We start from the raw sequence: 110814 nt of genomic DNA, 5'->3' as shown, positions 1-110814 counted from the left end.
ATGGATATCGAGTGGGGCAAGGACGGCACCGACGGCAAGCTCTACATCCTGCAGGCCCGCCCCGAGACGGTGAAGAGCCAATCCAAGGGCCAGGCGGAGCAGCGCTACAAGCTCAAGGGCAGCGGCACCGTGCTGGCCGAAGGCCGCGCCATTGGCCAGAAGATCGGCACCGGCCCCGTGCGCCTGGTGTCCGACATCTCGCAGATGGACCAGGTGCAGGCCGGTGATGTGCTGGTGACCGACATGACCGATCCGAACTGGGAGCCGGTGATGAAGAAGGCGGCGGCCATCGTCACCAACCGTGGCGGCCGTACCTGCCACGCGGCCATCATTGCGCGCGAGTTGGGCATTCCTGCCGTGGTCGGCTGCGGCAACGCCACCGAGCTGCTCAAGGACGGCACCCTGGTGACTGTCAGCTGCGCCGAAGGTGACACCGGCAAGATCTACGATGGTCTGCTCGAAACCGAGGTGACAGAGGTCAAGCGTGGCGAAATGCCGCCGATCAAAACCAAGATCATGATGAACGTGGGCAACCCCCAGCTGGCATTCGATTTTGCCCAACTGCCCAATGAAGGCGTGGGTCTGGCCCGTCTGGAATTCATCATCAACAACAACATCGGCGTGCACCCCAAGGCGATCCTGGATTACCCAGCGGTCGATGCCGATCTGAAGAAGGCGGTCGAATCGGTGGCCCGTGGCCATGCATCGCCCCGCGCTTTCTACGTGGACAAGATCACCGAAGGCGTGGCCACCATTGCGGCAGCGTTCTATCCCAAGCCCGTCATCGTGCGCATGTCCGACTTCAAGTCGAACGAGTACCGCAAGCTGATCGGCGGCAGCCGCTACGAGCCCGATGAAGAAAACCCGATGCTGGGCTTCCGTGGTGCTGCACGCTACATCTCGAAGGACTTCGGCGAAGCCTTCAAGATGGAGTGCGAGGCCTTGAAGCGCGTGCGCAACGACATGGGCCTGACCAATGTGAAGATCATGATTCCGTTCGTGCGCACCCTGCTGCAGGCCAAGCGCGTGACCGAGCTGCTGGCCGCCAACGGCCTGCAGCGCGGCGACAACGGGCTGGAGCTGATCATGATGTGCGAAGTGCCATCCAACGCCATCCTGGCAGATGAGTTCCTGGAATACTTCGATGGTTTCTCCATTGGATCGAACGACCTGACCCAGCTCACCCTGGGCCTGGACCGTGACTCCGGCCTGGAACTGCTGGCTGCCGATTTTGACGAGCGTGACCCCGCCGTCAAGAAGATGCTGGAGCGCGCCATCACCGCCTGCCGTGCGCAGAACAAGTATGTGGGTATCTGCGGGCAGGGCCCGTCGGACCATCCCGACTTTGCGCAGTGGCTGGCAGACCAGGGCATTGCCTCGATCTCGCTCAACCCCGACAGCGTGATCGATACCTGGCAGCGCCTGGCTGCCAAGTAAGCGACCCGGCCCTGTGCCGCACAATCGAAAGATCGAAAGCCAGTCAGTTGCCTGACTGGTTTTTTTTGTTGCCGCTGCGGGGCCGGGGTTGCAAGTGTATTGCTAGCTGGCAGGGAGAATGATGCCAATCCGGGTGCTGCCTTCGTCGGACTCGGCAAACACCGAGCCGCCATGCATCTTGGCAATGGCCTGAACAATGGCCAGCCCCAGGCCATGGTTGTGGTCGGCATTGTGGCGCGATGCATCTGCGCGGTAAAAGCGCTCGAACAGGTGGCGAAGGTGTGTGGCGTCGATACCCGTGCCCTCATTGCACACGATGATCACCGTCTCCTGGTGATCGGCTTGCTGCCGGTTGCGAAGCTGTATCACGACCACCGAGCCTGCGCGTGCATAGCGGGTTGCATTGCTGAGCAGGTTGGAGAGGGCGCGGCGTATCAGGGGGGCATCGATGGGCGCGCTTGCATCTCCATCGATTTCGATCCGCAAGTTGGCATCCAGCGCCACCGCCTCGTAGAAATCGGCCACCTCAGAAGCAACGGGCCCCAGGCGTGCGTATTTCTTCTCCCGCGCGCCGGCGCCCCGGTCGGCTCTGGATAGGAAAAGCATGTCTCCCACAATGCTGGCGATGCGGCGCAGGTCCTCCAGATTGGACTCCAGCACCTCCCGCATTTCCTCCACAGAGCGGGGCTTGCGCAGCACCACTTCGGAGCTGCTGATCAAGGTGGCAAGCGGTGTGTTCAGCTCATGCGCCACATCGGCGTTGAAGGATTCGAGCTGGCGGTAGGCATCGGCCAGCCGGTCGAGCAAGGCGTTGAATTGCGTCACCAGCGGGTGCAACTCCTGCGGCAAGGCACTGCCATCCAGGCGTTTCTCGAAATCCTTGGCAGTGATCTCGCCGATCTGGGTCACGAGCGCCTTGATCGGGTGCAGGCTTTTTTTCACCAGCAACCGGCCGAACACGGACAATATGAGCGAGCCAGCCACCATGGAGGCCAAGAGCGTCCAGGCCAGCGACCGGAGCAGTGCATCATCGGGCCGCCGGTCCATCACCAGGGTAGCATTTGCACTCAGCAGCTGTTCGGCCTGCTCCGAATAGAAGGACACCCTGAACGACCGCTCGATCGCGTGGTGCGCTGGAAAGGACGCAGTGCGGCTGTCGAAAAGGGTGTTTCCGGCATCGTCCCTGATGTAGACCGCATAGTCTCCATGTCCCGCCAGAAAATCCGTGAGCATGTGCTGCAGCGACTTGGTTCGGTGCTCTTGCAGGTCATCGGCGAGTACATGGGTGAGCGAGGCCTGCTTCTGGTCCAGCATCTCCTGCTGCCGCAGGGACAGCGTATGGTCAAAGGCCAGATAGACCGCCAGACTGACCGCACCCAGCCCCAGCATGGTGAGTATGGCCAGCCAGCGGAAAAGGTATTTTCCAAGGTGGGGGACGGTGGCTGCAGCGCTCATCCGGCGGCCCTGACCTCCAGCACATAGCCCATGCCGCGCACCGTCTGGATCAGTGGGGTGTCGAACGGATGGTCCACTTTCATGCGCAGGCGGCGCACGGCGACCTCCACCACATTGGTTTCGCTGTCGAAGTTCATGTCCCACACCTGCGATGCCAGCTCCGTGCGGGAGAGCACCTCGCCCTTGCGGCGAAGCAGCAGGGCCAGCAGGTTGAATTCCTTGGCCGTGAGGTCCAGCCGGGTGCCAGCGCGCGTCGCCTTGCGGCGGATCAGATCCAGTTCCAGATCGCCTTCACTGAGGATGGTGGGCTCCGGTGACTGCTGGTGCATGCAGGTTCTGCGCAGCAGTACCTGAATGCGTGCCACCAATTCGGAAAACGCAAAGGGCTTGACCATATAGTCATCGGCGCCACTTTGCAGGCCCCGCACCCGGTCTTCCACATCGGAGCGGGCGGTGAGCATCAGAACCGGGGTGGCTTTCGACTGCCGCAGCGCGGCGAGCACGGCAAACCCGTCAATACCGGGCAGCATGCCATCCAGAACGATGAGGTCGTATTCCAGCTCCATCGCCATGTGGAGGCCATCCACACCATTGATTGCGGTATCGACCGTATAGCCTTCCTCGGAGAGGCCCTTGCGCAGGTACTCCCCCAGCTTCGCTTCGTCTTCAATCAAAAGCAATCTCATGCAGCAGATTGTCTGGCATTTGCAACAGAAATGCAGATTACAAATTTGTAATCTGCCTGACGGCTTCGTGTCGCCGTCGAATTCATAGAGTGCCTGCAAGCGCGCATTGACCCTCGTCGACGTAGTGCACGTCACAGTGCGCCCGTCTGGGATTGCATGGCGAATGCATGAGACCGTCTGGGCGTCCGAGCGGCACTTTGGTGCAGGCGGGACGCGCAAGTGCAGGGCGTGTGTGCGCGAACTTCGATTTCTGGAGAAGCTCACATGGCGACCCCGCTCTATGGCCGGCTCATAGGCCCAATGCATATCAAAACGCTCTCGCTTGCCGTCCTGGTAGCGGCAGCCTTCGTTCATCCCGCGCAAGCTGCATCTGGCTGGGCCTCTCCGCCAGAGGCGCCTGCACGCGCTTCCGGGGCGGCTACCGGGGCGGCTACCGGGGCCCAGGTGGAAACCACGCTCTCTGCAGCCTGGGGCAAGGCACTGGCTGCCAACCCTGGACTGCAGGCCGCACGCCATGGCGCAGAGGCCAGCAGTGGCGCTGTGCTGCAAAGCCAGGCACGGACCAACCCCGAACTGGCCTACAGCCAGGAAGACACCCGCTCGTCGTCGCGTTCGAGCACGGTGCAGTTGAACCAGCTGGTCGAGCTGGGCGGCAAGCGCGAGGCGCGCATCCAGGTGGCCGAGCGGGAAAGGGATGTTGCCAACAGCGCCGTATTGGAGGCCAAGGTGGCGCTGAGGTTTCAGCTGGTGAGCCAGTTCAATGAGTTGCTGCTGGCCCAGCAGCGGGTGGATTACGCCGCCAAAACGCATGCGCTGGCGCAGCAATCGGCAGACGCCGCAGCCCGGCGTGTGGAGGCAGGCAAGGTGCCTCCGCTGGAAGCCAGCCGTGCACAGGTGGCGCAGGCCAATGCGCTGCTGGAGCTGAACCAGGCGCGCTCCAATGTGCTGGTGGCGCAGCAGAATCTGGCAGCGCTGTGGGGCGGGCAGGCCGCTGAGGTGGGTATAGCGACGGGCGATTTTTCCGCCGTCGCCGAGCCTCCCAACTTTGATGACATCGACGCGCTTCTGAACAGCGCTCCCGGCATTGCAACGGCCCGCCTCGCGCTGGAGCAGAGTCGCGCAGCATCCAACCTGGAGCGCAGCAAGCGTGTGCAGGATCTGACCGTCAGCCTGGGGGTCAAGCGGGCCAAGGAAGTGGGGCGCAACCAGATCGTGTTCGGCGTCAGCATTCCGCTGCCATTGTTCGACAGCAACGAGGGTAACCAGCTGCAGGCCTTGCGCAAGGTGGACCAGGCGGAACAACACCTGCAGGACGTGCGGCTGCAGATACAGACCCAGGTGTTTGCGGCGCGCCAGCAATTGCTCAGCAGCAACAGCCAGGTTCAACTGCTGCGCAGCCAGGTGGTGCCGACGGCGCAGTCGGCGTACGAACTGGCGGTGCGCGGCTTCAGCCTGGGCAAGTTCAGCTTTCTGGACGCCCTGGATGCGCAGCGCACCCTGTTCGACAGCCAGCGCCAATTGCTGGAGCAGCTCAGTGCCTCCCACAAGGCACGCGCGGAAATCGACCGTCTTCTGGGTTCGCCCACTGTGGATCTTGCAGTCACTGGAATCTGAATATGTCCGAAAAAACCAAATTCGACGCCTCTCTCTCGTCCTCCAGGCAATGGATAGCGGTTGCAGCAATCCTTGCCACCGGCATGGTGGGGGGCGCACTCATTCTGCGGCCGGCAGCAAAATCTTCTCCGGCGCAGACGCAGGAGGCAGGGCACGCCGAATCCCACGCACATGGCGATGGTGAACACCACGGGGAGCGGCCCGCTGCCGAAAACGCCCACCAGGATGCGGACCAGCACCAGGATGGCGAGCACCACGAAGGAGGCGCGAAAAAGGCCACGCAGGCGGTCAACGCCCAGGCGGAAGAAGCGGGCCATGGTGAAAAGGAGGAGGAAGGGCATGTCAAGCTCAGCCCCGTGCAGGCCAAGGCGGCAGGCATTGTGGTGGCGCAGGCGGATGCTGCATCCATCCGCAAGGAGATGGTGTTGTCGGGCGAAATCCGCTTTGACGAGGACCGCACCGCGCACGTGGTGCCCCGGGTGCCGGGCGTGGTGGCGTCGGTGCATGCGCAACTGGGCGAGCGGGTAGCCAAGGGGCAGTTGCTGGCGGTAGTGCAGAGCGCGGCGGTTTCGGACCAGCGCAGCGAACTGCAGACCGCACAAAAGCGCCTGTCGCTGGCGCGAACGACCTACGACCGCGAGAAAAAGCTGTGGGAGGAGCGCATCTCTGCCGAGCAGGATTACCAGCAGGCCAGAGCATCCTTGCAGGAAGCCGAGATCGCCGTGGCCAATGCCTCCCAGAAACTGTCTTCCATCGGCGCTGGCGCAGGTGGCAGCGGTGCTGGCGGTTTCAGCCGCTATGAACTGAGGGCGCCGCTCGCCGGTGTGGTGGTCGAGAAGCACCTCACGGTCGGAGAGTCGGTGGCGGAGAACACCGCCTCCTTCACCATCTCGGACATGAGTTCGGTGTGGGCCGAGATGAATGTCTCTGCACCGCAACTGCCTTTTGTGCGCGTGGGCTCGCCCGTCACGGTGCGTGCGACGGCATTCGACTCCAGTGCTGAGGGGCGCGTGGCCTATGTGGGCGCGCTGATCGGCGAGCAGACGCGTACCGCTCCCGCTCGCATCGCGCTTGCCAATCCGCAAGGTGTGTGGCGCCCTGGTCTCTTTGTCGATGTGAAGGTGCTGGCGGAAGAATCGCAGGTACCCGTTGCGGTGGATGCCAAGGCGATCCAGCAGCCCGATGGCAAGGAAAGCGTGGTGTTTGTACCCACCGATGACGGCTACAAGGCGCAGGTGGTGCAGGTGGGGCGCTCGGATGGTCGCCTTGTCGAAATCAAATCAGGGCTGAAAGCCGGGCAGGCGTATGTCAGGGACGGCAGCTTCATGCTGAAGGCAGAGATGGGCAAGGCCTCTGCTGAACACGCGCACTGAACGGGGGAGAGTACATGTTTGAGCGCATCATCCGCTTTGCCATCGAGCAGCGCTGGCTGGTTCTCGTAGCCGCCGCCGCCATGGCCGTTCTTGGCGTTTTCAGCTACCAGAAGCTGTCGATTGACGCAGTGCCTGACATCACGAATGTGCAGGTACAGATCAACACCCAGGCACCTGGCTATTCTCCGCTGGAGACCGAGCAGCGCATCACCTACCCGATAGAGACTGTGATGGCTGGCCTGCCGCAGCTGGAGCAGACCCGCTCGCTGTCGCGCTATGGATTGTCCCAGGTCACCGTCATCTTCAAGGACGGTACCGACATCTATTTCGCCCGGCAACTGGTCAATGAACGCATCCAGGAGGCCAAGGAGAAGCTGCCGGCCAACATTTCTCCCAGCCTGGGGCCCATCTCCACGGGTCTGGGCGAGATTTACCTGTGGACCGTGGAAGCCGAAGAGGGTGCAAAGAAGGCGGACGGCACGCCCTATACCCCCATGGACCTGCGCGAGATACAGGACTGGGTCATCAAGCCGCAGCTGAGAAACGTGCCTGGCGTTACCGAAATCAATTCCATTGGTGGGTTCTCGAAAGAGTACCTGGTGGCCCCTTCACCGGAAAAGCTGGCGTCCTACGGCATCTCCATGGACCGGATCGTGGCGGCGCTGCAGAACAACAATACCAATGTCGGTGCGGGCTACATCGAGCGGCAGGGTGAGCAGTACCTGATCCGCGCCCCTGGCCAGGCCAAGGGAATCGATGATCTCAAGGAGATCATCGTCGGCACGGCGCAAGGCCAGGCCATACGCATCCGCGATCTGGCCGATGTGGAACTGGGGCGCGAGCTGCGCACCGGGGCTGCCACGGACAATGGGCGCGAGGTGGTGCTCGGCACGGTTTTCATGCTGATTGGCGAGAACAGCCGCGTGGTTTCCAAGGCGGTGGGCGAGCGGATGCAGTCGATCCGCAAGAGCCTTCCCGAAGGCGTGAAGATTGTCACGGTCTACGACCGCACCACTCTGGTGGAAAAGGCCATCGCCACGGTCAAGAAGAACCTGCTGGAGGGCGCAGCCCTGGTGGTGGTGATCCTGTTTCTCTTTCTGGGCAACATACGCGCGGCTCTGATCACGGCGCTCATCATTCCGCTGTCCATGCTCTTTACCTTCACCGGCATGGTGCACTACCGCATCAGCGCGAACCTGATGAGCCTGGGCGCGCTGGATTTCGGCATCATCATTGACGGGGCGGTGGTCATCGTGGAGAACTGCGTGCGGCGTCTCGCGCATGCCCAGGAGCACAAGGGGCGGCTGCTGACGCGCAACGAGCGCTTTCAGGAGGTGTTTGCAGCCGCCAAGGAATCGCGCCGGCCGCTGCTGTTTGGCCAGCTCATCATCATGGTGGTGTACCTGCCGATCTTTGCGCTGACCGGGGTGGAGGGCAAGATGTTCCACCCCATGGCGCTGACGGTGGTGCTGGCGCTGGCCGGTGCCATGGTGCTCTCCATCACCTTCATCCCCGCTGCCATTGCCCTCTTTATCGGAGCGCGGGTGGCGGAGAAGGAGAACCGCCTGATGTCGTGGGCGCGCAATGCCTATGAGCCGCTGCTGCGGGGCGTGATGCGCATGCCCATCGTCGTCATTGCCGGTGCCGTGGTGGCGGTGGTGTTGAGCCTGGTGCTGGCGTCTCGCATGGGCAGCGAATTTGCGCCCAACCTCAACGAAGGGGATTTTGCGGTGCAGGCGCTGCGCGTACCGGGAACGAGCCTGACCCAGTCCCTGGACATGCAGATGCAGCTGGAGCGCACGCTCAAGGAGAAATTTCCGGAGATCGACCGCGTCTTTGCGCGCACCGGTACGGCCGAGATTGCGGCCGACCCCATGCCGCCCAATATTTCGGACGGCTACATCATGCTCACACCAAAAGCACAGTGGCCCGATCCCAACCGCAGCAGGGAAGATCTGCTGGCTGCGATTCAGGAAGCGGTGGAAGAGATTCCCGGCAGCAACTACGAGTTTTCGCAACCCATTCAACTGCGGTTCAACGAGCTGATCTCGGGCGTGCGCAGCGATGTCGCCGTGAAGATCTTTGGCGATGATATGCAGGTATTGGAGCGCACCGCGCAGAGCATTGCTGCCATGCTGCAGAAAGTGCCGGGCTCGTCGGAAGTCAAGGTGGAGCAGACCACCGGCCTGCCCATGCTGACCGTGCAGGTGGACCGCGAGAAGGCATCGCGCTATGGACTGAACCTGGGCGATGTGCAGCAAACCATTGCCACGGCCATTGGTGGCCAGGAGGCGGGCACGATCTTCGAAGGCGACCGGCGTTTCGATATCCAGGTTCGCTTGCCGGAATCCATTCGCAATGATCTGGCGGCTCTGGAGCGTCTTCCCATTGCACTGCCGCAACAGGCAGGGGGCCGACAGGCTTTCCTGCCGCTGTCTTCGGTGGCCTCCTTCAACCTGTCTCCGGGTCCCAACCAGGTCAGCCGCGAAGACGGCAAGCGGCGCATCGTTGTCAGCGCCAACGTGCGGGGAAGGGACATCGGCTCGTTCGTCGCCCAGGCGCAGCGCGAGCTGGATGCGATTGCCTTGCCTGCGGGTTACTGGACGCGGTGGGGCGGCACCTTCGAGAACATGCAGTCGGCCCAGCAGCGCCTGCAGATCGTGGTGCCCGTTGCGTTGCTCCTGGTCTTCACCCTGCTGTTTGCCATGTTTGGCAACGTGAGAGACGGGTTGGTCGTCTTCACCGGCATTCCCTTTGCGCTGACGGGCGGAATACTGGCGCTGTGGCTGAGAGACATTCCGCTGTCCATCTCTGCGGCCATCGGGTTCATCGCGCTGTCGGGGGTGGCCGTGCTCAATGGCCTGGTGATGATCTCGTCGATCCGCGCCCTGCGCGAGACAGGGCTGGGCGTTCCGCAGGCCGTGCACAGCGGCGCGCTCTCTCGCCTGCGCCCTGTGCTGATGACGGCGCTGGTGGCATCGCTGGGGTTCGTGCCGATGGCGATTGCCACCGGCACCGGGGCGGAGGTCCAGCGCCCGCTTGCCACCGTGGTGATCGGCGGGATACTCTCATCAACGATATTGACTTTGCTGGTGTTGCCACTGCTGTACCGCATGGTGCACAAGAGTGACCCGTCGGAAGACGAATTGAAGGAGCAAGAACCGGTGGCCTGATGGCACCATGAAAAACGCCATGCCCAACCCGGCATGGCGTTTTTTAATTCTGCAACGGAAGGGGCGCAGGGGTTACCGGGAAAGCGCTGGCTGCTATGGTTTGTATATTCTTTTCGTAACATGCAGGTGGCGAGAATGTCATCTTCCGGTGGGCAATCCGTCAGGGTGTTTTTTTCAGAATGGAGTCATCTCGAATGCACTCGCTTCGAGGTGTTTACAAACCTTTGAAAGGCACTTCCTCATGCGAAAGAACCGTACTTCCCTGATCGCCGCCGTGTCTGTTTTTGCCGCAGCGCTGCTGGCAGGCAATGCAGCTTTTGCGAACAGCTACATCCACCAGACCACCACGGAAAAGGGCTATGTCACCTATCCCGAGCATTTCAAGAGCGAAAGAACCCGGGCTGAAGTGCAAGCCGAAGCGGCTGCGTTTGTGAAGCAGGGCGGCTCCGACGCGTTCCGTGGCGGCAACTTCCCGCCGCGTGACACCAGCGTGGCCTCCGGCAAGACCCGTGAGCAGGTCGTGAACGAGTTCCGCTCGCAGACTCCGCAGGAGCGCAAGGCGCTGGAAGCCCTTTACAGGGGTTGATTCCCAGGAGGCAGAACACGCCTCCGGCATGCAAGCCCTGCCCCTGTTGATGGTGCGCAGGTTGCTGAAGACTCCATGCATTGCGCATGGGAAGCCGCCCTGGCTTTGAGACCAGGGCGGCTTTTTCCGTTGGCTACCGCTGCGTGTTGGCGGAGGCAGCACCGCGTAGAGGCTAGCGGCTGTCCAGAGGCTCGGTCTGCGGCGTTGCTGGGTTCTGCAGCGGTTTGCAAACCGGCGCAGGATCGGGCAAGGGCTTGCCCGCAGCCTGGGCGTCTTCGCGGGCTTTGATGCGGCGCGCTTGTTCGGCCTGTGCTGCGGCGGACATGGTTGGGTTGCAGTAGGGCAACGGTTTGGCTTTGCCATTGGCAGCGCGGTGTTCCGCAGTAGCAGGGGGCGCAGCTTCTGCCATGCGCTCGGTTGCCGCCGTGTCGGCGTTCATGCTGGCATCTGCACTTGCATTGCTGGAGGATTCTGCCTCTTTCACCCGGGCGCGACGTTCCAGCTGTGGAGGTGGGGCCATCGCCACAGGAGCTGCCGGGGCGGGCATGGCGGCTGAAGGGCGCGCGGGCGTCGCTGAAGCTGCGGCAGCGTGTCTGTCAGCCATGGCAGGGGAGCGCTCAGGGGCATGCTGCTGCACCTTGCCTGCGGAGGCTGCAGCCCCAACGCCACCGTCACCCCCTCCGCCAGCAGTAGCAGCCACGGAGGGAGTGCTGGCTGCCCGAGGCGCTACACGTTCCATCGATTTTGCTTCTGATTTGGCAGCTGACGGCGCGCTTGGAGTGGGCGCTGTTGGCGCTTTTTCTTCCAGACTGGCACTTGCCGCACTGCTTGCCATGGTGTCGTTGGCCATGGGCTGTGTTGCCGGGGATGGTGAAGCCGTGGGAGCGGATTCGCCCAAAGAGGCCGGTGCGGGGCTGTCGAGCTGTGGCGCGCCGGGCTCGTCCAAATGATGCAAGGTGAGCCAACCCACCAGGCCGATGGCGGCCAGACTGCCAAGCGCATGGCGCAGCCAGCGGCGGTCATTGGCGGGCTCTCCGCCAAAATTGGTACCTGCGTCTGGTGCGGGCGTGAGTGCAGGTGGCACGTCGCTGACGGCGCGCAGGGCGGCCTGCTCGCGGGCATAGGCCAGCACGCGGGCACTGGCCTCGGGGCTGGGGCCGCGTGGGCTGCCGTCTTCCGCGTTGGCTGCATGGTAGCGCTGCACCAGATCATCCGGTGGCGTGCCGGGCGCTGGTACGGCTGCGTTGTGGGGCGTGGTGCGGTCGGTCATGCGGGCACCTTTTGCGGTTCTTCGTCGCCCGCGCCCAGGGCCTGGCGCAGCTTGGCGCGTGCGTAGCGCAGGCGGCTCTTGGCGGTCTCCTGGGTCACACGGGTGGCGGCGGCAATATCGGCTACAGCCATGTCGGCCTCGGCTTGCAGCAGAAAGGCTTCGCGCTGCTCGGGCGGTAATTGGGACAGGGCGTGGAGCAGGGCGCGGGCGATGTCCTTGCGGCCTTGCAGTCGCTCGGGATCAAAGCCGGAATTGGCAAACAGGGTCTCGGCAAGTGCCATGCCTTCGCTGGTTTCCTCATCGAGACTGGCATGGGGTTTGTGGCGGCGCCAGTGGTCTACCAGCTTGTGGTGTGCAAGGGTGAAGGCCCAGGTGCTGAACTTGGCGCTGGGCTCGTAGCCGGGCGCGGCATCCACCACGGCGAACCAGGTGTCCTGGGCCAGGTCATCGGCGAGGGCTGCATTGCCGGTGTTGCGGAAAAAATAGCGCCACAGGCGCTGGCTGTGGCGGGCGTAGAGGGGCTCAAACGCGGCGGCATGGCCGCGGGCGTAGGCCAGCATCAGCGCTTCGTCGGGTTGTTGTTCGTCCACCATCGGGCCCATTATGCAAAGCCGGATGCGCAGTGCGAGCCGATGTGGAGAAAATCGCACAGCAACCCATGCCCAGGCTGGTGCGTGCCAGGGCGGGGCGCATGGCTGCCCGCAATCAATAGCGAGGTGGGTCGGGCACATAGCTGCGCTCGGTATCGGCGGGAAAGGCATCGGGGCGGCGTTCAGGCGCAGGGCGAGGCTCGCGGATCACGCCTTTGGCCACCAGGTTGGCGTAGCTGTCGTAGCGAATCCGGACGATCTGCTCGGGCCGTTGCGTGGCGCTGTCGAAAGTCACAGTACGGGTGTGCGAGGTTTCCAGCGCACCGTGGCCGGTACCAAGGCTTGGTGAGCGTGGCTCGGCGTTGGCTGTGGTCGAGGGCGCGCGCTTGGCGGCTTTTTCTGCAGACGAGGGCGCGGGAGAGGCCTCGGCTGCACTTTCTGCGGCAGGTGACGAGGGCGGTGGCACGGCGACCGGAGAGGCCTGCGGTGCAGGCTGCGGCGCAGGCAAGGGTGCCGTGGCCGCAGCATCGGCGGTGGATTTTTCCGATTCATTCATGCGTGCTGGCGCATGTTCTTCAATCATGGGGCTGCGGCGCGCAATCGGTGGCGGGCGCACTGGTTCGGGCACGCGCTCGCGGAACAGGGCGACGCCGATCACGCCCACGTCCATGGGGCGGCCTGTGCGGCTGGCGTACGACGCGTCGCTTTCCGCAAAGTAGAAGGCCGCAACCTGGGACTGGCTTTTGCGCCAGCCGGTGATGGCCCAGTTTTGCCAGGGATTGAGGACGTAGCCGTCATCCGGTGCGCTCGATGCCGTCTTGCCGTCCAGCGCATTGACGCCATCGACGCTGATGACCGCCAGAATCCGGCTGCCGGTACGGTTGGTGATGTCAACGGCATAGCTGGCGCCAGGGCGGCCCGCCACCCAGTATTCGCCCTGGTGCTGGTATAGGCGCAGGGCCTGGCCTGTCGTGCGGTCCACCAGCTTGACATCGGCCAGCCTCCCGCGCGGCGTGGATGGGCCCGCGTGGGCGGTGGTCATACCTGCAGCCAGCAGGCAAGGGGTGAGCAAGGCCGAGAAAAGTGGTGACCAACGAACCCAGCGAGAATGGGTCGAGCGAGAAGGGGCGGTGGTAGGCATGGTGCATGCTCCGACAGGTTGTGATACCTGCTGAATCGGAGCAGTTGGCCTTCCGGGGTTAAGCCACCCTGCGTAATTTGTACGTTTTTGTAATTTTCAATGGCGGTGCTGCGCCTCCTGTCCCTGTGTGCATGAAAAAACCCGGCGGATGCCGGGCTCGGCCACAAAGGTTTTTTTATGTGAAATCAGGCGCTGGCATATACCCATCAAGCGCTAGATGCTCACTTTTTTGTAACAAGCGAGCAGGTGCTCTTGGACAGGGGCTGGAAGGCCTTGTCACCCGGGATGGTGTCGAGGATCTTGTAGTAATCCCAGGGGCCCTTGGATTCCTTGGGCGACTTCATCTGGGCGAGGAACATGTCGTGCACCATGCGTCCGTCTTCGCGCACGTAGCCGTTTTGCGAGAACACGTCGTTGATCTTCATCTTCTTGAGTTGGTTCGTCACCGCCAAGCCTTCGTCGGTGCCAGCGGCATCGATGGCCTTGAGGTACTGGGTGACGGCGGAATAGACGCTGGCCTGGTTCATCGACGGCATTTTCTTCATGCGTGCCTGGTACTTTTGGGACCACGCGCGTGATTCGTCATTGCGGTCCCAGTAGAAGGCCGTGGCAAAGGTCAGGCCCTGGCCCAGCTCCAGGCCCATGGCGTGTGCATCGTTGATGTAGATGAGCTGTGGCACAAAGGTGATGTTCTTGGTCATGCCGAACTCGCGCGCCGTCTTGATGGAGTTGACGGTGTCCTGCGTGGCATTGGCCAGCGCCACCACCTGGGCCTTGCTGGCCTGCGCCTGCATCATGAAGGAAGAGAAGTCGCTGGCATTGAACGGGTGGTAGACGGTGCCCAGCACCTTGCCGCCGCTCTCCTTGACGAAGTCGGTCACCGTGGCGGCAGTCACCTTGCCGTAGGCATAGTCGACTGCCAGGATGAACCAGTCCTTCTTGCCCTGCGCCATGATGCTCTCGACCGCTGACTTGCCCAGCGAGTAGGAGTCGACGGTGTAGTGCACGGTGGTGGGGGCGCAGAACTCGTTGGTCAAGCCCGTGGACAGCGCGCCGGTGCTGATGGCAACCTTGTTGCGTTCCTTGGCCAGGGTGAACACGGCGCCGGCAATGGCCGAGTTGTTCAGGTCCATGATCATGTCGACACCTTCGGCGTCCCACCACTGGCGGGCCTTGGTGCCGCCGATGTCAGCCTTGTTCTGGTGGTCGGCAAACACCAGCTCGATGGGCTTGCCTTGCACCTTGCCACCAAAGTCTTCGATCGCCATCTTGGCTGCCTCGACGGAGCCCTTGCCGCCCGAGTCGGCATACTGGCCGGACATGTCGGTGAGCACGCCGATCTTGACCTTGTCGTCCGAAATGCCGGCTGCCTGGGCCGCAAGAGTGGTGCAGGCCAGCATGGCGGCAGTGGCCGTGAGTTTGAGATAGGTCATGGCTGTTTGTCTCCAAAATGGTTGTTGTATGCGCAAGCGCTACGCGACGGGTGCGGCTGGTAACTGCATGGCTTGCAGAGCCGATTCAGGCTGGATTATCAAAACCAGGTGGAGGGTGCTGCACCGTGCTTCCCCCTAGAGAGGGCGCAAACCAGTCCCATCTGCGACAAAATGGCGGTGCGGTGGCTGCGCAGAATGAAGAGCCTCGCAGAGCCAGCCATCCTCCAAGGACTTTGATGACCGTCCCAGCCTCAGCTTCCGTCTATTGCCAATGACTACCGCCAACGAAAGAATCAGCCCTGAGGTGAATTCGCCCGATTCATCGGCCTCCTTTGATTCGATGCGCTTGAACGCGGCCCATCTGTGGGTGTTGCTCGTGCTGGTGCTCAGCACCTTCGCCTGCCTGTACTGGGCGCCGCAGCTCGATGCCGTCTGGGGAGCGGGCGCGGCTTACCGCTATGCTGCCTCGGGCCTGCCGGTTCTGTACGTGTTGCTGGTGGTGGCATATCTTCTGTATCTGCGGCTGCACCCGGAAAAGGATGTGCAGTAAGCAAGCACAGCTCCCATGCAACGAATTCACAAGCTGTTTGCACTGTATCTGCTGGGCCTGGCCTGTTTCATCGGGCTGGTGGGCTGGGCAGAGCATGCCGGTCTGTCGCGCCAATGGATCGGGCCGATCTTCCTGTTTGTGCCGGTAATGATGTACGCCACCATTGGCGTGTGGGGGCGAACGGCCGATTCGGAAGAGTACTACGTGGCGGGCCGCCGCATTCCGCCCATCTACAACGGCATGGCCACTGCGGCGGACTGGATGAGCGCGGCCTCCTTTCTGAGCCTGTCGGGCGCGCTGTACCTGCAGGGTTTTGCAGGTACCAGCCAGCAGCCGGGGGGGCTCGCCTATCTGCTTGGGTGGACGGGCGGCTTCGTGCTGGTGGCGCTTTTGATTGCCCCGCAGTTGCGGGCGCTCAATCTCTATACCCTGCCGGATTTCTTTCAGCTGCGCTATGGCGGCCGTTGGCCGCGCGTGATTGCAGCGCTCGCGGCAGTGATGTGCTCGTTCTCGTATGTGGTGGCGCAGATCTATGCCGTGGGCCTGATTGCCTCGCGCCTGACCGGCGTGCAGTTCGAGATCGGCATCATGCTGGGCCTGGGCGGGGTGCTGGTCTGCTCGTTTCTCGGGGGCATGCGCGCCATCACCTGGACGCAGGTGGCGCAGTACGTGATGATTCTCCTGGCATTTTTGATTCCTGTGTCCTGGCTCGCCTACCAGCGCTTGGGCAGTCCGGTGGCGGTGGCCGTCTATACGCAGGAGCTGGGCAAGATTGCAGAGTACGAGAAAACCCTGCTGAGTGATCCAGCCGAGCGCGATGTGGAGCTGGTCTACCTGCAGCGCGGCATGGTGTATGAATCGCGGCTGCGCAATATTCCTGTTGCGCTTGAAGCCGAGCGCGAGCGGCTTCGTGAGCTGGTGCACCAGTTGCGCATCAGCAATGCCGACCTGGGCCAGGTGCTGGCAGCGGGGCGTGAATTGGCGGCTCTGCCGCAGGACGAAGCCACAGCGCGCGAGCAGTGGACGGCTGCCATGCATGAAAACTACGCCCGCGCCCAGCCGCTGGGCGGGATGCCGCAGCATACGGTGCCGTATGCGGTGATTCCCGGTGTGGCAGAGGCTGCGCAGGTGCAGGAAGATGTGTCGCGGCGCAATTTTCTGGCCTTGATGTTTTGTCTGATGCTGGGCACTGCGGGCCTGCCGCATCTGCTGACCCGCTACTACACCTTGCCCACACCGGCCGCGGCACGCCGCTCGGTGGCCTGGACCTTGTTTTTTGTGGTGCTGCTCTACACCAGTGCGCCCGCGCTGGCGGCGCTCGTCAAGCTGCAGGTGATGCAGACCCTGGTGGGCAGCCATTTCGATGCCCTGCCCACCTGGATTGCCCAGTGGACGCGGGTGGACGGCTCGCTGCTGTCGATCGAAGACGTGAATGGCGACGGCATTGTGCAATGGGGCGAGATACGGCTGGGTGCCGATCTGATCATGCTGGCCACGCCGGAGCTGGGCGGGCTGCCGTTTGTGGTCTCGGGCCTGGTGGCTGCTGGCGGGCTGGCTGCGGCGCTGTCAACCGCTGATGGCCTGTTGCTGACCATCAGCAATGCCCTGGTGCGCGACTTGTACCTGGTGGAGCGGGGCAAGTCCGTGACGCCACAGCAGCGGGTGATTCTCTCCAAATTCACCTTGCTGATGGTGGCGCTGGCGGCAGCCGCTGTGGCATCGGTACGCAGTTCCGGCATTCTGGTGCTGGTGTCTGCGTCCTTTTCGATAGCCGCCTCAGCCTTTGTTCCTGCAATGCTGCTGGGCCTGTACTGGAAGGGAGCAACACGCCAGGGGGCCGTCTGGGGCATGCTGGCAGGCCTGGGCATCACTTTGTATTACATGGTCGCGAACACATCGCCTGCGCGTGCGGCGGGATGGCAATCGGCCCCGCCTTCCCATCTGTGGTGGGGTATACAGCCAACGCTGGCAGCGGTTTTCGGAGTGCCCGTGGGGGTGCTGGTGATCTGGGGGGTGAGTTGCCTCACTCGCCGCAAAACCGGGGCGGCGGTGGCATCAACGGAGCGGCAGCCCTAGAAATGCCCCGGTGCCTGTCTCGTTTCATGGGAGCCACACCCACGCTTTGCGGATTCGCCTGCCAGTCGCTGGCAAAGTGAAAAGAAAAACTGCACCGGGCTTGCGCGCGGTGCAGTTCCTGCCGGGGATGGCATTGAAGGGAGAAACACCTCCTGTGGCGCTGCAGCGATTGCTTGCTATCGGGCGCCAGACATCGGGCAGTCTTTCCCCATTGGGTTGCCCGGGGTTATACCTTCAGCAGTTCCACATCGAACTTCAGCGTGGCGTTGGGAGGGATTACACCGCCTGCACCGCGTGCGCCATAGCCCAGTTCTGCAGGGATGATGAGGGTGCGCTTGCCGCCCACCTTCATGCCTTGCACGCCTTCGTCCCAGCCCTTGATGACCATGCCGGCGCCCAGAGGGAACACGAACGGATCGTTGCGGTCCTTGCTGGAGTCGAACTTGCTGCCCTGCTGGCCATCGGCATACAGCCAGCCGGTGTAGTGCACGGTGACCTGTTGGCCCTTGGCTGCTTCTGCGCCCGTGCCGACTTCGGTGTCTTCGTACTGCAGGCCCGATGGGGTGGTAGTGAATGCCATGGTGATCCTTTGAGAATGTTCTTGCAACAGGCAATCATACCTGTCCATAAAGCACAAAACCCGCACGGGGCGGGCTTGGCATGGTTTTGTCGGGCCTGGGGTGTTTTATTTCTTGGCCTGGCCGGCTGCTACCCAGCGGGTGGCAAAGGCTTGCACGTCCGACAGGCGCTTGAGCAGGTCCTGGCCCGAAGGGGTGACGGTGTAGCCATCGCTGTTGTGATCGAGGAAACCCGCTTCACGCAGTTCCTTGATACGGGTGTTCAAGGTATTGGGAGTGATGCCGCCTACACTGTCCTGCAGCAGTCGGAAGGTCTGTGGATGGCCGTCACGCAGTGCCCACAGCACACGCAAAGCGTATCGGCATTCCAACCGCTCGAACAGCTGGTTGATGGCGGTATTTTCCTTGGCGCTCATGTATGGTTCTCCTTGCGCTATGTTGAGGAGCGAAAGCGGCGCTTTCGCATTCAAATCCACAATATTGGGCGCGACCATAGTCGCGAGAAATATCTGCTACAAGTTTAATAGCTCTTGATCCGCAATGTATAGGCGCAGTACCCGAATCTGGGGCGATGGCGCGATAAGTGTTGCTGATATGCTACGTTTTTTGAGTGCCTCAGGGCCATCTGTGGGGCGCTGCGGGGCAGAAAGTGGTCTTTATCAATTGGCTGTATAGGCAATGGCCCTGTCACCCCGGCACAGGCCAAAAAGGCGCATGCCGGCCTGGTTCGCCACCTGGATGGCCAGGGTGGTGGGGGCAGAAATGGTCGCCAGCACCGGCAGCCTTAGGCGGGCGCATTTGCGCACCAGTTCGTAGCTGGCGCGGCTGGTCATCACCACAAAACCGGCTTGCTGGAGCAACTGCTGCTGCGCCATGCAGCCCAGCAGCTTGTCGAGCGCATTGTGGCGGCCCACGTCTTCCATCACCAGTTGCAACTGGCCGTCTGCGGTGGCCCAACCCGCGGCGTGGATGGCGCCGGCCTGCTGGTTCAGGGGCTGCAGTGCAGGCAACTGGCTGAAGGCGCTTTGCAGTTGCTCCAGCCCGATGCCGCGCGCCCAGGCCGCAAGCGCCAGCGGCTCGGGCACCAGGTCCAGCGCATCCAGCGAATCAATGCCGCAGATGCCGCAGCCCGTGCGCCCGGCCAGCGTCCTGCGCTTGTCCTTCAGGCGGGCAAAAGAGCGACTGGTAATGGTGATCTCCACCTGGATGCCGGGCGACTCGATACCGCCGCCGCATGCAGGGGCGTTCGCAACTTCGATGCCGTAACAATCCTCGGCGCTGTCGATGATGCCTTCCGACAGCGCAAAGCCGAGCGCAAAGGCCTCAAGATTCTGCGGAGTGCACATCATCACTGCGTGGGATATGCCATTGAACACGAGGGCCACTGGAACCTCGGAGGCCACGGCATCCATGCGCAGCGTGCTCAGCGCTGGGGTAAGCACGGTGGCAGGCAGGGTCTCGATGGCAGTGGGAAGGGTGGTTTCCATAGGCGCAATTCTGAACCAAAACAGCATTCCGCGCGCACCCCTGGAGTGCGTAGTGCTATTGCTTCGATAGCGAAAAGGGCGATAGAAAAAACAAACCCCGCTCGGGGCGGGGTTTGCAGGGGGAGCTGAGGCGCTTAGATGAAGCTGCGCAGCTTGTCCGAGCGGCTGGGGTGCTTGAGCTTGCGCAGCGCCTTGGCTTCGATCTGGCGGATGCGCTCGCGCGTCACGTCGAACTGCTTGCCCACTTCTTCCAGCGTGTGGTCGGTGCTCATCTCGATGCCGAAGCGCATGCGCAGCACCTTGGCTTCGCGCGGGGTCAGGCCATCGAGAATGTCCTTGACCACGTCGCGCAGGCCGGCCTGCATCGCAGCATCCACGGGCGCCGTGTTGGCGCTGTCTTCGATGAAATCGCCCAGGTGGCTGTCGTCATCATCGCCGATGGGGGTTTCCATCGAGATCGGCTCCTTGGCGATCTTCATGATCTTGCGGATCTTGTCCTCAGGAATCTCCATCTTCTCGGCCAGGATGGACGCATCGGGCTCGAAGCCGAACTCCTGCAGGTGCTGGCGCGAGATGCGGTTCATCTTGTTGATGGTCTCGATCATGTGGACCGGGATGCGGATGGTACGGGCCTGGTCGGCGATCGAGCGCGTGATGGCCTGGCGAATCCACCAGGTCGCATAGGTCGAGAACTTGTAACCACGGCGGTACTCGAACTTGTCCACCGCCTTCATCAGGCCGATGTTGCCTTCCTGGATGAGGTCAAGGAACTGCAGGCCACGGTTGGTGTACTTCTTCGCAATCGAGATCACCAGGCGCAGGTTGGCCTCGATCATCTCCTTCTTGGCATTGCGCGAAGCACGCTCGCCGTCGTTCATGCGCTTGTTGATGAGCTTGAGCTCATCGAGCGGCACGACCACGCGGGCCTGCAGGTCGATCAGGTTCTGCTGCAGCTCCTGCACGGGCGGGATGTTGCGGCCCATGATGGCGCTCCAGCTGTTGCCAGCCTGGGCTTCCTTCTCGATCCATTGCAGGTTCAGCAGGTTGGCTGGGAAGAGCTGGATGAACTTTTCCTGCGGCAGACCGCACTTTTCCACGATGATCTTGCGCAGGGCACGCTCTTTCTGGCGCACGCTGTCCACCTGCTCGCGCAGCATGTCGCACAGCTTCTCGATGGTCTTGGCGGTGAAGCGGATGGTCATCAGCTCGGCCGACAGTTGATCCTGCACCTTTTTGTACTGGGCGGAGCTGTAGCCGTTCTTGTCGTAGGCCTGGTGCAGCTGCTCGAACAGCGAGTGCAGCTTGTCAAAGCGCGACAGCGCTTCGTTCTTCAGTTCTTCAAGTCGGCGGGTCATGGCCTTGGAGCCGCCCTTGCCGTCGTCGTCGTCCTCTTCGTCGTATTCGTCGAAGTCTTCTTCGGCCACATAATCATCGTTTTCATCGGCATCGGAGAAGCCGTCCACGATGGTGGAGATGACCACCTTGCCTTCGCGGATTTCCTGGGCCATGGCCAGGATCTCAGCGATGGTGGCAGGCGAAGCGCTGATGGCCAGCATCATGTCCTGCAGGCCGCCTTCGATGCGCTTGGCAATTTCGATTTCGCCTTCGCGGGTCAGCAGCTCGACCGTGCCCATTTCACGCATGTACATGCGAACGGGATCGGTCGTACGGCCAAATTCGGAATCCACGGTCGAGAGGGCGGCTTCCGCTTCTTCTTCCGCTTCTTCTTCCGTCGTGGCGGACTGGCCGGTGTTGTTCAGCAGCAGGGTTTCTGCGTCCGGGGTCTGCTCGTACACCGCCACACCCATGTCGTTCAACATGGAGATCACGACTTCCAGCGTTTCGGCATCGACCAGCTTGTCGGGCAGGTGGTCGGAGATTTCGGCGTTGGTCAGGTAGCCACGGGTCTTGCCCAGCTTGATCAGGGCCTTCAGGCGCTGGCGGCGGGTAGACATTTCCTCTTCGGTCAAGACGGCTTCGTCCAGGCCGAATTCCTTCATCAGCGCGCGTTCCTTGGCCTTGGAGACCTTCATGCGCAGCGGCTTGACCTTTTCGACGGGGGAATCGGGTGCGACCTCGGCCTCTACCGTTTCCTCGCCTTCGAGATCTTCCTCGATGTCGGAGAAATCGGCATCATCATCGATGTCTTCTTCGCTCTTGCCTTTGGCCTTGGCTTTGCCCTTGGCAGCCGTCTTCTTGGGGGCCTTGGGCTTTTCTTCTGCGGCAGCCTTGGTGGCTTTGGGTTTTGCGGTCTTTGCGGTGGCCTTGGCCTTTACCGGGGTTTCCGCTTCTTCGGCTTCCACCTTCTTGGTGGCGCGTTTCTTGGGGGCGCCTGCGTTGAGCAGGGCGTCGGCTGCCTTGAGCAATTCTGCTTGAGACAGGCGTTGTTTACTTTCGGACACGGAGCTAACCTTCTTCGTCGCTGCCTTGGAGGGAGAGGGGGCGGCAGCACTGGCTTTTACGGTTTTGCCTGCTGCAACAGGTGCCTTGGCAGCCGCAGGTTTTGCGGCTTTGGTCACGGTTGCAGCCTTGGCACTTTTGGCAGCGCTGGCTTTGGTTGGCGACTTGACGGACGACTTCGCGGACTTTGTAGCAGGCATGTACACCCTCAGATCAAAGAAAACACACAAAGAAAACTGGCAAGCGCCATTACCGGCGCATACAAAAATACAGCGTCTGCCTGCAACAGGTGCAATGGGCAGCTGGGCTATACGAGGTGCGGAACCTCTTGGCAAGATGTTGGGGCGATCATTTGGGGTGCAGTCCTTGCGGTATGTTGGGCGCTTGCGCTGGTGGCAAATCACGTAAGTCTTTACGCGGGCCCGGTCCGGAGGTGCTGCTGTCGCTCTTGCCGATGCAACAAATATTATACCTTTTTGGTGAATGTCAAGGGCTTTGCGCGATTTATTTGTTGACTTGGCGCTTGAGCAGGCCGATACGGTGGAAATTGCTCTGGTAGCGTCGCAGGGCCTTGGGGTCCGAGGCCTGGGTGATGAGCTGGCGGTTCTGCTCCTCAAGGTGGCCGAGCACGATGCGGCTGAGGGAATCACGCAGTTCGTCGCGGATCTCGTCGAGCGGGCCGTCGATCTGGGCGTGGTGCCCCTGCATCAGCTGTGTGGCGAACTCTTCGATCACATGGCCGCGCATGTGCTCCCGCAACACGGCCCATGACTGCGCGCCGTGTGCCAGAAACTGCTGCTCGATCCAGGCGAACAGGCTACCGTAAGGTGCATCCAGCTGCGCCAGGGTGGCGGCATCTTCCGGGGAAAAGTTCTCCAGAAACGCCATGTGCGACAGCAGTAGGCGTGCGGCCTGGTCTTCCCGCGTGACTGCCACGGAGGGCATGGGGGGCTGCGGCGCCGGGCGTGGCTGCCAGTTGCCCTTTTTGCCTTTCCATTCGCCGGGGCTGCGCTTGCCATAGGCATTGCCCCCTCCTGCGCCGTGGCCGAAGTTGCCGCCTTGCTGGGGGCTGTAGCCATCGCTGCGCTGGCCGGGGTAGCGGTCCATGCCACCCTCTCCGTCCCAGGGGGGCGCGTCACCGTACGGGGGGGACGACTCGGTTGTCGCGTTCCATGGCGCTGCGGACCGGGGGGGCTCTGCGCCGGTGGGGTGCGCGCGGCCTGCACCTCCCTGGCGGGCCTGCTCCAGCGCAGTGGTTTTCTGCCATAACCCGTCCAGCTCTGTGGCGGGCAACTGGGCCTTGTCGGCAATTTCGGCCAGCAGTTGGCGCTTCAAGGCGCCGTCTGGCAGCAGATTCCATAGCGGCCGGGCGTTGCTGGACATACGCGCACGGCCTTCAGCTTGCCCAAGATCACAGCCTTCGCTGGCCGCCTCCAGCAAAAAGCGAGACAGCGGGGTGGCGTCATGCACATGGCGGGCAAAGGCATCGGCCCCATATTCGCGCACAAAGCTGTCCGGGTCGTGTTCGGCAGGCAGAAAAAGGAATTTGATGCTGCGCGTATCGGTGGCATAGGGCAGTGCGCCGTCGAGCGCCTTGCGGGCGGCCCGTCGCCCGGCGGCGTCGCCGTCAAAGCTGAACACCACAGTTTCGGTAAAGCGGAAGAGCTTGTGCACGTGATCGGGCGTGCAAGCGGTCCCCAGAGTGGCGACGGCATTGGGAAAGCCCAGCTGCGCCAGCGCCACCACGTCCATATAGCCTTCGGTCACGAGCGCGTAGCCGTGTTCGCGGATGGCGGTGCGCGCCTCAAACAGGCCATACAGCTCGCGGCCCTTGTGGAAAACCGGTGTTTCGGGCGAATTCAGGTACTTGGGCTTTTCATCGCCAAACACGCGTCCGCCAAAGCCGATGCATTCGCCCTTGACATTGCGGATCGGAAACATCACCCGGTCGCGGAAACGGTCGTAGCGCTTGACCTCGCCCCCCTTGTCGTCTTCGGACTCGATCACCAGACCCGTTTCGACCAGCTTGGCATCGTCGTAAGCCGGAAAGACACTGGCCAGGCCGCGCCAGCCCTCGGGCGCGTAACCCAGGCCAAAACGTTTGGCTGTGGCGCCAGAGACGCCGCGGCCTTTCAGATAGGCGATGGCTTTTTGCGACTGCGACAGGTGCTTGCGGTAGGCGTCGCCCGCCTTTTCCAGGATATCGGTGAGCGTTGCCTGCTTTTCGCGTGCCTGCGCGGCGCGCTCGCGCTGTTGGGGGGAGACATCGTCTTCGGGCACCTGCAGGCCGGTGCTCTGGGCCAGCTCGGTCACCGCTTCGCGGAAACCCATGCCCGTATGGTCCATCAGAAAACCGATCGCGTTGCCGTTTTTGCCGCAGCCAAAGCAGTGGTAGAACTGTTTGGAAGGGCTGACGCTGAACGAAGGCGACTTTTCGCCATGGAAAGGACACAGCCCCATGTAATTGGCGCCGCCTTTTTTCAGCTGTACATAGCGGCCCACCACATCGACAACATCGACGCGGGAGAGCAGTTCCTGGATGAATGACTGGGGGATGGACACCGTTCTATTGTCGCCCAAGCGCAGCCATGCCCGGGTGCTGCATGGGCAAATTGCTGCGGCACTCGGCTTGACCGGTTGCTTGCCAAGCAGGCATGGATTGCTATGAAAAAAGGATTGATGATGACCAATGGGCGGGCGCTAGCAGTCATTTTTACCATATTCACCGATCCGTCTTCTTGGTGAGAGCCCATCGGCCATTGCAATTTCCGTGTCAGCCATCTGTGGCACAGTGGTTTCCAAGGAGACACAAGACCGATGACGAGCATGTACGACACCCGGTTGGACCGCAATGAGGCCAACCATGCCCCGCTGACCCCATTGAGCTTCATCGAGCGCGCAGCCGAGGTCTACCCCGAGCGCCTGGCCATCATCCATGGCGATCTGAGCCAGACCTGGGGGCAGACCTATGCGAGGTGCCGCCAGTTGGCCAGCAGCCTGCAGCAGCAGGGCATCGGCAAGAACGACACGGTGGCGGTGATGTTGCCCAATACGCCGCCGATGGTGGAGGCGCACTTTGGCGTGCCGATGGCAGGCGCCGTGCTGAACGCGCTCAACACCCGCCTCGACCCCGAAACCATTGCCTTCATGCTCGACCACGGGGAAGCCAAGGCTTTGATCGTGGATCCGGAGTTTGCCGGTGTAGTGGCCAAGGCGCTGCAGCTGCGTCAATCGACTGCGCCTTTGCTGCTGATCGATGTGGAAGACGTCATCTACGGCGAGGCCAGCGAGCGCCTGGGAGCGCTTACCTACGAACAATTGCTGGCGCAGGGCAGGGCAGACTTTGCATGGGCCCTGCCGGGTGACGAGTGGGATGCGATTGCGCTCAACTACACCAGCGGCACCACCGGCAACCCCAAGGGCGTGGTCTACCACCACCGGGGCGCGGCGGTGAACGCCACCAGCAATGTGCTGGAATGGGACATGCCCAAGTTTGCGGTCTACCTGTGGACCCTGCCCATGTTCCACTGCAATGGATGGTGTTTTCCGTGGACCGTGGCGCTGCGGGCGGGTGTCAACGTTTGCCTGCGCCGGGTGGAGGCGCAGGCGATCTTCAACGCCATCAAAAACCATGGTGTGACCCACTATTGCGGCGCGCCCATCGTGCACAGCCTGCTCGTCAACGCCCCTGAGGCCATGAAGGAGGGCATGCAGAACCTGCCGCAGGGAGGCGTCAAGTGCATGGTGGCTGGCGCGGCGCCGCCGGCATCGATGATTGAAGGCATGGAGCAGATGGGCTTTGACCTGACCCATGTGTATGGCCTGACTGAGGTCTATGGCCCTGTCACCGTCTGTGCCAAGCAGGACAGCTGGAATGGGCTGGACGTGGGCGAGCGTGCCCGACTCAATGCCCGCCAGGGGGTGCGCTACCACCTGCAGCGCTCAGCCCGTGTCATCAACGCCGACACCATGGAGCCTGTGCCGGAAGACGGCGAAACCATGGGCGAGATCATGTTGCGCGGCAACATCGCCATGAAAGGCTACCTCAAGAACCCGACCGCCACGGACGAGGCTTTTCGCGGTGGCTGGTTCCACACGGGTGATCTGGCGGTGCAGTACCCGGATGGCTACATCAAGATCAAGGACCGCAGCAAGGACATCATCATCTCCGGCGGAGAGAACATCTCGTCCATCGAAGTGGAAGATGTGCTCTACCGCCACCCCGCCGTCCTTGCCGCTGCCGTGGTGGCCAAGCCCGATGCCAAATGGGGCGAGACTCCCTGCGCCTTTGTAGAGGTCAAGCCCGGCGCGGCGGTGACGGCCGAAGACATTGTGGCCCACTGCAAGAAGCATCTGGCGGGGTTCAAGGTGCCACGGGCCGTGGTGTTTGGCGACCTGCCCAAGACCAGCACCGGCAAGATCCAGAAATTCGAGCTGCGCAAGCAGGCCGGGTCTGCAGACGCCATCGATGTGTGATACCTGGTGGCTGCGGCCGCCGAGGCGTGCTGGCGTCAGGCGCTGTAGATATCCATGCGGCGGTGGCTCCAGGCGGGCAGCGCCTCGCGCAGGCTGGCAATGCGCCCCAGGTCAATGTCTGCGCAGAGGTGCCCGGTGGTATCGGGCATGCAGGCAATGACCGTGCCCCAGGGGTCGATTACCATGCTGCGGCCCAGACAGGGCAGCGCCGGGCCGGGTCCGTCGATCTGGGCTGCGGCGACAACGTAGCACTGGTTTTCCACTGCGCGAGCGCGCAGCAGCAGCTCCCAGTGATCGCGCCCCGTGCGCACATTGAAGGCCGCAGGCACCACGATGACATTGGCGCCTTGCGCGCGCAGGCTGCGAAACAGCTCGGGAAAGCGGAGGTCATAGCAGATGCTCATGCCCACGCGCATGCCAAGCATGTCTACTACCGTCAGCGCATCTCCATGCACAAAGTCGTCCGATTCTTGGTACGGCAGGCCACCCACCACGGCATCGTACAGATGCAGCTTGCGGTAGGTGGCCAGCAAGCGGCCGTCGGGGCCAAAGGTCAGCCCGGTGTTGCCCAGCTTGTTCTGTGCGGTGACCTTTTCGTGCACCGAGCCCACATGCAGATGCACGCCGTGGCGGCTGGCCAGTTGCGCAAGCCGTGGCACCAGGGCGCCGTCGAGCGGCAGGGCGTGGCGTGCAATGGTGGCGGCATCGCCCCGGATATCGGTGTATTCCGGGCTCACCACAAATTGCGCACCATCGCGGGCGGCAGAGGCCACGCCTTGCTCCAGGGTCTGGATATTGGCCTCCCAGTCGGTGCCGCTGTTCATCTGCAATACGGCGATTCGAATACGCATGAAAGTCTCCTCTGCGTTGGCAGTCATAGACAGGTGTTGCAGACCAACGTGCCGATATCGGCCAGCAGCAGCTCTCCCTGGCCGCCGTGGATGCTGGCGCTGGTCACTGGGTCCTGGAAGCCGGTGGCCATCACGGCCAGGACGAGCGAGTGATTGCCTTTGCAAAAAATGCCTGCGTCGTTGCGCAGATCGGGCAGTTGCCCGGTCTTGTTGCTCGCCCGCACGCCTGCTGGCAGCGCTGCGCAGAGCAGGGGCTGGTGGCGCTCGGTGGCCATCAGATCCAGCGCAAAGCCTTGCATGGCGACACCGAGCGGGCCTGTTTGCTGCAGGCGGTGCATCAGCAGGCACAGGTCGCGCGCGCTGGTGGTGTTGTCGCGGCCGGCCTTTTGCGCTTCGCTGTCCATCATCTTGCGGCGCAGCGCACTGTGCGCAAGGCCTGCGGCCTGCAGGTACTGGTTGATGGCATCAAAGCCCAGCAGGTCGATGAGCTGGTTGGTGGCGGTGTTGTCGCTCACCACCATCATCAGCCCGCACAGCTCGGCGAGCGTGAGTTGTTCCACGCTCGGCAGTGCGCGCAGCACGCCGGTGCCGCCGACGCGGTTGCCGGGCGTGATGGCGATGCGCTCGCTCAATTGGCGATGCCCTGCATCCGCCTGCTCCAGCAAGGCCAGCAGGATGGCAATCTTGATGGTGCTGGCAGACGGCTTTGCCTGATCGGCGCGAATGGCGATCACTTCGTCGCCCTCGGCGGTCATGAGGCACAGCGACAGACCGGCGGCATCCGCCTTGAGCCGCTGCCGGGCCAGGGCAAGTATCTGGCTTTCGAGTTGGGTGTGAGTGAGCTCCATGGGCATCCTTACACGATCAGGTAGAACACGGCCGAGAGCACGACGATGTTGACGATCATCACTGCCCAGCCGTTGTAGAGCATGTATTTGAGCTGGTTCGAGCGCGCCAGGCCCATCTGGCCGAACATGTCGGAGCTGGGGAAGGGGCCGAACCAGTCGATCTGCGAGCTGCCCAGAATCACCGCCGTCGTACCTGCCGGGCCCACGCCTGCTGCGGCAAGCACGGGGCCGAAGATCTTGGCAGTGAATGTCATCTGCGCCACGGCAGCGCCGGGAATGTGGCCGATCACGTTGAACAACAGAATGATCACGCACAGCGCGGCGCCGCTCAAGCCCACCAGGTAGGGTTGCACTGTGTCGAGCAGGGCATGGTAGGCGTTGAGCTTGTCCACCAGCACCAGCACCGGGTTGAACAGCCAGAACAGGAAGAAGATCCAGATCAGTTTGCCCGCGCCGGCATACATGGCCTGCAGAATCTGGGTGGGACGCATGCCGCCTGCCAGGCCGGTCACCGCGCCCAGCGCCACCATCACCACGATGGCAAATGCAAAGCCTGCCTTGGCCAGCACACCGACCACCGCCAGGCTAACGATGGTGATGCAAAAGCCCCAGGCGGCGCGCACTGCTGAGGGCTCGGCCTTCTTGTCCATGTCGAAGGCGGCCTGGCCCAGGCTGGCTTCTTCGTACTGAAAATCGGCCTCGCTCATCTTCTGGATGCGCCCCGCCATGAACCAGCCTGCCAGCAGCGTGGCTGCGGCCATGGGGAGCCCCGCCACCAGCAGGTATTCACCATAGCTGAGGCCGGTGAGTCCGGTCACGGTCACCACATTGGGAGTGAAGGGGCCAAGCACCAGGCCAGCCGAGCCTGCGGTCTGGAACAGCGCCGCCACCGTGGGGCGCGACAGGCGCAGTGCTGCTGCGATGGGAATCACCACCGCTGCGATGATGGCGTTGCCCCCAGCCAGGGTACCCAGGGCGCCGCAGATCAGCACCGAGGTGACCATGATTCCGAGGCGCACGCGCAACTGGTTGGACAGCCCGATCTTGCGCACGATGGCGCGCACCATCTGCTCGGCAGCCCCGGTGCGTGCCGCCACTTCGCCCACGCCAGCGCCCAACACGATGATGAGGCCGACCACGGCAATGAACGAGCCCAGCGACTCGGCCAGCAGCTTGCCCATGCCAATGGGTGTGGTTCCCGTCATGATGGCGCCAAGCACGATGGCACCGATGGTGGACAGCACGATGTCCACGCCCAGCAAGGCAATGATGGCGAATACCACCACTGGAGTCAGCCCCCAGAGACTGGTCTGGCCCGGTATGGTGAAGTGGGTCGTGATGGCGATGGCCAGTCCGAGCAGGAAGACGGCAATGGCCGCGTTGCGTTTGCCTGGCGAGGCATCAATGGTGGCAGACATGGTGTTGTTTCTCCTTGTGATCTATCGATGGCCCGTGGGGTCGGGCTTTATGGGGTGGGAATGCCGCACGCGCCTTCAGGCCGGCAACTGGCGCCTCAGTACCTGACCAGGCCGTATGCCTGGGGTTGGGGCGGCATCAGATGAGGGAAAGACGATCTGGCCGTTGACCGCCACCAGCTCGATGCCCTCGGACGGCAGCGTCGGCTCGTCCCAGGTGGCGCGGTCGATGACGGTTTCGGGGTCGAACACCACCAGATCGGCCCAGTAGCCCAGGCGTATCTGGCCGCGCTCGGCCAAGCCATAGACGGAGGCCGGCAGGCTGGTGATCTTGCGCACGGCCTGCTCGATGCTGACCAGGCGTTCCTCGCGCACATAGCGCCCGAGAATGCGGGTGAAGGTGCCCCACAGGCGTGGATGTGGGTTGGCATCGTTGGGAAGCCCGTCCGAGCCCACCATGCAGCAGGGGTGCTGAAAGATGCGCTGCACTTCCTGCTCGTCCATCGCGAAGTAGATGGCGCCAGCGGGCAGCAGGCGCCGTGCGGCTTCCTCTTTATCGCAGTTCCACTGCTCGGCGATATCGGCCAGGTACATGCCGTTGCACTCGGGGTGCGGCGTACTCCAGGTGATCTTGATGCGATCGATCCGGTGCGCGCGCTCGGGGATCAGGATGGTGGAGCTGCCGGAGTAGGGGTAGATGTCCATGGCGACCTGCGTGCCCTGCGCGCGCGTGGTGTCGATATTGGCGATGGTGCGCGCGCTCTTGCCCCAATTGGCGTTCATCATGCATTTGTGGTGCGAGATCACCATGGCGCATCCGCTGTGGCGGCTGACGCTGAGCACTTCCTCCACCGCCTGCTCCACTTCGTCGCCTTCGTTGCGGATATGGCTGGTGTGCAGCGCCTCGAATTCCTTGGCCACGCGGGCCAGCGCCTCCAATTCGGCCTGCGATGCGTAGCAGCCAGGCTCATAGGCCAGGCCGGTGCTGAAGCCCATCGCGCCTGCTGCCAGCGACTGGCGCAGCAGCCCCTGCATGGCCTGCAACTCTTGCGGCGTAGGCTCGGCCGTAGGGTCTTGCATGATGGCCAGCCGCAGGTTGGCGTGGCCGACGAGGGCAGCCACATTGATCAGCGGCTGCAGCGATTCGAGGGTGGCGAGGTAGCGCTCCATGCCTGCATACAGTGGAATATCGCCCAGCAGCGCCAGCGATGCTGCCGTGTTGTGGGGCAGTGGCGCAGGCGAAGCACTGACGCCGCAGTTACCTACCACCACGGTGGTCACGCCCTGGCTGGTCTTCCAGGGCAGGCCGGGCTTCTGGATGAACATCAGGTCATCATGGCCATGCACGTCGATAAAACCCGGCGCCACCAGCTTGTTGCGGGCATCGATGCGCCGCGTGGCCATGTGCTGGTGCAGATCGCCGATGGCTGCAATGCGGCCACCCAGGACGCCAATGTCGGCCCGAAAGCGCGGCTCGCCACTGCCATCCACCACCCAGCCGCCTTCAATGACCAGATCCAGCGCGACTCTGCCCGCCGCGCCACCGGGCTGCATCTCATCCATCGGTTTGAAGGACGCTGCGGCCCCGTCGTTTGTCGTATTCACACTCATGGGGGCGATTATCAAATCGCAGCATTCATTACAATAATTTTTTAAAGTAATTGATCTATCGCATTTTGAAATGAATCGGCTGCCCAAGCACATCACCCTCAAGCATCTCCATGCCTTTGCCATGGTGGCGCAGGAGAGCAGCTTCACCCAGGCGGCGGCTCGCCTGTTCCAGACCCAGTCCTCCGTCACCACGCTGGTGCATCAGCTGGAGACGGCGCTGGGTACCCGGCTGTTCGAGCGCAGCAGCCGCAAGGTCGGACTCACGCCGGTGGGGCGCGATCTGCTGCCCCGGGTGATGCGCCTGCTGACCGACTTTGACGGGGTGCTTGAAGACGTGCTGCGCTATGGTGGCCAGTCGTTTGGCAAGGTGCGCATCTCGGCAGCACCTTCGGCCATTACCGAGTTGGTGGCACCTGCAGCCTCGGAGTTCTCGCGCCTCTATCCGGCGGTGAGGCTGTACCTGCGCGATGACAACTCTGGGCGCATTCAGCGCCAGGTGCTTGCCAGCGAAGTGGATTTTGGTATCACCAGCCGCTGGGCTGATTCGCAGGGGCTGCAATTCGATCCGCTCGTAGACGATGCGTTTGGCGTGCTCTACTGCGCTGACGACCCGCAGGTGGTTCCCGGTAGCGAGGGCTACGTCACCTGGAAAAGCCTGGCCGCCTGCAAGTCGGTCGGCGTGGTCGATGAAACCGGAATTCTGGCGCTGCTGCGGTCGCGGACGGACTTGCCTGCCAATGCGTCTACCCCGTTCTACGAGGCATCGAGCACCACTTCCCAGGCCGCCCTGGTTGCCCAGGGCATGGGGATCGCCTTCATGCCGGCCCTGGCGGCCCACCGGGTGCTGGAGCCACGCCTGCGCTTTGCCTTGCTCAAGGCTCCTACCGTGGTGCGCAATATCTGTACGGTCAGGCGCAGTGATGTGCCATTGACCGATATTGCACGCATCTTTGAAACCATGGTGCGTACCACCACGGCAGCGCTTGCCCTGCCGCCGGGCTGCATGCCGCGTGGTGTTGGCTGAAAGCCGCGTTGTGTCTGCCGCTCGGGTTTGCCGCAATGGCCCAGGTGGGGCGCAGTGCCTAGAGTGGCCTGGTTCATTCACATTTCCATCGACAAGGACACAGGCCATGCACCACACCCCAAGTACAGCATCTCGTATCTCGCACCGCCGCACGTTGTGGCTGAGTGCTTCTGTTTTGATAGCTGCTGGCGCTCTGCTATTGGGCGAAAAAGCTCATTCCGAGGTGTACGCCAAGGAAAGCATGATCAAGGCGCAGAAGGAAAAGGCCGGTGGTGGCCAGGGCGTACTGGTGGGCGAATATGCCTTCACCCGCGACAAGGCCAAAAAGGATGAGGCGATCAAGGAAATCAGCTGGCTGAGCTTGAAGCCGGGCGACTCCATCGGCTACCACCCGCACACCACGAACGAGGACACCTACATCATCGTCTCGGGCACCGGCGTCTTCAAGGACAAGGACGGCAAGGACGTGCCGGTGAAGGCGGGCGACGTGACCATCGTGCGCAAGGGCGAATCGCATGGATTGACGGCAACGGGTACGGAGCCACTGGTGTTCATTGATGTGATTGCCGAGCAGTGACGGCATAGTGGTGCACGTATCGGTGCGTATATCCATGCGCTTGAAATAGACAAGGAGCCACGCAGGCTCCTTTTTCATGCAGGGCGCCGAGGCCTTACTGCCCCATCACCACGCCTTCGCGCCGCGGGTCTGCGCCGCCGAACCACAGCGATTTGCCATGGGCCTCGCCGCGCGATATCGCTTGCAGGCCGCTGGTCAGGTTCTGTTCCTTGACTTCGGCGCCGCGCTTGGCCAAGGCTTCCACCGTTGCGGCAGGGAAGCGTTTTTCCTCCAGCACCGTGGGTCCGTTCAGGCTGCCGAAATTGGGCAGGTTGATGGCTTGCTGCGGCATCAGGCCCCAGTTGAGCATGCCGTACAGCGTTTTGGCGGTGTAGTGGATGATCCAGGCGCCGCCAGGGCTACCGGCGCTCACTACCAGCTTGTCGGTGGCTTTGTCGAACACCAGCGTGGGCGCCATTGACGAGCGAGGGCGCTTGCCGGGCTCGACCCGGTTGGCGATGGGCTGGCCCTGGGCATCGCGCGGTGCCAGGCTGAAGTCGGTCAGCTCGTTGTTCAGCAGAAATCCGCCGGACAGGCCCCGGCCGGTGTTCACCATCTGGCGCGAGCCGAACTGGTCTTCAATGGTGGTGGTCATTGCAATCGCATTGCCATAGGCATCGACGATGCTGATGTGGCTGGTGCCATATTCCATCTGGTAGGGCTGGGTGGCGTAGGCGATTTTCACGGCGCCGGGCTGGCCGGGCTGGGCCTGCTTCATGCTTTGCGCGCCGATCAGCTTGGCGCGCTCGGCCAGGTATTGCGGGCGCAGCATGTTGTGCCAGTCGTCGCCCGGGGCCTTTACGAAAGCAGGGTCGGCCACGTACTGGTTGCGGTCTGCAAACGCGAGGCGCGATGCTTCGGCGTACAGGTACAGCCAGTCGGCAGTGGGCAGGCCATCGGCGCCCAGCGCCATTTGCTTGGCCGGGGTGTTGCCCAGTATGCCCAGGATCTGCCCCACCGCAATGGCGCCCGAGCTGGGTGGAGGAAAACCGCACACCCGGTAGCTGCGTGTAGCAGCAGGGTTGCCAGCCGCGTTGCCTGGAGCCTGCGGACTGTAGTCGCTGCACAGCGCCTCGCGCTTGACGGGCTGGTAGGCGGCCAGATCGGCTGCCGTCATCTTGCCGGGGTTGGTGGCGTGGCCTTGCACTTTGCGCACGATTGCCTCTGCCACGGGGCCTTCCAGCAAGGCCTTGGAGCCGTTCTTGGCAATGTCTTTCAGAACCGCTGCGTACTCCGGATTCTTCAGCACATGGCCTACGGGCCAGGGTTTGCCGTTGGCATCGAGAAAATAGCTGCTGGCAACCGTATCCTGGCCCAGAAATTTTTCCTGTGCAGTCAGTGCGTTCAGGCGAGGGCTGACCTTGAAGCCGTCGCTCGCCAGCTTGATGGCGGGCTCGAACAAGGTGGCCCAGGGCAGCTTGCCATGCTCCTTGTGCGCCAGCTCCAGCATGCGGATGGCGCCGGGCACACCTACCGAGCGGCCGCCCACGACAGCATCGTGGAAGACCATGGGCTTGCCGTCCTTCATGAAGAGGTTTTCATCGGCGGCCATGGGGGCGACTTCGCGGCCGTCATAGGCTTCGACCTTGCTGCCCTGGGCATGCAGCAGGAAGGCGCCGCCGCCGATGCCACTGGACTGCGGCTCGACCAGGCCGAGCACCAGTTGCACAGCAATGGCGGCATCAATGGCGCTGCCTCCGGCCTTGAGAACCTGAAAGCCTGCATCCGTTGCCAGCGGGTTGGCCGCAGCCACGGCGTACTTTTCGTTGGCCCAGCCGGGCTTGTCGGTCCAGCCGGAGCTGCCTTCGGGCTGGTCGGCTGCGGCAGGGGGCGTGTAGTGGAGAGAAGGGGTGCTGGTACATGCAGCCAGCAGGGCGGCCGCCGCCAGTGTGCTGATCTGCAACGCATGCCGCGCGCCCCGCGTGATCGGTCGGCGTGCCTTGCTTCTGGCTTCAAGATTCTGTGGTGTCTGGTGTGCCATGGCGGTGTTCCTTCTCTATATCTGTAGTGGGATGCTGCATCCTACCTGCTCTGCCGGATAAGCCATTGCGGGACTGCACCGACACACGCATCCAGATGTAAACGATTTCTCTGGGGCGTGCTTCAGGCGAGTTGCGGCCCGGCCACGCGGTCTTCCACTGCAAAGCGCACCAGGGTGCGGGCGCCACTGTCCGGGCGCAGCGGGTCATCGACGGCTCGCAGCTGTGTGGTCCAGAGCGTGGGGGTGATATCGCACAGGCCATAGCCGCGTTCATCGCAGCGAGCAAACAGGACGTGTGGGTTGCGTGCAACGACGGCATCGACCCGGGCCTGTGTGGTGCCGGAGTGCGATGTGATGGAGGTGCCGCAGAATTCGCTCGCCACCACCCGGGGCGCGCGGCCCTCGGCTTCGGGGTTGTCGATGCGGCAGACATAGTTCTGGTGGATGTCACCGCCCAGCAGCACGGTGTTGCGCAGTGCAGCCTGGTCGATGGCACGGATCAGGCGTTGGCGCGCAGCGGGGTAGCCGTCCCAGCTGTCGGTGCTGGTGCGGCCATTGAGGTAGTGGCGCGGGGCAAACAGGGTTTGTTGGCAAATCACGCTCCAGCGTTTGCTGGATGGGCGCGAAGCGCTATTGTTCTTGAGATTTTCGGCTAGCCAGCGCTCCTGCTCCCACCCAAGAAAGCTGCGGGCGTTGCGGGCCAGATCGGGGCAGTCATCCGCATGGACGGCGCCGTTGCTTTTTGCACCCGGTGTGCGGCAAGCCTGTATGTCGCGGTACTGCCGAGCGTCGAGCACCATCAGATCAGCCAGATTGCCCCAACTGAACCGGCGGTAGACCTGCATGTGGCGCAGGGCCGAGCTGACTGGGGCGTCGGCCTTGGCGGCTACGGCAGCGCGCAGCGGCATGTTTTCGTAAAAGGCCTGGTAGGCTGCCAGGCGCTTGGCGGCAAAGGCGGTGGCATTGCCCACGCCATCCAGTCCTGCGTAGTCGTTTTCCACCTCGTGGTCGTCCCAGGTCATGACCCAAGGGCAGTGGGCGTGCATGGCCTGCAGATCGGGATCGCTTTTGTGCAGCGCGTAGCGGTCACGGTAGTCGTTCAGGCTGCGCGGGTAGGGCAGCGGTTGCAGGCGCGCCAGTTCGGAGAGCAGCGACTGCGTCTTTGCATCGGTGGCATCGGCTTTGGGTGATGCGTATTCGTAGATGTAGTCACCCAAAAAGACCACCAGATCCGGATTGTCCGCCCGCGCGTGGCGCCAGGCCGCGTAGTAGCCGTGTTCCCAGCGCTGGCAAGAGGCAAACACGAGTCGCATGCGCTGCACGGGTGCGCCTTCTGCGGGTGTTGTGCGGGTGCGGCCAACGGCACTGGTCTGGCCATTGCAATGAAATCGGTAGTGGTACCAGCGGTCAGGTGCCAGACCGCTTGCCAGTACATGCACGCTGTGGCCCCAGTCTGGCGAGGCCAGCGCTTCACCTTTTTGCACGATGTGCTGGAACTGCGCGTCGTGCGCGATTTCCCACTGTACCGCTTGCGGCGCAAGCAAGGGCATGCGCGGGCTGGGCAGGAGCCGCGTCCACAGCACCACACTGTCGCTGGCGGGCTCGCCACTGGCTACGCCCAGACCAAAGAGTTGCTCGCTGACCGGCCAGGCAGCAATCGCCAAGGCGGCCTGACCAGCGAGTGACATGCTGCCCAGGCCTGTGGCAGCGAGCCACTGCAGCCATTGGCGGCGGGAGATATTGGTGAAAATACTGCTTTGCGCTTGGTGCATATGCGTGGATTGCTATGAATTTTTACAGTACCGCCCCAGCATAGCGCGTCAGCGGCATGCCGGTTTGTCACATCTGTAAAACAGGGCGCAAAAAGCACCCGAAACCGCGGACGCCATTGGGTATCCTGAATGTTTATTGCTCTGGAACAGACGAGCAATAAAAAACGCTCCATCGGGAGCGTTGTTGATCGTGATCCATCTAGTGATCAGGTGCGTGGCTTGCCACGGCGCAAGCTGTCTTATTCGTCGTCGTTCTGCGACTGGGCTTGTGGGTTGCTGGCCGATGCCAGGATGTTGGCGGGGTCGTCCACGGCTTCACGCAGCGCCTTGCCTGGCTTGAAATGCGTAACGCGCTTGGCTGGCACCTGCACGGCTTCGCCGCTGCGGGGGTTGCGGCCCAGACGGGGCTGGCGGTGGGTAATGGTGAAACTGCCAAAACCACGGATCTCGATGCGCTGGCCGCGCACGAGGGAATCTTCGACGGCCTCGAGAATCGTTTTGACAGCCTGCTCCGCATCCCGCTGGGTCAGCTGGTGAAAACGTTCGGCAAGCTCTTCAATCAGATCGGATCGGGTCATACGAATGGGAATCTTCAGTAATCTATATACGCAAAACGTAGATGGGCGCACTGGGCGCCCACCTTGAATGCTGGCTACCGACTATACCAAGCTGCGCAAGGTATGTCGGTAGCAGGGGCCGTCAATTACTTGTCGGCGTCCAGCTTGGCGCGCAGCAGAGCGCCCAGGCTGGTGGTACCAGCATTTTCCTTGGACGACTGGTGCGACAGGGAAGCCATGGCTTCTTGCTGCTCAGCGTGGTCCTTCTGCTTGATCGACAGGGAGATGCTGCGGCTCTTGCGATCCACGTTGATCACCACGGCGGTCACTTCTTCGCCTTCCTTCAGCACCGAGCGAGCGTCTTCCACGCGGTCTTGGGAGATTTCCGAAGCACGCAGGTAGCCGACGATGTCGTCGCCCAGGTCGATTTCAGCGCCCTTGGCATCCACAGACTTGACCTTGCCGGTCACGATCTGGCCCTTGTCGTTCACGGTAGCGAACGTGGTGAAGGCGTCGCTGTCGAGCTGCTTGATGCCCAGCGAGATACGCTCACGGTCCACGTCCACGGCCAGCACGATGGCTTCCACTTCCTGGCCCTTCTTGTAGTTACGAACAGCGGCTTCGCCGGTTTCGTTCCACGACAGGTCAGACAGGTGCACCAGGCCGTCGATGCCCGAGGCCAGGCCCACGAACACGCCGAAGTCGGTGATCGACTTGATCGGGCCCTTCACGCGGTCACCGCGCTTGGTGTTCTGTGCAAATTCTTGCCATGGGTTGGCCTTGCATTGCTTCATGCCCAGGGAGATGCGACGCTTGTCTTCGTCGATTTCCAGAACCATGACTTCGACTTCGTCGCCCAGGGAGACGAGCTTGGAAGGTGCAACGTTCTTGTTGGTCCAGTCCATTTCGGAAACGTGCACCAGACCTTCGATGCCTGGTTCCAGTTCCACGAACGCGCCGTAGTCGGCAATGTTGGTGACCTTGCCGAACAGACGGGTGCTCGATGGGTAGCGGCGCGACACGCCCAGCCATGGATCGTCGCCCATTTGCTTCAGGCCCAGGGACACGCGGTTCTTCTCGGTGTCGAACTTCAGGATCTTGGCGGTGATTTCCTGGCCAGCGGTCACCACTTCGGATGGGTGACGCACGCGGCGCCATGCCATGTCGGTGATGTGCAGCAGACCGTCGATGCCGCCCAGATCCACGAACGCACCGTATTCGGTGATGTTCTTGACCACGCCTTGAACGATGGAGCCTTCCTTCAGGGTTTCCATCAGCTTGGCGCGCTCTTCGCCCATCGAGGCTTCCACCACAGCGCGGCGGCTCAGCACCACGTTGTTGCGCTTGCGGTCGAGCTTGATGACCTTGAATTCCAGGGTCTTGTTTTCGTAAGGGGTCAGGTCCTTGATAGGACGGGTGTCGATCAGCGAACCGGGCAGGAATGCGCGGATGCCGTTGACCAGAACGGTCAGACCGCCCTTGACCTTGCCGGAGGTGGTACCGGTCACGAATTCGCCCGATTCCAGCGCCTTTTCCAGCGACAGCCACGAGGCCAGACGCTTGGCGGTATCGCGCGACAGGATGGTGTCGCCGTAGCCGTTTTCGATGGAGCCGATGGCCACGGACACGAAGTCACCCACTTGGACTTCGATTTCGCCCTGGTCGTTCTTGAATTCGTCGATTGGCACATAGGCTTCCGACTTCAAGCCGGCGTTCACCACGACAAAGTTGTGCTCAACGCGCACGACTTCAGCGGTGATGACTTCGCCAGGACGCATTTCGGTGCGTGTCAACGACTCTTCAAAAAGGGCGGCAAAAGATTCAGACATGTGTTTCCTTAGACATAGTCAGGTTTCCGTTAGCACTATTGCTATCGTTTTTAAGGCTGGCTATGCAGGTTGCGGAGGTTCCGCAGGTTAAAAGTTAAACAACCCGGCTACCCATGGCGGTATGGAACGCACCAGTGGAAGGCGGCCGGGGCCTTGCAAACCGCTTGCATCAGGGCAAAAACCACACTCTCAGGCGCTGGCCTGGGAGTGGGCCGCCACTGCGGCAAACGGTTGGCGCTTTTCCCACCACGCCAGCACCTGGGCCACGGCTTCTTCAACCGTGATGTCGGAGTTGTCGAGCAGGAGAGCATCTTGTGCAGCTTGCAGCGGGGCGGTGGCGCGGTTCATGTCGCGCGCATCGCGCGCCTCAAGGTCAGCACGAAGGTCGGCTATTGTAGCCGGTATTCCTTTTTCTATCAACTGTTTATGACGGCGCTGCGCGCGCTGGGCGGCACTCGCCGTCAGGTAGACCTTGAGTGGGGCGAGGGGGAAAATCACGGTTCCCATGTCGCGGCCGTCGGCCACAAGGCCGGGCAGCTGCCGAAAATCGTGCTGCATCTGTACCAGTGCCTGGCGCACGGCGGGCAGGGCGGAGACAAGTGACGCGTTCATGCCAGCCTCTTCGGAGCGAATGGCCAGACTGATGTCTTCGCCATCGAGCAGCACGCGCTGGTCAGATGTGAAAGTGATATCCAGTTGGGCAATCAGCGCAGCGATCTGGCCGGCGTGATCGGCATCGATGGGGATGCCCGCGCGCGTGGCAGCCAGGCCGGTGATGCGGTAGAGCGCGCCCGAGTCGAGCAGGTGGTAGCCCAGTGCAGCAGCCACGGCAGATGCCACAGTGCCCTTGCCCGAGGCGGTGGGGCCGTCCACACAGATCACGGGCACGCTGCCGGGCACGGGGCGCACGGCAGAAAACAGTGCTTCGAAATAGCCTGGAAAGGTTTTGGCCACGCACTTGGGGTCTTCAATGCGTACTGACACGCCCGCCGGGTTGAAGGCTGCGAGCGAGAAGCACATGGCAACGCGGTGGTCGTCATAGGTGTGGATGCTGGCGGGCTTCCAGGCTTCGCGATTCGCGGGCGGTGTGATGCTGATGTAGTCGGCACCTTCCTCGACGGTGGCGCCGAGCTTGCGCAGCTCGGTGGCCATGGCGGCCAGGCGGTCGGTCTCTTTCACGCGCCAGCTGGCAATATTGCGCAAGGTGGTGGTGCCGTTGGCATACAGCGCCATGGCCGCCAGGGTCATGGCGGCATCGGGAATGTGGTTGCAGTCCATGTCGATGGCTTGCAATGGCCAGGTGCCCCGGCGAATTTCCAGCCAGTTGGGGCCGCTGGTGATAGCTGCGCCCATGGCCCGCGCGGCATCGACAAAGCGGATGTCGCCCTGGATGGACTGGGCACCCACACCCAGCACCTTGACGCTGCGGTCAATGTGGATGGTGGAGTTGTTGGGGCCGGGCTTGCTGCTCTTGCCTGCGGCGATGGCGCCCAGCGCGATGAAGTAGCTGGCCGACGAGGCATCGGCCTCCACATGGATCTCGCGTGGCGACTGATAATGGCTGCCTGCTGGAATGGTAAAGCGCTGCCAGCTATCATTTTTGACAGCAATGCCGAAGCGCTGGAGCAACTCAAGCGTGATGTGGATGTAGGGCCTGGAGATCAGCTCTCCCACCACTTCGATGGTCACATCCTGCTGGCGCGCCACCAGCGGAAGCGCCATCAGCAGGGCTGTCAGGAACTGGCTGGATACATCGCCGCGCACAGGAATGGGCGCCTGCAGGTGCAGCTGGGCTGATGTCACCGGGTGAATGCGCAGTGGCGGGTAGCCTTCGTTGCCCAAGTAGTCGATTCTGCAGCCGAGCTGGCGCAGTGCATCGACCAGGTCGCCAATCGGGCGCTCGTGCATGCGGGCGACGCCGCTCATCTCGAAATTGCCGCCCAGGAGTGCCAGCGCAGCCGTCAGTGGGCGCATGGCGGTGCCAGCGTTGCCGAGGAAGAGCTGCAGCGTGCGTGCTGCCGTCGCGGGTGCCAGATGACCGCCCAGGCCGGTGACGTGGTAGCTGTTGAGGTGCGCCGGATCGGTGCTGCGCACCACGGCGCAACCCAGTTGCTCCAGGGCTTTGAGCATGACCTGGGTGTCATCGGAGTCGAGCAGGTCGTGGATGGTGGTGGTGCCCTGGCTCAGCGCAGCGAGCAGCAGCACGCGGTTGGAGATGCTTTTGGAGCCGGGCAACTGCACTTCACCATTGGCGCTTTGCAGTGCGGGAATGTCAAGAAAAGCGGTGGTGAACATGATTTGCTCTGCTTTTAGGAGTTATTGCGCACAGATGGCGGGCGCTGGGGGCCAATTTTATTCAAAATGATTTAGGCGACTGACCCAGTCAGCGGTTGCCTGAAAATATTCAAAATTCGCTCCACGACCCCTTGCTTGCCCCAGCGTTGCCAGCGAAGGCGGCGTTGCGACAAGCTGCCACTCCGCCCTCTATCGGCTGACCGCCTGCGGTGGCTGCAGGCGTCAAGGTGCTCAGGCCGTGGGCTTGGTTTTGGATAGCGATTCTGGCGTATACAGCTTGCCTGGCTTCCATTGCGCACGGGTGTCCGAGGCGCTGCGGATCAGGCTTTCGACGGCGGCCTGGTTGTCAGTCATCAGGGCCGCTTCATAGCGCCCGAGCATGTGCTGCAGGTAGTGAATCTGCTGAAGGATCTCGGTGCGGTTGGCGCTGAAGATATCGCGCCACATATTGGGCTCGCCAGCGGCAATGCGGGTGAAATCGCGGAAACCGGGGCCCGCCAGCGACAGGATGCGGTGGCCGTCTTCTTGCGCGAGAATCGCATTCATGTAGGCCATGGCGATCAGGTGCGGCGCGTGGCTGCTGGCAGCCAGGGCGGCATCGTGCATTTCCGGCGACATGCTGGTGACGTGCGTGCCCAACCCCTTCCACAGGGCTTCGGCCTGGCGCAACTGGGCCACCTTGGTCAGCTCGGTTGGCGTGAGCACCACCTGGGCATCGTTGTAGAGGTTGACGTCTGCATGGTCGACGCCCGATACCTCTTTGCCCGTGATGGGGTGCGCAGGCACAAAGCAGCCAAAACGGTCCTTGAGCGCGCTGCGCGCGGCGTTCACCACATCCACCTTGGTCGATCCCACATCCATGACCAGGGTGCTGGGCTGGATCAGGTGCTTGATGGTGCGCAAGGTGGGCTCGGTCGATGCGACTGGAATCGCCAGAACCACCAGATCGGCGCCCGATACGGCGATCAAGGCCGAGCTGGCCTCTTCATCGATGGCGCCCATCTGGCGCGCGCGGCTGGTGGTGGAGGGCGACTTGCTGTAGCCCACAACGCGTTTGACGAGCCCCGCCCTCTTGACGGCCAGCGCGAACGAGCCGCCCATCAGCCCGCAGCCGATCAGCGCCATGTGTTCAAACTTTTTCACCAATCAAGCTCCCACAGGGTAGGCGCCCAGCATCTTGAAGAAGGCGCACAGCTCGCGCAGCTCTTCCAGGGCCTTGGCGACATTGGGCTGGGCGGGATGGCCGTCGAGATCAATGTAGAAATAGTATTCCCACTGGCCGGTGCGGGCAGGGCGTGATTCGAAGCGGGTCATCGACACGCCATGCTTGGACAGCGGCACCAGCAGGTCGTGTACTGCACCCGGGCGGTTGGGTACCGAGACGATCAGGCTCGTGCAATCCTTGCCCGAGGGTTGCGGCATGGTCAGCGTGTGCGGCAGGCAGATGATGGCAAAGCGCGTACGGTTGTAGGCGTCGTCCTGGATGGCGTGGCTGACGATATGCAGGCCGAACTGCTGCGCTGCACGCTCACCGGCAATACCGGCCCAGTTGGGGTTGAGCGCGGCCAGACGCGCGCCTTCGGCATTGCTCTCGACCGGGCGGCGCTCGGCGTTGGGCAGGTGCTTGGACAGCCAGCCCTGGCACTGCGCCAGCGCCTGGGGGTGGGCTGCGACCACTTCGATGCCTTCGAGCGAGTTGCTGGTGCGCATCAGGTTGTGGCGAATCAGCATGCTGACCTCGCCGACCACATGGCAGGGCGTGTGCAGGAACATGTCCAGCGAACGCGTTACCACGCCTTCGTTGGAGTTTTCCACCCCCACCACGCCAAATTGCGAGCTGCCGGCAGCGGTGGAGTGGAAGACCTCTTCAAAGCTGTTGCAGTACTTGATGTCGGCGGCGCCGCCAAAGTACTGGATGGCAGCTTCTTCGCAGAAGGTGCCTGCAGGCCCGAGCACGGCCACGCGCTGGGGGGATTCCAGTGCCAGGCAGGCCGACATGATCTCGCGCCAGATGGCTGAGACATGCGCATTCTTCAGCGGGCCGGGGTTGGCGTTTTCGATCTTCTGGATGACCTGGGCGACGCGGTCGGGGCGGAAGAAGGGCGTGCCTTCGCGCTTTTTGAGCTCCCCAACGCGTTCGGCCACCAGGGCGCGCTGGTTCAGCAAGGTCAGAAGCTGGGTGTCCAGATTGTCGATCTGTACACGCAGTGCGGCGAGTTCGGGGGACGCTTGGGGTTGGTTGCTCATGGGTACTGGTGCAGGTCAGGCCACGCAGGGCGCGTGCGCCAGCCTGCAAGAATAGCTCAGGAATGTCTCCGGGTAAAAGCCTGGGGCTTGTAACTCAAGCCTGTTTTTCGAAAGTTTGCATGTAATCAACCAAAGCCTGCACGCCGGCCAGCGGCATGGCGTTGTAGATGCTGGCACGCATGCCGCCTACCGATTTGTGGCCCTTGAGCTGCAGCAAGCCGCGCTCCTTGGCGCCATCCAGGAATGCCTGGTTGCGTGATTCATCCTTGAGGAAGAAGGGCACATTCATGCGCGAGCGGCAGTCATGCGCCACGCGGTTTTCGTACAGCTGTGAGCCGTCGATCGCGCGGTACAGCAACTGTGCCTTGGCCTGGTTGCGGGCCTCCAGCGCAGCTACGCCGGTCAGCTCGCCTTCGCGTTGGCGCAAAATCCAGTCAAAGGTCAAGCCTGCAATGTAGATGCCCCAGGTGGGCGGAGTGTTGTACATCGACTGGTTGTCGGCCACCAGGCGGTAGTTGAAGGCGCTGGGGCATGCGGCCATGGCACGGTCCAGCAGGTCGTCACGCACCACCACCAGGGTGAGGCCCGCAGGCCCCAGGTTCTTTTGCGCGCCGCCAAAGGCGAGGCCGACGCGGCTCCACTCCACGGGGCGCGATGCGACGTGCGACGAGAAATCAATCACCAGCGGCGCCTTGCTGCCCAGTGCAGCCAGATCAGGCAGATCCTGGAATTCGACGCCGTTAATGGTTTCGTTGCTGCAGATGTGCACATACTGCGCGTCGTCGCGCAGCTTCCAGCCTGCCGCAGTGGGGATGTGGGTGAAACCCTGCGCCTCGTCGCTCGCAGCCGTCTGCGCATCGCAGAACTTGCCCGCTTCCTTGACGGACTTCTGGCTCCAGCTGCCTGTCACCACAAAATCGACCGCGCCGCCTTGCGACAGGTTCAGCGGCACGATGGCGTTTTCCGCCAGGCCACCGCCTTGCATGAACAAGATGTGGAAGTTATCGGGAACGGCGAGCAGCTTGCGGAAATCGGCTTCGGCCTTCTCGGCGATGGAGATGAACTCCTTGCCACGGTGGCTCATTTCCATCACGCTCATGCCCGAACCATGCCAGTTCAGCATTTCGGCGGCTGCCGTCTGCAGCACTTCTTCAGGGATGGCGGCCGGTCCGGCCGAGAAGTTATAGGGGCGTTGCATCAAAAAGGCCTCTTGCGCCCAACCATGGGGCGGTAGTAGCTATATAAAAAGGAGCAAATCAATCGAAGAAAAAGCCATGTCGCAACATGGCTTGTTCAGGGCTTACTCGGTTGCGGGCGTGTCGTCTGCGTTTCCTTCGCTTCCCTCGCTGTCGGCGCCTTCCGCGTTTTCATCGGCCTGCGCATCGTTTTCGACGATGCGCTGCAGGCCGCTGAGCTTGGCGCCTTCGTCCAGGCTGATCAGCGTGACGCCTTGGGTGGCGCGGCCCATCTCGCGAATCTCGGCCACCCGGGTGCGCACCAGTACACCGGTGTCTGTGATCAGCATGATCTGGTCATCCGGGCTCACCAGGGTGGCTGCCACCACCTTGCCGTTACGCTCGGACTGCTGAATCGCAATCATGCCCTTGGTGCCACGGCCGTGGCGCGTGTATTCGCTGATATGTGTGCGCTTGCCATAGCCGTTTTCCGTAGCAGTCAGCACACTTTGGGCGCTGGAGGACGCGGCGGTTTCCACGTCGCCGGACAGCATGGCATCGGCCGATTCGGCGTCGGCCACGAGCATGGCGATCACGCTCTGGTGGTCTTCGATGTTCATGCCGCGCACGCCGCGGGCGTTGCGGCCCATGGGGCGCACATCGTTTTCGTCGAAACGCACGGCCTTGCCGCCATCGCTGAACAGCATCACATCGTGCTTGCCGTCGGTGAGCGCCGCGCCGATCAGATAGTCGCCGTCGTCCAGGCCCACGGCGATGATGCCGGCCTTGCGAGGGTTGCTGAATTCATCCAGCGAGGTCTTCTTGACCGTACCCATCTTGGTGGCCATGAACACATAGTGGTCGGCGGGGAAGCTGCGGTATTCGCCGGTGAGGGGCAGCACCACGTTGATCTTCTCGTCGTCCTGCAGCGGGAACATGTTGACGATAGGGCGGCCGCGCGAGCCGCGCGAGCCTGCAGGCACTTCCCAGACCTTGAGCCAGTACAGGCGCCCACGGTTGGAGAAGCACAGCAGGTAATCGTGCGTATTGGCGATGAAAAGCTGATCGATCCAGTCGTCTTCCTTGGTGGCGGTGGCCTGCTTGCCGCGGCCGCCACGCTTTTGCGAACGGTACTCGGACAAGGGCTGGCTCTTGATATAGCCCGTATGCGAGAGCGTAACCACCATGTCAGTAGGTGTGATCAGGTCTTCGGTGGACAGATCCTGCGCGCTGTATTCCACCAGGCTGCGGCGGGCGCCCAGCTTGGTTTGGCCAAATTCGGTCTTCAGTGCTACCAGTTCTTCACCGATGATGGTGGAGACGCGCTCGGGCTTGGCCAGAATATCCAGCAGGTCTTCGATGACCGCCATGATCTCCTTGTATTCGGCCACGATCTTGTCCTGCTCCAGGCCGGTGAGGCGCTGCAAGCGCATCTGCAGGATTTCCTGGGCCTGGGTTTCCGACAGGCGGTACAGGCCATCCTGCTGCATGCCGAATTCGACTTCCAGGCCATCGGGGCGGTAGTCATCGGCGTTGACGACGCCTCCATCGGCGCGCGTGCGGGTGAGCATCTCGCGCACCAACTGGCTGTCCCAGCTGCGGTTCATCAGCTCGGCCTTGGCCACAGGGGGTGTAGGCGCGTTGCGGATGATGGCGATGAAGTCGTCGATATTGGCCAGTGCCACGGCAAGACCTTCGAGCACATGGCCGCGATCGCGTGCCTTGCGCAGCTCGAATACGGTGCGACGGGTGACCACCTCACGGCGGTGCTCCAGAAACACCTTGATCAGATCCTTCAGGTTGCACAGCTTGGGCTGACCATTGATCAGCGCCACCATGTTCATGCCGAAGGTGTCTTGCAGCTGGGTCTGCTTGTACAGATTGTTCAGCACCACCTCGGGCACTTCGCCGCGCTTGAGCTCGATCACCAGGCGCATGCCAGACTTGTCCGACTCGTCCTGGATGTGGCTGATGCCCTCGATCTTCTTCTCATGCACCAGCTCGGCCATACGCTCCTGCAAGGTCTTCTTGTTGACCTGGTAGGGCAGTTCATCAACGATGATGGATTGGCGCTGGCCCTTGTCGATGTCTTCAAAATGCACTTTGGCGCGCATCACTACCTTGCCACGGCCGGTGCGGTAGCCTTCCTTGACACCGTTGATGCCATAAATGATGCCGGCTGTCGGGAAATCTGGCGCAGGCACGATCTCCATCAAATCATCCAAAGTGGCATCGGAATGGTGCAGCAGGTGAAGGCAGGCATCCACCACTTCATTCAGATTGTGCGGTGGAATATTCGTGGCCATGCCGACCGCGATACCGCCGGAGCCATTGACCAGCAGATTGGGCAGGCGGCTGGGCAGCACCAGCGGTTCGCTCTCGCTGCCGTCATAATTGGGGCCGAAGTCCACGGTCTCCTTGTCGATATCGGCCAGCATCTCGTGGGCGATCTTGGAGAGGCGGATTTCGGTGTATCGCATGGCGGCGGCACCGTCGCCATCGACCGAGCCGAAGTTGCCCTGACCATCCACCAGCATGTGGCGCATGGAGAAGTTCTGGGCCATCCGCACGATGGTGTCATACACCGACTGGTCGCCGTGCGGGTGGTATTTACCGATCACGTCACCGACGATACGCGCCGATTTCTTATAGGGACGGTTCCAGTCGTTGTTGAGTTCGTGCATCGCATACAGAACCCGGCGATGCACTGGCTTCAGGCCATCGCGTGCATCGGGGAGTGCGCGGCCAACGATCACGCTCATCGCGTAATCGAGATAACTGCGGCGCATTTCCTCTTCGAGACTGATGGGCAGAGTTTCTTTTGCAAACTGGGTCATAGATCTGACATGAGTGACGAAGTACAACAGGCATTTTAGGCGCAAGCTGATGTTGCATGCTGGCAACATTCTAGGCCCAATGCGCTTTTGTCTTACCCTTGGTGCTACAGATAACTATGGCGATCCGGTACGCCTATGGCACAATAAGTAAGAACGTTTTTGGTGATGGTCACTGACGACGTCTTGATTCGCAGCGCGGCTGCGGCTTTTTCCCCAAGAGGAGAACCATGAAGAAACTGAACAAAGTGGCGATGTTGTTTGCCTCTGCAGCGCTTGCAACCGCCGCTGGAGCACAAATTAAGGCTGCTGACGGCGGCAAAGTTGTTGATAACTGGCAAAACGGCACCAGCGAGCTGGTGTGGAAGAACGGTACCAACGAACTGTGCTGGCGTGATGCCAACTGGACGCCTGCTACCGCAGCTGAAGGTTGCGATGGCGCTCTGGTGAAGGCAGCTGAAGCTCCTGCGGCTCCAGCTCCTGCTGCAGCCCCTGGCGCAGCTCCTGCTCCAGCTGCTGTTCCAGCTGCAACCGTCCAAAAGGTTACCTACGCTGCTGACGCATTCTTCGACTTCGACAAGTCGGTGCTGAAGCCAGAAGGCAAGGCTAAGCTGGACGATCTGGCCGGCAAGGTGAAGAACATCAACCTGGAAGTCATCATTGCTGTGGGTCACACCGACTCCATCGGTACCGATGCTTACAACCAGAAGCTGTCTGTGCGCCGTGCTGAAGCTGTGAAGGCTTACCTGGTGTCCAAGGGCATCGACAAGAGCCGCGTGTACACCGAAGGCAAGGGCGAAAAGCAACCTGTGGCAGACAACAAGACTGCTGCTGGCCGCGCCAAGAACCGTCGCGTGGAAATCGAAGTGGTGGGCACCCAGAAGTAATTCTCTTGCCCATTCGCAAAAAAGCCCCAGCAATGGGGCTTTTTTTATGCCTTCACCGACTTGCAGATGGTGGACAATGAGGCCATGAACCAGACAGTGAACGCCGATCCGGCCGAATTGGCCAAGTTTTCCGAACTCGCCATGCGCTGGTGGGATCCGGACAGTGAATTCAAACCTCTGCACCAGATTAACCCCTTGCGCCTGGATTGGATCAACACCTACAGTCCCCTTCAAGGTCAGACCGTTCTTGACGTAGGGTGTGGCGGTGGCATTCTGAGTGATTCCATGGCGCGCAAGGGTGCAACCGTCACGGGTATTGACCTGGCCGCCAAGGCCTTGCGTGTTGCGCAACTGCACGCTTTAGAGGCCCAGACACCCAATGTGGCTTACAAGGAAATCGCTGTCGAAGCCCTGGCGATGCTGCAACCCGAGAGCTTTGATACGGTGACCTGCATGGAAATGCTGGAACATGTACCTGACCCGGCTTCGGTGGTCAAAGCTTGCCACGACCTGGTCAAGCCTGGGGGGTGGGTGTTTTTCTCCACCATCAATCGCAATGCCAAAGCCTTTGCGCTGGCAATCGTAGGGGCCGAATACCTGCTGCAGATGCTGCCCAAAGGAACCCACGAGTACGCCAAATTCATCCGCCCGGCAGAATTGGCTGGCTACTGCCGCAATGCAGGTTTGGTGCTGGAGCACAGCAAGGGCTTGCAGTTCAACCCACTTACGCAGCGCTACTGGCTCAATGACGATACCAGTGTCAATTACATGATTGCAACCCGAAAGCCAGTCTGATGTCGCTCGGCCGCCTGAAAAATTCCATCCAAGCCATCTTGTTTGATCTTGACGGTACCTTGATCGACAGTGCCCCTGACCTGGGGGCTGCGGCGGACCAGATGCGCGTGGTGCGTGGCTTGCCCTCGCTGCCTATGGCGGATTACCGTCCTTTTGCAGGCTCAGGCGCAAGAGGAATGCTGCGTGTTGCCTTTGGTCTGCACCCGGAAGATGAGCAATTCCCCGTCATGCGTGAAGAGTTCTTTCAGAACTACGAACGCCGTATGACGCAGGACACCACGGTTTTCGATGGTGTTTCAGAAATGTTGGCAAATATCGTGACGCGCCAATTGCAGTGGGGCGTGGTTACCAACAAGTCCAAGCGTTTTACGGAGCCCCTGTCCCGGAAGATGAGCCTGTTTGCGACGGCGGGGGCAGTCGTCAGTGGCGACACCACGCCGCACGCCAAGCCACATCCTGAACCCTTGTTTGAAGCGGCTCGCCGTATTGGTGTTGCGCCTGAGTCGTGTGTATACGTGGGTGACGATGAGCGCGACATCCTGGCAGGCAAGGCTGCGGGCATGTATACCGTGGCTGCTGTCTATGGCTACCTGGGCGAAAAGCAATCTGTTGCCCATTGGCAGGCAGATGATGTCATCGAATCTCCCCACGAGCTCTTGAAACGGCTGAATCTGTCCTAAAATAGATGCCATGGGGCTGTCCTGGTTTCGACGTGGGTTCGGGATCGGTGTGGTGCATGTCGAGCTTGAGTGACGCTCGTAAATCTCCATTCAAAAAACTAACTGCAAACGACGAACGTTTCGCACTCGCCGCTTAAATCCGGTGAGCCTTGCAACAGCACGCTGATGGGCTGGGCAAGGGGGTAGCAATACCTCCAGGCTGCAAGGGAATTTTCATCAGCTGGTCGTCTGCCGGGTGCCTTGGCAGATGACAAGAAAATAGGGTACTGGCTTACTATGTAGCGTGCGTCTGCGCGATATAGCAGGTGAGATTCAAACCAGAACGCTAAACATGTAGATCTGCTCGACGAAGGCTTACGGACGCGGGTTCAATTCCCGCCAGCTCCACCATACAAGACACCGCCACACACTGAAAACCTCAGTCTGTGGCGGTTTTTTCTTGCCCTAAAGTGTCCTGTGGTGTCCCCAAATTCGCACCGATTTCGCACGGGATTCGCACCGATCACTCACCGTTGACCAGGCGCAGTTCCGCTTTGGGTTTCTGGTAGTCCTCGCGAATGAACTTGCCGTAAGTGCGGAACACCATCTCCACATCTTCGTGACCAAGCTGTTGAGCGACATACCAGGGGTTGCCGCCTGCAGTCAGTAGTGTGGATGCGTAGGTGTGCCGGATCTGATACGGGTTACGGTACGGTATGCCGGCCCTGGCCATGATCGGTAGCCAAGCTGTTTTGCGCACCTGGGCATCGCTGCTCCATGGTGCAAGTGTTCTCGGATTGAGCCAGATTCTGGATCCGAGATGTCCACTGATCGCCTGCTGGGCTCGCAGCGCAGCCATGGCTTCATCGTTCAGTTCGACATCTCGTCTGCCCGCGGCTGTCTTTGGTCCCTTGATGACACCCGCCACTTGGTTCTGAACGATCCGGGCTATATGGCGCTGCCAGTCAATATGCTGCCATTCAAGAGCTTGAAGCTCTCCCGGGCGAAGTCCCGTGTTGAACCAGAACTGGAAAGTAGGGCGTTCATCCAGCCGACATGCGTCCAGAATTGCTTGGCGTTCTGCTTGGGTGAATGGCTGGACGATGTAGTCACTGGCTTTTGCAGTCTGCCGAATTAGCTTGGCCAAAGCGATACGCTCGAACGGGTCAAACTCCAAGAGCCCATCATTTAAAGCATCCTCGAACACTGACCGTAGTGGAATCAATGTGTTGCGGATAGCCTTGGAAGTGCAATCCATTTCACTGATCCAGTCTCGCAGCATGCTGGGCGTTACCTCGGAAGCATGCATTTCGTGCCAATACTGCATGCGATCGCCATTAATGACCTTCGCATAGCCGATATAGGTTGAAGGAGAGAGCTGTCCGTTTTGCACTTGGCGCTCGTAGGTCTCCAGCTGCTTTTGCAGCAGTATCCTCATCAGCCCAGCCTTCTTCTTGCTGACACCGGCCCGCGGGCTATTGGGGAAGAACTCGGCGTAGTCGAAATCACCGGCCTTAATCTTGACCCGGATATCGTCCCGCAGGACAGAGGCGCGCTGGATGCTGGACTTGTTGATGGGTCCGGCTGGCAATAGCTCGCGGCACTCTTTCCCTTGGTAGCTGAACGCAATTTGGATGCGGTCGCCAGTGACAAATTCGCGGATTATCACGCCAGGTGGCGTGTCGAATTTTGGTCTTTTATCCATTGATCTGCTGCCTTGATGTTGACGTAGAGACGACGGGAGACAACTGCGACTTGTTGGCCAATCTTCCAGGTGCCGTTTTTCTTTCGCTGTTTGACGGTTTCGCGAGTGACGCCAGTCATTTCCTCGTACTTGCTCGCAAGGACCCACTCGGGGCCACTAGCGACGGCGGCATTTTCGTTTGAGTCTGTTTCAGGGGATGAAGGGTTTTTCATCTGTTGCTCCAAAAAAAGAACCCCGCATCAAGAGCGGGGCTGGTGTGTCTCAGTCGATGTGGGCTGTTTGCCATTTCCAGTCTTCTGGATAAATGTCGGCGCGCCAATCGGCTATCTCGCCGTCTCCGCCAATCTCCATGATGATGTAATCGCCATAGCCAGAACCAGCGGGCGAGAGGATGTCGGGGACGTAGCCGTCGCGTGTCGCCAGAGTACGACCATCTGCATCGATCAGCGTGTACAGCCCGGCATCGCAGACCTTGTAGTGAACATCGGCCTCCACGCCCTCTGGCCAGTTGCGAATTCGGCCTGTGTCCAAATCGATGATGGGCTCCCAGTAGTCGCCGTTACGAAGTGGGATCTTTGTTCCGTCTTCATCTTGAGCATCACCAACCTTCGCGCCTTCCCAATAGCGAACTTGGGCTGAAACCTTGATGGCGGCGACATCGAAGTCGCAGGTGATCTGTGCTTGAACTTTCATATCAATCTCCGAAATGAGAAACCCCGCTGTTGCGAGGCTGGTTCCATTTGTCTTGCTCGCGCTCTTTCTTGGCGCGGCGGATTTGACGCCTAGTTGATCTCATTGGGGGCTCCTTCTATCTTCACCCAGCAAACGGGCTTCTTGTTATCCATGGGCTTTACCTTGCCTTCGATCTGCAATGCCTGCAGCTTCTGACGGATGAATGCCGAATGTATGCGATTGGTGCCAAATGTTGGCTTGCACTGCCTGGCAATGTCGCCGGTGGTCCAAGCACCTGGTCCATCCAGAGCAGCGAGGATTTGGGTTTCGTAGCTGGAGTTCAAGATTTAGCTCCTTCCTGCTTTAGGGCTGCGGGGAGAGGCGACCAACACGTCGGCTCGACGTCGAAGCCGTTTTGCCAGATCATTCCCGTTGCTATATATCGTGGTTCCTCGGGCGGGAGGTGTTGTTCCCGCATTTCGCGGCCATCATGCTGGTGGATCTTCCATACCGCGCCTGGCGCAACATTTGTATGGATGAAGCGTATGAATCGCCCGTGTTCATCGAATCGTGCTTCGTAGGGCAGACCTCCGATCAAAGCCAGGAAGTGCGATCCATCCTTTGGCGCAGTCTCGATTGGCTGCCAGCGGCCTGCCTTCTCACGGGCGGCTGCAGCCTTCCATCTTTCAAACTCATTTGCATATCGCACATAGTTCTGATTTCCCTCGTGCCAGTCTGTGACTGCACTTGGGTATGCAGTCTCAAACGCACCTCGGATTGGGTCATTGGTTGTCATTGGTGGCTCCAAGATTCATTGAAGGTTGATCGGGGATCACAATGTCCGTTCGTCCGCATGCTGGGCAGACATGGCGATACCCCTTGCCCTCTGGGATGTAGATGCCGCTTGGTGCGTTGTGCTCAGGATGGCGACACTGGGGACGTTTCATCCAGCCTGGAAGCTCGCGGTCAAGGTCGAAGAAGTTACCGGGCATTGGGGGCTCCTATTCCGTGGGCAACTGAAGAATCGTAGAGATCTTGTTTTTGAGCTCGCGGTTGATGATCCTGTCAAGCGCGTCAGCGAGTGCCTGCCATTGATCGTTGCTCAGCGGCTCCCGCTCAGGTGGGGGAGGGGCTGCTGAGAGCATGGCCATATAGACCTCGTCGCTTGTTCCGCCACTTCGCCTTGCTGCTACACCAGCGTTGATCATCTCGGGAGTTGGCTTGAATGGAGCCAGGCGCCACCCATCCGGCACAGCCTGCCGCGCCGATAGCTGGGCCTTGAGCTGCTCAATCTCCGCCGACTGAGCGCGCAGAACAGTGGCCGCCTTCTCATGCACAGGCACACCATCCCACCAGCGGTGGCTTGATTCAGTCAGGCTTTCAAAAAATTGAGCAAGCCGCAGCGCTTCGGGCTGTGCTTCTGTCTTGTCGGTCATGGTGCCTCCTTGGGGGCGGGCTTCTTGCTAAACAGCATGCCTTTCCGCTCTTGCATAAACCGCTTTGTGAGAGATTCACGGATGCGCTGTGCCCAGGTCATCAACTGCATGCTCTTGGCGTTTACTTCCTTCTCGCAGGCAGGGCATAGCGCCTTTATCTCTGCAGTCTGGTAGCTCGGAAGTAGGTCATTCAGTGGGGTGCCGATTGCACCGCAGATGTCGCATGCCATATCTCAATCCTCCTTCTTGGCCTGGGCTGCCTTGAACCCGCTGTACTTGAATAGCGGAACCCACTTGTACGGCCCGCAGGTAACTTCGGTCGCAGGCCATGAGGCGGCATCTCCGATCTGTCCAAGCCAAAACTTGCAGCTCGCCTTCAACTTGTGTCGGAAGGGTTTTGCATGCCACTCAGGCCCGGCAGTGCGAAGGACGAATATCAAGTGGCCGGTTGCATACAGTGCCAACCAGGTCAGCGGGTAGATGATCCGGACTACCAGGTAGACGGCGCCAATGATGGCAAGCGAATAAAGTGAAATGGTCCAGATCATTGGTCGTCCTTTTGTGGCTTGTTCCGCCTGCGGCAGCGCTTCTCCAGGTCCTGCTGCCATTCGCGCAGCTCGCTCGACGGATCGCGGTAGACACGGCAGGTCGGGTCTTTCACGTTGACGCACGTCACGTATGTGAAGTTGGGGCCAAGCTCGCGCGCCCATGCTTCGCACTGCTTCAGGGGCATGGTGCTGCCAGCAGCTCCGATCAACCCGTTGAAGATGAAAGCAAGCATCCAGATGTCATCCATGGGGCTGGCCCTCCTGCTGTTGGGCGCGCTGGGCGGCTGTGTGCATTGGCACTTGCACCCATAATGTTTGATGGCCGTTGAATGGAGCCCGCAGTGTCACGGGCTTACCGCAAGAGGGGCATGGCACACGGTCGCCTGGGTTTCCCAGCTTTGCGGGGTGCAGGCGTCCGCCGCATTTTTGCTGTGCTTCATTCATGCTTGCCGACTTCCTGGGCTGCAGCCATGGCGGCGTCTCGCTCATCAAGCAAGTCGGCCATGTTGTCGATGTGCACCTGGAGAACGCTTCCGCGCTCTTTTTGGAACTTGACCATCGCGCGCACCGATTCCAGCAGTTCAGCATCCAGCGTATCAGCGGGCTGGGCCTGGGGTGCAGCATGCGGGCCAAAGACGGGAAACATGCGAACGCCGTCTACTTTGGAATGCGGAAACAGCGCGTTGTAGGCCTCGGTCGACATAGACGTTGGCAGCTCGTCTTCGAACACCCAGCACAGCGGCTCGGCCTGCACCTCTGCCAGGTCACCTGCCGAGAAATCCTCGGTAGCTGGAAGTGCTGGGGTGGCGGCAAGGGCTGCACGGTCACGCCATACTGCCCACAGTTGACGCGTTCGCATTGCATGCGGATCAATGAATAGGCCACGCTCAGCATCACCTCGGTATGTCGCGCCATCCCAGGTGCCTACTACTTTCCAGCAGTGGCCGCGCATCCATTCTTCAAACAGGATGCGCTCATGTTCAGTGGGTGGTGCGCCTTTGGCCCCCATTTCGTATGCCGCGCGCTCATCAGGCACAGCCACTGCTGCGGGCGCCTGTGCTGCCGCCGCCTGGTTGTCCGCTCGAACATATGCAATGCCGTGGCCGGTTGCGTTGTTCGGGCTCCATGTCACTTCGCCTAGTTCTGCGAAATTGACCTGCTCGGCCTCTTCAACACCCAGATCCAGCCAAATGCGCTCAGGCGCGGTGCGTGCTGCCTGGGATGGCGTGCTGCAGTCAGGGCAAGGCTCTGCCGTGAGGATGTTGCCAACGGCTCCTTGGTCATTGCAGGTGGCGCAATGGGTTATTGCCGCTGCCTGGGCCACTCCAGGCAATGGCCCTTTACAGGCGCTGATGAGGCCGCGCTTCTGCTCTGGCGTCAGTTCAACTTCGGTGACAGAGATAGCCCCCTCGGCAGTCTTGAGGGGAGCGGAGGATGGGGTAGGTTCAGCCATGGTGGGCTCCAGAATTGAAAAAGCCCGCTCAGGGCGGGCATGTTGTCGGGTAGGATTCGCGGCCATGGAGGCATTGATGGACACGAATCAGTTAGTAACGGCAATAGGTGAAGCTGTAGCGAATGCCAGGCCAGCCCAGGAATATTGTTTGTTGTGGGGTGACTTGCAGATCAATAGTTGGTGGTCTTGCATGACCAAAAGTGAGTGGTCGGGATGGATGCAAGCGATATTTGGGGCATTAGCCATTCTCTCTTCTGCACTATTAGCAATTTGGATTGCAAATAGGGAGCGACGAATCGCTGGTAAAGATGCCTTATCGTTATCCGTCCAACATGCAAATAGCATGGTTGCATTTGTAAGGATGGCCAGGGAAATGCAAACTATCGATGGTGCTGTGACGATAAATTCAGCATTTGAAGGGGCGCTCGATAGTGGCTCGTCAATTCGCCTCGACGTGTTGGATTCAAATATTAGAGGTTCTGTGCATGCTCTGAATAATATTGCTCGCCAGGCTAATGCAATATTGTTGCGTCTGATTCAAGCGGATGATCTTTCCGCAGTTGATTGGCCTAACGCATTTTTTCATTGGGAAGCCAGAGTTTTTAAGCATGCAAATATTATTAAAGCTCCGCCGCCTGAAAAAATCTGGAGAAAAATACTGCGCGGGCCTTTTAAGCTAATTTCATGAGTTCGAAGGTCTAAAGCATTGCTGATTTCAACACGTTCTCTTCAACTGCCCAGGGCAGGCTGTGAATAGGTGCCCACTGGGGGCGGTAGACTAGCGGGCTATGCCAACGCTTTTTGACTCCATGGTCAGTGCCATTCGCGCGCACTGGGCCCAACATGACAATGCCTACCCTCAATGCATCGAACTTGACCCTGTATCAATGAAGGAATTCGTTGAGACGCGCGAAGTGGTTCGCAAGGGGTTGGCTGGGAGAGAGTTACCAGAAGGCCAGCAGGAGCTACTTGGAGTCAAACTCGTAGTCGGAGAGAGCAACGCGCTGGTTGCCAAGGATGGGACGCGGGTTCCGTTGCAGGCCTGAAGCTGGAAAAAGAAACACCCCGGCAGTGCGGGGTGTGGAATAAAAAGGCCGACTCTCACGAAAGTTCAGGAACTGGAAAAAGGAGGAGTGATATGAGGTCGGCTGAGAAACCTAACTCCATGATTAACAAGCGTTTAATTGTTAATTGATCCTGGATGGACTGCAGTTTGCCAAATCAAAGAACTCGCATATGTGCTGAGTTTTCCAATGTTGATGTCGGCTATTTCCTACACGTTTTAGTGCTTCAAAATGGCACATCGCTGTCATCGCCGTAGTCGTCTCGTGATGTCTGTTGGGGTGCTGCTGTACGGCTGTGTTGGCCTGGCCGCTCGTGGTTGCCGCCTGGTTGCTTATCTTTGCGCTTCAAAGATAGGCTGAGAAATGGATTGCCGCTCTTTGATTGCTTGATCCAGCCGTCGACGAAGTATTCCACCCCTTCCACATTCAGAGTGCCCGTGCGATCAGGTTTGCGATCGCCTTCTTGCTTGCGGTCGTTCACGAACATGACGCCGCGATTTGTGTTGTCGTATCCAGTCATGGTTTGCCTTTCTTCCCTCCAGCCTTCCCGGAGGGTGTTGGTTAAATTGGGATGTTCGAGATTGTTCGCTGCACGAGTTGTTCAAACTCTATTAGCCGAGCGGTGAGGCGCTCCAGTTGGTCCTGCTGTTCAGCCCGCTCAACCCGATAGACGATCAAGTTGCTACTGTCTGGGAATGACTCGCAATAGCTTGCAAAATCCACCCACTGTCGGTTTGAGCAGAGCAGGTGCCCGGTGACCTGCCACTTGTAGGCGGGGTCAATGGCTTCCCGGCAGATGTTTTCGTAGTGAACGGGATAGGTGACGCTCTTTATCTCTAAGGCGCCGTTATCCCCGATCAAGCCATCAGGCGAATCTCCGAATGTGCCGCAGTCGAAGAAACCACCGTTGGTTACCCAGTCGCCGGTAAGCTGCTCGTAGCGTTCGCGGGCGATAGGCTCCTGCTGCTGGCCGCGCTCCATGTGCGCATTGCTGAATCCGGTAGCTCTCTTGCCTGTGAGGCGCTGGAGAGCCAATTCCAGGGCATAGCGCTTGGCTGGGTCGCCAAATGCCTTGCCTTCGTTTGCCATGATGATCCCAAAATTCGAGGCAGTAGCCTTCCCCAAACGCAGGTCAAACCAGGCGTCAGAGTTTTGTTCTATGTCATGCCATTGCGCCATCAAGCAAACGCTGTCGCTGGTCTGGTTTGATTGCATATTCCGCCTCGATCTTCTGGATGTTGGTCTGCTTGGTACGCAGGAGTTCTATCAGGTGCAGAGCGTCCTTCTGGGTCAGGTTCTTCTTTGGCGCCGACTGGTTGCCCGCTGGCTGTATGGCTCGTTGCCCGTCGTCATCATCTTGGTAGAGACCCGTGATTGCTGCTAGGCCGTAGCGGCGGGCATAGGTCATGGCCGATCCATAGCCCTGGGGGTCCTGCTTGGTGAGCGGCATCACCAGGGTGTCTTCCATCCACTCCCCAGACTCATGCATCAGCCGGGTTGTCAGATGGAGCTTCCCATCGTCAGAGCGTGATCCAGACTGGATAAAGCTAATTCCTGCCTCGTTGAGGGCAGGTTTGATGGCATCGATCACAGCGGGTAGATCTGCATACCTGTTTTTCAGGTGTCCGTTCGTGGCGTCTTTCAGGGCATAGGTGATCGCCTTCTGAGCTTCCAAGAATGCTGGAGCCATCTTGGATAGCGACTCGCTTGTTTGCATAGTGCGTCCTTAAACAATCGCGCCCGCATACACAGCGGCCGCACAAAAAGAAAGCGCTGTGATGGCGCTCCAGAGGAATGCATGGAAGAGGCTGGTCATGTACCTTCCCTTTGAGCCTGCTGTCCAGAAACCGAGACCAGATCAAGCTCGCCATCGTCACGAATTTCAATTGACGTGGCGACACGCTCGACCTCAAGCCCTGCTGAGCAGGCGAGAATCAGCACGAGGCGCGAATTCTTCATCTGCAGTTGCGCCAAGTGCTTTTCTGCAACAGCGATAGAGAGCGTCATGCCCGGCAGCGCAGGGTGTTCAGACTGCGCTTTCTTAAGTTCATCCACCAAATCTCCTGCTGCCAGCATGCCGCCGAGCAGACGGGACAATTCGGCCACCCGTGCGTCTGATACCTTTGCTCGCACTGGCGGCACTCCTTGAATATTCATTTGCTCTTTCATTTCTTCTCCTGCAGCGCGATCAGGCGCCGGTACTTGTCGAATGTCTTGCGGATGTCGGTTGCTACCGCTGGGGTGTAGCGGTTGGCCTTCTGTCCTGGCAGTGGGCAAAGAGGGCGGTTGGGCATGGTGAGCATTGGGGTCATGCTGGCCTCACAACTAGCCCGCCAACGGGCCCAGAGAACAAAGAAAAAGCCGCATCAGTTGCGGCTTGGCGAGAAGGGAAGGGGAGGCTCACAATGGAGCCTAATTTGTAGATGAACATCTCACACCTCCTTGTGTGTTGCTAAGGCTGCGCTCTTGGCGCGCTGCTCTTGATACTCCAGCGACTGCTGGCAGATGAACTGGCCCAGATCTGCGTAAGCCCCTGACTGCACGAAACCGGACACCTTGGCCCTGGCATCAGCATTCAGCTCACCCAGGCATTCGCAGATGTTTTCCCAGTCGCTTGGGTCAAAGTCCGGCCCTTGAGCGATCTGCTGCCAGCGGGTATCAAACGCTTCCGCCAGGTCATATGCGCGCTGAGCTTTGCTGCTCTGAGCTGCGTGCCATACATCAGATAGGTTGCTCATGGCGTTACCTCTTGCAGATATCCAAAACCGTCCATCACGCAATAGCGGTTGCCTGAATGCCAATGCCGCCCATCGGAGTCTGTGTGTTGCTCAGTTAAGACCCAATATGGCGCGCAGTTGCCGATATGGTGTCGGGTCATCTCCGCACGGCTCTCATATCCATCGCTCCACCAACTGGCGTAGTTGCCGCAGCGGAAGCCGTCATCGAGGTGATGGCGAACGAGTGTGATCGGGTGATTCAACATGCGCGCGCTCCAAATAAAAAAGCCACCCGGAGGTGGCGAATCCAGCGTGGTAGTGCTGGAGTGTGTGTGGTTGATTACTGAATTTGCTTGGTGCGTCCGTCATGCCGAAACACTTCGCCATAGGCGCCGATCGTCACATGGTCATCGCGATGAACGCGCAGGGCCTGCTTGATGGCGGTTTCGGCGTTGTTCACATAGCGCTCATGCTCGTCTTGTTGCACCTTGAGCTTTGCTTTCCATCCTCGCTCAATTTCCTGCATGCGTTCGCTGGCAGGTGGTGAATAGAACGCCATGCTGTAGTTTTCATGACTGCCCGAAACCGAATCTGCGAGGTATTCCAGTTGCTCAGGCGTCAGGGTCAGCTCGCATTCGTCAGCAGCGATGCTGATGCATTCTTTCCAATAGTCCAAGTCGGTCATGGCTGGCCCTTGTAGGTGTGTTTTGTGAATAGATACTCCAAGCAAGATTGCTTTGCAGATCAGTGGCTTGTGGTAAATCTGAATAGATAGATGAATAGATTTGCCAGGGGTGGCTACATCTATGAATAGGGGATGGTGGCCAGAGGTGATCCTGGCTTGCGGCACTGACCGAATTCGGCCGCGTGAATTGACGACATTCAGCCTTCTGCGCATCACCATTGCGCGCTCACCATCGAGGGGTGGCACTGTTTCAGGGCAATTGCCCCTAACCTCGGCGTCGCAATCCGCTTGGAGGCTCACTCGTTTGCGATAGTGGCAATGCCACCTCTTGATGGTTCTGGCCTTTAACGTCGCCAGAGCGGACTACCCCTCACTCAAAGTCACTAGCCGCACCCGCTTGGTTTCTGGCGGGGTTTATGGTCTCGGCTAATTGCGGCATTCAAGGAGCCGCTGCCCTCGGGGTTGGGCTGAGTGAGGATGGCGGCTATTGCGAGTATCTGCAGTAGCATTCATCCTCCTGGGTGAGTACCCAAAGCATCAAATCATCTGAAATGATGCTTTTGGGTTGCTTTACTCTGCTTGCTCGTAGGCGGCGGCACGTTCATCTGGCGGCAAGTCGAAGAAGTTCTCGACCCCGCCTAGGTCAGATGCCTTGTGCATTGCTTCTGCGCGCTCATCCGCTGGACGATCCCAGAATCCGTTGTTGCTATCCATCTTCATCCTTCCGCGCAAGGAGCGCATAAATTGAAAACGCCCTGAGTAGGGCGCTTGGGGGTTAGGGGGCGGGCTGCTAATATTTGAGCATCAACGCTATCTGAAGCGAAAGTGCGGCAATGATCACAACCAGTACCAACAGGTTCAAGTACAGAGCTATGGCAGCAGCAGGCTTCAAAAAGAAGTCCACGCTTCAGGCTCCTGCTATGACCAAGAAGGTGCTTCGTTGGGCCATCCACAGCCGTTCGCGCAACCTTTATTTGGTGTTCTTATCATGGCCATTCATCGCGATCTTTCTCGCGGCAGTTGCCACTGAGCTGTTTCTGCCGTCATGGATGTTCTGGAGCATTGCCCTGCTGTCGCTCACCAAAGCAATTAACCGAATGCTTGTCGCAGACGCTGCATGGAAGCGCAGAGGCAGACTAGAAAACCAAATCACTCCATGAGAAGCGCTTTGGTTTTCCCTCTGATGTCGCCCAGAGGGGAGCGCCGATTGCTCTATTAACTGTTGAGCGTGACGATGGCTTTCTGTGCTTGGCCTCTATAAGACAATTCATTGCCAACATAAGCTGGCCTGCCAATCCATGTCAGATGTGTATCTGGCTTCCCATTTGGATAGGAGATGTGCTCTTTGTCATATCGCGCCTGAGCTTCTTCTTTGCTCAAGGCGTTAGGGTGTTGTGGCTTGGAAGTGTGCCCCATGGCTTTCTGCTCCTTAAATCAAGGGTGGAAGGATGTTTGACACAAGGTCCGCTGCCTCAAAGTCCTACACAGTATGCGCTATTAGTCATGGTTGATGGGAAAGTCTTTGCTGAGCAACCATTTGCAAACCAAAGTGCTCTTGTGGGAAAGCGCTTTGGTTTGCTCCCTGGGTTCACCAGGGCGGGCTGACATACCTCGGCAAAGTCGGAAATTCCGACATCGCTTCGTTCCAGCTCCCTTGCATGCGCTCGCGTTCCCGGTAGTTCATCGGCTTGAGCGCTCCCTTTTGGTCTGCCGGGGTGCACAGGGGCAGGGCGATTCTTGGTCGCCGTTCATCCTTCGATAGCGCTAGAGAACTGATTGGGTGGGGCGGTCTATCTGCGATACTTGGTATGGGCACTGGTAATGCCCATTGCGCGATACCAAAGCGCTTAAGGTGAGGCCGACCCGGAAGTCTTGCCCGCTGTTGTGTTAGGCACACAGCCGACTTGATGAAAAGGCCCGCCAGGCCGAATGCTGAATCTCCATACTAGGCAAGAGAACAGCCGCGCTAGCAACGGCGCGTTAAATAAAGAAGCGGGTTTAACGACTCGTGGCCACGAGTCTTCACCGGAATCAATCCAATGAAGACCAACGTGAGAGTGAACATCAACGTAGATGTAGCCAAGTGTCTTCGGGCCATCTTGGCGTTTATCTGCTTCCTGTTGATGTTGTGACCGAGTGTGTGGCGGGATGGGAAGCCATCCTGCCACCCGCTGAACTTCATTCGGTACAACAGTGACCGCCCCAGCCAATCAATTCTCTGCGCAAACTTTTAAGGAAGTAGGGCGCTAGTTCGATCACTTCACACCCATCGCGTTCTGCAACTAGCTGCGCTCCACTGGAGCTAGACCTTCCTCTTGCATCGAGTCGGTTCAGGGGCCGGATCGCTACCCCTTCGGTCGTTTCGCGGTTGTTGCTGGTCGATGGATGAATCTTAGCTCAGGCTAATATATAAATCAATAGCTCAGGCTAAGTATTTCTTGAAATTTAGCTGCGCAGCTAAAAAAAGGCCGAAAAAAGCCGCCTGTAGTGAACTGTCCAACTTTGTGGGGTCAGTTCACGGAGGCGGTTGATCGTTGGTGGCGTGGATGACTAGTGTGACTGTGCGGGCGCTCCGGCATTGATTTGCAATTGCCTCATGCCCAGGACGCGGCTTACCGCTCCAAGCACAGTGGACTCCGTCTTCGCGGCCTTGGGATCTTGTCGGTCTTCCATCACCACCAGAATGTCTGCCCCCTGATTTTCTGGGGAGCTACGTATGTCAACCAGCTTGTGCAGGGCTGCATTTGCAGATGCATGATGAGGTGACACCGCAAGCACCAACGTACCATCAACATCAAAGTCGAAGTCATAGCTTCGACCGGTCAGGCCGGTGACTTTTGGGCGTCTGCGTACATGGTCAGCACCCTTCCAGGCTGCCAGATAAATAGCTACTTCCTCTACAAAAATCTCAGCGTCATGTGAGACATTGGAATGAGTCACTTCCCATTGGCGCAAAGACAACAATGTGCTGATGTACTTGGCAAAAGCTTCTGGCGCGCTGGCCTGATCTGCCCAAACCTCAATCACACCATCATCAGTAAAGATGCTGCCATTCTCGGCAGCAGCCTGGCTCAAGAATCGAGTCTGCATGCCATTGTTGATTCTCACGCCTCGACCAAGAAAATGGAATAGCGTGCTGCCATCATCAAAAAAGCGCAGGCGGTTGTTTCCTAGATGCTCCACGAACACGCGCATGGAGTCGCCGTCTGCGAACTTGAACGGCGTTTCAAGGAGAGCCAGATAGCCAGCATCATCCAACGGATGGCAGGCCATTCCGAGGAGTGAGGAAATTTGCTGACAAATCATCATTGCACCTTGAGGCTAAAGCTTTTATGTGGATCTTCCACATCTGGTAGGAAATTTATTTTCGTGCGTCTGGAGAAGTGTTGCAAGCTTTCCGTGAAAGACCAATTAGCCCAGTCGCGCTCGCCAGAAATTCGATCCTTGCCAAAGTGCTCATGGGGCAAGTCATGAGGCGTGATTTTTTTGGTGAATTGTTCAATATCCAGTTGATAGGCGCGCTCAAGGCCCCACAGATTGCGCTTGAAGACAGTGAACTTGTACCAAGCAGTCCCGGTTTTTTGAGACTTCCTGAAGAAAAGCTCCACCAGTAGATTGGCGCTGGTCTCGTCCATATTCAGCACACCTCCGGACGCCACCCATGTGTTTGGCTGGCTCTTCTGAGGGATCCATTCTTCTATGTCCAGGCACTGCCGACGGACAGCAAAAAGGTTCGTTGCCTCTTGTGTATCGATATCGTTGATGCTCGCCAACTTAGCCCCTCATTTCTCGGTTGCTCTTATTGCCTACATGCACATCGCATTGCGCCTGGCTCGGCCGGCTACCAGCTGGATTCGGTCAATCTCAGTCTTATCCAGTGTCAGCGGCCCGTAGCCGTTATTAATGGATAACAGCTGCACTTCGCCATCGCGGCGCCAATTGAGCTGCTTGAGCATCTTTCTGCCGTTGCAGCAGATCACCACAACGTCGTCGCCTTCCTGGGCTTCGATATTGGGCTCCACGATCACAAACTCTCCGGCGCGATACCTGGGGTGCATGGAGTCGCCGCGCACGCGCACAGCGTATGCGTTGGGGTCGGTGGTGGGGTAGAGCACATAGCCTTCGCCATAGGCCACTGGGTATTCGAACTCTTCCAGAAACCCATCGTCACCCCCGCGCACTTCACCAACCACTGGAATCCTTCTCATCCCCTTTAGCTCTATGGGATCGCCTACGTCTGAGGTCAGCAGGTCAATGCTGGGTGCCGGGCCTCCGGCAACCTGCGAAGTCCACATTGCGCCAGTTCCCTCAGCCAGCCACTCTGGGGATATGAGCAGATTGAAATGCCCGCAGAGACGCTCTGCATTCGCCCTGGAGATGGTGGACACCTTTTCTGGCTTGGTAAACCAGGCCGTAACCGTAGGGCTCGACACACTACAGGCGCGGGCAATCTCCGCAAACAGGCCGCGCCGATGTGGTGGCGGGAATGCGGTTGTCATCCGCTCTTGCAGGGTTTTCATTAGCTTAGCCTAACAAATAATAAATTAGCTCAGGCTTGCAATTAATGGTAGCTTGGGCTAATATTGGAGGCATGAACACTCATGCCACAAAGATCATCGAGGCCCTGGGCGGAACCGCTGAGGTGGCCCGGATGTGCGAAATCTCGATGCCCAGCGTTAGCAACTGGAAGCAGTCTGGCATTCCTGACGCGCGAGTGAAGTTCCTGCGACTGGCGGCGCGATCCAAGCTGAAAGGCCTAGATCTGGACGCTGCCATCTCTATCGCTCCGATCAAGAAATCCCGCCCATCCCCCGGGCAAAAGGAGGTGGCACATGGTTGAGCAGATCAACGCTCCATCTGAAGTTGAGATCAGAGCCCAAAAAATCCTGGTGCTGCTTGATGGCTTGACTGTTGAAGATGCTATGCAGGCCATCTATCGAGCTCACTTCCGTATCAAGCGGTTCTCCGAAAAGACCACTTTCCGCTGCTCCAGCAAGCCACCTGTTGACGATCAAGAGGTGGCCCATGGTTGAGCCTTTTACCTTGCCCGCAGGCACCTTATGCAAGCGCAATGGCATCCCGTTTAAGTTGGCGCACGCCACTCAGATTGAGTGCCACCCAGGTGTTTGGCCTCTGATCAAGGGAGCCCCGCCGGATGAGATGGATGAGCCATTTGATGCTCCAGGTCCTCATCCAGCCGCACCCGATTGTTCGTCGGCAGTTCTCGAATTCTCCGAGCCATAGCCCTTCTAGCTGCCCCGCTAACCGGGGCCTCAGATTCCGAAACTTCAAAACGTATCACCGGCCGGGCGAATCCGGCACTGTCAACAAGGATCACACCATGGCAGACCACTCCGAGATTCCTAACTTTGCACGCGGACGCAACCCCGACAGCGACACCGTAGAGGTTCGTATGCGCTTGCCCAAATACGTTGTCAATGCATATGACGCCGTGAGCATTGCCCGCCGCCAGGAGCGAAGCGATCTCATTCTTGAGTCTCTGACAAAGGATGCGAATCAGTGGATGCATGAGGCTAGTTTGCTGGCCAACGTGGCGCGTGGCAATCCATTGCCTGCGGATTTGGAAAGGGATGCAAATGCGTAAGCAGCAAGACCTGTTCGGCAAGGCGCCGCGTAGTTTCGAGAACGATGCTTACGGCTTCCTGATCGCTTTCGCCAAGAAAGCCACCAGGCCCTTCTGCGCTGAGGAAGTAACGCTTGCAGCGATCAACAAGGGCATTGCTCCTGCTGATCTGCGCAGTTGGGGATCGATCTTCACTCAGGCGGCGCGCGATGGCTACATCCGCCGCTCCAACCAATTATTCACCCGCACGATGGGTAACGGCACTAAGGCGCCAGGATGGGAGAAAGCATGAGCACACAACTGCCATGGTTCCGTGCCTACACGGAAATGATTGATGACGAGAAGCTGCGCCTGCTGGCATTTGAAGACCGTTGGCACTTCATGGCGCTCCTGTGCCTGAAGGGACAGGGCGTTCTGGACGATTCCGGTCCTCTGCTGATGCGCAAGGTCGCAGTGAAGATGGGCCTGGACACGCGCACCCTTGAAGACGTAGTTCGTCGCCTGGCAGAAGTCGGTTTGGTCGACCAGGACACCATGCAGCCCCTGAATTGGGACACCCGTCAGATGCGCAGTGATGCCGACCCCACCGCTGCCGAGCGTAAACGCAAGCAGCGCGCGAAAGCTAAGTCTGGCGCGGGTTCCAAGGCGGTCACGGATGAGTCACGCGTGACATGTCACGATGTCACGCGTACAGATATAGATATAGATACAGATATAGATAAAGAAGAAGAGGCAGATAAAGAGGTAGTGAAAGAACTAGCAGCCGTTAGTGGCACACAAGCCCCATCTGTGCATGCAGATGCATCGCCTTCGGCTCCACCTTCCTCAACCCGTCAGATTTCTGGTTCAGGTCGTTCTTTGCCTCACCGGCCTGATGACGTGACTGAGCAAACCTGGTCGGACTGGCTGCAACTCCGCAAGGCAAAGAAGGCTGCAGTGACTCAGACGGTCGTGAATGTCGCCCGTCGTGAAGCTGCCATCGCAGGAATGGCCCTTGAAGACTTTTTGCAGGTCTGGTGTGCCCGTGGATCGCAGGGGTTGATGGCTGAGTGGCTCAAGCCTGATGAGCGTACCCCGCGCACAGTGCAGCGCGGTAACCAAGGCCACAAATTCGCAGCAGCAGCTGCAACCATTTACGAGGCATGACCATGCACAACGTTGTTGAATTCGAAGGCGCCGTTGTGCGCGCAGCACAGCAAAGCAATCCAGCTGCAGAGCGTCAGGTTGGCGGCACGGTGAAACTCCTGTTCGTGACCTTGCAAGGCTCCTATGGCTCCTTGTTCCTCTCAAAGTTCGCCACTGGGGTGACCGATTCGGAGGGGCGGGATCTCGGGATTCGTTCGACCATGAAAGTTTGGGATGCTGCATTGAGCAAGTTTCCCGCCGCGACCATTGAGGCCGCAGCCAAGAAGCTGACACGAGAGCACCCTGAGTTTCCGCCCAATCTGCCGCAGTTCGAAGCTGTGTGTGAAGCACTGACTCCCCGCAAGACCTATGCGCAAGAGCAGGGGATCAAGGCCCTTCCTGCGCCAAAGCTAGAACCCATCAAGGTTGACCTGCAGCCCAAGAACGACGGCAAAGACTGGGCGCGTCGCATTTTGTGGCGCGTTGAGCGTAACGACAAGTCGGTCAGTGGGTACAGCCAGCGCGAAGCACGCCTAGCCCTGGGTATGGAAGGGCGGATGGCATGGCAGTGACCTACATGAAGGAAGCAAATGCGCTGGCCGCTGCCATTCGTGGTACCGGCAAGACCGAGGTGCTGCGAAAGGGCGGGAGAACGCCGGCTACTGTCGCCACTCCTGACCAGCTTGGCATCTTGGCATTCATGCGTGAGTTCTTCACTGAAAACGATCAGTTGCCTCCCATCAATGTCTCTGCAAAGCGCTTTGGCATGACGCCCAACGCGATGCAGTGGCATGTCAATGCGCTGGTGCGGTTTGGCTATCTGGAAAAAAACGCGGTTGGCAAGTACCGCTTTGCCCGCATCAAGGGGGTAGAGGCATGACCAAAGAGCAAATCATGGAACTCGTCAGCAAGGGGCTGGTACTGGCCCAAAGCCTGGGCGACACCGCAAGCTTCAACTGGCGCAAGAACATTGCACCTGTGCTCAAGCAGCTGGAGGCAGAAGGCCGCATCAAAAGGCTGCATGTCGGTGAATGGACTGGCTACGCACTGCCAGATTGGCAAATGTCTGCTGATGAGCTTCTCGCGTACCTCCTTGGCAAGTGCCGCATTGACAACGAAACCGGCTGCGAGTTGTGGGCTGGATCAACAAATGGCCGTCAGGGGCCGCTGGTGTATGTCCCAGGTGGCAAGCCCAAGACATCGGTGCGCAGGTTGATCTGGGAGACGACCACAGGCAAGTCGTTGACAAACAGCGATGTGTTGCTTCCCAAGTGTGAAGACCCCGCATGTGTGGCGTTCGGGCACATCAAGAAGGTAAAGCGAGGCCATTCCCAGAAGGGCAAGAAGATGACTCTTCTGCACCGCATGCGCCAGTCGATTGGCAGAAAGAAGCGTTCGCACATCACAGACGAGATGGTGCGTGGGTTGCGTGCATTCATTGGAACAAATCAGCAGGCCGCTGACCACTTCGGGATCACCAAAGCTGCAGCGCAAGGAATCCGGTCGGGTCGAAATCGCCGGGAGTACGCGGCGAACGGGATCTTCACGCAACTTATTGAGCGCAAGGCCGCATGAGGGGGGAGCAATGCAGCGAATTTCAAAGAACACGGGACTGGCTGGTGACGTTGGCAATGACGCCGGGGTGGTGGCACTACAGCAGGGCGCAGGCTGCCAAGCTGGAAGCCGACCAGGATGCGGCGGGTGCCTGGTCCGGGATGAGGGAGGCTGTGCGGGAGCAACTCAAGGCCAAAGGGTTCAAGCCATCGTCGGAGGAGGTCAAGCCTCTGGATTGATCGCTGCCCTGACGCTGCCATGGCCGCCAAAGGCGCTGAGCCCTAATGCTCGCCTGCATTGGGCAGTGGTGGCAAAGGCCAAGAAGGCGTACCGCGCAGAGTGCGCTTTGCAGGCGCGGGCTCAGGGAGTCAGCCGTACCAAAGTGCAGAAATTGCACATTGATCTGCTGTTCTATCCGCCGAGCCGCCGCGCCTTTGATCTGGATAACGCCCTGGCGCGCATGAAGTCTGGCCTTGATGGCTTGGCTGATGTGCTTGGAGTAGATGACAAGAATTGGAAACTGGGTATCGACAAGGCCGACCAGATCGGCGGAATGGTGAAAGTGGAGGTGCGCCATGTCCGAACCAATTGATCCTCAAGTTGCGGTTGACTACTTGCTCCAGACTGCACCCCGATACGCGGCAGCCAAGGCCAAGCGTGTCCAGCTGGAAGAGTTCCGCAAATCCAAGAAGGCCATCCTCATGCAGCAGGCCGAGGGCAAGACCGTGGCCGACCGTGAAGCCTACGCCTACAGCCACCCCGAGTACATCGAGCTGCTGAACGGCTTGGAATCGGCTGTAGAGGCTGAGGAACTGTTCCGCTGGAAGATGAAGGCAGCTGAGCTGCAGGTGGAAATCTGGCGTTCTCAGGAAGCAAGCAATCGGGCAGAGGGGAGGGTGGTGCGATGAAGCCAAGGCTTTCCCTCAAGCATGGCTATTGGTTATGTCTTGGAGGCGTAGGGTTTGGAATTGGCCCGACGCCTCAGTTCTCCTACCAACAATGGGAGGAAAACTGCCGTTGGAGGAATGAACAAGAGTTCACCAGAATCTATAGCGAAATCAAAGCTATGGTTCAACTCACATGGCAGGCTCTGGAGGACGCACGGAAATGAGCCGCAAGCAATGGACCGATGCCCAACTCTACGACCTGGCCGGCTGTGTTGCTCGTCGGATGACTTGGAGACAGATCGCCGATGAATACAAGATGAGCCAGAAATGGGTGCAGTGCGTCTACAGAGGGTATTTGCACCGGGTAGAAAAAGGCAAGTTCTGCCACTGGACGCCGATGCGCTTGATGAATCTTCATCTGGAGCGTGGCCGCGGCGTCAGTGTTGAGTCGCTTGCACATGCCAACAAGGTGAGTGTGCTGGTGGTCCATCAAAAGCTGGGTGAGGCCCGACGACTTCTGGAGGGCGCACGATGAGGCGCAGTGGCTTCAAGCGCCTGGAGCGGCAGATTGCCCCAAAGCCTGTGTGCCGACCTCTGCCTGCTGCGCCGAACTACGCACTGGCGTCTGCTGCAGCTATCCCAGTGTCAAAGGGTGAGTTTCTGCGCCATGAGGGCTACCGCCGACTGGTGGCGAGCCTTCCATGCTGCGCCTGCAAGATTGTTGGATACAGCCAAGCAGCGCATGCCAATCATGGAAAGGGGGCAGGCCTCAAGACTGATGACCGCACCTGCTTCCCGCTGTGCTGTGACAGGCCAGGGGTGAAGGGGTGCCACCCAAAATTTGACCAGTACGAGCTTTACCCCAGGATTGCTGCCGCCATCGTGGCCGAAGCCTGGGGCGCAGACACCCGCAGAAAGATCGAGATGCAAGGGAAATGGCCCAAGGATCTTCCCAAGTGGCCAAGCCCCGAGACAGAGATTCAACAGGAAAAGGAGGCCCTATGACCGAAAAGCTGACCCCCGCCCAGGAGCGAACCGCCAAGGCCCGCGTCTGTGAAGCAGTCTGGGAACTCTACGACCTCGGCGCCCCAATCACTCGGGATGCCTTGGTGCGCCAAACAGGGCTGAAGACCGTGACGGTCGATGAAGCCCTGAAATCCCTCAAGCGAGAGGACAAGATCATCAGCATTGAGCGCGGCCTTTATGAGCCGGCCGAGGTGCCTGAGCAGTCCGAGGCGGTGAGCGTAACCATCCTCCCCCGGGGATACGCCAAGATCGAGAAGGGCGACCAAGTGATGTCGCTCACCCCAGGAGAGTGGCGCATGCTGGCTCCTCTTGCCGCTGGATCAGCCGCCCAGGCCGCCGTGGTGGAGCATACGCACCTGACAGTACGCCTGGCTGACCAGGTGGAAAAACTCAAGCGTCAAGTTGCGGGGCTCAAGGAGATGCTGGAGGCGGATGGGCGGCAGATGGCAATTGAGATGTGAGGTCTAGGCTTTTCAGACTTATAAGCTGTCTCTGTAATTTAGGCGCAAGCGATCCAAACTATAGTTCTGCGCTTCACATTTATGGAGTTGGTGATGGAAGTAGGTGAAAAATTGGCTCAACAAAGCAACTCAGAACAATTGCGGGAGTTGGAGGCTAGAGTGCTCTCATGGAAGAAATGGGTTGCAGGAATAGCAGTGTGCCTTGTTGGGGCATATCTGATCTACTTTGGTTTAATCCTTGGACAAAATCCTGCAACTGATTCTGACAAATGGGGGGCTTTTGGGGATTTCTTGGGCGGGCTGATGAATCCGATAGTTGCCTTTGCGGCATTCTTCTGGCTTACCGAGTCTGTGAAGATACAAAAGCAAGAACTCGTCAATACTAGGGATGAGCTCGCGAAAGCTACCGAAGCACAGAATTTGTTGGTTTGGAATGGTAGAGAGTCAGTAAGGTTGGCGGCGGTTACGGCATTGGCAAACGCGGCATCTATGGCTATCGATCGTTTAGACAATTCCATAACACTTTATGAGATAGAGAAGCCTTCAGAGTTTTCGTCAAGTGCAGCAGAAGGTATAAAGCGTGATAATTTAATTGCTAAGATTTCTACGCTAAGGCATGAAAAGAAAACATTAGAGGCTGAGAGAGATGCATATTTGAATGAGATGAAAGAACTACTAAATGCTCATCACTTGAGCAAGAAAGATTAGCCCCCTCGTAGGGTTCGACACCAAGTAGCCTTCCCTGAACACTCAGGGAATGGCAACACCAAAGCAAGGCGCAAGGCCTGCAACCACCAAGAACTCTAAAGCTAAGCCTGCGGTCAAGAAGAAGGCGGCAGGCGTTGCTGCGCCTTTAGGTAGACCAACTGCCTATCGTGAGGAGTATTCGGATTGGGCTCTCAAGCTGGCCAAGCTGGGTGCGACCGACAAAGATCTAGCTGAGGCTTTCGAGGTCACAGAGCAGACAGTAAACACTTGGAAGAAGGTTCACCCAGATTTCTTTGAGTCCATAAAAAAGGGGAAGACTAGAGCTGATGCAGAGGTGGCAAGCAAGCTGTTCCACCGAGCAACTGGTTATGAGCATCCCGAGAACGATATTAAAAGCGTCAATGGCGAGATCGTCATTACGCCAACAATCAAGCATTACCCGCCAGATACGACAGCTGCCATCTTTTGGTTGAAGAATCGCCGTCCGGATCTGTGGCGCGACAAGTTTGAACAGGAACACAGCGGCCCAGGTGGTGGTGCGATGCAGGTTCAATCCACCGTTACGTTTGTACAGGCACCTGCCAGGAATGAGGGTGACCAGGAATGAGTGCCCCCCTGGCCATCAACGTGCAAATCCCTGCCAAGCTGTCGGGGCTGTACAAGCCTTGCCGGTACAAAGTGATGAAAGGCGGCCGTGGTGGTGGTAAGTCGCACGGTGTTGCTGAGGTGTTGCTGGAGAAGGGGGCTCGCAATCCATTGCGCATCCTCTGTGCCCGTGAAATACAGAAGTCCATGCGCGACTCTGTGCATCGGCTGCTCAAAGACAAGATCATCAAGCTTGGCCTGCAAGCGTTCTATGAAGTGCTGGATACTGAGATTCGGGGTGCCAATGGCACTCTGATCGTGTTTTCAGGCCTGCAGAGCCACACGGTGGATTCCATCAAGTCTTTTGAGGGGGTGGATCTTGTCTGGGTGGAAGAAGCCCATGGGGTGAGCAAGAAGTCCTGGGACACGCTTACGCCAACGATCCGCAAGGAAGGCAGTGAGATATGGCTGACTCTGAATCCGGACATGGAGACGGATGAAACCTACCAGCGTTTCATTGCCACACCCTCTGATGACACCTGGGTTTGCGACATCAACTGGCGGGACAACCCCTGGTTTCCAGATGTCCTGAATGAAGAGCGCCTCAAGGCCAAGCGCTCCATGCTCAAGGAGGACTACGAGCATATCTGGGAGGGCAAGGCCCGTACGGTATCTGCCGGGGCAATCTATCGCTTTGAGATTGAAGCGCTGTACCAGGACCAGCGTGTTGGCAATGTGCCATATGACACGCGTCTGCCAGTACACACAGTCTGGGACTTGGGCTGGAATGACTCTATGACCATCGCAATGGTCCAGATTGGCGGCGCGCAGGATGTGCGGATCATCGACTACATAGAGGACAGCCACCGGACATTGGATTGGTATGTCGCCCAACTAGACAAGCGCCCATACCGCTGGGGCTGGGACTATCTGCCGCACGACGGGAATGCTGGAAACTTCCAGACGGGACAGACCGCAGAGCAGAAGCTGCGTCTGCTTGGCCGGCGTCAAGTTAAGTGCAATCCGGCCCTCAGTGTGGAAGAGGGGATCAAGTCTGCACGCATGCTTTTCCCACGATGCTACTTCGACAAGAGCAAGGCAGCCAGGCTGCTGGAATGCCTGAAACGTTACCAGCGTGCGGTCAACAGCAAAACGAATGAGCCCATGGGGCCGCTGCACGATGAGTACAGCCATGGGGCAGATGCATTCCGGTATATCGCCATGTCGGCCGAGCACATGTACAGAGCCCAGCAAGAGCGCCCTATAGCAATCAATTCAAGCTGGGTAGCACACGATCCAGAGATGGGATATTGACATGCAAGCAATCACAGAAAACAACCAGGCAGACATGCAGCATGACCGCCCAGATTCTGGAGCGGATATTGGTCGCACTTTCCTCAATACGCTCCTGACCAAGCGCCGAGAAGCCATCTCCGGGCGCGCAGGAGCTGGCATCGAGGAAGAGTGGACAGAGGATGAAGAGCACTATCAGGGCATTGATGATGCCAACCGTGACTTTCAGAATGCCAACCAGCTCTACCGTAGCCGCAAGACCGCAATCCTGAGTGGCCAGAGCATGAAAAGGAATGAGGGTGGTCGCTCTGTCATCTTCCTGAACATCACTCGAAGCTATACGGACGCAGCAAGCGCACGAGTATCGGACATGCTGCTGCCAATCGATGATCGGTGCTGGGAAATCAAGCCAACGCCATTGCCGCAGATTTCACCCATCAAACTGACTGCGCTTGCGCAACAGATGGGCGCTGAGGGCCCCGAGCAGTTGCAATCACAGCTGGAGGCGCAGCAGGCCCAGGCTGAAGAAGCGGCCTTGAGGATGCAGGATGCAATTGAGGATCCGTTGGTTGAATCCAATTGGCATGGAGAGGTGCGCCAGGTCATTGAAGATTCGGCGCGCATTGGCTCCGGTGTACTGAAAGGGCCATTCCCGGTCATGCGCACTGTCCGGGTGACGCAGAAGGACCCAGTGACTGGCTTGACGGCCATGGTCAAGGTGGACGAAATCCAGCCGGCAAGCAAGCGCATTGATCCATGGAATCTCTTCCCTGACCCTTCCTGTGGAGAGAACATCCACCACGGCAGTTATATCTGGGAGCGCGAGTGCATCAGCAAGCGCCAGATCAAGGAATTGCTGGCTGATGAGAGCTACGACACCACTGCCCTGAAAGCAGCGCTCAAAGAAGGGCCAAGCCGCGTGCGTGAAGGCACCGAGGCGACCTACCGCCCAGGCGATGATGAGTACGAGATGTGGATCTTCTACGGCTACTGCGCAAAGGAGCACCTGGCAGCCATCGGTGTTGATCTGGAAGAGGATGAAGAGGATCGTGTGCCAACCATGGCAGTCCTGATCAATGATCGTCTGGTCAAGTGTGTCATGAGCCCCCAGGAGAATGGAGAGTTCCCGTATGACGTTTTGGCTTGGCAGCGTCGCCCTGGCATGCCATGGGGTATGGGCATCAGTCGCCAGATCCGCACCACGCAGCGCATGCTCAATGCTAGTGCCCGGGCCATGATGGACAATGGCGGGCTGTCGGCGGCGCCGCAGATCATCATAGGCAACAACATCACACCTGCTGATGGGAACTATGCGCTTCGCCCAGGCAAGGTGTGGAGGGCAGAAGCAAACGCCACAGTTCAGGATGTGCGCGGCGCATTTAATGCCTTTGTTGTCCCATCCGTGCAGAACGAACTGATGAACATCATCAATTTCGCGCTCAAGATGGCCGAGGACACAACCGGCATGCCCGCCATGCTGCAGGGTATCCGTGGCGATGCGCCCAACACCTTAGGCGGCATGCAGATGCAGAACAACAACGCCACCAGCGTTCTGCGACGCCTTGCCAAGCGGTTTGACGACTACATGACTGCTCCACACATCCGTCGCTACTTCGACTGGATGATGATCTACAGCGATGACGAGAGCATCAAGGGAGATTTTCAGGTGGATGTGCGTGCGTCATCTGCCCTGGTAGAGCGTGATGCGCAGCAGCAATTCCTGATGTCCATGCTTCAAGCTGCTGCCAATCCGCTTTACAAACTCGATCCAGCCAAACTGGCGGCCGAGCTATGCAAGGGGCAGCGTCTGGATCCGAAGAAGTTCCAGATGGACGAAGATGCGATGCAAGCACAGCAACCAGCGCCTGATCCAACTCTGGAGGCCAAGGCCGGTCTACTGGAGGCCCAGCAGACCAAAGAGTTGGCGTTGGCTCGCAAAGCAGATGCAGAGGCTACCAATGTCGGCATGGAGACGCTTTACAGCGGAGTCCAGACCGCTCAAGTCATTGCCGCAGTGCCTCAAGCGGCAGGGCTTGCTGATGGCCTTGCTCGATCAGTTGGGTTCAAAGACCAGGATGTAGCGCCAATCTACCCTGAGGCTGACACTTCGGCCATTCCACCCATCGAGCCACAGGAGAACACGGATCCTATGCATCCAGGTACCCCGGTGAGTCCAGACATCGGTATGAAGCAGGGTATTGAGACGCAACGCCTTGATGGTGTGCTGTAACCCCCTGTAGGGTTGGACGCGCATCCCCTCCAAATTGAAACTGCTTCCATGACGAAGCAGGCAGTCGATATTAGCTCTCAGACCTGGCGGGCAGTTCAACAGTTCGCTGAGGGACAAATTGCCATTCTGAGAGAGAAGAACGATTCGCCTGTGCTGGATGCAATAGCCACTGCAGAGATGCGAGGGCGAATTGCAGCCTTTAAGTCACTACTGGCTCTGGCCAATAAACCAGACCCGGAATTGAGCACCAACGTTGGGCCAACGTACTGACCTTGGTGGAAGTGGATTTAAGGAGTGCATGACGCATGGACGAGCAGCAACAGGAGCTAGCAGCGTTTGAACGTGGATTTGCTGAGGCCAGTGGTCTTGAGCCCCCCGCACCGGTTGCGCCGGTAGCCGAGGTTCCTCAAGAGCCAGAGGTTCCAACAGAGCCACAGGAGCCTGAACAACAGCCTGAGGCGCCAGATGCTGAGGGAGCTGAAAAGACTGGTGAAACGCCAGTTGAGAAGCCTCCCACAGAAGACGACCCCGAGTTGTTTGAAGGCTTCAAGCGCAGTGAACTAAAGCGCCTGGTTGAAAGCGCATCGGAAGTAGAGCCTCTCAAGCAGCGGCTGCGTAAGGCTGAGGGAAGGGTAGGTGAGCTGATCGGCCGCCTGCAACAACAACCTCCGGCGCCGCAGGTTCAGGCATCTCAACAGGCAGTTGTGTCGGTTGAGGATCTGCCTGAAATCAAGCAGCTTGAGCAGGACTACCCGGATGTGTACCGAGGCATCCAAGCGTTGATCAAGTCGCAGCAGCCGCAGGCTCAGGCGGCCCCGCCAGTTGCACCGCAAGAACCAGTGGCCACTGTTCAAGCGGTGGAGCAGGCCGAGCCAGACCAGATGTTCATCGAGCTCGCTGTGATGGATCGCACTCAACCAGGGTGGCGCGAAAAGGTGCAGTCGCAACCATTTGGTTCGTGGCTGGCCGCGCAAGGGGATGAAACACGGCAGGCGTTTCAGGCGGCACAAACCGCCGAAGCACTGGCCTCTGTGGTGGACGGATACGACAAGTGGATTGCTGGCCAGCAGGAGGCCGCTGAAAAGGCGGCAAAGGGCCAACAGCGACTACAGCGTGCCGTTACTCCAACAGGCTCTGCCCAGCGTCCCCAAGCCGCGCCTACAGAACAGGAAGCAATGGAAGCTGCGTTCAAACGCACTTTAGGGCAGTAGCCCAACAAGGAGTTAAATCATGGCTCAATTCAAGACGACTGCTCCAGCGGAGCGAATTGGCAAACTGAAGGGGGAGATCCTGGCGCACGCTGTTGGCGTGGAAGTGCTGGGTATCACTGGTGTTCAGCGCGCCATCCCCAAGAACAACGGCCGCACGGTCGTTTATCGCCGCTACTTGCCTTTTGGCGCGGCAAACACGGACTGGAATACACGCAACCGCCCGGTGGTGGATGCCGTTGCCCACGAGTTGACAGAAGGCGTAACGCCTGCGGCTGACACGCTGGTGCCACAGGACATCACCACAACCATCAAGCAGTACGGCTGCCTGTATGAGTTGACCGACCAGGTGGTGGACACCTACGAGGACGACGTACCTGCTGAAATGAAAAAGCAGTGCGGCGAGCGCGTAGGCCTGCTGCGTGAAATGATCCGCTATGGCGTCATCAAGTCTTGCACCAACGTGTTCTACGGTGGCGCTGGCTCCAGCCGTGCCACGGTGGACGGCAAAATTTCTCTGAACACCTTGCGCAAGGTCAGCCGCAACCTGCAGGCGAACCATGCAAAGCGTGTGACGGGCATTCTGGCCCCCAGCGTGGATATCGCTACCAAGCCGGTGGAAGCCAGCTATCTGGTGTTCGTGCACTCGGATGCCGAAGCTGATATCCGTGATTTGCCTGGCTTCGTGCATGTCAGCGCTTATGGCAGCCGCAAGCCGGTCCATGCGCAAGAGCTGGGTTCTTGCGAGAACTTCCGCTTCATCACCAGCCCTGAGCTGGCTCCCTATCTGGGTGCGGGTGCCGACATCGGCACTACTGGCCTGATGGGCGCTACCAAGGTGGACGTTTACCCGTTCATTGTGGTTGGCGAGGACGCCTGGGGTCAACTGGCTCTGCGCGGTGCTGATGCGGTGGATCCCACCTACATCCCGCCTGGTCAGAAGGACAAGAGCGACCCCCTGGGCCAGCGCGGCTATGTGGGCGCCAAGTTCTACATGCAGTGCACGTTGCTCAATGAGGGCTGGATGGCCTTGATTGAGGCTGGTGTCTCCGCCCTGTAATGGGCACGCCCGGCGCTCCATGAGGGTGCCGGGCATTTTCAATTGACTGGACAAGCACAATGGCAACACGCAAACAAATCGATGCAGACTCGCAATTCCTGGGGGCAGAGGAAATTCGCACCGTAGGCGAGATCGGAGGCCATGCTGGTATCGATGTGGTCGACAAGCCCATGCCGAAGAAGGCCATCGATATGGAGGCGTTCATGAACGAGAGGGTAACCATCATGGTCAATCCGCCCAACAATGCCGATGAGCCTTTGCTTGTCCAAGTTGGCGTGAACGGCGTCAACCAGTTCATTCCACGAGGTGAACCCGTCCAGGTGAAGCGCAAGTACGTGGAGGTTCTGGCCCGTTCGAAGCGTACCGACTTTGCACAGACCTTGGATGAACGCCTGGGAGAGCAGGGTTTCAACAAGCTGCGCTCCATGCACAGCCTGCGTTTCCCATTCAGCGTCCTGAGCGACCCCAACCCCAACGGCGGTGCTTGGTTGACCGGCGTACTGGCGGAAGCGCGCTAAGGCACTGCCATGAATCTCCAAGAGCTGATTGCGCTGTACCGGGCTGATGGCCAGGACGGGAAGAACTCCATTGGCGGTTGTGATGATGATGTGCTGTGCTCTGACGAACTGCTGACCATCTACGCCAATGAGGCCCAGGATGAGGCATGCCGACGTGGCCAACTCTTGAGGGATTCGACATCGAGCTGGTGCACGATCAAGGCTGCAGCTGGTGCAGAAGCAATCGGCCTCAACGCGCTTGCCATTCAGATTCTGCGAGCATTCGCAGATGGTCAGCCGCTAACCACCATTCACGTCGATGAAATGGATTGCCTGTTTCCGGGCTGGCAGTTCCAATCCGCCCAGAATCGACCAACGCATTTGGTTACTGGTGTCTCCACGGGGCAGCTCTATTTGTGGCCACGGCCTGCGCAGGAGTGCACTATCAAGTTGACAGTGCAACGGCTGCCTTTGAAACCCATGCGCGCCGATACCGACAAGCCAGAGATACGACAAGAGCTGCATCCTGCTTTGGTGAACTGGATGCTCTACAGGGTGTATGGCCGCACTGACTCTGACATTTTCGACCCATCGAAGGCCGCAGTATCTCTGGCCAACTTCGAAGCCGAGTTTGGGAGCAAGTCCAGTGGCCGTAACGAAACCTGGGTGCGCCAGGGCGATGGATTGATGCCTGGACCAATCGCGTAAGGTTCACATGGCAACCAACCCACCTCGCAGCCTCATCGACTCCATTCCTTTCGACAACTATGCTTCGCCACAGGCGCAAGCACCCGCTCCGGATGGACTTGTTGCGCGTCTGTTTGGCGCTGGCCAGAGCAATGCAGCACCCAGAGCGTCTGCGCGCTCCCTGATCGATGCTGCTTTTGCCAATGAGGTGGACAAAGCCACTTCGCCTCAAGTCGCATCTGGCATTCGAGATCTCGCTGGGCGCAGCCTGGCTTCCCTGGCTGGTGCGCCAGTTGATCTGACTGCGATGGCGATGGAGCCTTTGGGCTACAAGCATCCTGCTCCAGTAGCCGGTTCGGAATGGATAGGTCAGAAGCTGGAGGATGTTGGTGCAATCTCCACTGAGCGTCGGCCGGCCGCAGAGTTGTTGGCCAATCTTGCTACACCAGCGGCATTGCCCAAGAGTCTCGCAATGATGGCGGCCATGTCTCCAGAGGGGAAAGCTCGCTTGTTGGCTGATCTGACTGCGGGCAAAGGGAGCGGGACCTATCGCCTGGGGGATGTGACGCCTGGTCAACAGAAAGCCTTGCAACGTCTTGGTACGCCACCAACCGAGTCGCGCGATGTAATGATGACTGATGCAGCCACCGCACACATGCTTGACAGGCGGGTGAACCTAGATGGCTTTTCGCCAGAAGAGGTAGTCCGCTTTGCCGAACAGGCTATGCAGCCACGATCAAATGTTTGGGTTGATCCAGCAGCGAAAGCGCATAAACCAGCATTGTCCAACAGTGGCTTGCGCGATCCAGTAACAGGCAGGTCATATACCGCTCACATGCCAATGGCGCCAAACGGCGAATCACTGGATGTTGTGACAGTCGTGCCGAGGGGGCTTCCCGCCAGAAAGACAAAAGCCCCTGAATAGGGGCTTTGTCTGGACAATTCTGAAGGGGGTGGTTCCGAACTCCACCTCTCGTACATTTTGGTCAAAAAGACCAACATTGACAGGGCACAATCAGATCATCACTTTCAGCGGCATTTCGCTGACGGTTTGATTATCGCATAAAGCCAAAAACAAATAAAGCCCTCATGGGAGAGCTTTAGATGGGCTTAGGGGAGGGGGTGGCACCGATTTCCACCTCTCGTACTTTCACGGTCCTTGCGAACTGCCATTAACACTGCACAACCTTCTAAGCACTTCCGACTTACTTTATTCAGACGGCAAGTTAATTGTATACCGAAGGGTAGAAAACAAAAGCTCCCAATGGGAGCTAGTGTCGGCCGGTCATGCTGGGATGGTTCCGAACTCCACCTCTCGTACTTCCACTGCTTTTCCAAGCAGCCATTGACGCTGCACAACATGACTAGCACTTCTGGCGCCCATTACGCCAACAGAAGTATTGTGCCCCCTACAGGGTTCGACGTAAATCCCTCCTCTGTAGATACTGCAATCTGAACTATTAGAGGTGCAGGAATGGCAACGAACGATCAACGCCAGAGTCTTATTGATCAAATCCCAATGGATGACTATCGAGCGCCGAGGCCAAACTCATTCGGAGATGCTGCGGCAGCCTCCAAGCCTGGGATGGTGCAGGTGGCAATGGCGTCGCCTCCAAAGCCTCCCTCAGCCCCTGCTACGACTCCGGCCTCCAGTCCTGTAGCAGGCCCCCTGCAGCGTAACGTTACCAATAGCGGCGTGGCAAACCCACAAGCGCCTGCACCTGTTCAGGATTCTCTGGTGAGCCGTGCCTTTGCGGGGACTCCACAATCCAACAAGGTCAGCTTCGACCCGTCCACGAACACCTACAGCGGTGGCAATGTGGGTGGCGATGTCTCTATAAATGGCGCAAGTCCTGGCTCTCCTGGCATGGGTGGTGGGCTGGTTGCACGGGCTTTTGATACTCCCCCTGCTGCTGCAAGGCCTCCGGCCGGCCAATCTCTGATAGACCGGGCTTTCAACACCCAGCCACAGCAACAGGTGCCGCAGTTCAACGCCCCCCAGGTGGCTCACAGCGGTAACGACTGGGAAGCGCGCAACAATCTGCGCAATCTGGAGGTATCAGCCAGCTCGATCACGAACAATGGTGGCGCATTTGATTCCCGCCGTGGCCGGATCAATGGGCCATCACTTGCCCAAGCGGCGTTCCAGGATGCCGCCCGCGCGGATTTGTCGGCCCGGGCAGAGCAGCCTCGCCTAGATATGGCTACCAACCAGGTCAATGCAGGCCTGCAGCGGGAGGGAATGGAACAGCAGGGCAATCAACAGCGCTCTTTGGTGCAGGCTATGCTGGGCCAGCAGGCCAACCAGACTGAGCTGGAGAAGGCGCGAATCGCCGCGGATACCGGCACTCAGCGCTCGATGATCGATGCCCTGGGCACCATTGAAGCGGCCAAGGAGAGGGCGGCTGCTGCTAATCGCTCCAATGCGCCGGCAGGCTACAGATTCAACACTAGTGGTGGGCTGGAGGCGATTCCTGGCGGCCCAGCGGACAAAAGCCAAGCCCCGCTCAATGATGTGCAGTCCAAGGCGCTGCAGTTCGGCAGCCGCATGCAGGAGGCCGACAAGACGCTATCGGATCTGGCGAATCAAGGCGTGACCCAGCCTGGGTTAATCAAGCGTGCAGCTGATGCCGTCGGTATGGGTGCAGCTGCAAACTGGACACAAAGTGCTGAGCAGCAGAAGGTCGAGCAGAGTCAGCGGGACTATATCAACGCTGTGCTGCGCCGCGAGTCCGGTGCTGCTATCAGCGATGGTGAGTTTGCGAATGCCCGTCAGCAGTACTTTCCTCAGCCTGGTGACTCTCCTGAGGTAATCGACCAGAAGCTGAAGAACCGAGCCATCGCAACGGCTGGCATTAAAGCAGAAGTGCCCAATTCTGAGCAGCGTATTGGTCAGGTGGTGGGGGCTGGGAATGCAGCGGTAGCAGCCAACACCGAGAATGCCCAAATCACCGAGATTCAGCGGCGCGCAGCAAGTGATCCTGCATTTGCAGCACGCCTGAAAGAAATGGGGTATTGAGATGGCAGCACCTGATTACTCTTCAATGAGCAACGATGAGCTGCTGGCCTCCCTGCCACCTCGCAATCCTGCGCCTGCTTCCGGGCCTGCGACACCCCAGACTCCTACCCCATCGATCCAGCAACCAGCGACGGCTCAGAGTGTTTCGGCTGCTCCACCTCCAGCCGCCGGCCCTGACTATTCGAAGATGTCGAACGAGGAGCTGCTTGCTGGCCTGAAGCCTCGGAATGCTCCACCTGCAGAGGAAGCGTCCATGGGCGACAAGGTGACCCGTGGCATGGGCCTGGGTGTGCGCAGTCTTGCGCAGGGTCTGGCCAGCGTTCCTGGTATGGTCACAGACAACCTGATCGCCAAGCCTTTGAACGCTGCAGCCGACGCCGTGATGGGCGAGGGCAACGGCCCGCGCTTGCAACCCCTGAAGCAAGCTGTTGGCAATCTGGCGACCCATGCTGGTCTACCGCAGCCAGAGACTGCCAGCGAGCGCGTAGCACAGGACATCGTAGAGGGCGGGGCTGGTGCCGCCACTGGTATCGGCGCAGGAGCTGCACTAGCTCGGGGCGCGGGTGCTGTAGCCCAAGGCGTGGGCGGCATGTTGATGGAAGCCCCGATGCTGCAGACCGCCAGCGGTGCTGCTTCTGGAGCAGCCTCAGGCATTACGCGCGAGAACGGCGGCGGGGAGGGGGCTCAGCTGGTGGCCGCACTGGCTGGGGGAATGGCTCCACTCGCTGTTGGTCGCAAGCAGGTGGTGTTGCCGGAAAAAGCGCAAGTCGCCGCAGCAGCTCAGCAGGCGCGCGAGGCGGGATATGTGCTGCCACCAGCCGACTTATCTCCTGGAAAGACGGCAGAACTGATGTCCGCTTTCAGTGGAAAGATCAAAACAGCGCAAGAGGCTAGTTCGCGCAACCAGAATGTCAGTAATGCATTGGCCAAGCGGGCGTTGGGCCTTGAGCCAGAAGTAAACATCAACCTTGATACGCTTGAAGGACTGCGCCGCACCGCCGCGCAAGCATACGAACCTGTGGCTACTTCCGGTACGGTGGTGCCGACTGACAGATATCGACTGGATCTGCAGAAGGCACTTGCACCTTTCCGTAGTCAGGCTGCTTCCTTCCCAAATGCCAAGGTTCCCGGTGTTGTTGCTGACATCCAGGCGCTCAATGCAAGGCAGTTCGATGCCGGAGACGCGCTGAACATGGTTCGATACATGCGCGAGGCCGCTGATCGTTCGTATCGCGCTGGCGAGAACATGGCGGGCAAAGCGTACAAGATGGGAGCTGGAGCCCTAGAGGACGCTCTAGAGAAGCATCTTTCCAGCCTTGGAGAGTCAGGCGCAGACATCTTGAAGAATTTCAGAGATGCACGGCAGACAATTGCCAAAACTTATTCAGTTCAAGGCGCTCTAAATCCGCAAACTGGCGCAGTGAACGCCATAAAGCTGGCGCGAGACCTTGCTCAAAACAAGCCACTGACAGGGGAGCTGCGAACTATTGCAGAGGCTGGGCAGGCATTCCCGAAGGCGATGCAGGCATTAAAAGAAGCACCGAAGGAGTTGAGCGTGCTGGATATCACGGCGGCACTTGGGGCAGGCGTTGCAGGTCACCCCCTCGCAGCTGCAGGAGTACTTAGTCGCCCTCTTGCGCGTAATGCGTTGCTGTCGGATTTGGTGCAAGAAAGGGCAGTCAGAACCGCAGGAACTCAAAAAATGATCAATTCCGACGCCGTCCCCGCCATAGCCCTAAACGCCGCCACACAGTCAGCCCAATCGGAGCAGCCGGTCTACTCTCGCAGACTAGACGCAGAGATGGCAGGCCTCCGCCAGCGCAAGAAGGTCGTGCAGGTGCCGGGCGGCTGGGCGGTGGATCAGCGCTAGGCCTTGTCCAGCACGCAGGTGGCGTAGTTGGAGGCCATGGCTGGGGTGGCTAAAAGCAGGACTACGGAGGCTGTAAGCAGGCGCATGATTCATCCCTTTTTGACGTAATTGTAACGGTTCACGCTCTCGGTTGATTTCGTGTAAATTGCTGCAGAAGTGTTGCAGCGTAAGGTTTTCTGCTATTAAACTTCGCGGCAATCAGGTACCATCAAAGATACAAACTAGCCGAGAGGCGGCAAACCAGAACAATAGACTTCTTCTATTGTCTGAACTGACAAGGGTAACTCAATGCTTCAAATCGAAGTGTGAAGGAGATGATGACGATGAACTCAAATCTTCTCTTTGGCGTGACAGGTGCAAGTCTGTTTAATCAACGTGTGACCTCACGCCCAGCAAATACAACAGTATTTGTTGAACGACCCACGCAAGACCCATTGGCTGAAAGGCTTGAAGAGTCTTTGAAGCGTGTGGTGGAACAGCAGCGCCGTAAACTGCAAGAGCAACCAAAGGTTGTGCCACAAGACAGGAATGAGCCAGAATTGGCCTAATAGTATATTGCTCAATAGATATGGCAGAAGAACTATCATTTCCGCGCGGTACGAAAAAACCTGCTCAGTCTCCTTTGTTTTGGGTGCAGAACAAAGATAGATATTTAAGACAGTTGCTCATATCTGATATTCAAAAGGTCACAGGTCGTGACCTTTTGGTTTATTTTTCGGACTGTGATCGATCTGATGCTCAGATTGAGCAGACTGATGATATATATCTTTCGGAATTACTGAGGGCTTCAACATCTAAATTCATTGATCTCTTAATTGAGACTAATGGAGGGTTCACTGATGCAACAGAAAAAGTATGCTCAGTGATTACAAGTTCAGGCAAGGACATCAGAGTGATCGTGCCTCGAAGGGCAAAGAGCAATGGCACAGTGATCACGTTTTGTGGTGGGAGCATTGTGATGGGCCTAGACTCGGAACTGGGCCCTATCGATCCGCACTTGAATGGAACTCCATGCGATTTCATTATTCGTCTGCAAGGTATTGATGCTCTTGTCTTGATGGCAGCCCAAGCTGCAGTTTTGCAAACAAAGAAGTTGGCATCGCAGTTGCTCAAAGCAAACATGCTGTCTGCTATGAACGAGGGTGATATTGATGCATTGGTGCAGAGACTGGCTAGTCGAGATCAGTATTATTCTCACGGTTCTGTAATTGATGCGTCAGAAGCTATCAGACTTGGTCTAAATATTGAGCTGCTACAGCCTGAAGATGCTTTGTGGCAACAGCTCTGGCTACTGCGCACAATGTACGCATATGATTGCATGATGCGTGGATACTCGAAAGTCTTTGAGAGCGTTAATGTAAGTTCGCCAATAGTTATGCCGAGAGTCAATACTGCGGCATAACCATCAAACTTACAGACAATACAACCCGCTTCGGCGGGTTTTTTCATGCCTGGTGGTGGCTGGGACAACAAAAAACCGCCCGAAGGCGGTTGGCAGAAGCATGTTACTTTGCACTCTTGCAATAGGCGCACATGCACCGCAATGGTCTCATGGGAGATGTCTGAGCGAAATAGGGTTGGTCTGGCAAAAGCCACTCGACCTTTCGCAGTGCTTTGAATCCAAATCTGCGCATGCTCAGTAGCTTGTGAGGATACATGTCTGCAATCTGTTCAAGGGTTGTAACACCATGAGCTGCAAGAAGATTGCGAATATGCGCAGATAGATGATCTAAGGGGCTTCTCATGGATTGTGCTTCTGGCCTGCCGCTTCAGCTACCTTTGCTCCGGAACCTTCGGCTCTGCTGGTTCTGAGTCATAGGCGGGAGTCGCTGGAGAAGCTGCTTTGGGTGTGAGGGTGACTTCCTCTAAGGGCCTGAGGAAGATCTCTTGGAGATCGCGCCAGAATTCAAGATGGCGCTTGTAAAGAAGTAGGGAGAACATATAGACCTCCGGTCTCAGTTCGTGCAGCAGCCTCTTTTTGGCGCGCTGCTTGTCTTAAAAGTCGAGCCGTCTTTTCCCTGACAATTTTCAATGGATTTTCCTCGCGTCCTTCAACATCGGATCGGAATGGTTGATGAAACACATAGTCATCATCTGAGATATTGCGACTATCAATATCCTTCAAGGGAACAGGCGTTCTTAAGCGTATGTTGAAAATTGTTTTGTCTGTGAATGTCATATATGCCTCAGTTATGGTTAGAACTCACCGAAGCGAGGGAACACAGTGGTCTTGTGGTCAGCTTCTTCAGCCTTTTTGGGGAGGGTCTTGCCTTGCCCAACGCTGGGAGGCGGCTCGGGAGTTTTTGTCGAGAAGATCGACTTCACAAGCTGCCAGAAGCTGAGCTTGCTATTAGGAAGGGGGTGCATCAACATATAGACCTCCGGTCTATTGCGGCGAATCGAGATGGATTGCCTAGACCCACAGTACTCTCTTTAATCCCCTAAATCCTGATTACACAAAGACTTACTCGTGGAGGCTACTCAGCCAGCCGATCCAGCCTTCGTCGCAAGCCTTCGCGGTAGAGCTGCCCACCGATCTCTGTGAGTACATTCATCGCATGCTCGGAGAGGGCGCCTTCCTCATTGCCCATGAGGCTTGCCAAAAGTATCAGTGGCTCGTCTGGGTCATGCGGAGCGCCTTCAGCGTCGAGATGCTCAGCCCGTTCACGGAACAATTTGATGTAGGGATCAATTTGCTCAATCATCGCTTCCTCCTGAGGGAATGCTACAGCGTGAGCGAAAAAAATGCCACCGCTGGGGTGGCAAAGTTCACTAGAAAAAGCCGACCTTGAGGGAGCAAGGATGTCGTGCAAGTATTGAGAGAGGGAGGGAGGAGAGCACGAACTCGGCACAAATCACTTATTCGATAGTAGCGTGTAGCTATGTTGTTTTGGTAGGCGTTTGTCGCTTCTGCGTCATCGTTGGTCGAAAAAAAAGCCCGCATTATGCGGGCTGTAGCGTGGTATGCGCCAATGTGCTTCTCCATCTCACCTCTCAGAAGCGATGTAATGATAAATCAAATTTATAGATATTCACAAGTCGATTGCTGAAACTTTGTAAGGTGCACGTAAGGCAGCCTGAGTCCTCCAATTAAGACGTGGAGGTAAGCGCGAAAAAAAGCCCGCATACAGCGGGCTAAACACTTACAGCATAGTGCCTCCGCTCCTAGAGGCAAGGTGATGGTAGGGGAAGGGGAGGGAGGGCGCTTTGCGGTGGATCAAGAACGGAATCGTTCTGGAGTAGCGGGCGCATGAAGGCGAAAACGCTGGAAGCGAACACCATCGCACTCAACCTCGCCATCTTCCAGAAACCCGAGTCTCGCTACCCCCTTGATTCTTGTTCTTGAGAACGGCAGAAGAATGGTTATGGACTCCAACCCCATGGTTGTGAATGCCCGATTGATGATCTCTTCGTAGATAGCTTTTCCACTTCCCCAGAAGTGCGGGTGAAGTACTAGTGCCAGATCAGCATCGCCATCCTCGTGCTGCAATCCGCCCCAGCCTGCAAATTGATGATCGATGAAGAATGCCCATGGGCCATACCCGTTCTGCTCCCACTGGGCATCCTTTTGTTTGATCCATTCTTTCGCCTTCACCTCATCAAAGTCGGGGCTGCCAAGTGGCATTTGCCGCAACACGTCAGGGTGGTTGTTGAGCGAGATGATGTCTTGCAGACTGGCTTCGGTGAGGCGCTTGAACTTTAAGTCCATTGTTCTAAATCTGTGTGGCCGCTTATCGCTGAGTCCAGAGCTATCGGCGGCAGTGAAGCTCGCCATCAGCAAAAAAGCCCACATCAGTGGGCTCGTCTTGGGGGAGGGTGGGGTTAGTGGCCGAAGAAGCTGGGGGTCTATTGGTCAAGGATGCAAACTAGTGCAATCACTGCAACGCCTATCAGAATTGAAACGAAGTATCCATTGAATACGCCGATTGTCATGAGACCTAGCGCTACAGCCCAAAAGACCCACTTGAGTAAACCGATCTTCCACCGGCCCTCGTTCAATTCCTGCTGCCTTGCACCGTCAAGCAGGCGCTGCGATTCCTGCATCGACATGGGCGGCTTGTAAGGATTGGGCTTGCTCATGCCCAGCATATTACCGCAGGACCGCCAAAACCTCCTAATGCGGTGGCGCACAGGCAACCAGGGCCAGCCTTGCATGTTCAGGTCAGCCAATAGCAGAGCACCTTCCAGCTCGGATCGAGAGACATTGCGATCTAGGCAGAGGCCTTCGCGCAGAACCCGACCTTTGACTGCTTGAAGCGCCTGCGATAGTGGGCGGTCCGGCTTGATGCTGCCAGTAGAAAAACACAGCAATTGCTCTGCAAGGTAACCGGAAATTTCGTCCGACTCCTGCCGAGCAGTCAGCTGGTAGTTTCCAGCGTCATCGGTGTAGGTTCTGCGAATATGTTGGCAAATCTGCTGCAGTCCTGGCTCTCCAGCACGAACACCTTCGCTGATGTGACGCATGAAGTGCTTCCACTCGCTACCCATCAGCTGCCGGAGGCCATGGTGGCCAATCGCCTCATGCGCCAAGGTCTGCGCCATGGAGTCCAGCGGCTGTTCGGCAACCAGGTGCACAGCGCCGCCCCAATACAGACCGCGCGCATCATCGGGCGCAGGCACAGGCAAGTCGCGGGCCGTTGGTGCGATGTGTACCTTGGGGCCGCGGTGCCAGCGAGCGGTGAAGTAGCTCGTGAGGTTGGTGGCGAGTGATGGCGTCATGGAGGGAAGCCCGCCGAAGCGGGCCAAGATGGCAGAAATTAATGCGAAGTTCGAGCTGACGTTTCTAAGTTGCTTAGGAGTTGCTGGGTTCCTTCGAGCAAAAAGTCAGCGCGTCGGCGCAGGGAGCGCACTTCGCTATGGAATTTATATGCCAGTGCTTCACCCAGCCCGCCGCGCTTCACCGCATCAAGGGCAATTGAGATATTCACAGCTCTGTTTGGGTAGCCTGTGACAGCTTCATATGCGACCCGTTGACGCAAGTGCTTGCGCGCTAGATTGTGAGCCTCAACCGCAAGCAGCATGGCTTTTGTCTCAATGGCCTCCTGCACCTCAATGGGCATATCGGAGACATCATCCTTCAGGTCTGACACCATAAGGCTATGAGTATCGATGGTTGCTGGCTCTCCAGCCGTCACATGAGATTTGTAGCCCATCTTGCGCTGAACTACTTCAACCAGCGGAAGGAATGGAACAAAGCCATAGCCATTCGGCTCCTCAAGCTTCTTCACCCAATCGGCAACCATCTCGTTGACGGTGCCTTCTTGTGGCGCCCTTTCGTCAACCACCTCCCATTCGACAGTGTGCCGATTGACGATGGAAATAGCCTCGGTCAGCTCGTGGCGCGGTATCTCCCGATACCCCACCTTGAAGTGGCTCTTGAGCTTTGACCAGGCCTGCAAGATGAACTTGCCCTGCATCTTGCTGTCACCAGCCAGCTTCTTGGCGGTGCTTTCGATCAACTGACGCAAGGTGTCGGCTTCTTCCTTGGTGAGAACATCGCCCGGATTCACCGAGTACAAGGCCCGTGGGTTGACGGCAACACCATCGTTCCAGTATTGCCAGAGCACTTCGTCGCACTCGTTCTGGTACTGGATGACGCGGGCGCGGGCCTCATCGCTTTTCATCTTCTTGGGCTCCAAGGTTGCCATCCAGCCTGGCAGCTTGCGCAGTGGAAGGGCAACCGCCTCTTGAACACCTCCCTCTGAAGGGATTCGGATATTCCGAACACCCCAGCGCAACTCGTTTTCCTTGACCTTTTCAAATTGACCTGACCAGTTCAAGCCCATTGCCGCAACAAGCGCTTTCATCGGCGTGTAAGGCTGGCCATCGTGATCTACAACATATAGCTCAGCGCCGTGAAATGGGACAGTGATTGCGCGCACGGGCGCTACTTCGGTACAATCTGACATGTTGATTCCTTCTGTGAGAAGTTGGTTTTTGACACTTGACGCCTCGGTTGCTGCAACTTCCGGGGCGTTTCCTTTTGCGGTCACGCCGCTTCTTTCTGTTCTCCCAGCATTGGAAGCACATTGCGTGACCACTTCATCTGGGTTACCGGTACGCCGCTGTGGTGCTTCTTGCTGGTGTCGAACAGACGGCAGAAGTCACGGCCAGCATCAGTTGCCTCCCATTTCTCACCCATCTTCATCTGCAAGCCTGACTCTGCAAGAAGCAGGTTGACGCCGCGAGCACTTGTGCCGATCAGCTTGCCCAGTTCAGTGGGCGTGTACCACTGGCTGTCTTGCTGCTCTGCCTCCAACTGGCCTTGTCCCAACTGCTGCATCAAGTTGATGTTGGTCATCGAGTAGATGGCCTGATTCGCCGAGATCGCGGCAGCGTTCTTGTCGCATCCCAGCAGACGAGCAACACGAACAAGGGGTGCAAAGGCTTTGGCAGCCTCAGCTGTTGCTTTGAGTGGCGTGAACGCGCCCTTGGCAATGTACGAACCAGTTTTGCGGATGGATGGCAGCACGTCCTCAAACACCCAGCGCTCGAAACGCTCCGCAGCAGGCAAGGTACTGTTGACAACTAAGCGGAGCATGTCCGGCTCGGAAATCAGGCGGGTTTCTTGCATACCTCCCGCGGTCGGAAGGGGGTGCGACTTACGCACACCCTTGCAATGGTCGCGCATCGCTGCGTTGTGATCCCTGTAGCCAAGGACATCTGCTATATCTTTGCCAACGAACCAGGGTTCGCCATCAATTTCCATTGCGCGCACATTCGCGCCTTCAAAGTTGTAAGGTGTGATGTTGCTCATGCTGCTGCTCCTTGCTGCTGGACTGATTGGTCTTCTTGGCGAGTGCGCTCCACGCGTGCCGCAATCTCGCTGGATAGGCTGCGGAAGTTCTTCTTTGCCTGCTCCACAACAAATGCACGCGTTTCGGGGGTAAAGCGAACGCCAATAGGCGGTTCTTGCTTTGGCTTAACATCAGTACTCATAGAATGATTCCTCCGTACATCGTTTGTACGAAATGAATTGTATGCACTCTTTGAACTTTTCTCAAGCTATTTTTTGAACTATTGGAATCGTATGTCTGAAAAACAGTTCAAAGACAGGTTGATCGCAGCGCGTGAATCCCTTGGATTAAGCCAAACAGCTCTCGCTAACTCATGCGATATGGCGTCAACCCAACTGGCTCGCTACGAGAATGGGAAAGCTGTGCCGCGCCGCGCCGTTATGGCGCGAATAGCGGAAAAGCTCGGTGTGTCAGCAAAATGGCTGGCTACTGGAGTGTCAGAAGAAGTCGATGTGCTTGGCCTCGATTCAATGCTGCATCCATTGACGACGACTGTAGTCAGCGACCCAAGTGGACAAAATTTTGTGATCTACACGCGCCCCAATCCCAGAACCGCAGCCATCATCAAGGAAAGAGCTGCTGCACTGGGTCTGTCGCTTGATGAATTGGTCAGCCAAATTTTGGATAGTTTTGCTGCGAACAAACCAGAGACCCCCGAGCAGTTGCTTACGCGCTTGGAATTGGAGAGGCTCAAGGACAGAATAGAGCGCCTGGAGTCCTCTACAGATTTGCCAAAGAAGCCAGACGCCTAGCACCCCCGCCAAAAAAGCAGTGAAGTAGCGATGCTTTTGGGGCACCCCGAACATGACGAAGCCCTCGCAAGAGGGCTTTTTCATGTCTTCCTGTGAAAGCCTCTGGTTAACGGCGTGCGACGCATGTCCAAACGAAGCCACTGCCCGTGCACGTTCCGCCATTCGGTGCAAGCAATAGATTTTCAGCACCCCGAGTGTAGAAAAGTCCGCTTGCGTCATAGCATCCCATCTGGCTGCAACTTGCCATCGTGATGGTTGGTGCTCGGGCGGGTGGCTGAATGACCCCAGTGTTTGATCCGCAGGCTGCATTGGACTTCGCAATGGCCGCATTTACCTGATCGCGCTTTTCGTTAGCATTCCTGGCAATGGAGCTGCGTGCAAAGTCCAGATCGCGCTGGGCAAGTCTGCAATCTTCCGAGTCCTGGGGATTTGATTGCGACCCTTGAGCATAGGCTGGTGCTTGGCGGCCATATCTCTGTGCTTCTCTGTAAGCTTCCTTGGCGCGCCGCTCTTGCTTTTGGCGGTTCGCCTCTTGCGCGCGCAAGTCGTCCTGCAAGTTCTCCTCAGCACTGCGCTTTTGCTGAAGTAGCTCCCCTGATGCACAGGGCTTGTCTGAAAGAAGTAGCTGACCGCTGGGATCCTTGCATTTATAGACCTGCGCATAAGAGTTAGTCGCAACTAGAGCCATGCAGACAAGCAAAAGATGTGCTGATTTCATTCCTGATCCTGTAAAGAAGAATGGTATTTCATCTATGTAGCGATGGTTTAGTGAAGCTTGCTGTCCAACTCCTCCAAGAGGCCTGCTAGCCGAGGAACAACTGTTGTACCGAAGCGCCGAACTTGCTTTTGGATATGAGGCGTCATGAACCGATCCGCGCGAAACACACTTACATAAGGAGCATAAATGGCGTGCATTGCATCAACTGGTTGACTGTCAGTTGGTTCTTCTTTGCGGCTTCCTCCAATATTTTCCCATGCTGAAGAAAAAAGTGATCTGATGCCTGTAGACAACCCTGGTGCAAAATCATCGACATCTTTCGATTGAATTTCAGATAACTCAATTCCAGCCTTTTTGGCGGAATTTGAAGCTACTGTAACCAGTAAGTCATTTTCATTTTCCTTCCAAAACTTGGTTATTTCACCGCCAGCACTAGTTGGGTTGGCGCCTCCATGTTGCAGATCAATTGATTGAATTCGGCTGTTCATTAGTTGAATCATACTTCTTATTGCAGATCCTAGCTCTCTCCCAGGCTTTCTTACAATCTCGGATATTGGACTGGATAACGAATGCTCACTAGCAAACCATTTCATCATCCAACGCGGATCTTTTAGACTATTATTTAACGCTTCAGTGAATTCTCTTTCATTGGCCTTTCCAAATGCATATCTCACAACAACATCCCGTGATTCCGGCTTCATAGGATATTTTTTTTCTAATTCTTCAATATATGGGGATGCATCGAATTGGTCAATGAGATCAAACATTCTCTTTGTAGGCTTGTTGTTCTGAAATAATGGGAACAGAGCTTTACTTCGCTGCTCACGATTTAACCCTCTTTGAGCAAGTTCCTTCTCTGCGTTTCTTTTGAAATAGGCCCAGATTTCCCCCGCATTCTCATCCACTGGTATTTCCGAGAACCAGTAGCCATTTGGGTCAAGCATGTCGTGAAATAGTATTTCTTTGCTGGCAATTGATTGGCATTCTTTTTCAATTAATCGCTCAAGTGGTACTAGTGCATTTGCACCACAAAGATCACTAAGGAATTCTGCCTTTCTTTCTGCAATATTTGCAGATTCGGCAGTAAGTGGTACTGTTTCGGAAATGCAGACGGTGGAAAATAGAAAATGTACCTGCTTTGATTTTGACAAGCTCAGTAGTGCTGATTTCAGTTCCCTAGTGTTTTTATTTTCTACTTTTGAATCTGTAAGCGTTGAATAGTCTTGCGTGTCCAGATAGCAAGTGATCATATTTCTGCCTCCCGTGAAATAGATTGGCAATTCGGAGAAATCTATTTAATTGTCTTCCAAATCTTTATTCCGAATTTATCATATGCTCGCTTACCCCCTCTAGGGCTTGCCCACCCCCTCGCCATAGCCGACCATGAAGCGAAAGCCGCCTCGGTGGGCGGCGTGGAAGGGATGTGGATGAGGCTGAAGAAATTACCTGGGGGCTGGTTTGTAGAGCCCCAAACCAGTGAAGAGCAAGCTCATTTGACCTATCTATTAGGAGGCTTGGCCAAATGCCAGAGCGATCTTCTGGCTAGCTATGAAGCCAAGCAAGTCTTGGTCAGCGGCTCTTCAAAACTTGCAAATACTCGTTCGTCCAGCGCAGAGTCTCCAGCGCGCCAGAGCTATCAATCTGTGATGTGTCGCCAATGTGGTGAAACAAGTCCTTCAGGGCGGCCTCAAACTTTGGCAGAAAAGATTCAGACTGTTCATCTTGCGATACAGCGAAACAGGCAGCAAGGGCTGCCAGCGCCAACCTGGTCTGATCTGGATGAGCTGGTTTCTGGGCTGATTCCGGCGAAGTAGTTGTCATTTGGCCCTCTCGGGATGGAAGTTGGGGAACATCCATCGTACCTCGAGGGGGTTTTCTTCTCTCACCCCTCTAGGGTTCGCCACCACGCCCCATCACTGGAACACTCCTTGGAAACCATCAACCAGGAGTGCGCCAAGTGCCCAATACCAGCTATCCAAAGGGGATGGAGAAACTGCTCTCCGCCCAGATCAATCTGCTCAATGACGACCTCCGTGTCGCGCTCCTGCCTCCTACCTACACCTACAGCAACACACATGAGTTCCTGAGCAATTTGGGAACACGCATTGGCACAGACATGGTTCTGGCCAATAAGGATGTGACGGGCGGGGTGTTCGACGCTGACGATGTGGCAACCGACCCGCTGCCGCCAGGGAATACGGCCAAGTCCGTGGCAATCTACAAGAACACCGGCAATGCCTCGACTTCGCCGTTGCTGTTCTTCTTCGATACTGTGACCGGCTTGCCAATGGCGACCAATGGCGGCGCGATCAACTTCCCATGGAGCGATGGTCCGGACAAGATTGCGGTGCTTAATGGCCCCTTCATTCCCTCGGGCGGTGAGTTGGTGATGAAAGCTGGGGTGAACTTCCTCACAGATACCCTCAAGGTTGCGCTTCTGCCATCCAGCTTGGACCCCGGAGGCACCTACCAGAGCTTGGCCGACCTGGGCGAGATCATCGGCACACCCGTTGAACTGACAGGCAAATCCATCACTGGCGGTGTCTTTGATGCTGCTGATGTGGACTTCGGTACGGTGCTAGCTGGCAAATCGCCCGGCTCTGTGGCGCTGTACCGCCAGGGGGCCGATGCCGCCACTTCGCCCGTACTGCAGATCATCAGTGACGACATCATGGGTCTGCCGTTCTCTGGCAATGGAGGTGGTTTCGCACTCCGATGGTCCAATGGCAATGCCAAGATCTTCTCGCTGATCCCAGCGTAAGGGCCAGCCATGATCAAAAAGGACGGTTTCAGCAACAACGCTGACACAACCTTAGCGCAGGCCATCCTGAGCGACGCCACCGTGATCGAGGTGGCGGACAGTGCTGCTTTCGCTGATTTTTCCAGCGGGCGCCTTTTGCAGCGTGCGACTATCACCAATGACGCCATTCCTGGTGAATATGAGATTGTTGCCATCCTGACCGCTGATGGCGTCAATTTCACTGTGGAGCGCGGCAAGGAAGGTACGTCCGCACGGGATTGGCCAGCAGGATCAAAACTCCAGGCCCGTATCACCGCAGGGCAGCTCAAGAATTTCCTGCAGATGGATGAATCTGGCACATGGCGCGCAGACCGTGACGGGCAGCGCTCCTTTGTGGTGAATGGCCGGGTGGCCAACAATTACAACATGGTGCAGATTTCTGGCGTGCATCTGCTCCAGAGCCTGCATGCAAGTGCCGTATCTGGAGACCAGGGCGAGTTCCAGCAAGACATGAATATGTCTCAGGAGTCTGTAGGGGGTACTGCATACCTGGAATTGGGAAACGATATTCCAGCCTATGCAGAAGGTGGCTTTCTCTCAGACCGCAGCATCGTCAAGGCACCAACAGCGACCGGCTTCAACTACCTGCTTGACCTGGGCGACTACCACTCCAGCTCTGAGTACATCCACACGCCGGTGGCGAGTTTCGACGCATCGGGCTCACCTTTTCCAGCCATCGGGCCGGATGCTGGTCAAGAGGTGGGGCAATGGGTGCCTATTCCGGATCCATTGAACATCATCCAGAACATGCCCAGCCAGACTTCCAGCCTGGTGCTGTCGGAGGTGGGCTTCATCTGCACTCGTTACGAAGCTACGACCGCTCCGGTGGTATCCATCCTCCTGCGAGGTGAGGACACCGAGCACTCGCTGGTGGACCATGTTGCGCTGGATGCAGTCACCAAAGCTAACCAGGTGCACCGCATTCCTGTCGCAAGCTACGGCGGAATTGTCTCCGGCATCCGATTCCGGGTAGATACGCCGGCCACGGGCAAGTTCTACGGGCGCTTCTACTGGCGCGGCTTCTTCTTCGACGCGGGCGCATAAATGTCTTACCCGCTCATCAACGGCGCAGCCATCAACACCAATGGTGAATCGGCTTCGGGAACACCGAGCATTCGCCTGGTGGTGACTGGCCAGCACCAGGCAGAGTTCCAGCTGGAAGGCCTGGGCAGCCACCCCTTACGGCTGGGGCCGCTGCGCGCCAAGGTGGGCTTTGATGTGGATCTGGTGATTCCCAGCATCCGCCTCGTCAAGACCGAGTACCACAGTGCGCTGCAGATCCTGACGCCATCCCATACGGATGTGCTCGCCAAGAGCACGTTTCCGCTTGTCTTGGGCACGCCCCGGGCAGAGGCGGGGCCTGTCTCTGCAACGGCGCCGGGGGCTACTCCGCTGCGTCTTGGCACGCCATCCGCAAATCGCACCGCTTTCGCGGCAGGTGCACAGCCGTTGTCCCTGGGGCAGCCTACTGCAACGCGGGTAGGGTTTGCTGCATCATCCCAGCCCCTGCGCCTGGGGGCGCCCTCGGCGATTGCCACTGTCCATGTGCCGAGCCTGCGGCTGGTGCGGGCGGGCCGGGCAAGCATTGTGGTGGATGCTCTCGAAGCGATAGCGCAATCAGCTTATCCATTGAGGCTTGGAGAGCCAAGCGCGCACAGAATCGCATTTGTGCGGCCATCTATCGCGCTGCGGCTGACCCCGCCAACAGTTCATCGGGGGACGGAATGCTGACCTTTGCAGACTTCACGGGCATCAACAATCTGCAGCCCGAGCACCGGCTGACGGGCAAAGACCTGATCAAGGCTGAGAACGTAGACATTGGCCTCACGGGCGAGATCACGCGCCGGGGCGGCTTCGCGCTGGCTGATGAGGCCTGCCACAAGAACCTGCACCAGGCGCAGGGCTTCACGCTTGCAACCTGCGGTAGCGTGCTCACGGCCATCTGGCCCGATGGCGCGCGGCATGTCATCCATCCAGCCCTGGGTTCTGATCGCGTCTGGTACTGCGATCTGCCAGACGGCCGCACCACGTACAGCAACGGCTTGCTCCATGGGGTGACGGATGGGCGCACGGGCGTAGAGCGCAGCGTACCGGTGCCTGAATCGCTGGGGCTGCCGGATACCGCATTCGGACAGCTTCACCCCGGCGACTACCGCTACTACCTGAGCTATGTGCGCATCACGGATCGCCTGGAAGGCCCGGCCATCAGCTCGGCGCCAGTGGCGGTGGCGCAGGGCGGCTTGCGCCTGGGTGGCCTGCCGGTTCTTTTTGGTTATTCGATCAACGTCTACCTGAGCGGCAAGGACGGGGAGGGCGCCTACCTGGCCGGGAGCACCACGGGAAGCAGCTTTGAATATGGCGGCGACAACGCCTCGCTGGTACTGCCCTGCCGCACCCTGGGTGCAGAGCCATTCCCGGTGGGTACGATCACAGCCTTCTGGCGCGGACGCGTGCTGGTGGCCCAGGGCAACGTACTCTGGGCAAGCCGCCCGTCTGTGACGCACCTCTCGGACTGGCGCGATTTCAAGCAGCTAGCGGGCAAGATCACGGCCATCCAGCCGGTGGACGATGGTGTCTATGTCGGAACCGACCAGGACCTGATATTTCTCTCGGGCACCACCTGGGACCAGCTGGCCCACCAGCCCACCAAGCGCGGTCCTGTGGTTCTGGGCTCCGGGGTGGCGGTACGCGGTGATCGTCTCAAGTTCGGCGACGGTGTGGGCACGGGGATGGGCATGGTGTGCATCGCGGGTGGTGAGATCGTGGCAGGCTTCAACGGTGGCCAGACCTCCAGCCTGACGGCCAACCGTTACCGCACCGCGTTCCAGGAGGTGTGCGCCACCTGGCGTGAGATCGAAGGCGGCATCCCTCAGTATGTGGCGGTGCCGCAATGAGCTTGTGGAACCCCTATGCCCTGACGCCTGACGGGCGCCGCACCACCAGCATGGCGCCGCCCGCGCTTCGCGTCATGGGCGGGCGCGCCACGGTAGAGCAGCTGGCCATGGCCCAGGCGGAGTTTGCGCGCTTTTGTGGCCGCAGTCGCGTCTCGTTCTGGCGCAATCCGAACGAGCAAGGGGTTCTGAAGGACGGCTCGCGCTACCAGATCATCACCATTGGCAATAGCACGGTGATGACCATCTGGCCTGTGGGCGCGGCTGAGCAGGGGCTTGCCATGGGCGGGGTCAGCTTCTTTGCCAGCTTTGAGGGTGGTGCGCTGTACCAGTACGTGCTGGCGTATCGCAACGAGGCCTGGGTCATTCGGCGAGCACCCATCGTCTATGGCGGCTCGGGCGTCTGGGCATCGAGCACCAAGAACGTGTATTTCACGGATGACACAGCTTCCGGTGGCGCTACCCCCAATCTCAATAGAAAGTACTCAGAAGAAAACCTGCCCAGCTTGATTGTTGCGGGCGGGGCCACCTCGGTGGAGAAAGGGATGGCCTACGGCATCCAGAGCGGAGGCTCCGCCAACGTGGCCAATGTGGTATCGCCATCCGGAAAGTATGTGCAGGTCGTGCAAACCGATGCACTCACGGCCCAGATCTATGAAGCTGACCTGGTGAAACGCAAGGTGTTTGAGGAAACGCCAGATGAGTTCTATACGGTGCCTGCAGCCAAGCAGACCGTAATCGCATCGAACCCAGATTTCAACCTCACTCGATCCCATTTGTATGGTGTTGCCGCCTTCAGCCGGTTGCGCGACGGCTCTGCAGTTTACTTCCCCGCTTGGTCAGTTTCTGCCATTGGCAATGTGATCGGCCCCACGGACACGGGCGAGGGCTGGCTGGATTTCGTCACCCATGAATTGAAGGTGACGCTTTCACCCAATGGCGAGTATTCGGCTGCTGTGGTTCCACACGCGCTGCCGGAGCTGACCCTGCTGGAGCCACCCAAAGCGCCCAATGAATTCGGTGATCTGGTGGAACAGACGCATTTCGAGTTCAGCAAACATGGCTGGGCTGACTCAGGCCTGACGCCCCTGAAATCGACCAGCTACATTGAATATTTCGATCCGGGCGCTGGTCAAAATGTCCGGACATTTCACCAAACCGATATTGGCTGGAAAGATGTGCGTGGCCGTGCTGAAACGGTCGAGCGCGTGCGCAAGAAGAAGAACTACCGTGTGCCTGTGTATCTTGCCCGAGGCTGGCAGGACCAGAAGATCGCATTCTTTGCAAGAGTTGAGGATGAAAAGAATGCAGTGGTTGAATCTTCGGTGAATGAGGATTTTGACCATGGCTTGGTGCAAGCGGTATTTGGTGCACCACTTTGGAAGGTAAATGGGAGGACGGCCAATGACACGCTCAGCTATATCGACCTGGACGATATAACGCCAGATTTCAGCGGTGGTCTGGACAACTTCATTGACTTCAATGCGTACTTCGAAGCGAATCCAGCGCCTGACCTGCAGTTTGATTTCACAATGCTTGGCGAAAAATACATCGCCAAGCGCGCGGCGACGCTGCGAGGCAAAACAACGCTGGAAACACCATGGGGTGAGTTGGTCACCAATGATGTTGATTTGGTTGTGCGCATGCAGCAGAACTACGCACGAGGCAGGTATTCGGGATCAGGCTTAGAAGAAAAGGAAGTTCTCTATACCGGAATCTCCGGAAGGCATGTGCGCAGGGAGATTGTCCATATCAACCCCATTCTTGGGATCATTGCCTGCCTTGAAATCACCACCAGCCAATACACGGTGAACAATTCCGGTGAGTTCACGACAGTATCTACTGTAGGTACGACTGCCAAGCTGGTGGTGCTGCTCAAAAACAAAAAGATATTTGAAATCGAATGCACACCCACTGAAAGCTCCTACACGCGGCGCAAGGACGATACCCTGGTGGGAGTTTTTTCATTCAGCCCATTCACACCTGCCGACCGCAATCACTCACTTTTGCGCGGAAAAATTGGGGCGCTGTGGAACCTCAGGAATAACACGCACGTTCCAGCAGTAGCCGGCGTGATTATTCCAAGCGGCATTGGTGATGTCGAAATCACCAAAGACAGCGAAATTGACCGAGTAAAGGACATCTACCCAGTGGCCAAAGTGGAAGGCCAACAGTGGATGAAAACCGCCATCGATCCAAACAGCGGTGGGGGTGCATTGCTAGTTCCCAATGAAGCTGGGCAGGTGGTCTATGCCCAAGCCATCTCACCTGCAGGCGTGCTCACCCCCTTGGATGCTCTGGTGCCCCAGAGTGCAGGAGCCCTGCAGCCATTCAGCTCACACCTCATATCCGTATGAACGCCATCGTCTGTAACACCCTGAGCGGCGCTGTGTCGGAGTACACAGGCTTCGTCTTCCAGAGCATCACCCCCACCCATGCGGGCGATGCCAGTGGCCTCTACAGCTTGGGCGGCGATACCGACAACGGCCAACCCATCGTGGCCAATATCCGCCTGCCGGCCACCTTGCGCGAATCGACGCTCAAGAAGCGCCTGAGCATGGTCTACCTGTCGATGAAGGGCGCGGGCTGCGCGCAGTTCAGTGTGCTCGGCCCCAACGGCATGCCCTGGGCCTATGAGTTTCCGCTGCGGTGCAGCGAACAGACGCGGTGCATTGTCGGCAAAGGCATCCGCGAGAACTACCTGGGCTTTGCGCTGAGCAACCCGGCCGGCCAGAAATTCAGCCTCGACCGCATCGAGATCCTCACCCTTGAATCCAAAACACGGAGAGTCTAACCATGGCAACCGGAGTCAACGGCCCCGCCGAAATCGTCAAAGACAAGTACGACCGCTCTGTGGTCCTGGCTGACAAAGCCGCTGCAGAGGTGAGCACCTTCCAGAAGGCGCTCAATGACAGCATCTACCAGCCGCCGCAGATTTCCGTTCAATGGCGCACGCTAGGTGCGATCAATCTGCCGCCCATTCCTGACCAGCCCAAGATTCCCGGCATCGACTTCGAATTGCCCGATGGCATGCCCAGCCCCTTCACGGGCAGCATGAAGGATGTGCAGTTCTCGGACTTCAACACCCCAGCGCCTCTGCTCGACTTCGGCGTAGCGCCTACCATCACCATCGGCCAAGCCCCCAATCTCCCTGAAATGCGGGATGTGGCCATGCCTGATGCACCCGTGGTAGTTCTGCCAGACGGCCCGCAAATGCTCGACCTGCAGGTGCACACCTTTGGCGGGATCGACTTGCACGAGGACTGGCTGGCCAAGCTCGACAATATCCCCGAGTTGGCCATCCTGCAGCCGGAGCCCATGCGCTACACCCCGGGTGCCCGCTACGCCTCGCAACTGCTGGACAGCCTCAAGGCCACGCTGAACGCACGCATCCATGGCGGCACTGGTCTGTCTCCTATCGTGGAGCAGCAGATCTGGGACCGTGGCCGCGACCGTGAGACGCAAATCGCCCTGGCCCGGGAGCAGGAGGTGATGCGCGCTGCCGAGGCGCTGGGCTATCCGCTGCCGTCTGGTGTGATGGCTGGCCAGCTGGCGGATGCCCGCCGCGAATATCAGGACAAACTCTCGGGCCTGTCGCGGGACGTGTCCATCAAGCAGGCCGACCTGGAGCAGCAGAACCTGCAAAACTCCATCCAGGCCGCGCTGCAGCTGGAAGGCCAGTTGATGGACCAGCATTACAAATGGGAAATGCTGGTGTACGAGTCCACCAAGGCCGCTGCCGACAATGCCATTGCTGTGCACAACGCCGCGCTTGAGCAGTACAAGGCGCTGCTGGTGGGCTACCAAGCCTTTGCCTCAGCCTATGAAACGCTCATCAAAGCGGAGCAGACCAAGGTTGAAGTGTTCCGGGCGCTGCTGCAGGCAGAGCAGGCCAAGGCCGATATCAACAAGAGCCTGGTGGATCGCTACAAGGCAGAGATCGAGGCGCGCATGGCAGCCGTGGAGATCTACAAGGTTCAGGTGCAGGCTGCCCAGACACTGGTGGAGGTGGAGCGTACCCGCATTCAAGCAGGTGGTGAACAGATCAAGGCCTTTGTGGCGACGATCAACGCTGAGCAAGCCAAGTCTGAACTCTACAAGGTACAGATCAGTGCAGAAGGCACCAAGGCAGAAGTCTATGGCCGCATGGTGCAGGCCTACAGCGCCAAGGTGGGAGTACAGGCCGAGCGCGCGCGTGCCGAGGTGGCCCGCTACCAAGGCCTGATTTCTGCGAAGGGGCTGGAGTGGGACGGCTGGAAAGCGCGGCTTGCTGCTGAGTCAACGCGTATCGAGGCGGCAGCGCGCCAGTCTTCCGTCATCCTGGACGGCTACCGCGCCGGTGCCCATGCTGCAGAGGCGCAGGCTACCTCGTTCGCGCGGCAGTGGGAGGCCGAGGTGGCACAGTACAACGCTGTGCGCGAGATCACCTACCGGGTGGAGAAGGCCAACAATGACGCCATCATTCACGCCAACGATGCGCGCATGGATGCCGCCAAGGTCATGCTGGTGACCGGTTCGCAGCAGGTGGGCTCGGCCTGGTCCATGGTGAGTGCATCGGCTGGTATCAGCGCCGGATCCTCGGACACCTACGTCCACCAGGTGGATTGATTGGGGCGCTCCCCCTTATAGGGTTAGACCTGCGGGCGCTGCTGGCTGACACTTTCAGCCATGACAGCGCCTGCTCGCTTTTGCTACACGATCTACCAGGGCGCCACGTTCCGGCGTGGCTTCCGCTGGTGCACCGCCCCGTATCCCACCAAAGTCCATTGTGGCAAGTTGGTGCGCGCTGACACTGGAGCGCCGGTTCCCGATGCCGATCTGGTGCCGGTGGACTTGGCGAGCTGCAAGGCGCGCATGCAACTGCGCAGCGAGGTGCTTTCAGCTGATGTGCTGCTGGAGCTGACGACCGAGAACGGACGCATTGACCTCTCAGCGGGCAATGGATGGATCAAATTCGTGCTGGATGCCGCCACCACCAGCGGCATTCCCTATGGTGACCAGCCTCCCGAGAAATGGAGCCAGGCTATTGGCCAGCTGGAGATCGTCCACCCCAATGATGACGTGACCCGTGTGGCTGAAATCTCCTGGTCCGTGGAGCCGGAGGGTACTCGATGAACACCGAAGACGTGGTGATTCAGGTTCCTGATGCCAATGTCATTGTGGATCAGCAGCCAGCCGACGTGCTGGTGGCGCCAGTGCCAGAGGCGGCAGTGTTCATTGAGAATGCTGAGCCTTCGGTGATTACCCTGGATGACGAAACCGATTTGCTGGTGCTTCCCGTTGAAGACACGCAGGTTGTGGTTGCTGCCGGAGAGCAGGGCCCTCCGGGTATCCCCGGGCCAGCTGGCGGCCAGGTGATTGAGCGTATTGCGGGTGAAGCAATAAGCGCGCTCAAGGTGGTTTATGAGCGTGGAGGATTGGTCTATCCACTGAGCTATGACGACGAAACCCATGTGTTCGCAGTTCTGGGTATCGCTACTACTTCTGGCCAGCTGGGGGGCTCCATCTTGGTCCAGCGAAGTGGGACGGTGACAGATTCCGGCTGGAACTGGGGCTACGACCGTGTGTACCTGGGTCAGAGTGGTCAGCTTACCCAGACTCCTGCGATAGACGGCTTCTCTGTGTTGATCGGCTTTTCAGCGACTCCAACAAGTATCAATCTTTCAATCCAAGACCCTATCGAGGTGTGACATGGCAACACAAGGTTTTATGGCCCTGGTGGGCGGCAAAGAAAAGCAGATTTTTGGTGCTGCTACTTCCTCTGGTGCTGCAGATGCAGGCAAGATTCCTGCGCTGGACAGCAGTGGCAAACTTGACCAAAGCATGATGCCAGCAGGTATCGGGGCTAATACAAAGGTAGTTCCAGCTTTCGAGGCCATCGGGGTTGGCAAGTTCGTGAATTTCTTCTCGGACGCTGGCACGCTCAAGGTGCGCCTTGCAGACAACTCCAATAATCGCCCAGCAGAGGGGTTTGTACTGGCTGCCGTTGCATCGGCGGCGAACGCTACTGTGTATCCACTCGATGTTGCAAATACGGGAGTGTCAGGGTTGACGTTGGCCTCGGAATACTGGCTCGGCACTGCAGGTGGCGTGATCGACACGCCACTGGATTCCACTGACCCGGCCAATGTCAATAAGGTCAATCAGCTGCTGGGTAAGGCCACCAGCGCAACTGAACTCCGTACTGACGATTACGGCTACCAGATTCTGTAGCCATGCCAAGCGCGGTTCTCAAGCCACTCGTTCTGCGTGCTGGCAAGCCTCAACAGCTTGCAGCAGGCGAGACGCTGGATACCCCAGAGCGCAGCGTCCCTGTGACTCTTGCGGGTGGTGGCATCCGCAGAATCACCATTGGGGCGTCCGGGCCTGCGCTGGTGTACCGGGCAGATGGCACCAGCCGGGAAGTATCTACTGGCGCAGCTGGGGTATGGCGTATTGGCTTGAACCCCGAAACCTCCGCTCCCGTGGACATCTCAGGGAAGCTGGATGCCGATTTCAACGGTCTGGCTGCAGCCTCTGGCCAGGACAGTGACCTGCTGGTCATCCGACGCGCGGCCTCCAACCTCAAGCTGACCTTATCTAGCCTGGTGAGCTACATCACCGATGTGGCGCGCAGCTGGGCAGGGAAGCAGACATTCAGCGCTGGAGCTGATGTATCGGTGCTCGGCGTTTCAGGTGCGACGACGCTCAGCGGTGGTGCGAAGCTTGGTGAATTGGCTCCAGCTAACTTGAAATGCCTGCTTCTGACTGGCACAGCGCCTGCATCCACGGGCACGACCGCGAATATCGTTGCGCATGGACTGAGCCAAGGGGCGATTGTGCTGGTGCGTGGGGTCGTGACAACCTCGGACGGGTTCCTTGTGTTGGATGGAAACGGCTTCAGTGACGCCCAGTTCAATGTTTCAGTGAGCTCAACACACCTACGGCTGTCCACCACTGCTACCGGTTCGACAACTGTTCTGGGACGGCCTGTGAAATTCTTTATTTTCTACCAAGGGTGATATATGCCAGCACAAGCACCCCTCAAACTCTTTCCAACATCAGGCTCCACAGGTGAGCTTCGTGAATTTGCCGCAGGCGACTTCTTGGACTTGGCCGCTGGAGGCACTGGCGCCACTACTGCAGCGGGAGCCCGCATCGCACTTGGCCTTGGATCTGCCGCTGTAGCGCCGATTGTTGGCACGGTATCGCAGTCAGGCGGCGTGCCCACAGGAGCGATCATCCAGCGTGGCAGCAATGCAAACGGGGAGTTCGTACGTTACGCCGACGGCACACAAGAATGCTGGAAGATACTCACAGTCAACACGGCGATCAGCAATTCTGACGGGGGTAGCCTCCTCTACAGTGCTGCCATTGATGTCGGCCTGCTCCCTGCCCAGTTCATTCCCAACGCCCCCGCAGTGGACATGTTTGCGCTTGGCGGAGCCGGTAGTTTTGTCACTGCCACCAGTACGCCGCAGACCACAACAAGCTGGGGCCAAATTTACTTGGCGTCCGGGCTTGCCAGAGCAGCGGCAAATCACTACATATCCTGCTTCGCGAAAGGTAGGTGGTTCTAATGCACATCAATCTTTCTCCCCAGGTGCGCAACGGCACACTCAAAGTCACCAAGAAGGGTGACAAATTGACTGTGAACGGGCAAGCCTTCGACTTCTCCAAACTTCCCGAAGGTGCAATCTTGCCAGGGGATGCTGTGGACTGCGAGCACATCATCGGCAATGTGACGCGCACAGGTGGCCAACTCCAGGTGACATTGTTGCTGCCCATTGCCTTGGATGCGCCGCATGAGGCCTGCTTCCCTGTGCCCATCATCGACCCGCCAGACGGGCCCATTGCATTGCCAGGAGGTGCCGCATGATTGACTGGTCCCAGATGAAAACGGCCGAGCAGATCGCCGAAGAAGAGCGCCGCGCGCTGGTGCCCGCCGAGATCAGCCGGGCGCAGGGCAGGGCGGTGCTCGGGTTGCGTGGGCTGTCGTCGCAGGTGGAGGAATACTTTTCCAAGATCACCGATCCGCAGGAAGCAATGTATGCCGACCTTGCCTGGAACCACACCAGCACCTGGCGGCGATACGAGTCTCCTTTTCTCACTGCCGCAGCTGCTGCGCTGGGGCTGAGCGACAAAGATCTGGATGATCTCTTCATTGCTGCCGCCCAGATCGTGATCTAAGCACCCCTCTAGGGTTCGCCTGCCAGCTCTAAGCCTTGGATCATCCAAGGCATGAACAAAGCACTTGCATCATTTCTGGCGCTGCTGGGCATCCACAGGCATCTGAGTGCCGAGCAAAAGCAGGATCTTGTAGGCGCCGTCTACCAAACAACTCCAGGGGCGGTGACAGCAGGCGGCTTTCGTCTTGCCCAAATGCCGCTTAGCGAGTGGCTGATTCTGTCCTCCATTGGATTCATCATCTTGCAGGCCGCATATCTGGTCTGGAAATGGCGGCGCGATTACCGCCGTGATGAAGAACGCCAGCAAGACCGCCTTGCAGGTAAGCGCTTGCAGGATACAGATCTGGGAGAGTTGTCATGAGCAAGGTGCCCAAGCTCTTGGCAGAAAGCCTGTTCGGGCTAATGCTGCTGATGGGCGCTGGTGGCGGCATCTATTTGAACAATCAGGCGGCTGTCCAACAGGCGCAGTCAAATGAGTACGCCCAGGCGGTGGCGGCCGACTCCAGCACAAGCATGGCGGTGAAGATTGCCATGGTCATGGGGCACTACTACGAATCGAGTAATCGCCACATCGGCACGCCCTACGTGGACAAGGTGGGCAAAGGCCAACCGCTAACCGTCTGCAATGGCGTGACGGGTGCAGGCGTCACGGCGGGCAAATACTACTCGCCCAGGGACTGCTACGAGCTGGAGCGCGCACGGTACATCCAGACCGAGGCCGCTGTAGCGCCGATGCTGCGCTACTGGAGCAGCTACGACCCATTTGTGCAGGCCACCTTTATCGATTTCGGGTGGAACAAGCCTCTTGCATCGTTTAAGACCAGCACCATGCGCGCCAAGGCCAATGCAGGTGATCTGCTTGGGGCCTGCGCCGAAAACCCGCGCTGGAACAAAGGGACGGTGCAAGGTGTTCAGGTGGTGCTGCCAGGCCTGCAAATCCGTGGTGACTCCAATGGAGAGCTTTGTGCGGAGTGGAGGGTGCCATCGTGATGTACACGCATGTCGCAGCCGCGATTGCCGGTGCCGCGCTCTCTGCATGGATGACATGGCAGGTACAGGACTGGCGCCTGCAGGGGCAGGTGACCACGGCCAAGACAGCCCTGGTAAAGGCCGAGGGTGATCTGGTCAAGGAAAAGCAGGACCGCAAAGACCAACTGCTGCGCGCTCGCGCATCTGCCCAAGAAACCTACACCCGCATGGAGGGCGTCAAGAATGCCGCGATCGAGAAACAAACCCAACGGGCGGAAGGCAATCGCCTGCGTGCTCAGCAGCTGCAGCGTGATGTTGATGGGTTGCTCGGCAACCTCGCAGCTGTGCCCGCCCGTATCTCAGCCGCTTCCAGTGAAGCCGTCGCTGACTACGCCGCAACCGCAACGCGCGTATTCGGAGAGTGCACGCGCGAATACGCAGAGATGGCAGAACGAGCTGATGGCCACGCCAATGATGCGCAAGCCTTGAGCGAGGCTTGGCCGACCAACCCGAGCCAGCCGGCCGCTGGCAATCCTTTGGAGATCCACCGATGAACACAGCCCCTGGCCAACAGAGCATGGAAGAACTGAAGCGCCGCAGCGGCCGGCCATTCAAGGTGCTGAGCGACAGCCAAGCCAAAGCTGATCTGGCTGGCAAGCGCCGTCCATTCAGTGTGCGCAGCTGGATTGCATCTCTGTTGGCAAATCGTGCCGCAGCTTAAAGCTCTAGATCCGTCTCAACCCATGCCTTCACCTGGAGGTATGGGTTTTCTCTTGGCATATCCACAAGCGAGGGGTGAGACTTTTCCAGGTACTCATAGAACAGGTGGATCTGCTTGCCGGTGTCGTAGTACGGGAACCAGCCATCGTTGAGGTCGCGCATGTTCTTGCGCCACTGGCGCCACAGTGAAACGACTGTCTTGTGACGTTCAGAGAGGGGCATCAGGATCCAGCAACTTATACAAATGCTTAATTTTATTCAGACTTTCTATGCCTCGAAGAACACTGCGCGCAGCTTAAATGATGATGGGGCGATAGGCCCGCAATGGGCAATAGAAAACCGCCTGGAGGCGGTTGTTTGAAAAGCTATTTTGAACCCCTGCAGTAGGGGCATTCACATACAGAAGGCCCTTTTGGCGCCCTCTGAGGAAAGTAAGGGTTGTCCGGCAACAGAGCTTCTACTTTCCGTAGTGACTTGAAGCCAAATCTCCGCATTCCTAGAAGTGTATGTGGATACAGTTCTGCCACTTGCTCAATGGTCGTGGCGCCGTGCGCTGCTAGGAGTTTGATGATGCGTGGTGACAGATAGCTGAGGGAATTTTTCATTCTGCCCACCTCTCTTGATCCACCAGTTGAGGCTTGGCCGCTATAAGGACGGATAGCCCTCGCTAAGCAAGCTTGAATGCCAAGGAGGGAGAGACTTGCTGGCCTTGCTCCTGATCTTGCTTCTCCTTGTCAGAAGGTGGCTTTTTGTCCTGCTCCTGCGGTGATGGGATGCCCGTCATGTGGAGCTTTTGCATGGTTTTGGCCCAGAAGGAAGCTGATGGGTAGGCTGAGAATTTGAACATGTAGACCTCCGGTCTATTGCGGCGAATCAAGATGGATTGCCTAGACCCACAGTACTCTCTTTAATCCCCTAAATCCTGATTACACAAAGACTTACGTGTAGAGTCTCTCCTCAAGTACCGATTGCCAAGGTGCAACGGGTAGTGTTGTTTCATTGTTGAAAATAATAAAGATAGCGGACTTTATGGCAATTGATGTATAGTGGCCGCACAAAGAAGCGTGCACTCAATGTGCAGTACCTTATTTGTTTGCTTCTAGGTGGCTCAACGCCACCCCAAAGCATCTTCAGCGAAATTCGCCATGTTGACTTGTAGGGCTGCAGTCAACAGAGTACTTTTAAGCCCTCCAGGCCGACGAGGCTTGTGCTTCTGATTGATCTTCATTTTTAAGTCTTCTATTCCCATGGGCAAGTACGTCGTTTCGCCCGCGACTCATCAAACCGTCAGTGGTCGTTTCCGCGCCTCTTTTTCGGTTCAGCGTTCACAAGGCAATGGAAACTACTGCCGCGTGTTCCGCTTTGACAGAACCTTCGCCTCTAGCGAGGCCGCTCGAATGTTTGCCGTCACCCAGGGCTGGCTGCAGTCGAGCATGCCTAACCCGCCTGCATGTTGATGATCTGGTGACCCCAGATCCAATCCCATCCCCATCGCATATCCAGCGCAAATCTTCGCGTCTGTATTCGACCAGTGCGTCACTTCTTAGCGCACGCTAATCTAGAAAGGCTCCGACATGAGCAACAAAATTTATGTGGGCAACTTGCCCTACTCCGTAACCGATTCCAGCCTGAAGGACAACTTTGCTGAATTCGGCGACGTGTCATCTGCCAAGGTAATGATGGATCGCGATACGGGTCGCTCCAAAGGCTTCGGCTTTGTAGAGATGGCATCAGCTGATGTTGCACAGGCCGCGATTAAAGGCCTGAATGGCATGTCCGTTGACGGTCGACAAATTGTTGTCAACCTTGCCCGCCCTCGTGAAGAATCCAGAAGTTCTGGTGGATATGGCGAGAACGGCTTCCGCTCAAGTGGCCGCAGCGACGTTGGCTATGGCGCAGGTGGTCACGGTGGTGGCCGATACTGAGCACTTCAAATCGTGAAGAATAGGCTGAAATAGCCGACTTCTATAAGGCTTAGATAGGCCATCTAGCCCAAACTAAGAGCCTCCCCGCGCCACTATGGTACTGGGGAGGCAATTTTTTCGTTTGTGCGGTGCATTAAAAAGCCACCCGATGGGGTGGCTTGCGTGCTTTAGCTCTGACGCCTACGAAGTCGGCCAAAACCAACCATTGCAACTAGAGTGGCCAATCCGATCAGTGCCCACTCATGGAGCGTAGGCACTGGAGCCGCAGAAACAGGCCCAGGCTTGTCATCATCTTTTACCGCTACTTGAGCTGGAGCGCCTGAGATGGTGTAGTCCGTTACAGTACTAGGTGCTGTAATCGAGAGCTCGGCCATCACATCACCGTCACCAACCACAGTGTTTGCTGTGGCCGTGATCGTGCAGATGGCAGAGGTTTGCCCTGCAGGAATGGAGATTGTCGCGGGGCAAGTCGAGGAATATCTTGGATTGCTTTGAGGCAATGTGAGGTTCACGTTCAAACCAGAAGGTCCAGCAGCAGCACTTGATGTAATGGTACAAATAGACTCCTGATTGGGGGAGTCGAACAATTCATTAGGTGTGCAGGCAACACTAACTGCTGGCGGCGTGTATGAGCAACTGAGATCGGCCAGAGCCTCGGTATTGAGTTGACCAACTGCGGTGCTAAATTGTGCAGGAGGCGTAATTCGGTTGGTAACAGTTGGAGTTGCTGTGCAAGCTGAAATACCTGCCGCGTCGCCTGGCCATTCCACCACTGCGGAAATCTGGCAGCCAGCCACCGGCAGCGTGGATCCGGTCAAAGTGACTGAGGTGGAGCCAGCTGCTGCGGTCAATGTGCCACCGGTGCAGGTATGAGAGGCGCTTACAAGTTTCAATGGAGCGGGCAGTGCATCGGTAACGCTCACCCCAGGAATGGGAGCACCTAAACCCGGGTTCTTCAACGTGATTGTTAAGGTGGACTGCGTTCCAGGTGTAACCGCTAATGGTGCAAACGCCTTGCTGATGCTGGGTGCATCCGCCATGTAAATGTCGGTGCCTGAAAAGTCTGCATTTCCAGAGCCAAAGGCGGTAACAGTGATCTCCCGTACATATGGCGGAAGTGTGATGTATCCGCCATTGCTCTGTATATTCCCAGAACCCGGGGTATAAGGCTGCAAGATACTGAGAGGGCCTTGTTGCATAAATCGGTTTGGGACTGAGTCTCCCCAAACCCCAGACGTAGTTATGCCACGGCCACCGTTTGGGGCGTGCCCAGCTCGGT

At 58.6% G+C, this 110814-nt stretch carries 121 protein-coding genes and 1 other RNA gene (1 of these 122 only partly in view); 64 read left to right on the top strand and 58 right to left on the bottom strand.

Annotation, left to right across the window (positions count from 1 at the left end; genetic code table 11):
- Nucleotides 1-1437 carry the 3' portion of a phosphoenolpyruvate synthase gene (gene ppsA, locus ABIE32_RS08595; protein ID WP_429015285.1) on the top strand. It extends 957 nt beyond the left edge of the window, so only the last 1437 of its 2394 coding nucleotides appear in the window; the start codon falls outside the window, past its left edge; it ends in the stop codon at nt 1435-1437.
- A gap of 102 nt (nt 1438-1539) precedes the next feature.
- Here ppsA and ABIE32_RS08590 read toward each other — a convergent pair whose 3' ends face one another.
- Complete coding sequence (locus tag ABIE32_RS08590; protein ID WP_429015283.1) at nt 1540-2892, bottom strand: heavy metal sensor histidine kinase; 1353 nt, start codon at nt 2890-2892, stop codon at nt 1540-1542.
- A complete protein-coding gene (locus ABIE32_RS08585; protein ID WP_395027532.1) occupies nt 2889-3578 on the bottom strand; it encodes a heavy metal response regulator transcription factor in 690 nt (229 codons plus the stop codon). The genes ABIE32_RS08590 and ABIE32_RS08585 overlap by 4 nt, the downstream gene beginning before the upstream one ends.
- Nucleotides 3579-3842: 264 nt before the next feature.
- Between ABIE32_RS08585 and ABIE32_RS08580 the strand changes: the two genes are divergently transcribed.
- The 4 genes from ABIE32_RS08580 to ABIE32_RS08565 all read left to right on the top strand — a co-directional run bounded on the left by ABIE32_RS08580 (nt 3843) and on the right by ABIE32_RS08565 (nt 10324).
- Entirely contained in the window at nt 3843-5192 is a 1350-nt protein-coding gene (locus tag ABIE32_RS08580) for a TolC family protein (RefSeq protein WP_429015281.1), read from the top strand.
- A gap of 2 nt (nt 5193-5194) precedes the next feature.
- Nucleotides 5195-6565, top strand: coding sequence for an efflux RND transporter periplasmic adaptor subunit (locus tag ABIE32_RS08575; RefSeq protein ID WP_429015279.1), 1371 nt, complete (start codon nt 5195-5197; stop codon nt 6563-6565).
- Nucleotides 6566-6579: 14 nt separating this feature from the next.
- Nucleotides 6580-9738, top strand: coding sequence for a CusA/CzcA family heavy metal efflux RND transporter (locus ABIE32_RS08570; protein ID WP_429015278.1), 3159 nt, complete (start codon nt 6580-6582; stop codon nt 9736-9738).
- Nucleotides 9739-9979: 241 nt separating this feature from the next.
- Nucleotides 9980-10324 (top strand): DUF4148 domain-containing protein, encoded by a 345-nt coding sequence (locus ABIE32_RS08565; RefSeq protein WP_224149613.1) that lies wholly within the window; start codon nt 9980-9982, stop codon nt 10322-10324.
- 172 nt (nt 10325-10496) lie between these two features.
- On the opposite strand, the gene ABIE32_RS08560 is transcribed toward ABIE32_RS08565, so the two are convergent.
- The 4 genes from ABIE32_RS08560 to ABIE32_RS08545 form a co-directional block, all read right to left on the bottom strand.
- Nucleotides 10497-11594 (bottom strand): hypothetical protein, encoded by a 1098-nt coding sequence (locus ABIE32_RS08560; RefSeq protein ID WP_429015276.1) that lies wholly within the window; start codon nt 11592-11594, stop codon nt 10497-10499.
- Complete coding sequence (locus ABIE32_RS08555; protein WP_429015275.1) at nt 11591-12187, bottom strand: sigma-70 family RNA polymerase sigma factor; 597 nt, start codon at nt 12185-12187, stop codon at nt 11591-11593. The genes ABIE32_RS08560 and ABIE32_RS08555 overlap by 4 nt, the downstream gene beginning before the upstream one ends.
- A gap of 112 nt (nt 12188-12299) precedes the next feature.
- Complete coding sequence (locus ABIE32_RS08550) at nt 12300-13325, bottom strand: hypothetical protein (protein ID WP_429015274.1); 1026 nt, start codon at nt 13323-13325, stop codon at nt 12300-12302.
- Between the two features lie 221 nt (nt 13326-13546).
- Nucleotides 13547-14758 carry an ABC transporter substrate-binding protein gene (locus tag ABIE32_RS08545; protein ID WP_429015272.1) on the bottom strand — a complete coding sequence of 404 codons (1212 nt, stop codon included), beginning with the start codon at nt 14756-14758 and terminating at the stop codon, nt 13547-13549.
- Between the two features lie 271 nt (nt 14759-15029).
- Here ABIE32_RS08545 and ABIE32_RS08540 point away from each other — a divergent pair, with 271 nt between their 5' ends.
- Together ABIE32_RS08540 and ABIE32_RS08535 are read left to right on the top strand one after the other, a co-directional pair.
- Entirely contained in the window at nt 15030-15308 is a 279-nt protein-coding gene (locus ABIE32_RS08540) for a hypothetical protein (RefSeq protein WP_429015271.1), read from the top strand.
- Between the two features lie 15 nt (nt 15309-15323).
- Nucleotides 15324-17384 (top strand): VC_2705 family sodium/solute symporter, encoded by a 2061-nt coding sequence (locus tag ABIE32_RS08535; RefSeq protein WP_429015269.1) that lies wholly within the window; start codon nt 15324-15326, stop codon nt 17382-17384.
- A gap of 226 nt (nt 17385-17610) precedes the next feature.
- Here the strand turns inward: ABIE32_RS08535 and ABIE32_RS08530 are convergent, their stop codons facing one another.
- From ABIE32_RS08530 to rpoD, 4 genes are all read right to left on the bottom strand, one after another.
- A complete protein-coding gene (locus ABIE32_RS08530) occupies nt 17611-17964 on the bottom strand; it encodes an FKBP-type peptidyl-prolyl cis-trans isomerase (protein WP_224149606.1) in 354 nt (117 codons plus the stop codon).
- A 105-nt stretch (nt 17965-18069) separates the two neighbouring features.
- Nucleotides 18070-18378 carry a winged helix-turn-helix transcriptional regulator gene (locus ABIE32_RS08525; RefSeq protein WP_224149605.1) on the bottom strand — a complete coding sequence of 103 codons (309 nt, stop codon included), beginning with the start codon at nt 18376-18378 and terminating at the stop codon, nt 18070-18072.
- A gap of 243 nt (nt 18379-18621) precedes the next feature.
- On the bottom strand, nt 18622-19449 hold the full coding sequence (fdhD, locus tag ABIE32_RS08520) for a formate dehydrogenase accessory sulfurtransferase FdhD (protein ID WP_429015268.1): 828 nt from the start codon (nt 19447-19449) through the stop codon (nt 18622-18624).
- 134 nt (nt 19450-19583) lie between these two features.
- On the bottom strand, nt 19584-21851 hold the full coding sequence (gene rpoD / locus ABIE32_RS08515; protein WP_429015266.1) for an RNA polymerase sigma factor RpoD: 2268 nt from the start codon (nt 21849-21851) through the stop codon (nt 19584-19586).
- Between the two features lie 64 nt (nt 21852-21915).
- Here rpoD and ABIE32_RS08510 point away from each other — a divergent pair, with 64 nt between their 5' ends.
- Nucleotides 21916-22257 carry a hypothetical protein gene (locus tag ABIE32_RS08510; protein WP_429015264.1) on the top strand — a complete coding sequence of 114 codons (342 nt, stop codon included), beginning with the start codon at nt 21916-21918 and terminating at the stop codon, nt 22255-22257.
- Nucleotides 22258-22353: 96 nt separating this feature from the next.
- Here the strand turns inward: ABIE32_RS08510 and dnaG are convergent, their stop codons facing one another.
- Nucleotides 22354-24411: a DNA primase gene (dnaG, locus tag ABIE32_RS08505; protein WP_429015263.1), complete on the bottom strand. Its 2058-nt coding sequence runs from the start codon at nt 24409-24411 to the stop codon at nt 22354-22356.
- Between the two features lie 255 nt (nt 24412-24666).
- On the opposite strand from dnaG, the gene ABIE32_RS08500 reads away from it, so the two are divergent.
- Nucleotides 24667-26325 (top strand): acyl-CoA synthetase, encoded by a 1659-nt coding sequence (locus ABIE32_RS08500; RefSeq protein ID WP_429015262.1) that lies wholly within the window; start codon nt 24667-24669, stop codon nt 26323-26325.
- A 35-nt stretch (nt 26326-26360) separates the two neighbouring features.
- Here the strand turns inward: ABIE32_RS08500 and ABIE32_RS08495 are convergent, their stop codons facing one another.
- The 4 genes from ABIE32_RS08495 to ABIE32_RS08480 all read right to left on the bottom strand — a co-directional run bounded on the left by ABIE32_RS08495 (nt 26361) and on the right by ABIE32_RS08480 (nt 30993).
- A complete protein-coding gene (locus tag ABIE32_RS08495; protein WP_429015261.1) occupies nt 26361-27176 on the bottom strand; it encodes a carbon-nitrogen hydrolase family protein in 816 nt (271 codons plus the stop codon).
- 23 nt (nt 27177-27199) lie between these two features.
- Nucleotides 27200-28024, bottom strand: coding sequence for a serine hydrolase (locus ABIE32_RS08490; RefSeq protein ID WP_429015260.1), 825 nt, complete (start codon nt 28022-28024; stop codon nt 27200-27202).
- A gap of 8 nt (nt 28025-28032) precedes the next feature.
- Nucleotides 28033-29442, bottom strand: a complete 1410-nt coding sequence (locus ABIE32_RS08485) for a gluconate:proton symporter (RefSeq protein WP_429015259.1) — start codon at nt 29440-29442, stop codon at nt 28033-28035.
- 75 nt (nt 29443-29517) lie between these two features.
- The gene (locus tag ABIE32_RS08480; RefSeq protein ID WP_429015414.1) at nt 29518-30993 is read right to left on the bottom strand and encodes an N-acyl-D-amino-acid deacylase family protein; all 1476 of its coding nucleotides are present in this window, start codon (nt 30991-30993) and stop codon (nt 29518-29520) included.
- A 127-nt stretch (nt 30994-31120) separates the two neighbouring features.
- On the opposite strand from ABIE32_RS08480, the gene ABIE32_RS08475 reads away from it, so the two are divergent.
- A complete protein-coding gene (locus tag ABIE32_RS08475; RefSeq protein ID WP_224149597.1) occupies nt 31121-32074 on the top strand; it encodes a LysR family transcriptional regulator in 954 nt (317 codons plus the stop codon).
- A gap of 106 nt (nt 32075-32180) precedes the next feature.
- Nucleotides 32181-32651: a cupin domain-containing protein gene (locus ABIE32_RS08470; RefSeq protein ID WP_429015257.1), complete on the top strand. Its 471-nt coding sequence runs from the start codon at nt 32181-32183 to the stop codon at nt 32649-32651.
- 94 nt (nt 32652-32745) lie between these two features.
- Here ABIE32_RS08470 and ABIE32_RS08465 read toward each other — a convergent pair whose 3' ends face one another.
- The 9 genes from ABIE32_RS08465 to gyrA all read right to left on the bottom strand — a co-directional run bounded on the left by ABIE32_RS08465 (nt 32746) and on the right by gyrA (nt 47383).
- Nucleotides 32746-34671, bottom strand: coding sequence for a gamma-glutamyltransferase family protein (locus ABIE32_RS08465; RefSeq protein ID WP_429015256.1), 1926 nt, complete (start codon nt 34669-34671; stop codon nt 32746-32748).
- Nucleotides 34672-34793: 122 nt separating this feature from the next.
- Nucleotides 34794-36443: an alkaline phosphatase D family protein gene (locus tag ABIE32_RS08460; protein ID WP_429015254.1), complete on the bottom strand. Its 1650-nt coding sequence runs from the start codon at nt 36441-36443 to the stop codon at nt 34794-34796.
- Nucleotides 36444-36682: 239 nt separating this feature from the next.
- Nucleotides 36683-37021, bottom strand: a complete 339-nt coding sequence (locus tag ABIE32_RS08455) for an integration host factor subunit beta (RefSeq protein WP_224149594.1) — start codon at nt 37019-37021, stop codon at nt 36683-36685.
- Between the two features lie 125 nt (nt 37022-37146).
- On the bottom strand, nt 37147-38829 hold the full coding sequence (rpsA, locus tag ABIE32_RS08450) for a 30S ribosomal protein S1 (protein ID WP_224149593.1): 1683 nt from the start codon (nt 38827-38829) through the stop codon (nt 37147-37149).
- A 189-nt stretch (nt 38830-39018) separates the two neighbouring features.
- The gene (locus ABIE32_RS08445) at nt 39019-41124 is read right to left on the bottom strand and encodes a bifunctional 3-phosphoshikimate 1-carboxyvinyltransferase/cytidylate kinase (RefSeq protein WP_429015253.1); all 2106 of its coding nucleotides are present in this window, start codon (nt 41122-41124) and stop codon (nt 39019-39021) included.
- Nucleotides 41125-41355: 231 nt separating this feature from the next.
- A complete protein-coding gene (locus tag ABIE32_RS08440) occupies nt 41356-42249 on the bottom strand; it encodes a prephenate dehydrogenase (protein WP_224152700.1) in 894 nt (297 codons plus the stop codon).
- A 21-nt stretch (nt 42250-42270) separates the two neighbouring features.
- Nucleotides 42271-43371 (bottom strand): prephenate dehydratase, encoded by a 1101-nt coding sequence (pheA, locus tag ABIE32_RS08435; protein ID WP_224149591.1) that lies wholly within the window; start codon nt 43369-43371, stop codon nt 42271-42273.
- Between the two features lie 94 nt (nt 43372-43465).
- Nucleotides 43466-44569 (bottom strand): 3-phosphoserine/phosphohydroxythreonine transaminase, encoded by a 1104-nt coding sequence (gene serC / locus ABIE32_RS08430; protein WP_429015252.1) that lies wholly within the window; start codon nt 44567-44569, stop codon nt 43466-43468.
- Between the two features lie 102 nt (nt 44570-44671).
- Nucleotides 44672-47383 carry a DNA gyrase subunit A gene (gene gyrA / locus ABIE32_RS08425; RefSeq protein ID WP_429015250.1) on the bottom strand — a complete coding sequence of 904 codons (2712 nt, stop codon included), beginning with the start codon at nt 47381-47383 and terminating at the stop codon, nt 44672-44674.
- 227 nt (nt 47384-47610) lie between these two features.
- On the opposite strand from gyrA, the gene ompA reads away from it, so the two are divergent.
- The 4 genes from ompA (at nt 47611) to ssrA (ending at nt 50132) form a co-directional block, all read left to right on the top strand.
- Nucleotides 47611-48267, top strand: coding sequence for an outer membrane protein OmpA (gene ompA / locus ABIE32_RS08420; protein WP_317986707.1), 657 nt, complete (start codon nt 47611-47613; stop codon nt 48265-48267).
- Nucleotides 48268-48351: 84 nt separating this feature from the next.
- Nucleotides 48352-49062 (top strand): bifunctional 2-polyprenyl-6-hydroxyphenol methylase/3-demethylubiquinol 3-O-methyltransferase UbiG, encoded by a 711-nt coding sequence (ubiG, locus tag ABIE32_RS08415; RefSeq protein ID WP_429015248.1) that lies wholly within the window; start codon nt 48352-48354, stop codon nt 49060-49062.
- A complete protein-coding gene (locus ABIE32_RS08410) occupies nt 49062-49742 on the top strand; it encodes an HAD family hydrolase (protein ID WP_429015247.1) in 681 nt (226 codons plus the stop codon). The genes ubiG and ABIE32_RS08410 overlap by 1 nt, the downstream gene beginning before the upstream one ends.
- A gap of 12 nt (nt 49743-49754) precedes the next feature.
- Nucleotides 49755-50132, top strand: a transfer-messenger RNA (tmRNA) gene (gene ssrA, locus ABIE32_RS08405).
- A 112-nt stretch (nt 50133-50244) separates the two neighbouring features.
- On the opposite strand, the gene ABIE32_RS08400 is transcribed toward ssrA, so the two are convergent.
- From ABIE32_RS08400 to ABIE32_RS08355, 10 genes are all read right to left on the bottom strand, one after another.
- Entirely contained in the window at nt 50245-51426 is a 1182-nt protein-coding gene (locus ABIE32_RS08400) for an Arm DNA-binding domain-containing protein (protein WP_429015246.1), read from the bottom strand.
- Entirely contained in the window at nt 51387-51638 is a 252-nt protein-coding gene (locus ABIE32_RS08395) for an excisionase (RefSeq protein ID WP_429015244.1), read from the bottom strand. Before ABIE32_RS08395 ends, ABIE32_RS08400 begins: the two co-directional genes overlap by 40 nt.
- A gap of 49 nt (nt 51639-51687) precedes the next feature.
- Complete coding sequence (locus ABIE32_RS08390) at nt 51688-52119, bottom strand: hypothetical protein (protein WP_429015242.1); 432 nt, start codon at nt 52117-52119, stop codon at nt 51688-51690.
- 89 nt (nt 52120-52208) lie between these two features.
- Nucleotides 52209-52442 carry a hypothetical protein gene (locus tag ABIE32_RS08385; protein ID WP_429015241.1) on the bottom strand — a complete coding sequence of 78 codons (234 nt, stop codon included), beginning with the start codon at nt 52440-52442 and terminating at the stop codon, nt 52209-52211.
- On the bottom strand, nt 52439-52894 hold the full coding sequence (locus ABIE32_RS08380; RefSeq protein ID WP_429015240.1) for a hypothetical protein: 456 nt from the start codon (nt 52892-52894) through the stop codon (nt 52439-52441). Before ABIE32_RS08380 ends, ABIE32_RS08385 begins: the two co-directional genes overlap by 4 nt.
- Before the next feature lie 205 nt (nt 52895-53099).
- On the bottom strand, nt 53100-53534 hold the full coding sequence (locus ABIE32_RS08375; RefSeq protein WP_429015238.1) for a hypothetical protein: 435 nt from the start codon (nt 53532-53534) through the stop codon (nt 53100-53102).
- Entirely contained in the window at nt 53531-53764 is a 234-nt protein-coding gene (locus ABIE32_RS08370; RefSeq protein WP_429015237.1) for a hypothetical protein, read from the bottom strand. The genes ABIE32_RS08375 and ABIE32_RS08370 overlap by 4 nt, the downstream gene beginning before the upstream one ends.
- Before the next feature lie 3 nt (nt 53765-53767).
- Nucleotides 53768-54082 (bottom strand): hypothetical protein, encoded by a 315-nt coding sequence (locus ABIE32_RS08365; protein ID WP_429015236.1) that lies wholly within the window; start codon nt 54080-54082, stop codon nt 53768-53770.
- Complete coding sequence (locus ABIE32_RS08360) at nt 54079-54330, bottom strand: hypothetical protein (RefSeq protein ID WP_429015235.1); 252 nt, start codon at nt 54328-54330, stop codon at nt 54079-54081. Before ABIE32_RS08360 ends, ABIE32_RS08365 begins: the two co-directional genes overlap by 4 nt.
- Nucleotides 54331-54518: 188 nt before the next feature.
- Nucleotides 54519-55535 (bottom strand): hypothetical protein, encoded by a 1017-nt coding sequence (locus ABIE32_RS08355; RefSeq protein WP_429015234.1) that lies wholly within the window; start codon nt 55533-55535, stop codon nt 54519-54521.
- 64 nt (nt 55536-55599) lie between these two features.
- Between ABIE32_RS08355 and ABIE32_RS08350 the strand changes: the two genes are divergently transcribed.
- A complete protein-coding gene (locus ABIE32_RS08350) occupies nt 55600-56223 on the top strand; it encodes a hypothetical protein (protein ID WP_429015233.1) in 624 nt (207 codons plus the stop codon).
- Between the two features lie 602 nt (nt 56224-56825).
- Here ABIE32_RS08350 and ABIE32_RS08345 read toward each other — a convergent pair.
- The 7 genes from ABIE32_RS08345 to ABIE32_RS08315 all read right to left on the bottom strand — a co-directional run bounded on the left by ABIE32_RS08345 (nt 56826) and on the right by ABIE32_RS08315 (nt 60001).
- Nucleotides 56826-57119, bottom strand: a complete 294-nt coding sequence (locus tag ABIE32_RS08345) for a hypothetical protein (protein ID WP_429015231.1) — start codon at nt 57117-57119, stop codon at nt 56826-56828.
- A 41-nt stretch (nt 57120-57160) separates the two neighbouring features.
- A complete protein-coding gene (locus ABIE32_RS08340; RefSeq protein ID WP_429015229.1) occupies nt 57161-57814 on the bottom strand; it encodes a lambda exonuclease family protein in 654 nt (217 codons plus the stop codon).
- The gene (locus ABIE32_RS08335) at nt 57762-58316 is read right to left on the bottom strand and encodes an ERF family protein (protein ID WP_429015228.1); all 555 of its coding nucleotides are present in this window, start codon (nt 58314-58316) and stop codon (nt 57762-57764) included. The genes ABIE32_RS08340 and ABIE32_RS08335 overlap by 53 nt, the downstream gene beginning before the upstream one ends.
- 95 nt (nt 58317-58411) lie before the next feature.
- Complete coding sequence (locus ABIE32_RS08330; RefSeq protein WP_429015227.1) at nt 58412-58768, bottom strand: hypothetical protein; 357 nt, start codon at nt 58766-58768, stop codon at nt 58412-58414.
- Nucleotides 58765-58911, bottom strand: a complete 147-nt coding sequence (locus ABIE32_RS08325) for a hypothetical protein (protein WP_429015225.1) — start codon at nt 58909-58911, stop codon at nt 58765-58767. The genes ABIE32_RS08330 and ABIE32_RS08325 overlap by 4 nt, the downstream gene beginning before the upstream one ends.
- A 120-nt stretch (nt 58912-59031) precedes the next feature.
- Nucleotides 59032-59337, bottom strand: coding sequence for a hypothetical protein (locus ABIE32_RS08320; RefSeq protein WP_429015224.1), 306 nt, complete (start codon nt 59335-59337; stop codon nt 59032-59034).
- A 319-nt stretch (nt 59338-59656) separates the two neighbouring features.
- On the bottom strand, nt 59657-60001 hold the full coding sequence (locus tag ABIE32_RS08315; protein WP_429015223.1) for a hypothetical protein: 345 nt from the start codon (nt 59999-60001) through the stop codon (nt 59657-59659).
- A gap of 833 nt (nt 60002-60834) precedes the next feature.
- Here ABIE32_RS08315 and ABIE32_RS08310 point away from each other — a divergent pair.
- Complete coding sequence (locus ABIE32_RS08310) at nt 60835-61161, top strand: hypothetical protein (protein WP_429015221.1); 327 nt, start codon at nt 60835-60837, stop codon at nt 61159-61161.
- A gap of 55 nt (nt 61162-61216) precedes the next feature.
- Here ABIE32_RS08310 and ABIE32_RS08305 read toward each other — a convergent pair whose 3' ends face one another.
- The 4 genes from ABIE32_RS08305 to ABIE32_RS08290 all read right to left on the bottom strand — a co-directional run bounded on the left by ABIE32_RS08305 (nt 61217) and on the right by ABIE32_RS08290 (nt 64521).
- Complete coding sequence (locus tag ABIE32_RS08305) at nt 61217-61381, bottom strand: hypothetical protein (RefSeq protein ID WP_429015220.1); 165 nt, start codon at nt 61379-61381, stop codon at nt 61217-61219.
- Nucleotides 61382-62551: 1170 nt separating this feature from the next.
- Entirely contained in the window at nt 62552-63307 is a 756-nt protein-coding gene (locus ABIE32_RS08300) for a DUF1828 domain-containing protein (protein ID WP_395026320.1), read from the bottom strand.
- On the bottom strand, nt 63307-63774 hold the full coding sequence (locus ABIE32_RS08295) for a hypothetical protein (RefSeq protein WP_395026318.1): 468 nt from the start codon (nt 63772-63774) through the stop codon (nt 63307-63309). Before ABIE32_RS08295 ends, ABIE32_RS08300 begins: the two co-directional genes overlap by 1 nt.
- Nucleotides 63775-63807: 33 nt before the next feature.
- On the bottom strand, nt 63808-64521 hold the full coding sequence (locus tag ABIE32_RS08290; protein WP_429015218.1) for a S24 family peptidase: 714 nt from the start codon (nt 64519-64521) through the stop codon (nt 63808-63810).
- Between the two features lie 71 nt (nt 64522-64592).
- Here ABIE32_RS08290 and ABIE32_RS08285 point away from each other — a divergent pair, with 71 nt between their 5' ends.
- From ABIE32_RS08285 to ABIE32_RS08155, 27 genes are all read left to right on the top strand, one after another.
- A complete protein-coding gene (locus ABIE32_RS08285; protein WP_429015217.1) occupies nt 64593-64841 on the top strand; it encodes a hypothetical protein in 249 nt (82 codons plus the stop codon).
- Nucleotides 64834-65034: a hypothetical protein gene (locus tag ABIE32_RS08280; protein WP_395026315.1), complete on the top strand. Its 201-nt coding sequence runs from the start codon at nt 64834-64836 to the stop codon at nt 65032-65034. The genes ABIE32_RS08285 and ABIE32_RS08280 overlap by 8 nt, the downstream gene beginning before the upstream one ends.
- A gap of 308 nt (nt 65035-65342) precedes the next feature.
- Nucleotides 65343-65606, top strand: a complete 264-nt coding sequence (locus ABIE32_RS08275) for a hypothetical protein (RefSeq protein WP_395026313.1) — start codon at nt 65343-65345, stop codon at nt 65604-65606.
- On the top strand, nt 65599-65877 hold the full coding sequence (locus ABIE32_RS08270) for a hypothetical protein (protein ID WP_429015214.1): 279 nt from the start codon (nt 65599-65601) through the stop codon (nt 65875-65877). Before ABIE32_RS08275 ends, ABIE32_RS08270 begins: the two co-directional genes overlap by 8 nt.
- On the top strand, nt 65874-66731 hold the full coding sequence (locus tag ABIE32_RS08265; protein ID WP_395026310.1) for a hypothetical protein: 858 nt from the start codon (nt 65874-65876) through the stop codon (nt 66729-66731). The genes ABIE32_RS08270 and ABIE32_RS08265 overlap by 4 nt, the downstream gene beginning before the upstream one ends.
- 2 nt (nt 66732-66733) lie before the next feature.
- Complete coding sequence (locus tag ABIE32_RS08260) at nt 66734-67282, top strand: hypothetical protein (RefSeq protein ID WP_395026309.1); 549 nt, start codon at nt 66734-66736, stop codon at nt 67280-67282.
- Complete coding sequence (locus tag ABIE32_RS08255) at nt 67273-67590, top strand: hypothetical protein (RefSeq protein ID WP_224149161.1); 318 nt, start codon at nt 67273-67275, stop codon at nt 67588-67590. The genes ABIE32_RS08260 and ABIE32_RS08255 overlap by 10 nt, the downstream gene beginning before the upstream one ends.
- Nucleotides 67587-68285, top strand: a complete 699-nt coding sequence (locus ABIE32_RS08250; RefSeq protein WP_395026307.1) for a hypothetical protein — start codon at nt 67587-67589, stop codon at nt 68283-68285. Before ABIE32_RS08255 ends, ABIE32_RS08250 begins: the two co-directional genes overlap by 4 nt.
- Before the next feature lie 44 nt (nt 68286-68329).
- Nucleotides 68330-68503 carry a hypothetical protein gene (locus ABIE32_RS08245; RefSeq protein ID WP_395026306.1) on the top strand — a complete coding sequence of 58 codons (174 nt, stop codon included), beginning with the start codon at nt 68330-68332 and terminating at the stop codon, nt 68501-68503.
- Nucleotides 68500-68856, top strand: a complete 357-nt coding sequence (locus tag ABIE32_RS08240; protein WP_395026303.1) for an endonuclease — start codon at nt 68500-68502, stop codon at nt 68854-68856. Before ABIE32_RS08245 ends, ABIE32_RS08240 begins: the two co-directional genes overlap by 4 nt.
- Nucleotides 68840-69172: a hypothetical protein gene (locus ABIE32_RS08235; protein ID WP_224149157.1), complete on the top strand. Its 333-nt coding sequence runs from the start codon at nt 68840-68842 to the stop codon at nt 69170-69172. Before ABIE32_RS08240 ends, ABIE32_RS08235 begins: the two co-directional genes overlap by 17 nt.
- Nucleotides 69173-69371: 199 nt before the next feature.
- Nucleotides 69372-69686, top strand: coding sequence for a hypothetical protein (locus ABIE32_RS08230; RefSeq protein WP_395026302.1), 315 nt, complete (start codon nt 69372-69374; stop codon nt 69684-69686).
- A 466-nt stretch (nt 69687-70152) separates the two neighbouring features.
- Nucleotides 70153-70638: a hypothetical protein gene (locus tag ABIE32_RS08225; RefSeq protein WP_395026301.1), complete on the top strand. Its 486-nt coding sequence runs from the start codon at nt 70153-70155 to the stop codon at nt 70636-70638.
- Nucleotides 70639-70731: 93 nt separating this feature from the next.
- Complete coding sequence (locus ABIE32_RS08220; RefSeq protein WP_395026300.1) at nt 70732-71346, top strand: hypothetical protein; 615 nt, start codon at nt 70732-70734, stop codon at nt 71344-71346.
- A gap of 49 nt (nt 71347-71395) precedes the next feature.
- Nucleotides 71396-71953: a helix-turn-helix domain-containing protein gene (locus tag ABIE32_RS08215; protein ID WP_395026298.1), complete on the top strand. Its 558-nt coding sequence runs from the start codon at nt 71396-71398 to the stop codon at nt 71951-71953.
- Complete coding sequence (locus ABIE32_RS08210; protein WP_395026297.1) at nt 71950-73245, top strand: PBSX family phage terminase large subunit; 1296 nt, start codon at nt 71950-71952, stop codon at nt 73243-73245. The genes ABIE32_RS08215 and ABIE32_RS08210 overlap by 4 nt, the downstream gene beginning before the upstream one ends.
- A gap of 1 nt (nt 73246) precedes the next feature.
- Entirely contained in the window at nt 73247-75454 is a 2208-nt protein-coding gene (locus ABIE32_RS08205; RefSeq protein ID WP_429015210.1) for a portal protein, read from the top strand.
- A 48-nt stretch (nt 75455-75502) separates the two neighbouring features.
- Complete coding sequence (locus tag ABIE32_RS08200; RefSeq protein ID WP_224149149.1) at nt 75503-75724, top strand: hypothetical protein; 222 nt, start codon at nt 75503-75505, stop codon at nt 75722-75724.
- Between the two features lie 35 nt (nt 75725-75759).
- Nucleotides 75760-76665 (top strand): hypothetical protein, encoded by a 906-nt coding sequence (locus ABIE32_RS08195; protein ID WP_429015208.1) that lies wholly within the window; start codon nt 75760-75762, stop codon nt 76663-76665.
- Between the two features lie 19 nt (nt 76666-76684).
- Nucleotides 76685-77722: a N4-gp56 family major capsid protein gene (locus ABIE32_RS08190; protein WP_429015206.1), complete on the top strand. Its 1038-nt coding sequence runs from the start codon at nt 76685-76687 to the stop codon at nt 77720-77722.
- A 59-nt stretch (nt 77723-77781) separates the two neighbouring features.
- Nucleotides 77782-78240, top strand: coding sequence for a hypothetical protein (locus tag ABIE32_RS08185; RefSeq protein ID WP_395026290.1), 459 nt, complete (start codon nt 77782-77784; stop codon nt 78238-78240).
- Nucleotides 78241-78249: 9 nt separating this feature from the next.
- On the top strand, nt 78250-78927 hold the full coding sequence (locus ABIE32_RS08180) for a DUF6682 family protein (RefSeq protein ID WP_395026289.1): 678 nt from the start codon (nt 78250-78252) through the stop codon (nt 78925-78927).
- A gap of 7 nt (nt 78928-78934) precedes the next feature.
- Complete coding sequence (locus ABIE32_RS08175; RefSeq protein WP_395026287.1) at nt 78935-79831, top strand: hypothetical protein; 897 nt, start codon at nt 78935-78937, stop codon at nt 79829-79831.
- A 549-nt stretch (nt 79832-80380) separates the two neighbouring features.
- Complete coding sequence (locus ABIE32_RS08170; RefSeq protein ID WP_429015204.1) at nt 80381-81925, top strand: hypothetical protein; 1545 nt, start codon at nt 80381-80383, stop codon at nt 81923-81925.
- Nucleotides 81926-82178: 253 nt separating this feature from the next.
- Nucleotides 82179-83795: a hypothetical protein gene (locus ABIE32_RS08165; protein ID WP_395026285.1), complete on the top strand. Its 1617-nt coding sequence runs from the start codon at nt 82179-82181 to the stop codon at nt 83793-83795.
- 314 nt (nt 83796-84109) lie between these two features.
- A complete protein-coding gene (locus ABIE32_RS08160; RefSeq protein WP_429015202.1) occupies nt 84110-84343 on the top strand; it encodes a hypothetical protein in 234 nt (77 codons plus the stop codon).
- Between the two features lie 20 nt (nt 84344-84363).
- On the top strand, nt 84364-85197 hold the full coding sequence (locus ABIE32_RS08155) for an SDH family Clp fold serine proteinase (RefSeq protein WP_429015200.1): 834 nt from the start codon (nt 84364-84366) through the stop codon (nt 85195-85197).
- A gap of 504 nt (nt 85198-85701) precedes the next feature.
- On the opposite strand, the gene ABIE32_RS08150 is transcribed toward ABIE32_RS08155, so the two are convergent.
- The 7 genes from ABIE32_RS08150 to ABIE32_RS08120 all read right to left on the bottom strand — a co-directional run bounded on the left by ABIE32_RS08150 (nt 85702) and on the right by ABIE32_RS08120 (nt 90734).
- Nucleotides 85702-85974, bottom strand: coding sequence for a hypothetical protein (locus tag ABIE32_RS08150; protein WP_429015198.1), 273 nt, complete (start codon nt 85972-85974; stop codon nt 85702-85704).
- A 298-nt stretch (nt 85975-86272) separates the two neighbouring features.
- Nucleotides 86273-86500 carry a hypothetical protein gene (locus ABIE32_RS08145; RefSeq protein WP_429015196.1) on the bottom strand — a complete coding sequence of 76 codons (228 nt, stop codon included), beginning with the start codon at nt 86498-86500 and terminating at the stop codon, nt 86273-86275.
- A 512-nt stretch (nt 86501-87012) separates the two neighbouring features.
- A complete protein-coding gene (locus ABIE32_RS08140; RefSeq protein ID WP_429015194.1) occupies nt 87013-87588 on the bottom strand; it encodes a GNAT family N-acetyltransferase in 576 nt (191 codons plus the stop codon).
- A 53-nt stretch (nt 87589-87641) separates the two neighbouring features.
- Complete coding sequence (locus tag ABIE32_RS08135) at nt 87642-88514, bottom strand: hypothetical protein (RefSeq protein WP_429015192.1); 873 nt, start codon at nt 88512-88514, stop codon at nt 87642-87644.
- 38 nt (nt 88515-88552) lie between these two features.
- Nucleotides 88553-89788, bottom strand: a complete 1236-nt coding sequence (locus ABIE32_RS08130; RefSeq protein ID WP_429015191.1) for a phage antirepressor N-terminal domain-containing protein — start codon at nt 89786-89788, stop codon at nt 88553-88555.
- On the bottom strand, nt 89785-90552 hold the full coding sequence (locus tag ABIE32_RS08125) for a BRO-N domain-containing protein (protein ID WP_429015189.1): 768 nt from the start codon (nt 90550-90552) through the stop codon (nt 89785-89787). Before ABIE32_RS08125 ends, ABIE32_RS08130 begins: the two co-directional genes overlap by 4 nt.
- A complete protein-coding gene (locus ABIE32_RS08120) occupies nt 90549-90734 on the bottom strand; it encodes an Arc family DNA-binding protein (protein WP_429015187.1) in 186 nt (61 codons plus the stop codon). The genes ABIE32_RS08125 and ABIE32_RS08120 overlap by 4 nt, the downstream gene beginning before the upstream one ends.
- Before the next feature lie 91 nt (nt 90735-90825).
- Between ABIE32_RS08120 and ABIE32_RS08115 the strand changes: the two genes are divergently transcribed.
- The gene (locus ABIE32_RS08115; RefSeq protein ID WP_429015185.1) at nt 90826-91344 is read left to right on the top strand and encodes a helix-turn-helix domain-containing protein; all 519 of its coding nucleotides are present in this window, start codon (nt 90826-90828) and stop codon (nt 91342-91344) included.
- Between the two features lie 106 nt (nt 91345-91450).
- Here ABIE32_RS08115 and ABIE32_RS08110 read toward each other — a convergent pair whose 3' ends face one another.
- From ABIE32_RS08110 to ABIE32_RS08100, 3 genes are all read right to left on the bottom strand, one after another.
- On the bottom strand, nt 91451-92062 hold the full coding sequence (locus ABIE32_RS08110; protein ID WP_429015183.1) for a DUF4124 domain-containing protein: 612 nt from the start codon (nt 92060-92062) through the stop codon (nt 91451-91453).
- A 47-nt stretch (nt 92063-92109) separates the two neighbouring features.
- Nucleotides 92110-93312: a hypothetical protein gene (locus ABIE32_RS08105; RefSeq protein ID WP_429015181.1), complete on the bottom strand. Its 1203-nt coding sequence runs from the start codon at nt 93310-93312 to the stop codon at nt 92110-92112.
- A 319-nt stretch (nt 93313-93631) separates the two neighbouring features.
- Nucleotides 93632-93883: a hypothetical protein gene (locus ABIE32_RS08100; RefSeq protein WP_429015179.1), complete on the bottom strand. Its 252-nt coding sequence runs from the start codon at nt 93881-93883 to the stop codon at nt 93632-93634.
- Nucleotides 93884-94019: 136 nt separating this feature from the next.
- Here ABIE32_RS08100 and ABIE32_RS08095 point away from each other — a divergent pair, with 136 nt between their 5' ends.
- From ABIE32_RS08095 to ABIE32_RS08015, 17 genes are all read left to right on the top strand, one after another.
- Complete coding sequence (locus tag ABIE32_RS08095) at nt 94020-94823, top strand: hypothetical protein (RefSeq protein WP_429015178.1); 804 nt, start codon at nt 94020-94022, stop codon at nt 94821-94823.
- A 9-nt stretch (nt 94824-94832) separates the two neighbouring features.
- Entirely contained in the window at nt 94833-95906 is a 1074-nt protein-coding gene (locus ABIE32_RS08090; protein WP_429015177.1) for a hypothetical protein, read from the top strand.
- Complete coding sequence (locus ABIE32_RS08085; protein ID WP_429015176.1) at nt 95907-96593, top strand: hypothetical protein; 687 nt, start codon at nt 95907-95909, stop codon at nt 96591-96593.
- Nucleotides 96587-97756: a hypothetical protein gene (locus tag ABIE32_RS08080; RefSeq protein WP_429015175.1), complete on the top strand. Its 1170-nt coding sequence runs from the start codon at nt 96587-96589 to the stop codon at nt 97754-97756. The genes ABIE32_RS08085 and ABIE32_RS08080 overlap by 7 nt, the downstream gene beginning before the upstream one ends.
- Nucleotides 97753-100110: a hypothetical protein gene (locus tag ABIE32_RS08075; RefSeq protein ID WP_429015173.1), complete on the top strand. Its 2358-nt coding sequence runs from the start codon at nt 97753-97755 to the stop codon at nt 100108-100110. The genes ABIE32_RS08080 and ABIE32_RS08075 overlap by 4 nt, the downstream gene beginning before the upstream one ends.
- Nucleotides 100107-100547, top strand: coding sequence for a hypothetical protein (locus ABIE32_RS08070; protein ID WP_429015171.1), 441 nt, complete (start codon nt 100107-100109; stop codon nt 100545-100547). Before ABIE32_RS08075 ends, ABIE32_RS08070 begins: the two co-directional genes overlap by 4 nt.
- A gap of 2 nt (nt 100548-100549) precedes the next feature.
- Complete coding sequence (locus ABIE32_RS08065) at nt 100550-102361, top strand: hypothetical protein (RefSeq protein WP_429015170.1); 1812 nt, start codon at nt 100550-100552, stop codon at nt 102359-102361.
- Between the two features lie 60 nt (nt 102362-102421).
- Nucleotides 102422-102868 carry a hypothetical protein gene (locus ABIE32_RS08060; protein ID WP_429015169.1) on the top strand — a complete coding sequence of 149 codons (447 nt, stop codon included), beginning with the start codon at nt 102422-102424 and terminating at the stop codon, nt 102866-102868.
- Entirely contained in the window at nt 102865-103443 is a 579-nt protein-coding gene (locus ABIE32_RS08055) for a hypothetical protein (RefSeq protein ID WP_429015167.1), read from the top strand. Before ABIE32_RS08060 ends, ABIE32_RS08055 begins: the two co-directional genes overlap by 4 nt.
- Before the next feature lies 1 nt (nt 103444).
- Nucleotides 103445-103966 (top strand): hypothetical protein, encoded by a 522-nt coding sequence (locus tag ABIE32_RS08050; RefSeq protein ID WP_429015166.1) that lies wholly within the window; start codon nt 103445-103447, stop codon nt 103964-103966.
- A 227-nt stretch (nt 103967-104193) separates the two neighbouring features.
- Entirely contained in the window at nt 104194-104754 is a 561-nt protein-coding gene (locus ABIE32_RS08045; protein WP_429015164.1) for a hypothetical protein, read from the top strand.
- Nucleotides 104755-104757: 3 nt separating this feature from the next.
- Nucleotides 104758-105312, top strand: coding sequence for a hypothetical protein (locus ABIE32_RS08040; protein ID WP_429015163.1), 555 nt, complete (start codon nt 104758-104760; stop codon nt 105310-105312).
- On the top strand, nt 105312-105611 hold the full coding sequence (locus ABIE32_RS08035) for a hypothetical protein (protein ID WP_429015161.1): 300 nt from the start codon (nt 105312-105314) through the stop codon (nt 105609-105611). The genes ABIE32_RS08040 and ABIE32_RS08035 overlap by 1 nt, the downstream gene beginning before the upstream one ends.
- A complete protein-coding gene (locus tag ABIE32_RS08030; protein ID WP_429015159.1) occupies nt 105608-105922 on the top strand; it encodes a hypothetical protein in 315 nt (104 codons plus the stop codon). Before ABIE32_RS08035 ends, ABIE32_RS08030 begins: the two co-directional genes overlap by 4 nt.
- Nucleotides 105923-105973: 51 nt before the next feature.
- Entirely contained in the window at nt 105974-106282 is a 309-nt protein-coding gene (locus tag ABIE32_RS08025) for a hypothetical protein (protein WP_429015158.1), read from the top strand.
- Nucleotides 106279-106911: a glycoside hydrolase family protein gene (locus tag ABIE32_RS08020; protein WP_429015157.1), complete on the top strand. Its 633-nt coding sequence runs from the start codon at nt 106279-106281 to the stop codon at nt 106909-106911. The genes ABIE32_RS08025 and ABIE32_RS08020 overlap by 4 nt, the downstream gene beginning before the upstream one ends.
- Entirely contained in the window at nt 106911-107444 is a 534-nt protein-coding gene (locus ABIE32_RS08015; protein ID WP_429015156.1) for a hypothetical protein, read from the top strand. The genes ABIE32_RS08020 and ABIE32_RS08015 overlap by 1 nt, the downstream gene beginning before the upstream one ends.
- 163 nt (nt 107445-107607) lie before the next feature.
- Here ABIE32_RS08015 and ABIE32_RS08010 read toward each other — a convergent pair whose 3' ends face one another.
- Together ABIE32_RS08010 and ABIE32_RS08005 are read right to left on the bottom strand one after the other, a co-directional pair.
- Nucleotides 107608-107832, bottom strand: coding sequence for a hypothetical protein (locus tag ABIE32_RS08010; RefSeq protein WP_429015155.1), 225 nt, complete (start codon nt 107830-107832; stop codon nt 107608-107610).
- Nucleotides 107833-108277: 445 nt separating this feature from the next.
- On the bottom strand, nt 108278-108457 hold the full coding sequence (locus tag ABIE32_RS08005; protein ID WP_429015154.1) for a hypothetical protein: 180 nt from the start codon (nt 108455-108457) through the stop codon (nt 108278-108280).
- A 400-nt stretch (nt 108458-108857) separates the two neighbouring features.
- On the opposite strand from ABIE32_RS08005, the gene ABIE32_RS08000 reads away from it, so the two are divergent.
- Together ABIE32_RS08000 and ABIE32_RS07995 are read left to right on the top strand one after the other, a co-directional pair.
- Complete coding sequence (locus ABIE32_RS08000) at nt 108858-109067, top strand: hypothetical protein (RefSeq protein ID WP_429015152.1); 210 nt, start codon at nt 108858-108860, stop codon at nt 109065-109067.
- A gap of 117 nt (nt 109068-109184) precedes the next feature.
- Nucleotides 109185-109535, top strand: coding sequence for an RNA recognition motif domain-containing protein (locus tag ABIE32_RS07995; RefSeq protein WP_429015151.1), 351 nt, complete (start codon nt 109185-109187; stop codon nt 109533-109535).
- A gap of 167 nt (nt 109536-109702) precedes the next feature.
- Here ABIE32_RS07995 and ABIE32_RS07990 read toward each other — a convergent pair whose 3' ends face one another.
- Nucleotides 109703-110575, bottom strand: a complete 873-nt coding sequence (locus ABIE32_RS07990; protein WP_429015149.1) for an IPTL-CTERM sorting domain-containing protein — start codon at nt 110573-110575, stop codon at nt 109703-109705.
- Between the last annotated feature and the right edge of the window lie 239 nt (nt 110576-110814).

It is taken from the genome of Comamonas sp. 4034, assembly GCF_050434545.1.
Lineage (GTDB): Bacteria > Pseudomonadota > Gammaproteobacteria > Burkholderiales > Burkholderiaceae_C > Comamonas > Comamonas odontotermitis.
This window is presented reverse-complemented; position numbering and strand designations above follow the sequence as displayed.

What these genes read in the sequence shown, in the direction of transcription:
- ABIE32_RS08310 (WP_429015221.1), top strand. Translation starts at nt 60,835, where the DNA reads ATGATCACAACCAGTACCAACAGGTTCAAGTACAGAGCTATGGCAGCA.
- rpsA (WP_224149593.1), bottom strand. Translation starts at nt 38,829, where the DNA reads ATGTCTGAATCTTTTGCCGCCCTTTTTGAAGAGTCGTTGACACGCACC.
- ABIE32_RS08475 (WP_224149597.1), top strand. Translation starts at nt 31,121, where the DNA reads ATGAATCGGCTGCCCAAGCACATCACCCTCAAGCATCTCCATGCCTTT.
- ABIE32_RS08340 (WP_429015229.1), bottom strand. Translation starts at nt 57,814, where the DNA reads ATGCAATCAAACCAGACCAGCGACAGCGTTTGCTTGATGGCGCAATGG.
- ABIE32_RS08185 (WP_395026290.1), top strand. Translation starts at nt 77,782, where the DNA reads ATGGCAACACGCAAACAAATCGATGCAGACTCGCAATTCCTGGGGGCA.
- ABIE32_RS08015 (WP_429015156.1), top strand. Translation starts at nt 106,911, where the DNA reads ATGTACACGCATGTCGCAGCCGCGATTGCCGGTGCCGCGCTCTCTGCA.
- ABIE32_RS08530 (WP_224149606.1), bottom strand. Translation starts at nt 17,964, where the DNA reads ATGGCATTCACTACCACCCCATCGGGCCTGCAGTACGAAGACACCGAA.
- ABIE32_RS08085 (WP_429015176.1), top strand. Translation starts at nt 95,907, where the DNA reads ATGTCTTACCCGCTCATCAACGGCGCAGCCATCAACACCAATGGTGAA.
- ABIE32_RS07990 (WP_429015149.1), bottom strand. Translation starts at nt 110,575, where the DNA reads ATGGCGGATGCACCCAGCATCAGCAAGGCGTTTGCACCATTAGCGGTT.
- ABIE32_RS08580 (WP_429015281.1), top strand. Translation starts at nt 3,843, where the DNA reads ATGGCGACCCCGCTCTATGGCCGGCTCATAGGCCCAATGCATATCAAA.
- serC (WP_429015252.1), bottom strand. Translation starts at nt 44,569, where the DNA reads ATGCAACGCCCCTATAACTTCTCGGCCGGACCGGCCGCCATCCCTGAA.
- ABIE32_RS08380 (WP_429015240.1), bottom strand. Translation starts at nt 52,894, where the DNA reads ATGACAACCAATGACCCAATCCGAGGTGCGTTTGAGACTGCATACCCA.
- fdhD (WP_429015268.1), bottom strand. Translation starts at nt 19,449, where the DNA reads ATGGAAACCACCCTTCCCACTGCCATCGAGACCCTGCCTGCCACCGTG.
- ABIE32_RS08535 (WP_429015269.1), top strand. Translation starts at nt 15,324, where the DNA reads ATGCAACGAATTCACAAGCTGTTTGCACTGTATCTGCTGGGCCTGGCC.
- ABIE32_RS08025 (WP_429015158.1), top strand. Translation starts at nt 105,974, where the DNA reads ATGAACAAAGCACTTGCATCATTTCTGGCGCTGCTGGGCATCCACAGG.
- ABIE32_RS08485 (WP_429015259.1), bottom strand. Translation starts at nt 29,442, where the DNA reads ATGTCTGCCACCATTGATGCCTCGCCAGGCAAACGCAACGCGGCCATT.
- ABIE32_RS08080 (WP_429015175.1), top strand. Translation starts at nt 96,587, where the DNA reads ATGCTGACCTTTGCAGACTTCACGGGCATCAACAATCTGCAGCCCGAG.
- ABIE32_RS08150 (WP_429015198.1), bottom strand. Translation starts at nt 85,974, where the DNA reads ATGACATTCACAGACAAAACAATTTTCAACATACGCTTAAGAACGCCT.
- ABIE32_RS08325 (WP_429015225.1), bottom strand. Translation starts at nt 58,911, where the DNA reads ATGACCCCAATGCTCACCATGCCCAACCGCCCTCTTTGCCCACTGCCA.
- ABIE32_RS08030 (WP_429015159.1), top strand. Translation starts at nt 105,608, where the DNA reads ATGATTGACTGGTCCCAGATGAAAACGGCCGAGCAGATCGCCGAAGAA.
- pheA (WP_224149591.1), bottom strand. Translation starts at nt 43,371, where the DNA reads ATGAGCAACCAACCCCAAGCGTCCCCCGAACTCGCCGCACTGCGTGTA.
- ABIE32_RS08400 (WP_429015246.1), bottom strand. Translation starts at nt 51,426, where the DNA reads ATGGATAAAAGACCAAAATTCGACACGCCACCTGGCGTGATAATCCGC.
- ABIE32_RS08585 (WP_395027532.1), bottom strand. Translation starts at nt 3,578, where the DNA reads ATGAGATTGCTTTTGATTGAAGACGAAGCGAAGCTGGGGGAGTACCTG.
- ABIE32_RS08465 (WP_429015256.1), bottom strand. Translation starts at nt 34,671, where the DNA reads ATGGCACACCAGACACCACAGAATCTTGAAGCCAGAAGCAAGGCACGC.
- ABIE32_RS08000 (WP_429015152.1), top strand. Translation starts at nt 108,858, where the DNA reads ATGGGCAAGTACGTCGTTTCGCCCGCGACTCATCAAACCGTCAGTGGT.
- ABIE32_RS08410 (WP_429015247.1), top strand. Translation starts at nt 49,062, where the DNA reads ATGTCGCTCGGCCGCCTGAAAAATTCCATCCAAGCCATCTTGTTTGAT.
- ABIE32_RS08555 (WP_429015275.1), bottom strand. Translation starts at nt 12,187, where the DNA reads ATGGTGGACGAACAACAACCCGACGAAGCGCTGATGCTGGCCTACGCC.
- ABIE32_RS08215 (WP_395026298.1), top strand. Translation starts at nt 71,396, where the DNA reads ATGGCAACACCAAAGCAAGGCGCAAGGCCTGCAACCACCAAGAACTCT.
- ABIE32_RS08560 (WP_429015276.1), bottom strand. Translation starts at nt 11,594, where the DNA reads ATGACCGACCGCACCACGCCCCACAACGCAGCCGTACCAGCGCCCGGC.
- ABIE32_RS08110 (WP_429015183.1), bottom strand. Translation starts at nt 92,062, where the DNA reads ATGAAATCAGCACATCTTTTGCTTGTCTGCATGGCTCTAGTTGCGACT.
- ABIE32_RS08230 (WP_395026302.1), top strand. Translation starts at nt 69,372, where the DNA reads ATGAGCCGCAAGCAATGGACCGATGCCCAACTCTACGACCTGGCCGGC.
- ABIE32_RS08300 (WP_395026320.1), bottom strand. Translation starts at nt 63,307, where the DNA reads ATGATTTGTCAGCAAATTTCCTCACTCCTCGGAATGGCCTGCCATCCG.
- ABIE32_RS08575 (WP_429015279.1), top strand. Translation starts at nt 5,195, where the DNA reads ATGTCCGAAAAAACCAAATTCGACGCCTCTCTCTCGTCCTCCAGGCAA.
- ABIE32_RS08145 (WP_429015196.1), bottom strand. Translation starts at nt 86,500, where the DNA reads ATGATTGAGCAAATTGATCCCTACATCAAATTGTTCCGTGAACGGGCT.
- ABIE32_RS08020 (WP_429015157.1), top strand. Translation starts at nt 106,279, where the DNA reads ATGAGCAAGGTGCCCAAGCTCTTGGCAGAAAGCCTGTTCGGGCTAATG.
- ABIE32_RS08285 (WP_429015217.1), top strand. Translation starts at nt 64,593, where the DNA reads ATGAACACTCATGCCACAAAGATCATCGAGGCCCTGGGCGGAACCGCT.
- gyrA (WP_429015250.1), bottom strand. Translation starts at nt 47,383, where the DNA reads ATGACCCAGTTTGCAAAAGAAACTCTGCCCATCAGTCTCGAAGAGGAA.
- ABIE32_RS08165 (WP_395026285.1), top strand. Translation starts at nt 82,179, where the DNA reads ATGGGCGACAAGGTGACCCGTGGCATGGGCCTGGGTGTGCGCAGTCTT.
- ABIE32_RS08330 (WP_429015227.1), bottom strand. Translation starts at nt 58,768, where the DNA reads ATGAAAGAGCAAATGAATATTCAAGGAGTGCCGCCAGTGCGAGCAAAG.
- ABIE32_RS08290 (WP_429015218.1), bottom strand. Translation starts at nt 64,521, where the DNA reads ATGAAAACCCTGCAAGAGCGGATGACAACCGCATTCCCGCCACCACAT.
- ABIE32_RS08220 (WP_395026300.1), top strand. Translation starts at nt 70,732, where the DNA reads ATGGAAGTAGGTGAAAAATTGGCTCAACAAAGCAACTCAGAACAATTG.
- ABIE32_RS08050 (WP_429015166.1), top strand. Translation starts at nt 103,445, where the DNA reads ATGGCAACACAAGGTTTTATGGCCCTGGTGGGCGGCAAAGAAAAGCAG.
- ABIE32_RS07995 (WP_429015151.1), top strand. Translation starts at nt 109,185, where the DNA reads ATGAGCAACAAAATTTATGTGGGCAACTTGCCCTACTCCGTAACCGAT.
- ABIE32_RS08565 (WP_224149613.1), top strand. Translation starts at nt 9,980, where the DNA reads ATGCGAAAGAACCGTACTTCCCTGATCGCCGCCGTGTCTGTTTTTGCC.
- ABIE32_RS08140 (WP_429015194.1), bottom strand. Translation starts at nt 87,588, where the DNA reads ATGTGGGCTTTTTTGCTGATGGCGAGCTTCACTGCCGCCGATAGCTCT.
- ABIE32_RS08500 (WP_429015262.1), top strand. Translation starts at nt 24,667, where the DNA reads ATGACGAGCATGTACGACACCCGGTTGGACCGCAATGAGGCCAACCAT.
- ABIE32_RS08360 (WP_429015235.1), bottom strand. Translation starts at nt 54,330, where the DNA reads ATGGATGACATCTGGATGCTTGCTTTCATCTTCAACGGGTTGATCGGA.
- ABIE32_RS08495 (WP_429015261.1), bottom strand. Translation starts at nt 27,176, where the DNA reads ATGCGTATTCGAATCGCCGTATTGCAGATGAACAGCGGCACCGACTGG.
- ABIE32_RS08260 (WP_395026309.1), top strand. Translation starts at nt 66,734, where the DNA reads ATGCACAACGTTGTTGAATTCGAAGGCGCCGTTGTGCGCGCAGCACAG.
- ABIE32_RS08065 (WP_429015170.1), top strand. Translation starts at nt 100,550, where the DNA reads ATGGCAACCGGAGTCAACGGCCCCGCCGAAATCGTCAAAGACAAGTAC.
- ABIE32_RS08010 (WP_429015155.1), bottom strand. Translation starts at nt 107,832, where the DNA reads ATGCCCCTCTCTGAACGTCACAAGACAGTCGTTTCACTGTGGCGCCAG.
- ABIE32_RS08100 (WP_429015179.1), bottom strand. Translation starts at nt 93,883, where the DNA reads ATGACAACTACTTCGCCGGAATCAGCCCAGAAACCAGCTCATCCAGAT.
- ABIE32_RS08590 (WP_429015283.1), bottom strand. Translation starts at nt 2,892, where the DNA reads ATGAGCGCTGCAGCCACCGTCCCCCACCTTGGAAAATACCTTTTCCGC.
- ABIE32_RS08255 (WP_224149161.1), top strand. Translation starts at nt 67,273, where the DNA reads ATGGCAGTGACCTACATGAAGGAAGCAAATGCGCTGGCCGCTGCCATT.
- ABIE32_RS08005 (WP_429015154.1), bottom strand. Translation starts at nt 108,457, where the DNA reads ATGTTCAAATTCTCAGCCTACCCATCAGCTTCCTTCTGGGCCAAAACC.
- ABIE32_RS08190 (WP_429015206.1), top strand. Translation starts at nt 76,685, where the DNA reads ATGGCTCAATTCAAGACGACTGCTCCAGCGGAGCGAATTGGCAAACTG.
- ABIE32_RS08265 (WP_395026310.1), top strand. Translation starts at nt 65,874, where the DNA reads ATGAGCACACAACTGCCATGGTTCCGTGCCTACACGGAAATGATTGAT.
- ABIE32_RS08365 (WP_429015236.1), bottom strand. Translation starts at nt 54,082, where the DNA reads ATGATCTGGACCATTTCACTTTATTCGCTTGCCATCATTGGCGCCGTC.
- ABIE32_RS08525 (WP_224149605.1), bottom strand. Translation starts at nt 18,378, where the DNA reads ATGAGCGCCAAGGAAAATACCGCCATCAACCAGCTGTTCGAGCGGTTG.
- ABIE32_RS08440 (WP_224152700.1), bottom strand. Translation starts at nt 42,249, where the DNA reads ATGGCGCTGATCGGCTGCGGGCTGATGGGCGGCTCGTTCGCGCTGGCC.
- ABIE32_RS08170 (WP_429015204.1), top strand. Translation starts at nt 80,381, where the DNA reads ATGGCAACGAACGATCAACGCCAGAGTCTTATTGATCAAATCCCAATG.
- ABIE32_RS08200 (WP_224149149.1), top strand. Translation starts at nt 75,503, where the DNA reads ATGACGAAGCAGGCAGTCGATATTAGCTCTCAGACCTGGCGGGCAGTT.
- ABIE32_RS08270 (WP_429015214.1), top strand. Translation starts at nt 65,599, where the DNA reads ATGCGTAAGCAGCAAGACCTGTTCGGCAAGGCGCCGCGTAGTTTCGAG.
- ABIE32_RS08570 (WP_429015278.1), top strand. Translation starts at nt 6,580, where the DNA reads ATGTTTGAGCGCATCATCCGCTTTGCCATCGAGCAGCGCTGGCTGGTT.
- ABIE32_RS08455 (WP_224149594.1), bottom strand. Translation starts at nt 37,021, where the DNA reads ATGACCCGATCCGATCTGATTGAAGAGCTTGCCGAACGTTTTCACCAG.
- ABIE32_RS08375 (WP_429015238.1), bottom strand. Translation starts at nt 53,534, where the DNA reads ATGACCGACAAGACAGAAGCACAGCCCGAAGCGCTGCGGCTTGCTCAA.
- ABIE32_RS08210 (WP_395026297.1), top strand. Translation starts at nt 71,950, where the DNA reads ATGAGTGCCCCCCTGGCCATCAACGTGCAAATCCCTGCCAAGCTGTCG.
- ABIE32_RS08550 (WP_429015274.1), bottom strand. Translation starts at nt 13,325, where the DNA reads ATGCCTACCACCGCCCCTTCTCGCTCGACCCATTCTCGCTGGGTTCGT.
- ABIE32_RS08055 (WP_429015167.1), top strand. Translation starts at nt 102,865, where the DNA reads ATGAACACCGAAGACGTGGTGATTCAGGTTCCTGATGCCAATGTCATT.
- ABIE32_RS08195 (WP_429015208.1), top strand. Translation starts at nt 75,760, where the DNA reads ATGGACGAGCAGCAACAGGAGCTAGCAGCGTTTGAACGTGGATTTGCT.
- ABIE32_RS08395 (WP_429015244.1), bottom strand. Translation starts at nt 51,638, where the DNA reads ATGAAAAACCCTTCATCCCCTGAAACAGACTCAAACGAAAATGCCGCC.
- ABIE32_RS08105 (WP_429015181.1), bottom strand. Translation starts at nt 93,312, where the DNA reads ATGATCACTTGCTATCTGGACACGCAAGACTATTCAACGCTTACAGAT.
- ABIE32_RS08460 (WP_429015254.1), bottom strand. Translation starts at nt 36,443, where the DNA reads ATGCACCAAGCGCAAAGCAGTATTTTCACCAATATCTCCCGCCGCCAA.
- ABIE32_RS08175 (WP_395026287.1), top strand. Translation starts at nt 78,935, where the DNA reads ATGGCAACCAACCCACCTCGCAGCCTCATCGACTCCATTCCTTTCGAC.
- ABIE32_RS08155 (WP_429015200.1), top strand. Translation starts at nt 84,364, where the DNA reads ATGGCAGAAGAACTATCATTTCCGCGCGGTACGAAAAAACCTGCTCAG.
- ABIE32_RS08235 (WP_224149157.1), top strand. Translation starts at nt 68,840, where the DNA reads ATGTCCGAACCAATTGATCCTCAAGTTGCGGTTGACTACTTGCTCCAG.
- ABIE32_RS08480 (WP_429015414.1), bottom strand. Translation starts at nt 30,993, where the DNA reads ATGCAGCCCGGTGGCGCGGCGGGCAGAGTCGCGCTGGATCTGGTCATT.
- ABIE32_RS08090 (WP_429015177.1), top strand. Translation starts at nt 94,833, where the DNA reads ATGATCAAAAAGGACGGTTTCAGCAACAACGCTGACACAACCTTAGCG.
- ubiG (WP_429015248.1), top strand. Translation starts at nt 48,352, where the DNA reads ATGAACCAGACAGTGAACGCCGATCCGGCCGAATTGGCCAAGTTTTCC.
- ABIE32_RS08355 (WP_429015234.1), bottom strand. Translation starts at nt 55,535, where the DNA reads ATGGCTGAACCTACCCCATCCTCCGCTCCCCTCAAGACTGCCGAGGGG.
- ABIE32_RS08075 (WP_429015173.1), top strand. Translation starts at nt 97,753, where the DNA reads ATGAGCTTGTGGAACCCCTATGCCCTGACGCCTGACGGGCGCCGCACC.
- ABIE32_RS08180 (WP_395026289.1), top strand. Translation starts at nt 78,250, where the DNA reads ATGAATCTCCAAGAGCTGATTGCGCTGTACCGGGCTGATGGCCAGGAC.
- ABIE32_RS08160 (WP_429015202.1), top strand. Translation starts at nt 84,110, where the DNA reads ATGATGACGATGAACTCAAATCTTCTCTTTGGCGTGACAGGTGCAAGT.
- ABIE32_RS08115 (WP_429015185.1), top strand. Translation starts at nt 90,826, where the DNA reads ATGTCTGAAAAACAGTTCAAAGACAGGTTGATCGCAGCGCGTGAATCC.
- ABIE32_RS08345 (WP_429015231.1), bottom strand. Translation starts at nt 57,119, where the DNA reads ATGACTGGATACGACAACACAAATCGCGGCGTCATGTTCGTGAACGAC.
- ABIE32_RS08545 (WP_429015272.1), bottom strand. Translation starts at nt 14,758, where the DNA reads ATGACCTATCTCAAACTCACGGCCACTGCCGCCATGCTGGCCTGCACC.
- ABIE32_RS08350 (WP_429015233.1), top strand. Translation starts at nt 55,600, where the DNA reads ATGGAGGCATTGATGGACACGAATCAGTTAGTAACGGCAATAGGTGAA.
- ABIE32_RS08315 (WP_429015223.1), bottom strand. Translation starts at nt 60,001, where the DNA reads ATGACCGACTTGGACTATTGGAAAGAATGCATCAGCATCGCTGCTGAC.
- ABIE32_RS08225 (WP_395026301.1), top strand. Translation starts at nt 70,153, where the DNA reads ATGACCGAAAAGCTGACCCCCGCCCAGGAGCGAACCGCCAAGGCCCGC.
- ABIE32_RS08390 (WP_429015242.1), bottom strand. Translation starts at nt 52,119, where the DNA reads ATGAAAGTTCAAGCACAGATCACCTGCGACTTCGATGTCGCCGCCATC.
- ABIE32_RS08070 (WP_429015171.1), top strand. Translation starts at nt 100,107, where the DNA reads ATGAACGCCATCGTCTGTAACACCCTGAGCGGCGCTGTGTCGGAGTAC.
- ABIE32_RS08540 (WP_429015271.1), top strand. Translation starts at nt 15,030, where the DNA reads ATGACTACCGCCAACGAAAGAATCAGCCCTGAGGTGAATTCGCCCGAT.
- ABIE32_RS08445 (WP_429015253.1), bottom strand. Translation starts at nt 41,124, where the DNA reads ATGTTCACCACCGCTTTTCTTGACATTCCCGCACTGCAAAGCGCCAAT.
- ABIE32_RS08275 (WP_395026313.1), top strand. Translation starts at nt 65,343, where the DNA reads ATGGCAGACCACTCCGAGATTCCTAACTTTGCACGCGGACGCAACCCC.
- ABIE32_RS08135 (WP_429015192.1), bottom strand. Translation starts at nt 88,514, where the DNA reads ATGACGCCATCACTCGCCACCAACCTCACGAGCTACTTCACCGCTCGC.
- ABIE32_RS08060 (WP_429015169.1), top strand. Translation starts at nt 102,422, where the DNA reads ATGACAGCGCCTGCTCGCTTTTGCTACACGATCTACCAGGGCGCCACG.
- ABIE32_RS08280 (WP_395026315.1), top strand. Translation starts at nt 64,834, where the DNA reads ATGGTTGAGCAGATCAACGCTCCATCTGAAGTTGAGATCAGAGCCCAA.
- ABIE32_RS08320 (WP_429015224.1), bottom strand. Translation starts at nt 59,337, where the DNA reads ATGAGCAACCTATCTGATGTATGGCACGCAGCTCAGAGCAGCAAAGCT.
- ABIE32_RS08040 (WP_429015163.1), top strand. Translation starts at nt 104,758, where the DNA reads ATGCCAGCACAAGCACCCCTCAAACTCTTTCCAACATCAGGCTCCACA.
- ABIE32_RS08490 (WP_429015260.1), bottom strand. Translation starts at nt 28,024, where the DNA reads ATGGAGCTCACTCACACCCAACTCGAAAGCCAGATACTTGCCCTGGCC.
- ABIE32_RS08370 (WP_429015237.1), bottom strand. Translation starts at nt 53,764, where the DNA reads ATGGCATGCGACATCTGCGGTGCAATCGGCACCCCACTGAATGACCTA.
- ABIE32_RS08250 (WP_395026307.1), top strand. Translation starts at nt 67,587, where the DNA reads ATGACCAAAGAGCAAATCATGGAACTCGTCAGCAAGGGGCTGGTACTG.
- ABIE32_RS08120 (WP_429015187.1), bottom strand. Translation starts at nt 90,734, where the DNA reads ATGAGTACTGATGTTAAGCCAAAGCAAGAACCGCCTATTGGCGTTCGC.
- ABIE32_RS08125 (WP_429015189.1), bottom strand. Translation starts at nt 90,552, where the DNA reads ATGAGCAACATCACACCTTACAACTTTGAAGGCGCGAATGTGCGCGCA.
- ompA (WP_317986707.1), top strand. Translation starts at nt 47,611, where the DNA reads ATGAAGAAACTGAACAAAGTGGCGATGTTGTTTGCCTCTGCAGCGCTT.
- ABIE32_RS08470 (WP_429015257.1), top strand. Translation starts at nt 32,181, where the DNA reads ATGCACCACACCCCAAGTACAGCATCTCGTATCTCGCACCGCCGCACG.
- ABIE32_RS08335 (WP_429015228.1), bottom strand. Translation starts at nt 58,316, where the DNA reads ATGCAAACAAGCGAGTCGCTATCCAAGATGGCTCCAGCATTCTTGGAA.
- ABIE32_RS08035 (WP_429015161.1), top strand. Translation starts at nt 105,312, where the DNA reads ATGCACATCAATCTTTCTCCCCAGGTGCGCAACGGCACACTCAAAGTC.
- ABIE32_RS08205 (WP_429015210.1), top strand. Translation starts at nt 73,247, where the DNA reads ATGCAAGCAATCACAGAAAACAACCAGGCAGACATGCAGCATGACCGC.